This is a genomic window from Caulobacter sp. GW821-FHT12F03 (assembly GCF_058806855.1).
In genome coordinates, this window is the sequence record NZ_JBXAQC010000007.1 from 55,534 (window position 1) to 165,697 (window position 110,164).

Consider the following 110,164-nt stretch of genomic DNA (forward strand, 5'->3'; position numbering starts at 1 on the left):
ATAGTCGCCGTAGCCGTCGCTTGAGTGGAGCGCGAAGCCGAGCGTGTCGCGATAGAACCCCAGGGCGCGCTCGCGGTCGGTCGTGTAGACATAGGCGATCGGCGTTCCGGAAAGCGGCTGGGTCATCGCGGGTCTCCCGTTGGGCTCGCGCCAGCCTAGCAGAGGCCGGACGCGGCCCGGAAGGGCTCGCCGAACCATTGCGGGAGATGACCTTTCGCCGATGACCCGCTAGAAGCCCCGCATGGATTCCCTTCCCCTCAAGGACCGCATCGCCCTGGTCACCGGCGCGACCCGCGGCATCGGCTATCAGGCCGCGCTCGGCCTGGCCCGGGCCGGCGCCCATGTCATCGCCCTGGGCCGCACCCAGGGCGCGCTCGAGGCGCTGGACGACGAGATCTTCGCCGCCACGGGCGAGCACGCCACGCTGGTGCCGATCGACCTGAAAGAGCCCGACGGCCTCGACGCCCTCGGCGCCCACATCTTCGAGCGCTTCGGCCGGCTCGACGTGCTGGTCCATTCGGCGGCCATCCTCGGTGCCCTGACGCCGACCGGCCACATGGACATCAAGCGCTGGGACGACGTCGTCGCCGTCAACCTGACGGCCACCTGGCGGATCATCCGCTCGTTCGAGCCGCTTTTGCGGGCCTCTGACGCCGGCCGGGCGATCTTCCTGACCTCGGGCCGCGCGGTGCGGCCGAAGGCCTTCTGGAGCGCCTACGCGGCCACCAAGGCCGGCATGGAGGCGCTGGTGCGCTGCTGGGCCGACGAAATGGAGGAGACGGCCATCCGCGCCGTGCTGCTCGACCCCAACACCATGCGCACGAAGATGCGGGCCGAAGCCTATCCGGGCGAGGACCCCGCCACCGTCACCGACCCGGCCGAGATCGCGCCGCTGGTCGTGCAACTGGCCCAGGCCGATCTCGGCCAGCCGGACACGACCGTGCTGTTCAGCGAGTGGAAGGCCGCCGGCGGGGCGCTGCCGGCGAACGGCTGATCGTCGGGGACTGGCTAAGCTGTCCCTTGGGACTGCTTGTCCTGTCCCCTGGCTGCGACGCCCGGAAGACAAGGAAGACCGGGGACAGGTTATCCAGTCCCGAGGGACAGGATAACCTGTCCCCTTACGGCTCCCCTTACGGCTCCTACGACTTCTTCCCCGTCCGCGTCGTCGGCCGGGGCGGACGCCCCTTCACCGAGCCGCCGCCGCGCAGTTTCTGGATGCCCGGGCGCGAGCCCTTGGCGCCCTTGGCCTTGGTGAACTTCAGGGCCACGGCGGCGCGGGCCTTGGCGGCCTTGACCCCGGTCAGCTTGACGACGGTCTTCTTCACCGGCTTGGGCTTGACGATGCCCGCCTCGGCGTTGGCGATCTCCTCGGCGCGGGCGGCCTTGGCCTCGGCGGCGAGCGCCATGGCCTTTTCCTTCTTGATCAGGCCGCCGGCCTGGTAGGACGGCGCCCCGCCCTTCGCCTCGCCCTCGGCGTAGGGGTTCTTGTTGCTCTTCAGCGTCAGGCGGATCGGCACGCCGGGCAGGTCGAAGCTCTCGCGCATCGAATTGACCAGGTAGCGACGGTACTGCTCGGGCATCTGTTCGGCGCGGCTGGAGAACAGCACGAACGTCGGCGGACGGGCCTTGGTCTGGGCCATGTACTTGGGCTTGATCCGCTTGCCGCCGACAGCGGGCGGCGGGTGCCGCTGGATGGCCATGGCCAGCCAGTCGTTGAGGTCGCGGGTCTTCACCTTGGTCGACCAGTTCTCATAGACCTTGGCCAGGGCCGGCATCAGCCGCTCGACGCCGCGGCCGGTTTCGGCCGACAGGGCGACGACGGGCGTGCCCTTGACCTGCGGCAGCATGCGCTCGGCATGTTCCTGGAACGCCTTCAGCCGCGCCTGCGGGTCCTCGACGAGGTCCCACTTGGCCAGCACGAACACCAGGGCCCGGCCTTCCCGCTCGACCAGGTCGGCGATCTGCAGGTCCTGGATTTCGAACGGGTGGGTCGCGTCCATCACCAGCAGCACGACCTCGGCGAAGGTGATGGCGCGGATGGAGTCGGAGGTGGAGAGCTTCTCCAGCTTCTCCTGAACCTTGGCCTTGCGGCGCAGGCCGGCGGTGTCGACCAGCCGGATCTTGCGGTCGTTCCATTCCCACTCGACCGAGATGGCGTCGCGGGTGATGCCGGCCTCTGGGCCGGTCAGCATGCGGTCCTCGCCGATCAGGCGGTTGACCAGGGTCGACTTGCCGGCGTTCGGGCGTCCGACGATGGCGATCAGGATCGGCTTGTCGGAGGAGTCCTCCTCGTCACCCTGGAAACCGATCTCGGCGTCGTAGCCGGCCAGCAGGGCGTAGAGGTCGGCCATGCCCTCGCCGTGTTCGCCGGAGATGGCCAGCGGCTCGCCGAAGCCGAGCGACCAGGCCTCGGCGATGCCGGTGTCGCCGGCGCGGCCCTCGGCCTTGTTGGCGGCGAGGATCACGGGGCGCTGATAGCGGCGCAGGATGCCGGCGAAGATCTCGTCGCCCGGCGTGATGCCCTCGCGGGCGTCGACCAGGAACAGCACCACGTCCGCTTCCTGGATGGCCAGTTCGGTCTGGGCGCGCATGCGCGCCTCCAGGCTGTCGTCGTCGACGTCCTCGAAGCCGGCTGTGTCGATCAGGGTCAGGTCAAGATCGCCCAGGCTGCCGCTGGCGAAGCGGCGGTCGCGGGTGACGCCGGGCCGGTCATCGACGATGGCGAGCTTCTTGCCCGCCAGCCGGTTGAACAGCGTGGACTTGCCGACGTTCGGCCTGCCGACGATGGCGAGTTTGAGGGGCATGCGGACTTCTTAAACGACTTCGGCCGCGCCCCGGAGTGGAACGCGGTCACAGGATAGCAGACACGGCGGAAAAAGGGCGGCGCGGCCTGCGGGGCCGCGCCAATACCACCAAACCTAGCGGATCGCCACCAGTTCACCCTTGTCGGTCACGACATAGATCATGCCGTTGGCCGCCACGGGCGAGGTCAGCACCGCCGACCCGATCTTGATGGTCTTCAGAATGTCGCCGGTCTTCGGGTTCAGGGCGATGGCCCGACCGTCGGTCGAGACGACCACCAGGCGGTCGGACGCCAGCACCGGGCCGCTGAACAGGGCGCGGTCCTTGCTCTTCTTCACCCCGGCGTTGAGGTCCTTGATCCAGTAGACCTGGCCGCTTTCACGCGAGGCGCAGATCACTTCGCCGGCCTGGGAGATGACATAGACCACGTCGCCGGCGGGCAGCGGCGTGTCGATCGAAGCGACCGGCAGCGACCAGCGGGCCTGGCCCGTGCGCAGGTCGGTCGAGGCGAAGACGCCGCCATGGCTGGCGGCGTAGACGTCGCCCTGGTGGATCACCGGGCGGCCGGCCACGTCTCGGATCTCGGACAGGGCCGTGGTGCGGCTGGCCTTGGACAGGGTGCTGTTCCACAGCTCGTTGCCGTTGGCCGTGCTCAGCGCCACCACTTCGCCCGAGGCGAAGGCGGCCACGACCGAGTTGCCCGACAGCGCGGGGCTCGGCGAGGACAGAATGCGGGCCGGCTCGACCAGCGCCTGGTAGGTCCAGCCGGGCGCGCCGGTGGCGGTGTCGTAGGTCAGCAGTTCGTTGTCGGTGCTGACGACGAACATCCGGCCGTGGCTGACGACGGGCGCGCCGTGGATCGGCGAGTCGGTCTTGTGCGTCCAGCCGACCGCGCCGGTGGCGGCGTCGAGCTGGGCCACGACCCGGAAGCCCGACGAGGCGTAGAGCTTGCCGTCGGAGAAGGCGATGCCGCCGCCGAAGCCATCCTTGTCGCGCTTGGTGCGCGGATGGAACGACTTCTTCCAGACGATGGCGCCGGTCTGGGCGTCGATCGCGGCGATGTCGGTCGCGGCGTCCATCACATAGGCGCGGCCGCCGGCGATGATCGGGCCGGTGGTGATGTGGAACGCGCGGTCGGAGCCCTTGCCGAACCCGCGACGCCAGGCGATCTCGAAGTTCGGGGCCGCCTGCACGTTCTCGACGTTGAACTCGCCGAGGCCGCCCTGTTGCGGCCATTCCGCCTGCGGCAGCGCGGGCGGCAGGAAGAAGTCGGCGCCCTTGAGCGCTTCGGTCGCCTCGACGTGCTGGTCGAAGGCGATGATCGAGATGCGGCGGCCGTCGCCGGCGACTTCCTGAGGCTTGTCCTTCTTGGCGAAGGACGGCACGAGCTTGCCGGCCGCATTGCCGACAGCGCCCACGGTGGAACAGCCGCCGAGCGCCATCGCGCCGGCGACAAGGACGGCGACGCCGACGTTACGCGAGATCATTGAGGAGTTCCCTGGGCTTGCGGACCGCCGGGGCCCATCAGGCCCTCCGGCATCTGCGGAGGCGGCGGCGGCAGAAGGGCGGCGGCCTTGGCGGCGGCCGGGATGGCACCGGCGGAGCCGGAGTCGATCAGGGCGATGGCGGCCTGGGCCCGGCGACGCATGCCGTCGGACGCGCCGAGCACCTGCGAGAGATAGGTGAAGTCGGCCTTGGCCTCGGCGGGCTTGCCGGCCATGACCTTGGCGAAGGCGAGCGCCTCGCGCGCCTGGAGGCGATAGGGACGATTTTCTTCCATCAACGGGGTCAGCCTGCCCTCAAGATCCTTGTAGGGAGCCGTATCCAGAAGCGCCAAGGCGGATTTGAGGCGGGCCAGATCGCCGAGCACGGGATCGCTGGCGGCCTTGGCCGCCTCGTCCCACAGCTTGACCGCTTCGTCGGCCTTGCCGGCTTCCATGCGCATGCCGCCCTGGGCCATCAGGGCCAGCGCGCGGTAGCCCTTGGCGGGAGACTTGGCGACCTCGCCGAACTTGGCGTAGGCGCCGGAGGTGTCGCCCTGCGAGGCCGCCTCGAGCGCGGCCATGTAGGTTTCCGAGGCGGTGTCGGCCTGGGACTTCGAATAGGTGTCCCAGCCCCAGAAGGCGAGCGCCACGATCAGCGCGGCCGCGGCGACGCCGAGGACCCAAGGCAGGGCCCTCATCGCAAGGCTGCGATACCGCTCGATGCGGATCTGATCCTCGACTTCTTCAAAAACATCGACCACGAACGGGCGCTCCGCGAAATCCGCTGATTGAGGCTGCGGAACCTATAGGGTGAGCCGCGCCGCTGCAACGCGGCGTGACGCCAAGGTCCTCAGGACTTTTTCGAGAAGTAGGTCTCCGCCTCGCCCGGAAAGGTCCGGGCGCGGACGTCGTCGGCGTAGGACCGGGCGGCGGCGGCGATCTCGCCCTTCAGATCGGCGTAGCGACGCACGAACTTCGGGGTCCAGTCGAACAGGCCGAGCATGTCGTCGGTGACGAGAATCTGGCCGTCGCAGCCGGCGCTGGCGCCGATGCCGATGGTCGGCGGGGCGATGGCGGCGGTGATGTCGCGGGCCAGGGGTTCGGCGACTCCCTCGACCACCACCGCGAAGGCCCCGGCTTCGGCCGTGGCCCGGGCCTCGGCGAGAATCCGCGTGCGCTCGTCCTCGGTGCGGCCCTTGGCCTTGAAGCCGCCGTCGACCAGCACCGCCTGGGGCCGCAGGCCGACATGGCCCATGACCGGGATGCCGCGCTTGACCAGGTAGTCGATGGTCTCGGGCACGGTCGGGCCGCTCTCGACCTTCACCGCCTGGCAGCCCGTCTCCTTCATGATCCGGGCGGCGTTGGCGTAGGCCTCCTCCTTCGAGCCCTCATAGGAACCGAAGGGCATGTCGACCACGACCATGGCCCGCCGCGCGCCGCGCATGACGGCCTGGCCGTGCAGGATCATCATCTCCAGCGTGACGCCGACGGTGTTGGGCAGGCCGTGCACGACCATCCCGACCGAGTCGCCGACCAGCAGCAGGTCGCAGGCCTCGTCGAGGATCGCGGCGACCGGCGCGGTGTAGGCGGTCAGGCAGACTATGGGCACGCCGCCCTTGCGGGCGGCGATATCCGGCGCGGCGAGGCGGCGGACGGTCTCTTCACGATGGGCGGACAGGAAGGCCTCCTGCGGTTACTGGAACTCTTCCACCGCGCGGGTCACGGCGAACGCCAGCGCCATAACACCCAGAGCCGCCGCCAGCCACAGGGCCTCGCCGCCGAACGGCAGGGCCGAGATGTTCTCACCGGTGCGGACCAGCCCGTTGACGCTGCTGGTGAAGACCGCCGCGTTGCGCTGGGTGGCCTCGCCGGCGTCGAACAGCACGCGCGAGCCCAGAAGCTGGCTGACACCGACAAGACCCGCCACGAGGCCCGCCGCGCCGATGCCGACCTGGCGCAGGTTCCAGCCGCGGTCGAGGCGCATCTCGACCAGCCGGGCGAAAGCCTCGGCGTCGGGCATGACCGGGGGCTCGTTGAAAAGCCGGTCCAGCCGCATCTCGAAGTCGAGCTCAGGCATGACCTTCTCTCCCCGTCGGCTCGCCGTGCGCGCCTTCAGGCGGCGCAAGTCGGAGCCGGAGTTTATCCAGACCACGTTTGACATGGGACTTGACCGTTCCCAGAGGCGCATTCAAGGCCTCGGCTGCTTCGGCGTGCGAGACGCCCGCTCCGTAACAGAGCGACACGCACAGACGTTCCGCGGGCGACAGCGTCTTCATCGCCTCGTCCAGGTCGATGCGGGCGGCCGCGGACACCTCCCCGCCATGACTGTCCTCGATCTCTTCGGCCTCGACATCGAAGCGGGACTCCTTGCGCCAGCGGCGGACGTAGAGCCGGGCCGCGATCTTGCGGACCCAGGCCGAAAAGGTGCCCTCGCCGCGAAACTCCGAGACACGCTCGAAGGCCGCAAGAAAGGCGTCCTGCGCGATGTCGTCGGCCAGCGACGGCTCGGCGCCCATGCGCCGCAGCAGTCCCCGGACCGCCGAGCCATGTCGGCGAACGAGTTCGCCAAAGGCCGGCCGGTCGCCCGCCGCCGCGAGGGCGGCAAGCTCGACATCATGCAGACTGGCGGGTGTTCTGACCCCGGCCATGGTGGTGCGCTCCCCTTCCCCTGATCAGATCAGGGTTGCTTGGCTTTGTTGGGGTTGAAGAAGCTGAGGGCGATGTAGGCCAGGCCGATGATCGCCGGGATGGCGGCGACGCCGAGCATCGGATGATAGGCGTCCGCCTCCTCGTACCCGACGAAGAAACCCAGGGCGGCCAGACCGCCGGCGACGGCCAGCCAGATGATGCCGGTGCGCACGTCGCTCAGCGCCGTCGGCGCGACCTTCACGTTCTTGGTCATGGCGTCGATGATTTCGGGCGGCAGCGGCTGGCCCTTGTCGATGGCGGTGCGCAGCGTGGCCTGCATCTCGCGACGTTCGCGGCTCTTGAGCCAGGCCGGCACGACGACAATGGCGGTCACCATGGCGAACGGCGCCAGCGGAATCAGAACCTCAAGTCCTTGCATGATGGGTCTCTCCTCGATCTCGGGGCGAAGCGTCGATGCGTTCGCCTTCTGACTAGGTAGAGGCGCCGGCGGGCCCCAACGGATGCGGCCGGCTGGATGAAATCTTCGTAACGCGGATCAGGTCCGGGCGCGGCCCGGCTCCAGGCCCATGGTGAACAGCACGAACGCCGCCGTCAGGGTCAGCATGACCGCCACCGGCAACAGCAGCCGGGCCAGCGGCTCAAGCACCGCGCTGAGCGCCGGGGCGCAGGCCCACAGCGCCACCGCCGCCACAACCGCGAACACGGCGCTGGTGGTCAGTCGCAGGGTGAACTCCCGCTGCGCCACCCGGCGCATGACCGCGACCGAAAACACCGGATCCCGTTCGGCCACAGGCGTTTCCGCGAGAAATGCCGCAAGGCGTTGTTCGGCCGTCATGGTTGATCTCCCAGAACACTGAGCAGTTTATCCCGTCCGCGCGCGACATGCGACTTGATCGTCCCGAGCGGCAGCCCCAGAGCCTCGGCCGCCTCGCCGTGCGACCAGCCCTGGGCCATGCACAGGGCCACCGCCGCCCGCTGGTCCGCCGGCAACCGGGCCATGGCCGCCTCCAGAGCCATGCGGTCGGCGGGATCCAGACCGCCGCCCTGCCCGTCCTGCTCCTCGACCCAGTCGTGGTCGCGGCGGGCCGACCGGACGGCCGACCGGCGATAGGTCAGGGTCTTGCGCCAGGCGATGCCGTAGAGCCAGGGGCGGAACCCCTCATCGTCCCGCAGGCGGCCCAGACCCGACCAGGCGGTCACGAAGGCCTCCTGCGCGATGTCATCGGCGTCGGGCCCGGCGGCGCGGCGGAGGAAGCCCCGCAGGGCCTGCTGGTGGCGCTCCACCAGCCGCCCGAAGGCCGCCTGTGACCCCGCCCTGGCCGCCCGGACAAGCGGCGCGTCCATCGGTCAGTCCTGCGGCGGCCGCGTGGTCAGGGTCGCGACCAGCGTGGCGAGGAACATCGCGCCCATGACGAAGGCCACGATCGTGAAGGCCTCGCCCGCGCCGTAGATGTCGATGTACGAGGCATAGGCGAAGCCTGCCGCCAGCGAGCCGAACAGCACCACCCGGTACCAGCCGCCGAAGCCATAGGTCCGGCGATAATACCGGCGATAGCGGCGGTCGCGGCGGTCACGGGCGTCGTGCTCGTCCCAGTCGTCGGGGATCGGCGCGCTGAGCTTGTCGAGCAGACCCGCCGGCACCTCCTTGCCGCTGTCGGCGAACTTCTTGATCAGGTCGAGATTGTCGCGGTGCTTGCGGTAGTTCAGCCAGCTGTGCCAGGCGCCGGCGATGAACCAGGACAGCGGGAACAGCAGCCACCAGTAGGAGCGAAACAGGTCTTCAAAGGTGTTCATGGCCTTAGCCTCCGGTCCGGGCGCGGCCACCGAGCTTCTCGATCAGGCCGGCGGGGATGTCCTTGCCGCTATCGGCGAGGTGCTTGATCAGATCGAGGTTGTCACGGCGGCGCTGATAGTCGAGCCACCCGCGAAATCCGCCGATGATCATCCACGCCAGCGGAAACATCAGCCACCAGTACGAACGGAACAGGTCTTCCATGATCTTGCCTCCGGCCCCGGCGCGTCCTCGCGCCTTTCTGTGAGGTAGTCGCCGCCGACCGGCCCGGTGGATGCAGCGGAGGCGAAAAAGTTTCGGCCCTCAGCCCCGCGCCGCCCGCCTCGCCTGGATCCAGCCGCCGGCCAGGGTGCAGAGCGGCCCGGTCACCGCCACGGCGACCGCGTACCAGACAGGTCCCAGCCCGGTCGCCACCGCCGCCGCGATCCCCAGTCCGCCCGCCAGCGCGCCGATGACCGCGAGGGCCAGCGCATGCTTCATCGGCGCGCCGGGCGCGAGGCGGGCCGTCAGCCAGCCGCCGAGCGCGGTGAAGGCGCCGCGATAGGCCAGCGCCAGCAGGAACAGCAGCGGGCTCTCCATCTTCTGGTCGGCCGGTGGGAACACGCCGGTGGCGTGCATCACCGAGTCGCCGGCTGTGGACAGGGCCACCACCGCCATGAACCCGACCAGCACGGCCGCCACGCTGGTCAGCCAGCGCGGCGTCCCGCTTTTCACGTCCTTGTCCGCCATCGTCCTTCTCCCCCAGCGGCGGGCCCGGCCCGGACCCGCATCCTTGCCCATCCTTCGCCGCGATGCACCCCGGCGCGACGGCGGCGTCAGCCGAGCGCGAGGGCCGCGGCGTAGACCTCCGGCTTGAAGCCGACCGTCAGCGCGCCGTCGACGTCGAGCACCGGACGCTTGATCATCGAGGGCTGGGCGACCATCAGGGCGATGGCCTTCGCCTGGTCGAGACCGGCCTTGTCGGCGTCCGGCAACTTGCGGAAGGTCGTGCCGCTACGGTTCAGCAGCACCTCCCAGCCGACCTTCCCCGCCCAGCGCTCGAGCGTCGCCGCGTCGATGCCGACGGCCTTGTAGTCATGGAAGGCGTAGGCCACGCCGTGACTGTCCAGCCAGTCGCGGGCCTTCTTCATGGTGTCGCAGGCCTTGATGCCATGCAGGGTGACGGTCATTGCGGCGCCTGTCGGGGTGGGAGTGAACCTGTCCCTGCCCTAGCGCTTCCGGACGGCCGGCGCCACGGCTCAGCCGCCCCAGGCCTCGGCGTACAGCCGCATCAGGTTGCCGCCGAAGACCTTCTCGATCCGCGCCGGCTTCCAGCCGCGGGCGGTCAGGTCGTCGGCCAGCATGCGGAAGCGCATCGGGCTGTTGTAGGCCTCGACCCAGGTGAAGACGTCCGGCCCCTCGCCCGGCGCGGCGATCCCGGCGGCCGCGCGGCGCTCGTACTCGGCCCTGGTCTCGGCCCGGGTCTTGTCGTCGACGACCAGGGCGCTGGAGCCGCCGTCCGTGCCAATCGACACGTGATCCTCGCCGCAGACGTTCACCGCGTGCTCGAAGTGCCGGATCAGGTCCTCGCGGGTCGGTTTGCTGTCGGCGCTGAGGAACGGCATGAAATAGATGCCGGCGACCCCGCCCTTGTCGGCCATGGCCTTGAGTTCGGCGTCGGTGGTGTTGCGGGGGTTGTCGTTGAGGGCCCGGCAGCCGGTGTGGCTGATGGTCATCGGCCGGGTCGCGGCGGCGATGGCCTCGGCGATGGTCCGCTGGCCGCCGTGCGACAGGTCGAGCAACAGCTTCGCCTTCTCGATCGCGGCGATGGTTTCATGGCCGAGCTTCGACAACCCGGCGTTGGCCGGCTCCAGCGCGCCGTCGCCGCACAGGTTCCGCCGGTTGTAGGTCAGCTGGAGGATGCGCAGGCCCAGGTGCTTGAACATCGCCACCCGCTCCAGCTGGGGGCCGATGGCGGTGGTGTCCTGGAAGCCGGCGATGAGGGCGATCTTGCCGGCCTCTTTGGCGTCGACGATGTCGGACGCCTTGAGGGCGGGTACGAACAGGTCGCTGTTGTCGCTGATCAGCAGATCATTGTCGGCGAGGCCGGCGACCGACGTCTCGAAGGCGTCCGGGGTGTTGCCCGGCGGGGCGACCGTGACGTTGAAGGCGGTGATGCCCGAGCCGAACAGCTCCTTGCGCCCCCGGGGAGAGACGACCGTCGCGCCCTCGACATAGTCAGGGTCGGACGGGCCGCCGAGGCCGTCGATGACGATCATCCGCCGCCAGGCGTCCTCCGGAAGGCCGGCCGCCAGCGCCCTGACGGGCGAAAGCGCGAGCGGGCTGGCGGCGATCAGCGTCAGGAGCGTACGGCGGTCCATGGGGTTCTTCCTTCTGGCCGCGAACCCTGATCAGCCACCCCGGAACGGGCAAGTGAATTCCCGCTCATGTATCCTGAGGCCGGACGGCGGAAGGGTCAGTCCATCTCCGGCGAGGCGTCGGCCCGGGCGAAGAACACCGTCACCTTCATGCCCGCGCCGGGACTGGACTCGACCTCGACCGTGGCGTGCGCGTTCTGGCGCAGCGACTGCACGATCAGTACGCCCAGACGGCCGGGCTTGGGCCAGACCGCGCCCTCGGCGAGACCGACGCCGTCGTCGGAAATGATCACCCGGCAGCCGGTGTCGTCGATCAGGCTGTGCAGGCTGATCGTGCCGCCGTCCCGCCCGATGAAGGCGTGTTTCAGCGAGTTGGTCAGCACCTCGTTGACCACCAGGCCGGCCGGCATGGCGACGTTGATCGAGACCGGCCAGGTATCGACCTGCAGGTTGAGGTGGATGCCCTCGACCGCGTGCGCCTGCATGACCGCCGAGGCGATCTGGCTGAGATAGACGCCGAGGTCGACGCTTTCGCCGAAGGAGTCGTCCGACAGGGTCTGGTAGAGGATCGCCAGGGCGCCGACCCGGCCGGCGAGACGATCGAAGGGCTCCCCGTCCGTCTGGTCCGGCGCGTTGCGCGCCTCCAGCCGGATCAGCGCGGTGATCATCTGGAGATTGTTCTTCACCCGGTGCTGCAGTTCCTGCAGCAGGATGTCCTTCTCCTGGATTTCGTGCTCGAGCCGGGCGCTGTCGCTGCGTCGGACCTCCGCCAGCGCCACCAGCCGGAACATGGGTCGCCCCTCATCGTCCTGGATGATGTTCGACCAGGCGTCGACCGACAGGGCGTCGCCCTCGCTGTCCAGATCAAAGGCGCCGATGTAGTCCTCGTCGGCGGCGATGGCGTCGCTGATGTTGCGCCCTTCCGCCGCCGTGGCGATCACGTTCAGGACGCCCCAGGGCTTGCCCTGCACGGACGCCGCGGCCTTCCCGGTCAGGCGCTCGAATTCGAGGTTGGCGTAGGTCACGCGCTCGGACGGGTGGAGCTCGGCGACCGCCACGGCCAGCGGCATGTGATCGAGAAACTGCTTGAAGCGGTCGCTTTCCAGCGCCTCCGCCAGGTGCGGCGTGTCCAGCAAGGCGCCGATGGCGGGCCTGTCTTCGTTATCCGCCATCAACCGATACCACTCTGGAGCGCGCCCGACGAAACCAGACCGGCGCGCGGAGACCCCGCACCCCTATGGGCCTGTTTGAGGAAAACCCGAAGTTGTTTCGGGGTTCCCTTTCGCCGGCCGTGTGGCGGGCACGGTCTACCGCCGCCAGGGTCCCGAGCGGCGCGCGGTCAGGCGCAGGGCGAAGGCCTCGTGACTTTCCAGCCCGTCGAGGTCGCCAATGCGGCGCGCCAGTCCCTCGGCCTCGTCGGCCAGCGGCTCGGCGTCGGCGCGGGTGCGGGGATCGCTCCACAGGGCGGTGATGGCGGCGCGCAGCAGGACCAGAGCCGCGCGCGGGTAGCGGGCGTCGAGCCGGGCGGCCCACTCGGCCAGTTCCGCCGGCTCGCCGACGACCTCGTCGCGGCGGGCGAGGATCATCGCCGCCGCCTCCGGCATGGCGGGCCAGTCCATCAGGAAGGCCAGGCCCTCGCGGAACCGGCCGTAGCGGGCGGCGATCTCGAAGGCGCGGTCCGTGGCCTCGACGTCGTCGAAGTCCGGCAGGGCCTTGAGGAACCGCCGCAGGGGATCGGGCGACAGCGTCCGTTCAAACATGGCCCAGCGCTCCTCGTGCGCGGCCTTCGTCTCGCCGGACAGGTCCAGGACCTCGATCCAGGCCTCGTACCAGGGCTCGGCGGCTGGGTCGGGCCGGCCGTCGAGGCCCCGCGCCCGATTGCGCGGATCGGCCGCCTGCAGCGTGGCCAGGGCTTCGTCGATCCTGCCGGCCGTCAGCAGGCGACGGCCGACGGCCGCGGCGGTGCCCGGGTCCTGGCGCAGCGTCCTGGGCACCGTGTCGAGGAAGGCGTCGACGTCCCCGGCGGCGTCGGCCACCGCCCGGATGACCCGCGCGGACGGCTTGAGCGCCGGGCGGGCGGCGATGCGGTTGTTCAGTTCGCCGAGCACGGCGGCGGCGAAGGGCTTGCCGAAGGCGGCCAGCGCCGGGCCGAGCCGCTCGCCCCAGGCGGAGCTGGCGCCGAACAGCATGTCGGCCACCTCCGCGGCGAGGGCCAGGTCGGCCGGCGCGCGCGGCGCCAGGGTCGCCATATCCTCGGCCGCCGCGGCGAACACCTGGTCGAGTTCGCCCTTCGGATCCTTGACCCGCAATGACAGACCGTCGGCCAGGTCGAGGAAGGTCCACAGCCGGCGCATGGCGACGCCGGCGTCGAGGTCTCCCAGTCGTCCGACGATCATCCGCCGCAGGACGGTCAGGTCGAGAATGAACTCGGGCCGCTTGCGCCAGGACACCTTGGCCCGGCTGCCGGCGATCATGGCCAGCCGCTTGTCGATCTCCTCGGCGAGGGGCTGCGCGCCGACCTCGGCGGACAGCTCCATACGCAGCCGGCGCTTCAAAGCCGGCTGGCTGTCGCTGAGTTCCAGCAGCAGCGCGGCCAGGCTTTCGGCGCCCATGGCCTCGAGATTGGCGGCGGTCAGGCGTCGCGCCGACACCGCGGGCTTTTTCGCCTTCATGGACGGGCCTTCACGGCCGCCGATGGCGCGATCCGAAGCGACGGCGCCGCAAAGCTCACAGGTCTCATCGCCTCAATATCCGCGCGCCGGATGGGTTCGTCGGCGGCGCCCGTGACGACTACCACCTGCCGGCGGGCCGGTCGATCCGGCCGGCGAACCGGGTCTTGCGAATGGTTCGCTCTCGCTTTGACGGGCGCCTGTTTCTGTGCCAGTAAAATTGGAACGTGTTATAAACTGGTCAAGGGGGACGGCGTGACGCTTTCCACACAGCGGCGATTCGTGACGCCCCGGACGGACGAAACGCTCGAGGCGCTGGCGGCCCGCGCCCTGCCCGACCGCCCGCTCGACGCGGCGATGGACGAGATCAGAAGCTACAACATGCACATCTTCGTCATGCGCCGGCCGGCGGGCCTGCTGCTGGGCAGCGATGTGGTGTTCGTCGAACCGCCGCTGCAATGAGCGACGGCGGCGGTCCGCTCTCCCCGGCCGAAGCGGTCATCGTCGGCGCCGAGCTGGCCGCCGGTCATGACGGCCAGGCCGAGCTGGCGGTCCGGATCCGGTACCCCAACGGCGTGGTGGGCGTGGTCCTGCTCGACGCCGCCACCGGCTACAGCCTGATGCGCAGCTGCGGCATCGACAGCCTGGGCGGCCTCACCGGCCAGTCCTGGCGCAAGATCCTCGAAGGAGTTTGAGCGTGTACGACATCGTGATCCGGAACGGCCTGGTGGTGAACGGCGACGGCGAGGCCGGCTTCCCCGGCGATGTGGCCATCCAGGACGGCAGGATCGCCGCGATCGGCGAGATTGCGGGCGAGGCCCGGCGCACCATCGACGCCCGCGGCCGGGTCGTGGCCCCGGGCTTCATCGATCCGCACACCCATTTCGACGCCCAGCTGCTGTGGGACGGCCAGGCGCGACCGGCGCTGGAGCACGGCGTGACCTCGGTCATTCCGGGCAACTGCTCCCTGTCGCTGGCCCCCCTGCGCGCTGCCGACCGCCAGACGGTCGTCGGCATGTTCCAGCAGATCGAGGAAATGCCGGCCGAGGCCTTCACGGCCAAATACGCCAAATGGACCTGGGAGGACTTCGCCGGCTACTGCGCGACCATCGAGCCGGACCTGGCCATCAACGTCGCGCCGCTCGTCGGTCACAGCCTGATCCGCCTGTGGGTGATGGGCGCCGACTCCCAGCAGCGCGCCGCGACGACGGCCGAGATCGCCGCCATGCAGGACCTGCTGCGCCAGTGTCTCGCCGAGGGCGCCATCGGCCTGTCGACCAGCTTCGTCGACGTCGACGCCAACGGCCGTCCGGTGCCGAGCCGCTTCGCCGAGTTCGGCGAGCTGGACGCGCTCTGCCAGGTGCTCGGCGCCGAGGGAGGCCGCATGCTGCAGGTGGTGCCCGAGTTCTACGACACCGACATCACCATCGCCCGCATCGACCAGCTGGCCGAGCTGTCGCTGAAGCACGGCATTCCGACGACCTTCTCGCCGGTGTTCGACTCCAACGCCACGCCGCAGTCGGCCCCGCGCATCCTCGACCGGGTCGCCGAACAGGCCGCCCGGGGCGCGCGGGTCTGGCCGCAGATGCAGACCCGGCCGATCGACATCAGCTTCTCGCTGCTCAATCCGTCGCTGTTCCTCGCGCGACTGCCGCGCTGGGTGCGGACGATGCGTCTGCCGCTCGACGAGCGGAAGGCCGCCCTCGACAACCCCGAAACCCGCGCCACCTTGATCCGCGACTGCGGCCCGGACGGCGGCGAGGCCCAGTTCGGCCGGCTTGTCGTGCGCGGCGGCGACAGCGCGCCCGCCGAATACGTCGGCCGCCTGCTCGGCGACATCGCCCGCGAGCGGGGCCAGGGCGCCGCCGAAGCCGTCATCGACATCTCGCGCGAGAACGGCCTCGACGTCGCCTTCCTGGCGGCCAACGGCGGTCACCACGACACCTCGCGGATCGGCCCGATGCTGGCCAACCCGCTGGTCCACATCGGCGCCAGCGACGGCGGGGCGCACCTGTCATCGTTCTCGACCTATGGCGACACCGGCTACCTGTTCAGCGAGTTCGTGCGCAAGTCGGGCGACTTCACCCTCGAGCAGGCCGTCAAGAAGATCACCGCCGACACCGCCGACATCTGGGGGCTCAAGGATCGCGGCCGCCTGCAGCCGGGCCTCGCCGCCGACATCGTCGTGTTCGATCCCGACACCATCGACCGGCTGGAAGAGCGGCCGGTCCATGACGTGCCGGGCAACGGCATGCGCTACGTCCGCTCGTCCACCGGCGTGGACGTGGTGCTGGTCAACGGCGCCGTGGCCTGGGCGGACGGGGCCTACACCGACGCCCGCGCCGGGGCGATCGTCTAGGACGGATCCAGCCCCCGCCCCTCACACCGGAGTCGGCGCGCCTTGCCGCCGACGGCACGCGATCTAAAATTATAGCGTGTTACGAATTTGGTTCTTTCGCCGTCCAGTTTTGGGTAGTTCTGGCGGCGGGGCGCCCCGCGACGGAGAGAGCAGTTGAAACCCGAAGAACAGGTTCTGGTGATCGGCGCCGGCATCGCCGGACTGTGCACCGCCCTCGCCCTCGCGCCGACCGGGCGCAGGATCACCATCCTCGAACGCGATGACGATCCCCCGACCGGCGACACCGACGCGGCGTTCCGCGACTGGAAGCGCAAGGGCGTCGGCCATCTGCGCCAGAGCCACGCCTTCCTGGCCCGGCTGCACAACATCATCCGCGACGAGCACCCCGAACTGCTGGCCGACCTGCTCGCGGCCGGATGCCGTGAAATCACCTTCGCCGACATGCTGACCGACGCGCAGCGCGCCGCCTACCAGCCCGAGCCCGGCGATCATGACCTGACCATCCTGACCAGCCGCCGCACCACGCTGGAGCTGCTGATCCGGCGGTACGTGCAGCGTCAGGCCAATGTCGAGATCCGCACGGGCGTCATGGTCCATGGCGTGACCACCACCGGCGGCGCGGACGGCCGACCCCGCGTCGTCACCGGCGTGACCGTCGAGGACGCCCGCGGCCGGCATGACGTCGCCGCCGACCTGGTCATCGACGCCGGCGGCAAGGGCTCGGTGGTCATCGAAAGCCTGATCGAGGCCGGCGCGCCGATCCGCGAGGAGAGCGAGACGGCGGGCATCCTCTACTTCACCCGCCACTACCGCCTGCTGCCCGGCGTCAGCGAGCCGCCGCGCGGCAAGATCCCGCCCTCGGGCGATCTCGGCTTCCTGAAATTCGGCGTATTTCCCGCCGACAACGGCTGCTTCTCGATCACCGTCTGCGTGCCGGAGATCGAGATGGAACTGCGCAAGGCGGTGTTCAATCCCGACACCTTCCACGCCATCTGCCTGCAGATGCCGGGCCTCCAGCCCTGGCTGCGGCCGGACGTCTCCGAGCCGACCACCAAGATCTTCGGCATGGGCGACCTGCACAGCCGCTGGCGCGAACTGCTGACGGCCGATGGCGAGCCGACCGTGCTCGGCTTCCTGTGCATCGGCGACGCCCTGGCGCGGACCAACCCGCTCTATGGACGGGGGTGCTCGTTCGCCGCGGTCGGCGCCTATGTCGTTCGCCAGGTGCTGGACGCCTCGGACGATCCCGCCGAGCGGCTGCGCCTGTATGATGCCGCCATCAAGCGCGAGATCCTGCCGTTCTTCGAGGACATGCGCACCCAGGACCGTTCGGCCATCCGCCGCGCCCGCGCGGCCCTGACCCCCGGCTACCGCCCGCGGCTCAAGGCCCGGCTGGCCCAGAGCTTCGTCGAGGACGGCATCCGCATCGCCGTGCGCTCGGACATCGGGCTGATGCGTCAGGCCATGCGCGGCTTTCACATGCTCGAGCATCCGTCGGCCTGGCTGAAGAAGCCCGGCAACATGATCCGTGTGCTGGGCTACTGGGCCCGGGGCCGGAAGGCCAACGCCGCCGCCTATCCGCCCCCGCCGGGGCCGGACCGGGAAGACCTGATGCGCGGCCTGGGCCTGTCGCCCGAGGCCGATATGCGGACGGACTGGCGCGACGCCGCCTGACGGGCCCGGGCGCTCCGGCCTTCACCGGCGCCCCGCGCGGCCTTGATTGCCCAAGGGGTCGCGAGGCGGTAGGCAGACGCAGGGGCCGGACGGGTCGCGGGGCCAGGCGAGATGAGCAAGCGTGAGGAAGCCAAGGCTGAACGTCGCCGGCGCATCGTCGCCGCCGCCCGCGAACTGATCAAGGAAACCGGCGATGTGGGCCTGTCGATGCGGGCCATCGCCGCCCGCGCCGGGGTCAGCCTGACCACGCCTTACAACCTGTTCGGATCCAAGCGCGCCATCGTCGTCGCGGTCCTCGAGGACGTGCGCGAGTTCCACGAGCGCTTCTCGAGCCTGCACCAGGTCAATGCGATCGACCGCATCTTCCACGCCATGTCGCTGTCGCTCAGCTACTACGCCGAGGATCCGGACTTCTATCGCACGCTGTGGACCGAGGCGCTCGACATGAGCGGCAAGGAACTGCGCACCGCCCTGATCACCCCGCAGCGTTACGCCTTCTGGTGGGCGCTGATCAGCGAGGCGTCGCGCGAGGGCGCCCTGCTGCCGGCGCTGGATCTGGACCTGCTGCTGCGCAACCTCGACCTGGTGTTCGGCTCGGTGATGCTGGCGTGGGTGCTGGGCGGGGTCGAGGTCGAGGACCTGGAGCCCGCCGTCGGCTTCGGATACGCGCTCGCCCTGCGCGGCGCGGCCAGCGCCGACAGCCAAGCGCGCATCGAAAAGCGGCTGATGGACTACCAGAAGCAGCTGCTGCGTCGCCGCAAGAAGGCCCTGTCGGCCTGAGGCCTTTTCAGGCCCCCGGACCTATTCCCACTCGATCGTGCCCGGCGGCTTGCTGGTGACGTCGTAGACGACCCGGTTCACGCCGCGGACCTCGTTGATGATCCGGGTCGCCGTCCGGCCGAGGACGTCCCAGGGGAACTCGAAGAAGTCGGCGGTCATGCCGTCGGTCGAGGTCACCGCGCGCAGGGCCAGCACGTTCTCGTAGGTCCGGGCGTCGCCCATGACGCCGACCGTCTTCACGGGCAGCAGCACGGCGAAGGCCTGCCAGATCTTGTCGTAGAGGCCGGCCTTGCGGATCTCGTCGAGATAGATGGCGTCGGCCTGCTGCAGCACGGCGACCTTCTCTCGGGTGATCTCGCCGGGGATGCGGATGGCCAGGCCCGGGCCGGGGAACGGGTGGCGGCCGACGAAGTCGGCGTGCAGGCCCAGCTCGACGCCGAGCGCCCGGACCTCGTCCTTGAACAGCTCGCGCAGCGGCTCGACCAGCTTCAGCTTCATGTAGTCCGGCAGGCCGCCGACGTTGTGGTGGCTCTTGATGACGGCGCTGGGCCCGCCCCGCGCGCTGACACTCTCGACCACGTCCGGGTAGAGGGTGCCCTGGGCGAGGAATTCGGCGCCCTCGATCTTCGAGGACTCTTCGTCGAACACGTCGATGAACAGCTTGCCGATGGTCTTCCGCTTGGTTTCCGGGTCGCTGACGCCTTCGAGCGCATCGAGGAAAAGATCAGACGCATCAACGTGGATCAGCGGAATGTTGTAGTGGTTCTTGAACAGCGAGACGACCTGCTCGCTCTCGCCCTTCCGCATCAGGCCGGTGTCGACATAGACGCAGGTCAGCTGGTCGCCGATCGCCTCGTGGATCAGCACGGCGGCCACCGAGCTGTCGACGCCGCCGCTGAGGCCGCAGATCACCCGGCCCTTGCCGACCTGCTCGCGGATGCGGGCGATCGACTCGGCCTTGAACGCGGCCATGGTCCAGTCGCCGCGCAGGCCGGCGATGTTGAACAGGAAGTTGCGGTAGATCCTGGCGCCGTTGACCGTGTGGATGACTTCCGGGTGGAACTGCACGCCGTAGATCTTGCGGGCTTCATCGGCGATGGCCGCGAACGGCGCCCCGACGGAGGTGGCGATGACCTCGAACCCGGCCGGGATGGCGGTGACGCGGTCGCCGTGGCTCATCCAGACGGTTTCCAGACCGCCGACGCCGGCCAGGCCCTCGAACAGCGGGCTGGCCTTGCCGATGGCCAGTTCGGCGCGGCCGAACTCGCCGGCGTGGCCGCCCTCGACCTTGCCGCCCAGCACGTCGCAGAGCAGCTGCTCGCCGTAGCAGACGCAGAGCATCGGCACGCCCAGCTCAAACAGCTTGGTCCCGATGCGCGGGCTGTCGGCCTCGAGCACGCTGGCCGGGCCGCCGGAGAGGATGATCGCCGCCGGCTGGAAGGCGTCGACCAGCGCCTCGACCTTGTCGAACGGATGGATCTCGCAATAGACGCCCGCCTCCCGCACCCGGCGGGCGATCAGCTGCGTCACCTGGCTGCCGAAGTCGACGATCAGGACGGGCTGGTGGGCGGGGGCGGTCATGCAATGCGTTCCATTAGGGCGACGAAGAAGCCGTCGGTGGCGGCGGTGAGCGGCGTGAGGCGCAGGAAGCCTTCGGGGGTGGCGTGACCCGCGACCGCCTCGAAGGCGGCCGGGCGCACGGCGAAGTCCGGATGGCGCGCCAGGAAGGCGGCGATGCGGTCCTCGTTCTCCTCGGCGAAGATCGAGCAGGTCACATAGATCAGGCGGCCGCCGGGTTTCACATAGGCGCAGGCCTGGTCGAGCACCTCGTCCTGCTCGGCCATGCGGCGTTCGAGCTGCTCGGGCGACAGGCGCCACTTGGAGTCCGGATGGCGCCGCCAGGTGCCCGCCCCGGTGCAGGGGGCGTCGACGAACACCAGGTCCATCCTTGCTTCCATGCCCTTCAGCGGCTCGGCCTCGACCGGCGAGCGAATCTGCAGGTTGCGCACGCCTGCGCGGGTGGCGCGCGGGATGATATCGGCCATCCGGCGGGCGTCGCTGTCGTGGGCGTAGAGCTGGCCGGTGTTGCCCATGGCCGCGGCCAGGGCCAGCGTCTTGCCCCCGCCCCCGGCGCAGAAGTCGAGCACCTGCTTGCCCTTGATGTCTCCGGCGCAGGCGGCGGCGATCTGGCTACCGAGGTCCTGGACCTCGAACCAGCCCTTGCCGAACTGCGGAATGGTCTCGACCGAGCCGGCCCGGTCGGTGGCGGCCGGGGCGGGAATGCGGAAGGCGTCGGGCAGGACGCCGGCCGGAACCGCATGCAACGGCTGCAGGGCCCTGGCGGCGCGTTCCGGGTCGGTCTTCAGCCGGTTGGCGCGCAGGTCGACGGGCGCCCGCTCGGCCAGGGCCGCCAGTTCAGCTCCCCTCGCCTCGCCGTAGACGCGGCTGATATGCGGCTCCAGCCAGTCGGGATAGTCGCCGACGACCGGCGCGGGCGCCGGGGTCGTTTTGGGCGTCGTCAGGGACGCCGTTTCGGCCTCGGTCAGACCGCCGATGCCATGCTCGCTGTCGCCGGCCGCCTGGGCGACGCGGTCGAGGGGCCAGCCCCAGCCGAAGCGGACGGCGGCGAGGACGGCCGCGCGGCAGCTGTCCTCGCCCATCATCCAGCCCAGCGACCGCCGCTTGCGCAGCACGTCGAGGGCCAGTCCGGAGACAAAGGCGCGGTCCTTCGAGCCCGCGTACCGCGCGGACTCGCCCCAGCCCTTGAGCGCCATGCGGACAGGTTTGTGACGCGTCTCGATATCCTCGAGGACCTGGATCGCCGCCGCTAGCCTGCCGCCGTCACGCAATCAAACACCCGTAATCAAGGAGCCAGGATGGCCCAGAAAATCATCAGAAGACCGGCCGTGCTGACCAGCCAGACCAGGGAGCGGATCTGCTTCACACCGAAGGCGTAGAGCGGAACATAGACGACCCGGCCGACCAGATAGATCAGCGCGCCGTTGTGCGTCAGGGCGCTGTTCCTGTCCGCCACGTGGGCGATCAGGACGGCGGCGATGAACAGCGGCAGGGTCTCGAACAGATTGTACTGCGCCCGTTGCAGCCGGCTGGCGATGGGTGACAGCGGCGGCATGTCTTCATCCCGCGCGCCGGTATTCCACTTCAGGCCGTACTGACCCGTGCGGGCCATGTCGAAGGCCAGGATCTGGACGAAGGCCAGGACCAGGGTCCAGCCAAGGATGCAAAGCTCGAACGTCATACTCTAGTCCCCCCTTGTGATCCCGGGCGTCAGACGGCGCTCGGGTAGTTGGGCGCTTCCCGGGTGATCATCACGTCATGGACGTGGCTCTCGCGCAGGCCGGCGCCGGTGATGCGGATGAACTTCGCCCGCCGCTGGAACTCGAGAATGTCGGGCGCGCCGACATAGCCCATGGCCGCCCGAAGGCCGCCGACTAGCTGGTGGATGACCGGGGCGATCGGGCCCTTGAACGGCGTCTGGCCCTCGATCCCTTCCGGCACCAGCTTGAAGGTGTCGGTGACTTCCTTCTGGAAATAGCGGTCGGCCGAACCGCGGGCCATGGCCCCCAGCGAGCCCATGCCGCGGTAGGATTTGTACGACCGGCCCTGGTAGAGGAACACCTCGCCGGGCGCCTCTTCGGTGCCGGCGAACATCGAGCCCATCATGGCCACGCTGGCGCCGGCGGCGATCGCCTTGGCCAGGTCGCCCGAGTTCTTGATGCCGCCGTCGGCGATCACCGGCACGTCGCTGTCGCGGGCCGCGCGGTAGGCTTCGGCGATGGCCGTCAGCTGCGGCACGCCGACGCCGGCGACGATACGCGTGGTGCAGATCGAGCCCGGACCGATGCCGACCTTCACCGCGTCGGCGCCGGCGTCGATCAGGGCGCGGGCGGCGTCGTAGGTGGCGATGTTGCCGGCGATGATCTGGACGCGGTTGGTCTCGCGCTTCAGCCGCTGGACGGCGTCGGCGACCTGTTTGGAATGGCCGTGGGCGGTGTCGATGATGATCACGTCCACGCCGGCCTCGACCAGCGCCAGGGAGCGTTCGAAGCCCGCGTCGCCGACGGTCGAGGCGGCGCCGACCCGCAGGCGGCCCTTCTCGTCCTTGGCCGCGTGCGGATGTTCGGTGGCCTTGTCGATGTCCTTGACGGTGATCAGGCCGACGGCCCGGCCGTCATCGTCGACGACGATCAGCCGCTCGATCTTGTTGGTCTTCAGCAGGCTGAGCGCGTCGCCCGAGTCGATGCCCTCGCGGACCGTGATCAGACCCTCGCGGGTCATCAGCGACGAGGCCTTCAGCCGGTCGTCGGTCTCGAACCGCATGTCGCGGTTGGTCAGGATGCCGACCAGCTTGCCGGTTCCCGGCTCAACCACCGGGAATCCCGAGATTTTCCGCCGCGCCTTGATCTCGCGGATCTCGGCCAGGGTGGTGTCGGGATTGATGGTCAGCGGGTTGATGACCATGCCGCTTTCATAGCGCTTCACTTCACGCACCTGGTCGGCCTGTTCGTCGACCGTGAGGTTGCGGTGAAGGATGCCCATGCCGCCGGCCTGGGCCAGGGCGATGGCCAGCCGGCTTTCGGTCACCGTGTCCATCGCGGCGGACACGAGCGGGATGTTCAGACTGATCTCACGCGTAAACCGGGACACGGTCGATACCTGGGTAGGCATCACTTCCGAGGGGCCGGGTTCAAGCAAAACATCGTCGAAGGTGAGCCCTTCGCGAATCTCCATGGGAGTCTCCGTTTTGCGGGCGCGGTATCGTGGCAAAGGGGGTCGCTGTCAACGGTTGTCGCCGCCGGAGGCGACCTTTCGCCCCCCAGGACGGCCGGGCGGCCGCCCCGCCTGACCCCCCTTTCCGGGTGATGGCGATTGCGTCGCAGTCGTCACACTGCGCCGTCTCGACGCCTGCGCCCGGAACGACGACCGGACGGCGGCGCTACACCGACCATCCGAGGGGGAACGGATGAGCACTGACACGACCAGCCCGGCCGAGCCGAAGGCCCTGCCCCGGCCAATCAGCGCGCTCTACGTCGGGCTCGGCGGCGCCGCGGTCGTGCTGTCGAACATCTCGGCCATCGTCACCCACGTCGACGAGATCCGCGAATTCATCACCAAGTACCTCGGCCTGAGCGGTCTGTTCCGGGCGCACGAGATGGCCGTGGCGACCACGACCATCGGCGCGATGATCGGCTTCGGTGTGCTGGTCTACTGGCTGTGGCAGGCCTTCGTGCGCGGGCGGCGGCGGCGCGATGTGATCGCCTTTCTCGTCGCGGCGGCGCTGGGCTTCCCGGTGGTCGCCTTTCTCGGCTTCCAGACCATCAAGCCGATCTCCATGCCGCGCCTGATGAGCCAGGAGGCCGCCGACCTGACCGCCATGGCCATGTCGCAGCAGGAATCGGCCGAGCCGAACGTCGGCGGCATCCGCTTCTCGCAGAGCGGCACCGCGGCCGATGTCCAGCCCTGGACCACGGCCCAGGTTCTGGTCGGGGTGCTCTACGCCCATCCCGATATCGAGACCCAGGCGCGCGACATCCGCGCCGGCCTCGAATACATCGAGCGCAACCGCGACCCCGTCACCGGCTGGGGTTACATGCCCGGCTCGAAGAAGGGCGTCACCGACATCAACGCCTGGGTCATCCTGGCCAATCTGGCGTCGCTGAAGTTCGATACCAATCACCGCATCTGGCACACCGACGAGACGCCGCTGGTGGTCGGGCGGCTGGAGCGCGACCTGGCCGAACTGGCCTCGCGCCAGCATGAGGACGGCGGCTGGGCGGCGATCGGCGGCACGACCAATCCCCGGCACGTGCGGACCTATTCCACCGTCATGGCCGTCTGGGCCCTGGTCGAGGCGCGCAACAACACCCTGCTCAGCGGACGGGCCGCCTGGAAGTACGACCAGAACATCAAGGACGGCGTCCGCTGGCTGCTGAAGAACCGCCAGACCAGCCGGGCCGGGGTCAGCGGCTGGTGGCCCAATCCGACCACCGCCAACCAGAACGGCAGCTTCGTCGGCCTGACCGCCCACGTGCTCTATGTGCTGCAGCGGGCGCGGGAGGAGTTCCCGTTCCTCGTGGCCAACGACGACCTCGACACGGCGCGGGCCGACTTCCTGCACACCGCCCTGGTCGGCGGCGGGGGCCGCAAGGGCCTAGCCCACCGGCCGGTCGAGCAGAACGACCGGCCGCACGACGCCGACCGCTACCTTCAGGGGGTCGACGACTTCCAGGCCGAGAGCAGCACCTTCCTGTGGTACCCGTGGAGCCTGGCCGCGGCGGTGGCGATGATGGATGACCCGACCCTGTCCTCGCAGGAACGCGACGACGCCAAGCGGCTGGTGAAGATCCTGATCCGCCGCAGCGGCGACCTGACGACCTTCGTCCAGGCCGACGAGGCGGTCTATCCGACGGCCGAGAGCCTGTTCGCCATGGGCCTCTATCTTCGCAGTGAAAAGGCCAAGCCCCAGTGAGGCTCCTGGCGGTCTGCTGTCACCCGTCGCCAGCCAGCTTCCATGCGAGCGTCCGGGCGGCCGTGGTCGACGCCCTGACCGCCGCCGGGCACACGGTGGAGGTCATCGACCTCTACGCCGAGGGCTTCGACCCGGTGATGCCGCGCGCGCAGTGGGAGGACCCGCAGCGCGGCGGCGGCGCGGCCCCGGAGCTCACCCGCCATGTCGACGAACTGCGGGCGACCGAAGGCCTGATCCTGATCTATCCGACCTGGTGGTACGGCATGCCGGCGATGATGAAGGGCTGGGTCGACCGGGTCTGGCAGCCGGGCGTGGCGTTCGAGCTGGAGCCGCAGGGCGGCATCCGCCTGCACATGCTGTCGAACATCCGCGCCTTCGCCGTGGTGACCACGCACGGCTCGCCCGGTTGGTTCATCCGCTGGGTGATGGGTGCGCCGGGCCGCAAGCAGGTGGTGCGCGGCCTGACCCAGCATCTGGCGAAACGCTGCCGCGTCAGCTGGAACGCCCTCTACGATGTCGACAGCAGCGACGGCGCGGCGCGCGAGCGCTGGCGGGCGCGGACGGCCGAGCGGCTGACGCGATTCTTCGCGGCCTGAAGCGGCAGTCAGGGCTCGGGGTCGTAGTAGCCGGTGGTCGTGCAGCCCGGCCGCCCCCTGAAGCGCCCCTCGCGGGTGGCGCAAAGCGTCGTTTCCAGCGCCATGTCGCGCCCGGCCCGCCATTCGACGATGCCGTCCCGCACGCCGAAGAAGGCGGCGTCGCGCGGCGTGCCGACGCCGTAACGGGGCCGGCCGCCCAGATCCACGGTGACGATGGCGTAGTTGTCTCCGGGCGCCTGGAACACGCGCACAAGCTTGCGGTGGTCCCGCGCGAAGGCCTCCAGCCCGCCCGGCGCCGGCTCGCCGGGCGTGAGGCGGTCGGCGACCGCCGGACCGGCCCCCGCCGCCGCGACCAGCGAGCGGTTCTCCGAGGGCACGCCGAACAGGATCACCGGCGCGAACAGAACCACCCCGACCGCTTCGACGGGCGCCGCCGCCAGGGCCTCGGCGGCGGTCGGTTGGCGCCGGGGTCGGGCGGACGGCGGCGGCGGCAGGCAGGCCAGGGAGACACGGGCGTCCGGTCCCCAGGCCTCGCGGGTCAGCCGCGCCTCGAACGCGGCCGGGCCGTCGGCCAGCGGCAACTGGCCATGCGCCGCGGCCCAGACCGGCCGCGGGGGCGGCCGGAGCGGACGGTGTGGTTCAAAGGGTTCGGTTTCAAACTGCACCACGGGCGCCACCGCGACGGGGCGACCTCCACGTGAGACCAGAAACACCCGCGCACTGCGACGGCCATCGTCGCCCTCGAACAGGCAGCCTTCGCGCCCGGTCAGCACCTCCACGGCCAGATCGCCGGCCGCGGCGCTGAACCGGATCGGCCGACGGGTCAGTCCGGCCGTATCGAGTGAGGCGGGCCCGTCGGCGCCGGCGGCCGATCCCCCGCCCAGGAGAACGAAAGCCGCTGTCAGACCGCCGATCAGGCTCATGGACGCCTCCTGCTACCCCCGGAACCCCGTCGCCACCAGGAACACCTCCGAGCTGTCCGCCCGGCTGGCCTTGGGTTTCACGTGCTGGACCTTGTCGAAGTGCTTCTTCAGGTCGCGGATGATCTGGGCCGTCTCGCCGCCCTGGAACGCCTTGGCGACGAAGCTGCCGCCGGGCTTGAGCACGTCGATGGCGAAGGCCGCGGCCAGCTCGATCAGGCCGACGATGCGCAGGTGGTCGGTCTCACGGTGGCCGACCGTGTTGGGCGCCATGTCCGACAGGACGATGTCCGGCGGCCCGCCGAGCATCTGGATCAGCAGCGGCCCGGCGGCCGGATCAGTGAAGTCCATCTGGATCATCTCGGCCGGCGGCAGCGGATCGACCGGCAGCAGGTCGATGCCGACGATCTTCCCGGCGCCGCGCTTGATCGCCATCTGCACCCAGCCGCCTGGCGCGCAGCCCAGATCGACGATCCTGCAGCCGGGCTTCACCAGTTTGAACCGGTCGTCGATCTCGGTGAACTTGAACGCCGCGCGGCTGCGATAGCCCATGGCGCGGGCCTCGGCCGAGAACGGGTCGTTGATCTGGCGTTCCAGCCAGGCCTGGGATGACGGCCGGCGCCCCTTGGCGGTCTTCAGGCGGGCGGGCTTGCCGCGGCCGACGCCGTCGTTGCCGCCCGTGGGCAGTCGGACCATGCGGCGTTTGGGAGGAGGCTGTTCGTCGCTCATGACGCCGCTTGTACAGGTTTTCGGGCTCCGCCGCCCCGCTTGCGTCGCCGACGCGGCTGTTCGTCGCTCATCAGGCTCATCAGCAGGCCCTCGCGCAGGCCGCGATCGGCCACCCGGACCCGCTCGCAGGGCCAGAGCTCCTGCACCGCCTGGAGGATCGCCGCGCCCGCCAGCACCAGATCGGCGCGGTCGGGGCCGATACAGGGCTGGGCCGCGCGCTCGGCCGGGGTCCAGGCCAGCAGGCGGTCGGTGGTCGCCTCGCACTCGCCCCGGGTCATCCACAGGCCGTCGACGAGGTTGCGGTCATAGCGCGGCAGGTCGAGGTGAAGGCCTGCCAGGCTGGTGATGGCGCCCGAGGTGCCGACCATGTGGGCGCCGCCGGCGTCGAAGATTTCGCGGAACGGCGCGGCGTGGGGGAAGGCGGAGATGCGATCCTTGACCGCGTCGACCATGGCGCGGAACCACCCCTGGACGTCGTCCCCGGCCTCGGGAAAACGTTCGGCCAGCGTCACCACGCCGATCGGCACCGACAGCCAGGCCTTGATCGGCAGGCGCCAGGGCGCGAACTGGCGCGGCCGGGCGTCGAGCCCCTGCCCCTTCAGGTCGACCCATGACAGCTCGGTCGAACCGCCGCCGACATCGACCACCAGCGCGGCCCGCGCCTCGCGGTCGAGCAGGTTGACGCAGCCGGCGACCGACAGGTGCGCCTCTTCCTTGGGGGTGATGATCTGAAGCCGGAGTCCGGTCTCGCTGGCCACGCGGGCAATGAATTCGGGACCGTTCTCGGCCTGGCGGCAGGCCTGGGTGGCGATGGCCTTGATGCGCACGCACTTGCGGCGGCGGATCTTCTCGGCGCAGACCGTCAGCGCGGCGACAGCGCGGTCCATGGCCTCATCGGACATGCGACCCGTCAGGCTCAGCCCCTCGCCGAGCCGCACGATCCGCGAATAGGCCTCGACGACGCGAAATCCCCCCTGCGTCGGGGTGGCGACCAGCAACCGGCAGTTGTTCGTGCCGAGGTCCAGCGCGGCATAGGCCGGCGGTGGCCCGCCATGGGGCCGTTGGCGGTCCCCGCGGGATCCGCCTTGCGCACGGGGCGCCTCCGACATGGCATCTTACCTGTCTGCGCAGGCGACCAGGATGGGGCGCCTCGTTTCAACGGCGACTGTAGCGGCCCGTTTCGCGCAGCGGAAGGCATTGACTTGCCTAACGGCGCCGGCCGTCTACGTTCATCTTCCAGTCAGGGGCGACGCGCTAGCTTCCCGGGATCATGAACGCCAGACTTGCCAAATTCGCGATCGGCCAGGTTGTCAGGCACCGGATCTTTCCGTTCCGGGGCGTGATCTTCGACGTCGATCCGGAGTTCGCCAACACCGAGGAATGGTGGGAATCGATCCCCGAGGACATCCGTCCGCGCAAGGATCAGCCGTTCTACCACCTGCTGGCCGAAAACAACGAGAACACCTACGTCGCCTATGTCTCCGAGCAGAACCTGCTGCCGGACGACACCGGCGAGCCGGTGGGCCATCCGCATGCGTCGCTGATCTTCGAAGGCTTCGAGGACGGTCACTACAACATGCGGCCCCGCATCGCCCACTGAGGCTGCGTCCTTCGAGGCGCGGACCTGAGGGTCCGCTCGTCAGGATGACGAAGATGGCCGGGTTGCGCTTCTGTTCGTGTTGGTGAGGAGCGAGGCATCAGCCGACCCCGGACTTGATCCGGGGCTCGAACCACGCACGATCATTCCCCGAAACCGCCAAACGAGGGGCGCCTTCGAACGGACTTTTCGCAAGTCGCACCCTATCCTCGCCCCATGAGCGCAGACGGCTTCACCAGCGGCCCGCCGGCCGGCGCGGCGGCGGACTGGACCATCGACCAGGGATGGGACGCCTACACGCCCGCCGAACACGCGGTCTGGGATACGCTGTACGAGCGCCAGACCGCCCTCCTCCCCGGCTACGCCTGCGAGGAATTCCTGCACGGGCTGGACGCGCTGGACCTGCACAGGGGCGGCATTCCCGACTTCCGCAAGATCAATGAGGACCTCAGGCGGCTGACGGGCTGGACCGTCGTCGCCGTGCCCGGCCTCGTGCCCGACGATGTCTTTTTCGAGCACCTGGCCAACCGGCGTTTCCCGGCCGGCCAGTTCATCCGCCGACCCGACCAGCTCGACTATCTGCAGGAGCCGGACATCTTCCATGATGTCTTCGGCCATGTGCCGATGCTGACCAATCCGGTGTTCGCCGACTACATGCAGGCCTATGGCGAGGGCGGCCTGCGCGCCGCCGGCCGGGGCCAGCTGCACAATCTGGCGCGCCTCTACTGGTACACCGTCGAGTTCGGCCTGCTGGAGACCCCCAAGGGTCTGCGGATCTATGGCGCCGGTATCGTCTCCTCGCGATCGGAGTCGATCTTCGCTCTCGAAGACCCCTCGCCCAACCGGATCGGTTTTGATCTCGAGCGGCTGATGCGCACGCCCTACCGCATCGACGACTTCCAGCAGGTCTATTTCGTCATTCCCTCGCTGCAGGCGCTGCTCGACGCGACGCTTCAGGACTTCGCGCCGATCTACGAACGCCTCGACGGCGCGCCGGACATTCCGATCGACGCCATCGTCGACGCCGACCGGGTGTTCACGCGGGGCACGCAGGCCTACGCCCTGGCCCGCTAGGGGCGCGCCGGGTTGAACTTCAGCCCGAACAGCGGCCTCAGGACCGGCACGCGGCGGACGATCTCGTAGGTCAGGAAACAGGCGGCGAAGGTCGTGGCGGTGAGGATCCCCGCCTCCAGCGCCTGGTTCAAACCCAGCCGGGCGAGGTAGTGTCCGGCCACGACGATCACCGTCTGGTGGACGATGTAGAACGGGAACACGCCCAGCGTCAGGTAGCGCAGCACCGGGCCGCCGCCGGTGAGGTGGCGGGCGCCGAAGCCGAGCACGGCGACGATCGCGCACCACTGGTCGATGGCGTAGACGCAGCACATCGCCTGCTTCAGGGCCTCGGGCGGCGCAATCTCGGCGGCGCGGAAGGTCCAGTTGTACCCGGCCCAGGCGGCCCAGGCCGCGATCGCCAGCAGCAGGGCCGGCCAGCGCAGACGGATGAACCGCGCCTTCAACGTCTCCGACTTCGCGATCAGGAAGCCGAACAGGAAGGCGCTCAGGCTTTCGGCATGGACGTACCAGTCCCAGACCAGGTTGTGGGTTTCCTCAAAGAACGGCCGCAGCGTGAGGCGGAACAGCGCCAGCAGCACGATCGGCCAGAGCAGCAGGCCGATGCTGTCCAGCCGGCCCGCCAGCCGGTCGCCGAGCCGCAGCAGCGGCGCCCGCGCCACCGCCAGCACGGCCGCCAGCAGCAGGCTGTAGACGAACAGATAGGCGACGAACCACATGTGGTTCCAGGTCGGGGTGATCAGGCATTCACCGCCCCGGCACCAGTGGCCCGACGCGGTGACATACTTGAGATAGAAGCCGCTCCAGGATCCGGCCGCGGCCGGCGCCGCCTCCAGGATTTGCAGCCAGGTCTGTGGCGGGACGATCACCAGCATGGCGAAGATCAGCGGCGGCAGCAGGCGGGACACCCGCGCTCCGGCGAGCGCCCCGGCCGTCATCCTGTCGGCCATGAAGCGCGTCGCCGCGCCCGACACGAGGAACAGCAGCGTCAGCCGCCAGGGGTTGGTCAGCTGCATCACCGGTTCGAGCCATGCGACCGGGCGCGGCGACTTCACGTGCCAGTCCCAGGGCACGTAGAACATGCCGACGTGGTACAGAATCAGCAGGAAGAAGGCCCCGACGCGGATCCAGTCGAGATCGGCGCGGCGTTCGGAAGTCGGGTTCATGGGCGAGGCTCAGGGGATGAATGACCTCACCATCAGCGCAGGGCGCGGTCGGCCTGGCCACCGGACTGCCGTCGACGGCGCGGCCGGCGTGACGAGCGGAGGCCGCTGGTGACGAACGGCGAGAAAACCGGGACGGACGGACAGGACTGGGCCGTGTTCTGGCGCGCCATGGCCTGGGTCACGCTGTTCATTTCCGCCGTCATCCTGGTGAACATCTTCACGGTGCTGCAGGACGAGCCGGACCTGTCGGTGCGAGCCGCCGTCGGCAGCGAGGTCAGCAGCGGGCTGTCGGGCATCGCGCTGATCTGGATGCCGTGGTTCCTGGTGCGTCTCGCGCCGCTGGACGACCGGCGCTGGTGGCGGACCCTGGCGGTGCACGGCCCGGCGTTGCTGCTGTTCTCGCTGCTGCACGTCGCCGGCTTCATCCTGCTGCGACACTGGTTCTGGAGCCTCGCCGGCGCGACCTACGACTTCGGGCCGTTCCTCGACCGCTTCCCCTACGAGCTGCGCAAGGACGCCCTGTCCTATGTCGGCGTGACGGTCGGGGTGTGGGTCGCCCGGCGCCTGGCCTTCCAGGCGGCCGCGACGCAGCCCGATCACCCCGCGACCTTCGACATCCGCGACGGGGCGAAGGTCCTGCGCGTGCCGGTCGCCGATATCCTCGCGGTGACCTCGGCCGGCAACTATGTCGAGGTCCATCTTGCCGACGGCCGCAAGCCGCTGATGCGCTCGTCCCTGGCGGCGGTCGAGGCCCGGCTGGCGCCGTTCGGCTTTGTGCGAACCCATCGTTCCTGGTTAGTCAGCGCCGCGCGGGTCACGGGTCTGACGCCGGCGGGCTCCGGCGACTACACGGTGGCGCTGGGGTCGCTTGAAGCGCCCCTGTCCCGCCGGTTTCCGGCCGCGCTGATGCGGCTCCGGGGCGGGTAGCCCCGGAGACATGTACAGAAGGTACGTGTCCCCCAGAATAGAGCGGCGCTGGTCTAGGGGACACGTACCTTCGGTACATGTCCCCGCTACGAACGCTGGAACGGATAGAAGCCGCTTCCCAGGTCCAGAATGCCGGTCAGCTCGTCGAGCGCCCGGCGGCTTTCGACCAGCAGCTGGGGGTCGGCGAGGTCGGCGGGGCGCAGGCGGTCGCGGTAGTGGCTGTTCGCCCAGGCCGTCAGACGATCGTGCAAGCCGGCGTCGAACCGCTGGGCCGGGTTGGCGGCGGCCAGTTCGGCGTCGGTGAGCGCCACCCGCAGCCGCAGGCAGGCCGGGCCGCCGCCGTTGCGCATGCTCTGGCGCACATCGACATAGCGCACCGCGCCGATCGGGCCGTTCGAGGCGATGGCCCGGTCGACGGCGTCCTTCGCGCGCGGCGTCTCGGCCGTCTCCATCGGCGCGATCAGCGTCAGCCGGTCCTCGCCGGGCAGGCTCACCAGCATCGAGTTGAACAGGTACGACCGGATCGCGTCGCCGAGGGGCAGATCGGCTTCGGCGATCTCGACGAACTGCGGCTCGAACTTGCCCCCGGCGGCGGCGCGGATGTCGTCCTGGACGGTCGCGGCGTCGTCGAAGGCCGCCTCGTGGAAGAACAGGCAGGTCCTGGCCCCGACGCAGACCACGTCGTTGTGGAACACCCCGGCCTCGATGGCCGCGCGGGCCTGGCGGGCGAACACCGCGCCGGTCGCGCCGTGGCGACGGGCGACGGCCTCGAACGCCTGCAGCGTCTGGCGGGCAGGAAAGCGGCCCTGCCAGCTTTCCCAGGCTTCGCGGCCCCAGACGAACAGGTTTACCCCCGGCTCGCCATGGTCGGCGCAGAGTCGCACGTGGTTGGCCGCGCCCTCGTCGGCGAAGTGTGGCGCGGCCGGCAGCGGATCATGCACGGCGAACCGGGCCTCGTCCGGGAACAGCCGGCGCAGCGCGCGCGTCGTCTGGCCACCCTCGAGACTGCGGTGCAGGTTGGTCAGCAGGTTGGCCGGGGTGAAATGCACCCGGCCGTCGGCGGCGTCGGCGCTCGGCGTCACCGTGGCGGCGTTGGCGGCCCACATCGGCGAGGCCGAACAGGCGGTATTGAGCAGTTCCGGGGCCTGTTTCGCCGCCGTCTCGATGACGGCCGCGTCCGTGCCGGAAAAGCCGATCGCGCGCAGGAAGCCGACGTCCGGCCGCTCGTGCGGCGGCAGCACGAACTGCGGCAGGCCGAGGTCGGCCATCAGCCGCATCTTGCCGAGGCCTTCCAGCACCGCCGAGCGCGGGTTCGAGGGATCGCCCTTGTTGTGTTCGCTGGCGAGGTTGCCGGGGGCCAGACCCGCGAAACTGTGGGTCGGGCCGACGAGGCCGTCGCAGTTGGCTTCGACGGCGCGGGTCATCGGATGCTCCCCCACGGGGCTAGCTGTCGCCGCGAAGCGGTGACTGAGGGGGCCGACGCCGGCGCTGCCCCCTCCACCATCCTTCGGATGGTCCCCCTCCCCCTGCGGGGGAGGAACTGGATGACGCTCACTCCTTCAGCCCCTTGATCTCGCCCACCGTCTGGACCACCGCGTCGGCCTCGAAGCTGGCCACCGGATAGGCGCAGTAGTCGGCGGCGTAGTAGGCGCTCGGGCGGTGGTTGCCGGAGGCGCCGAGGCCGCCGAACGGGGCCGCGCCGGCCGCGCCGGTGGTCGGGCGGTTCCAGTTGACCACGCCGGCGCGGATGCGCTGCTGGAAGCGTTCCCAACGGGCGGGATCATCGCTGATCAGGCCGGCGCTGAGGCCGTAGCGGGTGGCGTTGGCCAGCGCGATGGCCCCGTCGAAGGTCGCCGCGCGCCGCACCTGCAGCACCGGGGCGAAGATCTCCTCGTCCGGCGTCTCGTGGTGGCTGACGTCGATGATGCCGGGCGTGATGAAGGCCTCTGACAGGCCGTCGATGGCGCGGGCCTGACGGATCACCTGGCCTTCGAACAGCGCCGCCGCGTCGCGGGCCATGCGGCCGGCGCGGGCGGAGATCAACGGCCCCATGAAAGGCTCGGGCGCGCTGTCCCAGGCGCCGGCGATCAGCCGGTCGGACAGGGCGGCGACGGCGTCGATGACCGCCTGGCCCTCATGCCCCTCGGGCACGATCAGGCGACGGGCGCAGGAGCAGCGCTGGCCGGTGGTGATGAAGGCCGACTGGATGACCAGCGCGGCGGCGGCTTCGGCGTCAGCCGTGTCCCAGACCACCAGAGGATTGTTGCCGCCCAGCTCCAGCGCCAGGATCACATCCGGCCGGTCGGCGAACACACGGCGGAAATGGCTGCCGGCGGCGGCCGATCCGGTGAACAGCAGGCCGTCGATCTCCTGCTCGATCAGGGCCGCGCCGGTCTCGCGCCCGCCCTGGACCAGGTTGACCACGCCGGGCGGCAGGCCGGCGGCCTCGAGCGCCTCGACCAGCAGCTCGCCGGCCATCGGGGTTTCCTCCGACGGCTTGAAGACGATGGTGTCGCCGGCCAGCAGCGCCGGGACGATGTGGCCGTTGGGCAGGTGGCCGGGGAAGTTGAACGGCCCGAGCACGGCCATCACGCCATAAGCCCGGTGGCGCAGCACCGCGCGGCCGAACGGCATGGCCGACTCGCGCACCCCGGTGCGCTCGTCATAGGCGGTGATCGAGACGTCGACCTTGGCCATCATCGAGCCGAGCTCGGCCTTTGTCTCCCAAAGGGCCTTGCCAGTCTCCCGGCTCAGCGCCTCGGCGAAGGCGTCCTTGCGCGCGTCGAGCGCGGCCTTGTAGCGGCGGAGCACGGCGATCCGCTCTTCGCGCGGCTGGTCAGCCCAGTCCTGGAAGGCGCGCCGCGCGGCGGCGACCGCGCGGGCGACGTCGTCGGACGTCGCCGTGGCGGCCTGCCAGACCGGCTGGCCCGTCGCCGGATCGATCGAGGTCAGGGCGGGACCATGGCCGGATGACCACTGGCCGTTGATGTAGAGACCGCGGCTCATGCCTTCACCTTCACCAGATCGCCTTCGCGCACGCGCAGAACCTCGGCCGCTTCACGGGACAGCACCGCCGTCTCGCCGTCGACCAGCACCGGCGCGCGGACGGCGCGGAACTTCGCCACATCGTGGGTCGAGACCAGCGCCTCCTCGCCGAACGCGTCCTCGCCGAGGCGGACGGTCAGCCGGCGGGCGTCCTTGACCGTGCGGATGTCGTCGCGCGGCGCGCCCATGGTCGGGCCGGCGTCGAACAGGTCGACCAGGCCCTGGTAGCGGAAGCCCTCGCGCTCAAGCATGGCCCGGGCGGCCTCGCCGTCGCGGTGCACCCGGCCGACAGCCTTGCGCGCCTTCTCGGGCAGCAGGCCGGAGTAGATCGGGTGCCGCGGGGCCAGATCGAGAATGAACTGGCCGTTGGTCGAGGCGCTCATCAGGTCGGCCTCGTCGAACGGCAGGTTGAAGAACTTGCTGGCCACGTCCTCCCAGAACGGACAGCTGCCGTCCTCGTCGAACCAGCCGCGCAGCTCGGCCAGCACCATCTCGGCGAAGCGCTGCGGCTCGATGCCGATCAGCATGTAACGCGACTGGGCCAGCAGCCGTCCGGCCCCGCCCTTGCGCTTCTCGGGTCGCAGGAACAGCGAGCCGACCTCGGACCAGCCGGCGCATTCGTTGACCAGCACCAGGGCCTGGTGGTCGAAACGCATGTCCAGCGTCGGCGACGACTGGGCCAGGGTCACCACGCGGAACGAGAAGAACGGCCGCTTGAGGCCGACGCTGGCCTTTACCCCCGCGACGCCGTCGATACCGCCCGTGTCGGTATCTTCCAGCATCAGGGTGAACCAGGACTCCGGCGCGGCGACCTCGCCGGCGAAGCTGGCCGCCGACAGGTCCAGCCGCGCGCGCAGGGTCGGCTCGTCTTCCGGCAGGCTGGTGAAGCCGCGGCCCGACAGCACCGCCAGCTCCATCAGCTGGTCGTAGTCGGCGGGAACGGCGGGACGGACAACGAGCATCAACGGGACTCCATCAGGGCGCGGATGCCCCGTGCGTCGATCTCGCCCGACGCCAGTTTCATGAGGATCAGGGCCGACAGCCGCGCCCGTTCGGCGAAGCTGTCCGGCCAGGCGAATTCGTGTTCGCTGTGGATGTCGCCGCCGCGCACGCCGAGCGTGTCGACGTTGGGCAGGCCGACGGCGAACAGGTTGTTGCCCTCGCAGACGCCGCCGGACGGTGTCCAGGCGATCGCCTGGCCGAGCAGGCCGCCGACCTCCTTCACCTTGCCGAACAGCTCGGTCTGGGCGGCGTTGAACGGCTTGGCCGGTCGGGTGAAGCCGCCGTGCAGGCTGACGTCCAGGCCGTCGCCCTGCCCGGCCGTCAGGGCCTGGGCAATGCCGGCCTCGAGCCAGGCGGCCGCGTCGGCGTCGGGGAAGCGGACGTTGAAACGGACCACGGCGATGTCTGGCACCACGTTGAGCGGCGAGCCGCCGTCGATGCGGGCGACGTTGAGGGTCACGCCGTCCCGGCGGCCGTTGAGCGCGTCGAGCGCCCCGGCGATGCGGGCGGCGGCGGTGATGGCGTTGCGGCCGAGGGCGAAGTCGCGTCCGGCGTGGGCGCTCAGGCCGGTGACGCGAACATGGAAGTTGCCCGAGCCCTTGCGCGCCCCGGCCAGGGTCCCGTCGGCCAGCGCCGGCTCGTAGGTCAGGCCGACATGGCCCAGCCGGCCGAACTCGGCCAGCACCGGGGCCGACGCCAGGGAGCCGATCTCCTCGTCCGGAGACAGCAGCACGCGGTAGCCGACCTGATCGGCGGCGGCATGGGTCTCGAAGGCCTGAAGGGCGGCGAGAATCACGCTGATGCCGCCCTTCATGTCGGCGATGCCGGGGCCGTTCAGGGCCCCGTCGGCGCGCGTGGCGACGGTCTGGAAGCGGCTCTCGGCGGGAAACACGGTGTCGTAGTGGCCGGTCAGGACCACCTGCACCGGCGCCTCGGGGCGGACGGTGACGGCGATGGCCGGGGTGTGGACCTGTTCCTTCTCCCGCCCGTCGGCGGCGATCTCGATCGACGGGGCCAGGGCCCGCTGCTGCAGGTCGCCCGGCAGGACCGAGAAGGCCTCGGACAGCAGTTCCATCGTGGTGTGCAGGCCGGCGATGTTGCGGCTGCCCGAGTTGGTCGCGCACCAGCCGACCGCACGGTCGACGATCACCGATCCCTGTTCGCCGAGGGCGTCGAGAACAGCCTTCTCTTCCGGTGACAGGCGCATCGGCGGCTCAATCCAGCTTTACCGACGCCATTGCCGCGGACGCATGTCGACGCGTGTTTCGGATGAGCGATCCGCCGGAATGGCGCAAGACGGGGATCACCGTTGTCCCTTGATAGCCGCGAGATGACGGAAGGTGAACCCCCCGCGATCGCGCCTTCACCCACCCTTTCTAGGGTCGGTCGGCGCGGAGCCGGCTGGCATTCGGCTGTTCCAGTCCAGACAATCGAAGGCCCGACCCATGATATTCAACAGATCCCTCGGGACCGTCGCCGTGCTGATCTGGGCGGCAACGGCCCCTGCAGCCCAGGCCCAGGCCTTCACCGACACCGCCCAGCAGGTCTGGCTGGCCCGCAGTGAGCGCCTGATCGCCGCCGCCAACAGCACCGAGCCGGACATGGAAGCCTATATCGACGGCCTGACCGGCGCCTGCGCCGGCGTCACCGGCGAGGCGATGTCGAACCGCATGCCGAACTGGGCCGGCATCCAGCTCATGTCGTTCTGTATGGGGGCGAAGGACCTCGACAAGACGTTCAAGGCCAGGAAGGTTGGCGACGCCTACTGCGGCGACCTCGACCAGGCGATCCGCGCGGCCCGCAAGACGCCGAATGAACCGCCCTACGAAGCGATCTACGCCTCTGCCCAGCGCCTCGCGGCGGCGGCCGAAACGATCAAGGGTCTGTCCTTCACGTTCGATCAGACCGGCGCGTTCAACAAGGCGCTCGGCCACGGCAAGGTGATGCGCTGCAAGTAGGCGGCCTCAGTAGTCCCGCCGCCAGCGGACCGACAGCTTGCCGCCGCCCTCGCCCTGCAGGCGGGAGATGATCGACAGGTTGCGCTTCACCCGCCACTCGACCTGGGCCGCCGGGCCGTCGCGGCCGCCGCCGATGATTTCCAGATAGACGTCGTCGGTCAGGTACTTGCCGCCGGCGATGGTCATGGCCCCGGCAGCACCGCCGCCGGCGAACACCAGCCGGTCGAGGCCGGCGAAGTTCTTCAGGTTGCCGATCACGTCGAAGCCGCCGCCGCCGGCCAGCGCCGCCAGGGCCGAGGCCAGCTGGGCGGCTTCGAGCGGCGACAGCTGCGCGGCCGACGAGCCGAACAGGATGCGCGACAGCACCTCGTCGTTGGGCAGCACGGGCGTCGAGGTCAGGGTGATCTCGGGCTTGGCCGCCGTGCCGCGCACGCGGATCACCGCCGTCAGGGCCGGATCGTCGCGGGTTGCGGTCAGGTCGAGGCGGATTCTCTCGGGCGTGGTGGCCAGGTAGACCGCGCCGCGCTGGTCGAACTCGAAGCGCTTGCCGGCGAAGTCGTACTCTCCCCGCACGACGCGGGCGACGCCGTCGAGCACCGGCCGAGCGGTGGTGCCGCCCACATGGGCGTCCAGCGACAGCTCCGCGTCCAGCCCGCGCCCTTCGACGAAGATGCCGCGTGACGCCTTGAGCGACACATCGAGCGCGACGACGAGGCCGCGCGAGGGTTCGGACAACACTTCCGCCTCGCCGCTGTCGGGGCGGTTGATCTCGACCACCTCCATCGGCACGACGCCGCTGGGCGTGGGCGGGTTGGCGGCCACCGTGGCCCGGTCGATGGTCAGGGCGCCGGACACCTGCACCTTGCCGTCGGCCGCCCGGTTGATCGTCGTGTCGCCCGAGGCGATCGCCGTGACGGCGTCGTTCTCGATCAGCTTGAAGTCCTTCAGATTGACCTTGAAGGTGCTGACGCCGTCGCGCTGTAGGCTGATGCGGCCGCCGCCCGACAGCTGGCCGCGTTCGCCGCCGCTGATCCGCCCGCCGCGTCCGTCCGTGGCCGAGAAGCGGCTGACGTCGATGGCGTTGTCCGACAGCACCGCGACGATCGAAAGATCCTCGAGCTTCAGGCCGATGACCCCGTCCTCGAAGGCGCCGCGCGACAGTTCCGCCCGCCCGGCCAGACGGGGGTCCGCGAGGCTTCCGGCGATCGTGCCGGCCATCGAGACCTGGCCCGAGACGCTGCGCTCGCCGCCGACCAGCAGGTCCCACAGCGGCTTGATCTCGCCCTCGGCCATGAACTGGCCGCGCATCGGCTCCTGCCGCGCGATGGCCAGGTGCAACGGCGCGGCCGAGGCCTCCACCGGCAGGACGAGGCTGACCCCGGAGCGCAGGCCGCCGGCGTTGGTCGCCGTGCCGGTGATGGTCAGGCTGGTGTCAGCCAGCACGGCCTTGACCTCGCCGTTGACCGACACGGACTTGGCGGCCCCGCGGGCCCGCGCGTCGCGCAGGGAGGCGGCGAGATTGCCGCTCAGGCGGCCGCCCTGCCCCTGCAGGGTCAGTTCGCCGTCGAACTGGCCGGCGAGATCCTCGTTGAGCGCCCCCAGAGACACCCCGGTCAGGCTGGCCTTCAGATTGGCGGCGTCGGCGTCCGAGCGGAACACGATGGCCGCCTTGCCCCCCTCGATATCGAGGTTGAGGTCGGCGAACTTCTGGCCACCGCCGAAGCCGATGCGGGCGGATTCCAGGGTCTTGAACTCGGCCGTGCCGAACTTGCCCTCGCCGTCCAGCGCCAGGCCGGTGCTGTCGCCGCGCTGGGCGTAGAAGCCGGCGCCCTTGAACCGCCAGGTGTTGGAGCCGTAGGCGCCGCGACCGTCGATAGCCACCGGCAGGCGGTCCAGCGGGCCGTCGGCGGTGAAGGTGGCGGACGAGAAGCGCAGGCCGCTGGCCCCGCGGATGGCCGCGTTGCGGGCGGAAAGGTTCAGGGTCGCGCGCGGGCCGCCGGCTGCGTCGACGATGCGCGCCGAGCCGGTGACCGTTCCCTCCGTCAGCACCGCGCCCGGGCCGATGGCCAGCATCAGGTCGGCCGTCGACGGACGACCGCGGCGCAGGGACAGGGCGCCGGTCGCCTTGACCCCGCCGGCGTCTGCGTCGAGGCCGGTAAGGTCGACCCCGCCGTCGGCGATGTTGAACGCGGTGCGGGCCCGGGCCGGGCCATACTCGCTGTCGGCGGTGATCGCCACCGCGCCGTCGGTCCCGCCGGGGCCGCGCAGGAAGCTGACGATCACATGCGCGCCGGTCAGGGTCATGCGCGGTACGGCGACGGTGGCGAAATCGGCGATCAGGTCGGCGCGCGGCGCGGCGACCGTTCCGGTGATGGCCCCGGTCCCCTTCGCATCGCCGGCGACCTCGACCGGGCCGGCGCGGAACGGCCCCTTCGCGGACCAGTCGAGGCTCAGCTTGAGCACGCCGGACGGGCCGATCAGGCCGGCCGCGCGGGCCGAGGCCTGGGAGCCGTTGAGCTCGGCCGACTGCACCGCGACGCGGCCGCCGCCGATCTCGGCCTTGCCCTTGAAGCGGGGCGCGGCGCCGAGCAGCCGGTCCAGTTCGGCCAGGCCCGTGGCGAAGTTGGCGCCCTTGCCGTCGACGGTGATGGTCCAGGGCTTGCCGCCGCCGCGCTGGGCGGCCGACCAGGCGGCGGTCGCGGTCCCCTTCGAACCGACGCGCGCGGCGGTCAGGTTGGTCAGTTGAGCGTCGCCCTTGAACGACAGGCCGCCCAGCAGGGTGCGTTCGCCCGTGGCGTCGAGCTTGAGACCGGCCCCGGTGGCCTTGAGCCGCCGGATCAGCTGGCGACCGTCGGCCAGGCGGGCGTACTGCACGTCGGCGACCGGCCGGGGTCCCAGCAGCGCGGCGAGATAGCCCTGGCCGCCGCCGCCTGAACCCGAGAGGACTCCCTGGACCGTCAGCTCGCCCTTGCGCCGGGCGACCGTCACCGGACCGGAAACCTGCGCCAGGCCGTAGCCGAACGCCTTGAACCCGGAGGCCGTGATGGTCCCGGCATAGCTCCAGTTCCCGCCGCCCATGATGAAGCGGCCCTGCGAACGTGCTGAGCCGTCGATGAAGCCGACCGCGACGCGATCGAGCGCCGGCGTCGCCAGGGTGACGGCGAGGCCGCCGGGCGCCGTCAGTCGCTTGCCGGGGTCGGCCTCGCCGCGGGCGGTGACCGTCAGGGTGGCGCTTTCGGCGCGGGCGTTGAGGTCATAGAGCCCGCTCTTCGCCTTCACGCCGGTGATGTTGAACCGGACATCGTCGCCGAAGCGGTGGGCATAGTTGTCGGTCAGGGTCGAGGCGATCAGCGAGACGCGGCCGCTGGCCGAGCCGCCGGCCTTGGTCCAGGCGCCGGACGCCTCGATCGGTACGGTCGTTCCGGAGCGGGCGAGCGCCGTGAACCGCCCGGCGCCCGGCGCGCCGCCGGCGCGGACCTTCAGCGTGAACGGCCGGTCGGCCGGCAGGCCCAGCGACCCGGCGATGGCCCCGCCGCCCGCCTCCGATGCGTCGGCGATGACGACCAGCGGGTCGCCCTTGCCGGTGTCGATGGCCAGACCCAGGCGGTCGCCCGCGTGCAGGCGGCTGCCGACGCCCATGCGGACGTGCACCGGCCCCTTGCGGACGACATCGAGCGATCCGACGACGTCGAACAGCCCGCGCTGGTAGCTGAACGCCGGCAGGGTCTCGACGACCAGCCGCGCCTTCTCGATGTTGATCGACACCGGCAGGCTGCGCGAGACGGTCTTGGGCGTCAGCGTCGGCCGGCGCAGCACGCGCACATGCGCCGCCGCGAGCCGGTCGGCGTGGAAGCGGCGGACGAACAGCTCCTGGTAGCGCCAGACGACCACGACGTTGTCGGCGTCGAGCCACACGCCCTTCTCGTCGCTGATCGTCAGATGGCGGACGGTGAAGTTGCGCCACAGGTCGCCATGCAGCCCCTCGATCTTCAGCTTGCCGTAGCGGCCCAGCTTCAGACCGCTGGCGCGCGCCTCGATGAACATCAGGCCGGGTGCGGTGTTGACGCCGTAGCGGGTGAACAGGCCGACGCCCGCGACCAGCAGCACCGCCAGCACCGATACCAGCATGATCCAGCCGGGAGCGCGCGTCGGCAGAAGCCGGCGGCGCGGGGTCTCCTTCGGCGAGGTCCCGGTCTCGCTCAAAACGCCTGTCCGATGCTGATGTAGACCTGGAAGCTGGCGTCGCCTTCGCGCTTGTCGAGCGGAATGGCGATGTCGGCGCGGATCGGACCGAAGCCGAGATCGTATCGCACGCCGATGCCGGCGCCGGCGCTGAAGTCGTCGCCCTGCGGATAGGCGTCGGTGCCGACGGCCCCACCGTCGACGAACGCGACCACGCCCCAGCGGTCCGTGAGCTTGTGGCGCACCTCGAACGAGGCCTCGAACACCGACAGGCCGCCCTGCGGGGTGTTGTCGACGAGGCGCGGGCCGATGGCCTGCCAGGCGTAGCCACGCACCGAGCCGCCGCCGCCGGCATAGAACCGGCGCGGCGCGGCGACGTCGCCGAGCACGGCCCCGACGATCGTGCCGACCTTCAGGCGGCCGGCGAGCACTGTGCGGGCGTCCTCATCCAGCGGCAGGTAGCCCGAGCCCTGGGCCTGAAGCCGGAAGTACAGGGCCTGCAGGTCGCCGACGGCCGCGGTGGGTTCGGCGCGCGCCTCGATCCGCCAACCGCGCGTCGGATCGAGCGGGTCGTCCGAGCGGTCCAGGGCCAGCGCCGCGAGCAGCGACGTCGTCAGGATGTCGCGTTCGGCGCCCTTGATCAGGGCGTTGTTGATCTGGGTCTTCTCGGCGCTGCGGCTGGCGTCGAACGAGACGCCGCCGGTGATGTAGCTGGTCTTGCCCCAGCGCCGGGTGATGTCGCCCGTGGCGAGGAAGCCCATGGCGTCGTAGGCGTCGGTCTGCTCGTTGTAGACGCCAGCCACAACGGTCAGGGTCTGCTGCGCGCGCCGCCAGTGCGGCAGGGCCAGCTTGGCCTCGAACCGCTGCTCCAGCTCCGCCAGACGCAGGGTGTAGGTCGTGGTGTCGGCGCGGCCCAGGCGATTGTAGCGGGTGCGACGCAGGTCGAGGCCGGCCCCCTCGCTGGTCGAATAGCCGGCGCTGACTTCAAGCGTGCGCTTGGGACGGTCGGTCAGGGCGACCAGCACCGGCCGGCGTCCCTGGGCGTCGGCCTTGTCGCCCGGCTGCAGCGACACCGACACGGAGTCATAGACGCCGGTGTCCAGCAGCCGGCGTTCGAGTTCCGCCACCTGTTCGGGATTGAACACGTCGCCCGGCTTCCACGGCGCCAGGGAGGCGACCCAGGCGGGATTGGTCCGGCCGGCGGGATCGACGGTCACGCCGTCCATCATCACGCGCTCGCCGGCGATGATGCGGAAGGTCGGGCGGACCGTGTGGTCGGCGTGGTCGACGATGACCTCGCGGGCGCCGGGCTCGGCGTCGGCGTAGCCGCGCTTCTGGATGGCCGCGACGATCCGGCCCTCGGCGGCCAGCACGTCGGCGGCGCGGCCGGCGGCCCCGCGGCGGATGGCCATGGCCTGTTCGGCGGCGATCGAGACCTCCGGCAGGGGCTCGACCCCGATCCACTCGATGCCGGCCCCGGCGAAACGGAACCGCGGCCCCGGCTTGATCACCAGCACCGCCCTCGGCGGCTCGCCGCCATCGTCCGCATCGCGGTCGATGACGTCCGGCTGGACCGTGTAGTCGTAGTAGCCTTGCGTGCGCAGGGCGGCGATGGCGTCCTCGGCCGCGTCGCGGGCCCGGCGGCGGGCCTCGAACCGTGTCTCCGGCGAGGATTTCGCCTCGCCGACGGCGCGCTCGATCTGCTCGCGCAGCTCGGAATCGGCGACGCCCTGGACAGCCGCCTTGGGCGTCTGCGCCAGCACCGGGCCGGCCAGCGCGGCGAGCGCGGCGGCGGCGGATGCGGTCAGGGCGATGCGCGCAGGCGCCAAACTGTCTTCCTCTGTTTGCGCCCCCGCCCCCGTTTAGTGGTCGCGGGTGCGGCTGTCACGCCATGCGCCCTTTGCATGGGCGATGAAAGTTGCACAAATGCCGGGCAGTCGGGGTTTCGGACGGCGACTCTGTCCGAAACGCCCCCGACGCCTTGTGAAGAGCGTTACGAATGAAGCGTGAAGAGGCCGTTCAGGCCGACGAGGATTCGGACCCGGACGTGACCGTCGCGAGCATAGACACCACTGACCTGCCCCAGGGACTGCCCATGACGGACGCCGCCTATCTTCCGGGCCTTCCGTTCGACGAAATGTACCAGCCCGGCGGCGCGGTCCGGGACCACTACGGTTCGGTCCACACGCGCCTGACGACCCTGTCGCCCGAAGCCCTGGCCGACCGGCAGAAGACGCTGGAACGCTCGTTCCTGCTGCAGGGCATCACCTTCACCGTCTACGGCGCCGAGACCACCACCGAACGGATCATCCCCACCGACCTGGTGCCGCGGATCATTCCGTCGGGCGAGTGGAACCACATCGAGGCCGGGCTGATCCAGCGCCTGCGGGCGCTGAACATGTTCCTCGACGACATCTACGGCGAGCAGAAGATCCTCATGGACGGGGTCGTGCCCCGCGAGCTGGTGCTCGGCGCGCCGTCCTATCGCCGCGAGATGCAGCACCTCTATGTACCGCACAAGGCCTACGCCAACGTCTGCGGCTCGGACCTGATCCGCGGCCAGGACGGGCAGTTCGCCGTGCTGGAAGACAATCTGCGGGTGCCGTCGGGCGTGTCCTACATGCTGGCCAACCGCGACGCGGCCAAGCGGACCTTCCCCGGCACCTTCCGCGCCGCCAACGTGCGGCCCGTCGAGCGCTATCCCGACCTGCTGCTGGCGACGCTCAAGAGCATGGCTCCCGACTGGCGGCCCGATCCGCAGGTCGTGGTGCTGACGCCCGGTGTCTACAACAGCGCCTACTATGAGCACGCCTACCTGGCCCGCCTGATGGGCGCGCCGCTGGTCGAGGGCCGCGACCTCGTGGTGCACGAGAACATGGTCTACATGCGCACCACCACCGGCCTGCGCCGCGTAGACGTGATCTACCGCCGGGTCGATGACGACTTCATCGACCCCCTCACCTTCCGGCGGGACTCGGGGCTGGGCGTCGCGGGGCTGTTCAACGCCTACCGCGCCGGCAACGTGGTGATGTGCAACGCGCCGGGCACCGGCGTGGCCGACGACAAGGCCGTCTACGCCTACGTTCCGGACATCATCAGATACTACCTGGGCGAGGACGCCATCCTGCCCAACATCGAGACCTTTCTCTGCCGCGAACCGGCCCAACTGGCCCATGTGCTGGCCAACCTCGACAAGCTGGTGGTCAAGGCGGTCGGCGCGTCCGGCGGCTACGGCATGCTGGTCGGGCCGCACGCCAGTCGCAAGGAGCGCGAGACCTTCGCCGAGGCCCTGAAGGCCGATCCGGCCAACTACATCGCCCAGCCGACCATCCAGCTGTCGACCGCGCCCTGCCTGATCGACGGCCGGATCGAGCCGCGCCACGTCGACCTGCGCCCGTTCATCCTGTCCGGCGAGAAGATCGTCGTGACGCCGGGCGCCCTGACGCGGGTCGCGCTGCGGCGCGGCTCGCTGGTGGTCAATTCCAGCCAGGGCGGCGGGTCGAAGGACACCTGGATTCTCGCCGACGACGACACCGTGCTCGAGGAGACCCTGCCATGATGCTCGCGCGGGTCGCCGACAGCCTCTACTGGATCGGCCGCTATCTCGAACGGGCCGAGCACTTCTCGCGCCTGGCCGACGTGATGCTCAACGCCACGCTGGACCGGTCCGACGCGGCCGCCCAGACCGCCTACATCGCCCTGTCCGCCGTCGGCGACCCCGACATGGCCCGCGCCGCGCGGACCTACGAGGCGGCCAAGTCATTGGTGCTCGACCGCGAGGATCCAAACTCGGTGGTCATCTCGCTGTCGCTGGCCCGCGAGAACGCCCGTCAGGTGCGCGACCAGATCACCACAGAGACCTGGGAGCGGCTCAACCTGCTCTATCTGAAGGTCACCAGCGACACCGCCTCGGCGGCGTTCGAGAGCGGCTCCTCGGCCTTCCTGCACGACACCATCGCCGACCTGCACCTGTTCAAGGGCGCGGCCGACGCCACCATGAGCCACGGCGAAGGCTGGCGGTTCCTGATGCTGGGCGCCTACCTCGAGCGGGCGCAGCTGATCGCCCGGCTGCTGGAGGTCTGCTTCGGCGATCGCCGCAGCGCCCGGGTGACCGACCGCATCGCCCTGATGAACCTGCTGCGCATGGGCTGCGCCCTGGAGCCCTATCTGCGGCGTTACACCGCCGAGATCGAGCCCCGGCACATCCTCGAGTTCCTCGTGTTCGACGAGGAGTTCCCGCGCTCGATCCGCTTCGCCACCACGCGGATCGAGGAACATCTGGTCGGGGTCTCGCGCCACGTCGCCAGCGGGGGTCTGGCGACCCCCGAGCGGCTGGCCGGCCGGCTCAAGGCCCGGCTGCAGTACGCCGACGTCGACGAGCTGGAGTCGGTCGGCGCCAGCGCCCTGCTGGCCACCGTGATCAGCGAGTGCGCCGGCATCCACAACGCCGTGTTCGACACCTTCGTCGCCTATTCCCTCGAAATGAAGTTGCCCGCCTGATGCTGCTCGAGGTCCGCCACGTCACCCAGTACCACTACGAGCGCCCGGTCCGGGAAAGCGTCATGGAGCTGCGCATGCAGCCCCAGAAGAGCGCCCGCCAGCGGCTGATCAGCTTCGAGCTCGATCTCGATCCTCGGGCGCAGGTGTTCTCCTACGCCGACAGTTTCGGCAACGCCGTCTACCACTTCGACGTGCCGCAGGCGCACGACACCCTGCGCATCGAGGCCCGCTCGGCCGTCGAGACCCAGCCTGACCCGGTCCTGCCCGACGCCCTGGACATGGGCGAATGGGACCGGCTGAAGAGCGACTTCGTGCGCGGGGAATGCTTCGACTTCCTGCGGCCGCACGGCTTCGCCACCCCCTCGGCGGCGCTGGACCTGTTTGTGCAGGAAAAGAACCTCGACGTGCTGCGCCACCGCGATCCTCTGACCGCGCTGCGGGCGCTGAACGAGGCGCTCTACATGGCGTTCGACTACGCGCCCGGCGTGACCACGGCCGACAGCCCGATCGATCTGGCGCTCGGCGTCGGGCGCGGCGTCTGCCAGGACTTCGCCCACATCATGATCGCCATCTGCCGCAGCTGGGGCATCCCGACCCGCTACGTCTCCGGCTACCTGTTCACCGACCGCCAGCACGGCGACCGGTCGGACCCGGACGCGACCCACGCCTGGGTCGAGGCCTTCCTGCCGACCCTGCGCTGGACAGGCTTCGATCCGACCAACAACACCCTGACCGGTGAGCGCCACATCGCCGTGGCCGTGGGCCGCGACTATGCCGACGTGCCGCCGTCGCTGGGGGTCTACAAGGGCGAGGCCGACAGCCACCTGTCGGTCGCGGTGGCCGTGTCGCGCGCCAAGGCGGCGCTGGCGGAACCGGAATTCCTGCGCCTGGCCCGCCCGAGCTTCCCGGGCGGCCGGCGGAGGACGTCGGACGACCAGCGGCGGCAGCAGGAACAGCAGCAGCAACAGTAGGCATTGGGGCTAGGGCGTAGGGCGTAGCCGGAAATCGGCGCGGCGCCGACGGCGTGGCCAGGCAGAACTACTCGCTACTCCCTACGTCCCGAACACGTGCGCCACGCGCGCGCTCACCTGCACGCTCGCGCCGACCGCCAGCGTACGACCCTGCTCCCGCGAGACCTGGGCCTCGAGGCGAACGCCGTCGGCGGTCGTCAGGTCGATGTGGGCCACGGCGCCGTCGACGCCGATGCGGGTGACGGTGGCCGCGAAGCCCTCCCCGCCCAGCGCGATGTCATAGGGCCGGACATAGGCCACCGCCGGACCATCGGCGACGCCGGCCGCGGACAGGTCGATGGCGCCGGCGGTGAACCGGCCGCCCCGGACCACGCCCTCGAAGCTGTTGGCCTCGCCGACGAAGCCGCAGACGAAGGCGTTCGCGGGGTTGTCGTGCACCTGGTCCGGGGTGCCCACCTGTTCGATGCGGCCGTGGTTGAGGATGGCCACGCGGTCGGCGAGGTCGAGCGCCTCTTCCTGGTCGTGGGTCACGAACACCGTGGTCACGCCGGTGGCGTCATGGATGCGGCGCAGCTCCTTGCGCAGCGACTTGCGCACCGTCGCGTCGAGGGCGCCGAACGGCTCGTCGAGCAACAGCACGCGCGGCGAGACCGCCAGGGCGCGGGCCAGGGCCACGCGCTGCCGCTGGCCGCCGGACAGCTGCGAGGGATAGCGCTTCGACAGGCCGCCGAGTTCGACCAGCTTGAGCAACTCGTCGACGCGCGACGCGATCTCGGCCTTCGGCGGCTTGTCCTTGCCCTTGCGGACGTCGAGCCCGAAGGCGACGTTGCGGGCCACCGTCATGTGCTTGAACAGCGCGTACTGCTGGAACACGAAGCCGACCCGGCGGCTCGCGGCGCTGGCGTAGGTCACATCGGCCCCGTCGAACAGGATCTGGCCGGCTTCCGGATACTCGAGGCCCGCGATTGTGCGCAGCAGGGTGGTCTTGCCCGAGCCGGACGGGCCGAGCAGCGCCAGCAGCTCGCCGGGCGCGACGTCGAGGCTGACGTTGTTCAGCGCCGGAAAGCGGCCGAACGACTTCTCCACCGAGCGGATCTGGATGGTCATGGGGCGGAAAGGCTCCGGTCAGTGCGCGGTTTTGTGGCCCGGCTGGGCCAGTTCGAGAAGGCTCTTCAGCACCAGGGTGACCACCGCCAGCAGGCAGAGCAGCGCCGCCACGGCGAAGGCGCCGACGAAATCATACTCGTTGTAGAGGATCTCGACATGCAGCGGCATGGTGTTGGTCAGGCCGCGGATGTGGCCGGACACGACCGACACCGCGCCGAATTCGCCCATCGCCCGGGCGTTGCAGAGCAGCACCCCGTACAGCAGGCCCCAGCGGACGTTGGGCGTGGTCACGCTCCAGAAGGTGCGCAGGCCGGAGGCGCCGAGCGACACCGAGGCTTCCTCCTCGTCGGTCCCCTGCTCCTGCATCAGCGGGATCAGCTCGCGGGCGACGAACGGGAAGGTGACGAAGATCGTCGCCAGCACAATGCCCGGAATGGCGAAGATGATCTTGATGTCGTGGTTGATCAGGCTCTCGCCGAACCAGCCCTGGGTCCCGAAGACCAGCACGTAGATCAGGCCCGCCACGACCGGCGAGACCGAGAACGGCAGGTCGATCAGGGTGATCAGGAAGGCCTTGCCGGGGAAGCTGTGCTTGGCGATGGCCCAGGACGCGCAGAGGCCGAACGCGGCGTTGAACGGCACGGTGATGGCCGCCGTGATCAGGGTCAGCTTGATCGCCGCCAGCGCGTCCGGCGTGCGGATCGCCTCCAGCGCCGTCGGCAGGCCCTTGCGCAGGGCTTCGACGAACACCGAGACCAGCGGCAGGATCAGGACCAGGGCGAGGAACCCCAGCACCAGGGCCAGGATGGTGAAGCGGGCCCAGGCGGGATCCTCGTTGGACTTGCGGGCGCGCGCGCTCATTGGCCGTACCGCCGCGCCCAGGCCTGGATGCCGTTGATGACGAAGAGCATGAGGAAGGAGACGCTGAGCATGACCACGGCGATGCTGGCGGCGGCCGCGTACTCGTACTGCTCCAGCTGTATGACGATCAGCAGCGGGGCGATCTCCGACTTGTAGGGCATGTTGCCGGCGATGAAGATCACCGAGCCGTACTCGCCGACCGCCCGGGCGAAGGCCAGGGCGAAGCCGGTCAGCCAGGCCGGGGCCAGGGCCGGCAGGACGACGCGCAGGATGGTCTGCCAGCGGTTGGCCCCGAGCGAGGCGGCGGCCTCCTCGACGTCGGCGGCGAGGTCGCGCATCACCGGCTCGAGCGTACGGACCACGAACGGCAGGCCGATGAAGGTCAGGGCGATGACCACGCCCATGGGATTGTAGGCCGCCTTGATCCCGAGCGGCGCGAGCTGCGCCCCGATCCAGCCGTTGGGCGCATAGAGCGTGGCCAGGGCGATGCCGGCCACGGCGGTCGGCAGGGCGAACGGCAGGTCGACGATGGCGTTGATGATCCCCTTGCCGGGGAACCGGTAACGCACCAGCGCCCAGGCGGTCAGCACGCCGAACACGCCATTGATCACGGCGGCGATGGCCGAGGCGCCGAAGGTCAGTTGATAGGCCTTCATGGCCCGCTCGGAGAAGGCCGCGGCCATGAAGTCGGCGGGCGACTGGCCGGCCGACTTGATGACCACCGCGGTCAGCGGAATCAGCACCACCAGCGACAGCACCGTCAGGGTGACGCCGAGCGTGATCGAAAAGCCCGGTATGGCGCTGCGCCGTCGGAACAGCGGCCGTCTGGCGCGGGGCGCCGAAAGCGGTAGGGCGGCGTCGGTGGCGGTCATCGTCGCGTCGCGGCTCGGCCTGTGCTGCAGCCGTCTGCGCGAACGCGTACGGCCCCGGTTTGTTGCCGGGGCGGAGGCCCCGGAGAAAGGCGTTTAAACCTACCCGCTTACTAGGCAATGCAGTTTTTCTGCGGGCCGTGTGACGGCTCCTGCGGAGGCCCGTTACCCGGCCGGCGGCGCGACGGTCCGTTTCAGCCACAGGCCGATCAGCAGCATCAACACGCCGCCGGCGCCTACGATCGCCGCATGCAGCGTCCAGAACTGCAGCGGCGACAGGGTCTCGTAGAGGCCGCCCAGCCGTCCGCTGATGAAGCTTCCGAAGGTGACGCTGGTGGCGTTGACCCCCAGCATGGTGGCGTTGACCGAGCGCGGCGCGAGGCGCGAGAACAGGGTGTTGAGCGACGGCACGGTGAACAGCCAGCCGAGGTTCGAGACGAAGTGGAAGGCGACCGCCACCAGCAACGGCGTCTTCCCCGCGCTGTCGGTCACGAAGCCGGCGCCCGCCAGCAGCAGGGTTCCCGCTGCGAAGATGAAGCAGCCGATGGCGATCTTCACCGGCTCATCCGGCTCGCGGCCCTTCGCCGCCTGCGCCCGCCACAGCATCAGCACCGGCGGCAGCAGGATGAAGGGCGCCAGGCCATCCAGCGACTGCAGCCACGGCACGGGCATGGTCCAGCCGCCGAACCGCAGCTGCAGATGGTCGCGAACCCACAGGTTGTAGGTGTTCCAGATCTGCGACTGGGCGACCCAGAACAGCGAGGCGACCGGCACCACGGCCAGGAGGGACAGCACGATGCGCCACTCCGGCCCGGTCAGCGGCGGCCGCGCCTCGCGGGTCAACCGGGCCGGCTCCGGCGGCAGGTGCCGCTGGCCGGCGAGATAGATGATCAGGCCCAGCAGCATGCCGAAGCCGGCGAAGCCGAAGGCGATGTGCCAGCCGAAACTCTGGCCCAGGGCGCCGGTGACCAGCGGGGCGACGAAGCCGCCGAAGTTGATCACGCTGCCGTAGATCTGGAAGGCCACGCCCCGGCGACGGTCTTCGGGCGCGTAGAGCTCGCCGATCTGCGGCGCGACGTTGCCGCGCACGAACCCGGCCCCGACGATCAGCAGCAGCAACGCCAGCAGGAAGGACTGGTCGAAGGCGAGGGCGAAATGGCCGGCCGTCATCAGCAGCGCGCCCAGAATCACGCCCCGTCGCCGCCCCAGCCACCGGTCGCCGAGGAACCCGCCGATGATCGGGGTGAAGGCCGCCAGGCCGACGTAGAGCCCGAAGATCTGCGAGGCCAGCGCCTGGACCGACATCGGCCCGACAATCCCCTCCAGACCCGCCCGGAAGGCCGCGAAGCCGGCGACCTTTTCCACATGCCCGGGCAGCAGCAGCTGGCCGCCCATGTAGAGCACCAGCAGCGCCTGCATGCCGTAGAAGGAAATCCGGTCCCAGACCTCAAGCCCGGCGAGCACAGCCAGGCCTCGCGGATGGCCGAACAAGGGGCGAGACGGGCGATCACTGGAGTCCGTCGCGCTCATGTCGCCCCCCGGCGTCCGGATCCCTGGTCCGGACATCGGACCGCGATCAGCAAACGGCCAACGTTGGCGGCGGCGACGGGCTTGTCAATCAACCGCGGGGGGCGCTGGCCCGTCGCCGGCGTCGATCTGATCGTCGCATGATCCGTCGGGCGCCGAACCGGGCCACGACATGAAGAATGGTAGGCCGGGTGGGGGTCGAACCCACGACCATTCGATTAAAAGTCGAATGCTCTACCACTGAGCTACCGGCCCGCTTTCGCGGCGGCGTTGCGAGCCCCCTGAAGCGGCGCGGACCATAGTGGCGGGCCTTCCGCGCCGCAAGCGCTGAACGCTTGGCTGACCGCGAAGGTCGTGCTTAGCATCGTCCCATGCGCAAGATTGTCTTCTCCACCCTTCTCGTCGCCGCCTGCCTGCTCGGCGCGACCAGCGCCATGAGCGGACAACAGAAGCCCCCGCCGCCGCAACTGTCGCCGCCGCCACCGCCGCCGCCGCAGAGCGCGCCGCCGCAGGTGCAGACCACCGACGAGATCAACCGCGGCAGCGTGACCGGCGCGGTCAGCGCGCCGATGCGCGACCTCAACCTGCTGCGCTCGAAGGTCCCGCCGGTGCTGCTCGAGGCGCTGGAGGATCCCTACAAGCGCCCCAAGCCCGCCAACTGTTCAGAGCTGATCGCACTGCTGCGGCCGCTCAACGAGGCGCTGGGCGCCGATATCGACGAGCCCTCGTCGCCCGATGACCGGGCGCTGATCGCCAAGGGCAAGGACGTGGCCGGCGAAACGGCGCTGGGCATGATGGCCTCGGCCGCCCAGGACCTGATCCCGATGCGCGGCTGGGTGCGCAAGCTGACCGGCGCCGAGCAGCATGACCGGCTGGTGCGGGCGGCCATCACCGCCGGCGGCATCCGGCGCGGCTATCTCAAGGGGCTCGGCGAGGCGCGCGGCTGCAATCCGCCGGCGACGCCCACCCATATCCGGTCGGAAATCCCGCCCAAGCCGCCGAAGAAGAAGGGGCCGCAGTTCCCGATTCACTAGGCGGCCGGGGACATGCACCGCCGGTACGTGTCCCCTATTGCAGGCCCGCCTTGAAGTCCCGGCGGAACGCCTCGAACCGGCCCTCGGCGATCGCCGCGCGCATGGCGGCGGTGAGGGCCTGGAAGAAGGCGATGTTGTGCCAGCTGAGCAGCACCTGGCCGAGGATCTCCTCCGAGCGGATCAGGTGGTGCAGATAGGCCTTCGAATAGCCGCTGCTGGCCGGGCAGGCGCTGGTTTCGTCCAGCGGGGTGTCGTCCTCGGCGAAGCGGGCGTTCTTCATGTTCAGCGGGCCGGACCAGGTCCAGGCCTGGCCGTGGCGGCCCGAGCGGGTCGGCAGGACACAGTCGAACATGTCGACGCCACGATACACCGCCTCGACCAGGTCGATCGGCTTGCCCACGCCCATCAGGTAGCGCGGCCGGTCAGCGGGCAGCATGGCCGGGGCGTAGTCCAGCACCTCGCACATCGCCTCATGCCCCTCCCCGACCGCCAGGCCGCCGAGGGCGTAGCCGTCGAAGCCGGTCTCGATCAGCCGGTCGGAGGACTCGCGGCGCAGGTTTTCGAACGTCGAGCCCTGCTGGATGCCGAACAGGGCCTGGCTTTCGCGTTCGCCGAAGGCGGCCTTTGACCGGGCGCCCCAGCGGGCGGACAGCTCCATGCCCTCGCGCGCGCGCGCCTCCTCGGCCGGCCAGGCGACGCACTCATCCAGCTGCATGACGATGTCGCTGCCCAGCAGGTCGGCCTGGATTTCCATCGACCGCTCGGGCGTCAGCACGTGCTTGCTGCCGTCGAGGTGGCTGGAGAAGGTGACGGCCTCTTCGGTGACCTTGCTGATGCCGCTCAGGCTCATGACCTGGAAGCCGCCGCTGTCGGTGAGGATCGGCTTGTCCCAGCGCATGAAGCGGTGGAGGCCGCCCAGGCGCTTCACCCGCTCGGCCGTCGGCCGCAGCATCAGGTGGTAGGTGTTGCCGAGGATGATGTCGGCGCCGGTCTGGGCGACCTGGTCGACCGTCAGGGCCTTGACCGTGGCGGCCGTGCCGACCGGCATGAAGGCCGGCGTGCGGATATCGCCGCGCGGCGTCTTCAGGACGCCGGTGCGGGCCGCGCCGTCGGTGGCGGAGATGTCGAAGGGGAACGTAGCCATCAGGCGGCGCGCCATAGCAGGCTGCTGTCGCCGTAGGAATAGAAGCGGTAGCCGGTGGCGATGGCGTGGGCGTAGGCCTCGCGCATCAGGGCCTGTCCGGCGAAAGCGCTGACCAGCATGAACAGGGTCGATTTCGGCAGGTGGAAGTTGGTCATCAGCCCGTCCGCCGCGCGGAACCGGTAGCCGGGCGTGATGAAGATGGCCGTCTCTCCCGACCACGGCCGGATCACGCCGTCCTCGCCGGCCGCGCTCTCCAGCAGGCGCAGCGAGGTGGTGCCGACGCAGATGATCCGGCCGCCCGCCGCGCGCACCGCGTTCAGCGCCTCCGCGACCTCGGCCGGCACCACACCGTATTCGGCGTGCATCCGGTGGTCGTCGGTGTCGTCGACCTTCATCGGCAGGAAGGTGCCGGCCCCGACGTGCAGGGTGACGAAGTGCTGCGACACGCCCGTCGCCGCCAGCCGGGCCAGTAGGTCCGGCGTGAAGTGCAGGCCCGCCGTCGGCGCCGCAACCGAGCCGTCCTCGCGAGCGTAGACGGTCTGGTAGTCGGCCCGGTCCTGCTCGTCCTCGGGCCGCTTGGCGGCGATGTAGGGCGGCAGGGGCATGTGGCCGCGCGTGTTGATGGCGATGTCGAGATCGGGGCCGGACAGGTCGAAGGCCAGTTCGACTTCGCCGCCCTCGGCCTTGGCGACCAGGGTGGCGTCGAGCGCCGCGCCCTCGCAGGCCCGGTCGCCGGTCACGCCGAAGCGGATGCGGTCGCCGACCTTCAGCCGCTTGCCCGGTCGCATGAAAGCGCTCCAGCGGTTGGCCGACAGCCGCTTGTGCAGGGTGGCCTCGACCGCCACCGCGTGACCGTCGCCGCCGCCCTCGGCGCGCGCCTCGCGCCGGCCGTCGAGCCGCGCGGGGATCACCCGCGTATCGTTGAACACCAGCGCGTCACCCGCCCTCAGCAGCGAAGGAAGGTCGCCGACCGTCAGGTCCCGCAGGCCGGCGCCCGGCTGAACGAGCAACAGCCTGGCCGCCTCGCGCGGCGTGACCGGACGCAGGGCGATGAGGGCCTCGGGCAAATCGAAGTCGAAGTCGGCGACACGCATGGTGGCGGAAGCGCCACGCCGGCGGCTTCCCGTCAAGCACGCGATGGACAAAACCGGAGGGGCGTGGCGTTGATGCGCCGACGAGTGAAGGGGATTTGCATGCGCTACCGGACTTTCGCCCTGGCCGCCGCCCTGCTGGCCGTGACGGCCGCCGGCTGCAACCGCAAGCCCGCCGAACAGGCCGCGGCCCCTGCCCCGGTCGCCGAGGCGCCCGCGCCGGCGCCGGTGGAGCCGACCATCCCTGTCGCCGCCGGCTATCATTCCCAGCAGGGGCTCGACGCGTCCGGCTACTATCTGAGCCCGACCAATGTGAAGGTCGGCAACTACCAGCTGACCCATCTGGCCCTCGGCGCGCCGAGCGACTTCAAGACCTGGGAGACCGGCGACCGCACCTCGACCTTCGGCCCCGTGCTGATCGCCTTCGACGACGTCACCAGCCCGATGGCGCCCAACGAACTGGGCGGCGAAGGCCACAGCGTCAGCGTGCGGGTGCTGCCCGACGCCTACAGCTTCGACGCCGGCAAGCTGCAGTTCAGGGGACATGACGCCCGGCTCGGCGAGGTGGTGTTCAGCGGCGCCTTCGACCAGGCCGCGCTGACGGCCGCGCGCGGCGAAGGCTCGAGCGGCGCGACCGTGCTGACGGGTGACCTGAAAGTGGGCGCCGCCCCGGCGCGGAAGGTGTCTTTCACCTACTGGGTCGGCGACTGAACCCTCTGCTGACCCGGCCTGCATGAGGCCTGCATCCGGCCCGTGCTAGGGTTGTCCGTGACGACGATTCTGAAGCCCCTGATCGACATCCTGCGCGCGCTGGCCCTGCTGCTGGCGGCGGCCGTCGGCGTGCTGGGCTTCGCGGCGCTGGGCGGGGTGTTCAGCGACCGGCTGGACGTGCTGGCCCATTTCGCCCCGGTCTGGCTGGGCGGCGGCGTCACGGCGGCGCTGCTGTGGGCGGTGGCCGGCCGCAAGGGCCGCACCACGCCGGCGCTGGCCCTGGTCGCGGCCCTGTCTGCCCTGATCCTGATGAGTCCGGAGCTGACCGCCGCCGTCACGCAGAAGCATGTCAAACCCGGCGACGAGACCCTGACGCTGGTGCAGTTCAACCTGTGGGGCCGCAACCGCGACGCCGGCGCGACCTATCGCTGGATCCTCGCCACCGACCCCGACATCGTGGTCATCGAGGAAGGCTTCGACCGCTCGGGCGGCATCCCGAAGAAGCTGGCCAAACGCTATCCCTACCGCACCACCTGCGCCGCGCCCTGGCCCTGCTCGACGATGATCCTGGCCAAGCGGCGGCCCGTCGCCGCCGGCGGCCTGTCGACCGTGGTATCCGACGCGGAGCTGTCGGGGGCCTGGGCCACCTTCCGCGACCGGCGCGGCCCGTTCACGGTGGTCGGCGTCCACTACACCTGGCCCTATCCCGCCGGCCCGCAGCAGCAGCAGACGCTGCGTCTCGCCAGGGTGCTGGAGCGGTTCCCGAAGGACCGCCTGATCGTGTCGGGCGACATGAACTGCACCCCCTGGTCGTTCGCGCTGCGGCGGCAGGACCGGCTGTTCGGACTGGAGCGGCGGACCCGCGCCCTGCCCACCTGGCCGGCCGGGCAGTTCTCGCGTCTGCGCATCGCTCTGCCCGCACCCGTGCTGCCGATCGACCAGGTCTACGCCGGCAGGGACTGGAAGACGGTTTCCGTGAAGCGCGGGCCGAAACTGGGCTCGGACCATTTCCCCGTCGTGGTGACCTTCGCCCCCGCTGGGTGACTGGACGGCCGCCGAACGCCGTCCTTAGATGCCGGCCACTGAATGAGTGGGGAACCGACATGTCCAACATCGCCCGCGCCGCGGCCCTCGCCGCCGGTCTGGCCGTCATCGCCGCGCCGGCGCTGGCGGCGCCGCCCTGGAGCGGATCCTACGACCCGATTCCAGAAGGCTCCTACCAGGCGAGCTGCCGCGATATCACCGCCTTCGCCGGCCGGCTCTACGCCCGCTGCGCGGCCGGCGGCGGGGCCATGCTGGAGTCCGACATCAACTATCGCGCCTGCCCCCGCGGCCGGGTCGAAAACATCAACGGCCGCCTGCAGTGTGAAGGCGGCCCGCCCGGCGGGGGTGGCTACGGCGGTGGCGGCGGCGGCTACGGTGGTGGCGGCGGGCCGACCGGCCTGATCGTCTACGAGAACCCCGACTACCGCGGCATGCGGCTGGAGGTCTCCGACTCGATCCCCGACCTGGTCGATAGCGGCCTGGACGACCAGATCACCTCGGTGCGGGTGATGCGCGGCAGCTGGCAGCTGTGCACCGGCCGCGACTTCAACGGCCAGTGCTGGACCATCGACGCCGACAATCCCAACCTCAAGCCGCTGGGGGCCAACGACAAGATCAGCTCGATCCGGCGCCTGCCGGGCCGGGGGCGGTAACACCCTCCCTCCCCTTCATGGGGAGTGATGTCGGCGAGGCCGACAGCGTGGGGCCTTGAACGGTCCAGCCGGACGGGCGGACGCGTGTTCCGCTTCCCCACCCGTCCCGGCTTCGCCGGTCCACCCTCCCCATATAGGGGAGGGAAAGCGCGATCAGACGTCCGCCGCGACCTTCATCGAGACGATCTTGCCCGGCTGGCGCGGCGGCTCGCCCTTGGGCAGGGCGTCAACGTGTTCCATGCCGTCGACCACTTCACCCCAGACCGTGTACTGGCCGTCGAGGAAGGTGGCGTCGTCCAGGCAGATGAAGAACTGGCTGTTGGCCGAGTGCGGCGCGCTGGTGCGGGCCATCGAGCAGACGCCGCGATCGTGGCGGGCCTTGGAGAATTCCGCCTTCAGGTCCGGCTTCTTCGATCCGCCCGAGCCGGTGCCCGTGGGGTCGCCGCCCTGGGCCATGAAGCCCGGGATCACGCGGTGGAAGACCACGCCGTCATAGAAGCCCTCCCGCGCCAGTTCCTTGATGCGCTCGACGTGGCCGGGGGCCAGGTCGGGGCGCAGCTTGATCGTGACCAGGCCGGTGTCGGTGGTCAGCAGCAGGGTGTTTTCGGCGTCTGTCGTCATGGGTTCAGTTCACTTCCGCAGGAATGGACACGTCACATAGCGAGAAGTCCGCGCCCTTGAGCTTGCGGACCCGCTGGATCTCGGCCTTGAACCACGCGCCGGCCGGGTCGATGACCCGGACCGTCGGCCGTTCGGCGGCGGGTATATCGGCCAGAACGCGGACGCGGTCCATCCGATCCTGCGGCGCGGGGACCGGTTCGCCGGTCTTGATGGCCCGGATCGCGTCCAGGCCGCTGATCACCCGCCCGAACGCGGTGTAGCGCTTGTCGAGCGACAGGTAGGGCTGGCGCATGAGGAAGAACTGGCTGTTGGCGCTGTCGGGATTGTCGTCCCGAGCCATGCCGACGACGCCCGGGCAGTAGCTGCCCCAGGTCGCGACCTTTCCGTCCTGGGTCATGTCGTGCCAGCTCCAGGCCTGGCCGACGACCGGCAGCGACTTGAGAAAGCCCTCGTCCGTCCCCCACGGGCTGGCCGCGACCACCACGCCCGACGACGCGTCGCGGCGGAAGGTGAACTCGGCCTTCAGGTTGGGCAGGTCCGTGCCGCCCTCCCCCGTGTCCTGCGGGTCGCCGGTCTGGGCCATGAAGCGGTCGATGACGCGGAAAAAGGTCCGGCCGTCATAGGTCCCCTTGCGGGCCAGCACCTTGAGCCGTTCGACGTGGGCCGGGGCGACCTCGGGGATCAGCTCGACAACCACCCGGCCCTTGCTGGTGTCGATGACGAGCACGTTTTCCGGATCCGGCGTGCGCCAGTCGGCGGCGGCCGGGGCCTTCGGCCTGGCCATGGCCGCGGGGGCGATGACGGTCAGGGCGGCGGCGAGCAGCAGGGTCGAGCGCATGGCGGCGGCCTCCTCAGCCGATCTTGACGGGCACGGCGATGTCACAGGCCGCGCCGGCGCCGAGGCCCGCGGCCCGGGCGGCGTCGAGAATGGCCTTGAACGACGGGCTGGTGGTGTTCAGCACCTGGACCGACGGGCGTTCGCCGGCCGGGATGTCGGACAGCACCCGCACGCGGATCATCACGTCGCGCGGCGGAGCGACCGGCTCGCCGACCTTGAGGGCGCGGACGGCTTCCAGCCCGCCCAGCACGCGGGCGAAGGCGGTGTAGTTGGTATCCAGCGACGGATAGGTCTGGCGCATCAGGAAGAACTGGCTGTTGGCCGTGTTCGGCACGCTGGCCTTGGCCATGCCGAGCGCCCCGGCGCAGAACAGCGGCCAGCCGGACACCTTGCCGTCGGCCGAGGCCATCATCTGCATCTGCGGCGCGCCGCGCACGGCGAAGCCGTCGATGAAGCCGGTCTCGGTGACCATCATCATGTTGTCGTCGGCCGGAAGACGGCCGAGGGACGTGAACGGTAGGTCCCGCCCGCGACGGAACTGGAACTCGTCCCGCAGATTGGGCAGCGACTCCGCGCCGCCGGTGCCGTCGTTCTTCGGATCGCCGGTCTGGGCCATGAAGGCGTCGATGACGCGGAAGAAGCTCAGGCCGTCATAGAAGCCCTGGCGGGCCAGGGTCCGGACCCGCTCGACGCTGGTCGGCGCCGCCCAGGGGGCCATCTCGACGATCACCCGGCCCTTGCTGGTGTCGATGACGAGTACGTTTTCGGGATCAGGCGTGCGCCAGTCGGCGGCCGGGTATTGAACCGCCGCCGGGGCCTTGGGAGCGGGCGCGGCCATCACGGCGGGCGCGGCGGCGAGCATCAGGGCTGCGAGCGCGATCGGCGCGGATTTCATGCGGTGTCCACTTTCTCGAGAGCCGTCAGTCCGGGTAGACCGCGACAGCGACGACGACAAGTGCCGCCCCGCAGCGGCGGAAATCAGGCGCGCCCGACCTTTTCCAGCAGGCGGGCCGCCACGCCGGGGGTGACGAACTTGCCAATGTCGCCGCCGAGCACGGCGATCTCCTTGACCAGCCGGGACGCCACCGCCTGGTGACGGGGATCGGCCATCAGGAACACCGTCTCGATCTCGCGATCGAGTTGCTGGTTCATGGCGGTCATCTGGAATTCGTATTCAAAGTCGGCCACGGCGCGCAGGCCGCGGACGATGATGCCGGCGTGGACCTCGCGGGCGAAGTGCATCAGCAGACCCTTGAAGGGCACCACCTCGATCTCGGCCACCGTCTGGAGGTGGGCGGTCTCGTCGCGGACAATGGCCATCCGCTCATCAAGCGAGAACAGCGGCCCCTTGCCCTCGTTGAGGGCGACGCCGATGACCAGCTTGTCCACCAGCTTCACGGCCCGCCCGATGATGTCCAGATGACCGTTGGTCATCGGATCAAACGTGCCCGGATACAGCCCGACTCTCGCCACCAGTCCCCCTTGCGCCGCTAGTCCGCCGAGGGTTGGTCGACCCCGCCGTCCGTCCCGCCGTCCTCATCGCCGCCCGTTGCTTCGAGCCGCTCAACGCTCACGACATGCTCGTTCTCCGCGGTGCGGAAGACGATCACGCCCTGGGTGTTGCGCGCCGCGATGCGGATATTCGCTACCGGGCACCGTATCAACTGGCCGGCGTCCGTCACCAGCAAGATTTCGTCGGCCTGGTCCACAGGGAAACTGGCGACGAGGCGTCCGCCCTTGCGGGTAAGGTCCTGCGCCAGCAGGCCCTGGCCGCCGCGACCGGTGCGCCGGAAGTCGTAGGCGCTGGTGCGTTTGCCGATGCCCTCGGACGACAGCGTGAGGATAAATTCCTCCGCCGCGCCCAGTTCGACGATGCGTTCGGGGCTGAGGTACGCGTCGCCCTCGACTTCTTCTTCGTCCTCGGTCACCGTGACTTCGCCCTCGTCCTCGCCGGACTGGGCCCGCAGCAGGGCGCGGGCGTGCTTGAGGTAGCCACTGCGTTCGGCCGGGGTGGCGGCGACGCCGCCGAGGATGGCCATGGAGAGGACCTCGTCGCCCTCCTGCAGGCGGATGCCCCGCACGCCGGTGGAATCGCGGCCGGCGAACACCCGCACCTCGTTGGCCTGGAAGCGGATGGCCCGGCCGAGCGCGGTGGTCAGCAGGATGTCGTTCTCGGCGTTGCACAGTCCGACGCCGACGATGCTGTCGCCCTCGTCCAGCTTCATGGCGATCTTGCCGTTGCGGTTGATCTGCACGAAGTCGCTGAGCTTGTTGCGGCGCACGTTGCCTGAGCGGGTGGCGAACATCACGTCCAGCCGGTCCCACTGATCCTCGGCCTCGGGCAGCGGCAGAATCGAGGTGATGGTCTCGCCCGGCTCGATCGGCAGCAGGTTGACGAACGCCTTGCCGCGCGAGGTCGGGGTGCCGAGCGGCAGGCGCCAGACCTTGAGCTTGTAGACCTTGCCGCCCGAGCTGAAGAACAGCACCGGCGCGTGGGTCGAGGCGCTGAAGACGCGGGTCACCGCATCCTCGTCCTTGGTCGACATGCCGGAACGGCCTTTGCCGCCGTGGCGCTGGCTGCGGTAGGTCGACAGCGGCGTGCGCTTCACATAGCCGCCGTGGGTGACCGTGATGACCATGTCCTCGCGCGGGATCAGGTCCTCGTCGTCCATGTCCGCGCCGCCTTCGCCGAAGATCGTGCGACGGGGAACGGCGAACTTCTCGCGCACCTCGACCAGCTCCTCGCGGACCACGCCCATGATGTTGGCGCGGTCGGACAGCAGATGCAGCAGTTCGGCGATCGATCCGGCCAGGGTGCGGGCCTCGCCCATGATCTCGTCGCGGCCCAGGCCCGTCAGGCGGGACAGGGTCAGGGCCAGGATGGCGCGGGCCTGTTCGTCGGACAGCCGGACCTGGTCGCCGCCGGTGATGACGGTGCGCGGATCGGCGATCAGTTCGATCAGGGGCATCATGTCGCCGGTCGGCCAGTCCTGGCCGCACAGGCGCTCGCGCGCCTCGGCCGGATCGACCGAGGAGCGGATGATGCGGATGAATTCGTCGATGTTGGCCACGGCGATGGCCAGACCGACCAGCACATGGCCGCGGTCGCGGGCCTTGCCCAGTTCGAAGCGGGTCCGGCGGACCACCACCTCCTCGCGGAACTCCACGAAGGCGGTGATCATCTCGCGCAGGCCCATCTGTTCGGGCCGTCCGCGGTTCAGCGCCAGCATGTTGTAGCTGAAGCTGCTCTGCAGGGCGGTGAAGCGGTAGAGCTGGTTGAGGATCACGTCGCCCTGGGCGTCGCGCTTCAGCTCGACGACGATGCGCATCCCGGTGCGGTCGCTCTCGTCGCGGATGTCGCTGATGCCCTCGAGCTTCTTGTCGCGGACCAGGTCGGCGATGTGCTCGACCAGGCTGGACTTGTTCACCTGGAAGGGGATCGCCGTGATGACGATGCCTTCGCGGTCCTTGCGCAGTTCCTCGACGGTCGCCACGCCGCGCATGATCACCGAGCCGCGGCCGGTCATCAGGGCCTGACGGGCGGCGGCGCGGCCGATCAGCTCGCCGCCGGTCGGGAAGTCGGGGCCCGGGACGATGTCGAGCAGCTCGTCGAGCGGGATCTCGGGATTGTCGATGAAGGCCAGGCAGGCGTCGACGATTTCGCCCAGATTGTGCGGCGGGATGTTGGTCGCCATGCCGACGGCGATGCCGCCCGCGCCGTTGACCAGCAGGTTGGGAATGCGGGCCGGGAGGACCGTCGGCTCGTTCTCCGAGCCGTCGTAGTTCTCCTGGTAGTCGACCGTGTCCTTGTCGAGGTCGACGAGCAGCGCCTCGGCCGCCTTGGTCAGGCGGGATTCGGTGTAACGCATGGCCGCCGGCATATCGCCGTCGACCGAGCCGAAGTTGCCCTGGCCGTCGATCAGCAGCAGGCCCATCGAGAACGGCTGGGCCATCCGGACCATGGCCATGTAGACCGCGACGTCGCCGTGGGGGTGATACTTACCGATCACGTCGCCGACGGTGCGGGCCGACTTGCGGTAGGCCGCGTTGGACGTGAAGCCGTTCTCGTTCATCGCGAACAGGATGCGGCGGTGCACCGGCTTGAGACCGTCGCGGACGTCCGGCAGCGCGCGGCTGACGATCACGCTCATGGCGTAATCGAGATAGCTGCGCTTCAGCTCGTCCTCGATGGCGATGGGGCTGACTGCCCCGCGCCGGGCGTCTTCCGGAGGGGTAAGGGTGTCGTCGGTCAAGTGCGGGAATTTGCTGTCAGAATCGGACAGGAAGCGTCCGTTCCCTCGTTAACATTCGCATGGGCCGGGCGCCATCTTTCGGGCGGCTTTTTCGGGCCTTTAGCTCAACAATTCCGACGATTTGCCGGGATTCTCAGGTCCTTCCGGGAGCCATGCCATGCGCCGTCTGATCCTTCCCCTCCTCCTCGCCGCCGTCGCCCTGCCCGCCGCCGCCGGCCCCGCGCCGGTGACGGTCCAGCTGAAGGGCCCGGCCGGTCAGGACATGGGCTCGGCGACCCTCACCGAGGCCCCGCACGGCCTGGTGCTGCGCGTGGCGGCCACGGGGCTGACGCCGGGCTGGCACGGGCTGCACTTCCACGAGAAAGCCGACTGCTCGAGCGCCGACTTCAAGTCGGCCGGCGGCCACATGCACCATGACATGCCGGTCCAGCACGGCCTGCTGAACCCGGCCGCCAACGAGACCGGCGACCTGCCGAATCTCTATGCGGCTGCCGACGGCACGGCGATGGCGGAGATCTTCACCCCGTCGGTGTCGCTGTCGAACGCCGACCGCGCGCCCCTGCTGGACGCCGACGGCTCGGCGCTGGTGATCCATGCCGCGCCCGACGATCACACCAGCCAGCCGATCGGCGGCGCCGGCGCGCGGGTAGCCTGCGCCGTGATCAAGGCCCCCTGACCAGAGGGATCGCGGACAGGCCGCGCCTGAACCTGCTACGAGCGGCGCCATGATGTACCTGCTCGCCAAGGCCGCCCTTTCCGGACTGCTGGTCGTCGCCGTCTCCGAGGTGGCGAAGCGCTATCCGGGCCTCGGCGGCCTGGTCGCGTCCCTGCCGCTGGTGTCGATCCTCGGCATGATCTGGCTGTGGCGCGACACAGCCGACGCGGAGCGTATGGCGGCCCATGCCACCGGCACCTTCTGGTTCGTGCTGCCGTCGCTGCCGATGTTCCTGCTGATCCCCGCCCTGCTCCGGCGCGGCGCGGGGTTCTGGCCGGCCCTGGCCGCCGGCTGCGTCCTGACCATGGCCCTCTACGGTCTGATGGTCTGGCTGGGCCCGCGGTTCGGCCTGCGCCTCTGAGCCGAGTCGCCTTGCTCCGGCGGGGCCGTTTTGGCATCGTCGCGCATGCTTCTGACGCCCGGCGATCTGGCCCCGACCTTCACCGCGCCCAGCCCGGGCAACCCGCGCTACAACTTCAGCACCGTGGGCGGACGATATGTCGCCATGGCCCTGCTGCCGCCCGTTCCGACGCCGCAGGCGATCGCGGCGCTCGGGGCCGTGCGCGAGCATCGGGCGCTGTTCGACGACGACACCTGCTGCTTCTTCGGCGTGATCCGCGACGCCGGCCAGTTCGCGGGCGCGGTCAACGAGCTGCCGGGCATCCGCTGGCTGCATGACGTCGACGGCGAGATCGCCGGGCTCTACGGCGCCGAGGCCGGCTGGGTGGTGATCGATCCCTCGCTGCGGGTGCTGTTCACCGCGCCGCTGGACCAGGCGCAGGCGGTTATGGCCCGGCTGGCCGCGCTGAGCCCGGTCGACGACCATGCCGGCGTGCAGATCCACGCGCCGGTGCTGATCGCGCCGCGAATCTTCGAGCCGGCCTTCTGCCGCGTTCTGATCGAGGCCTATGACGCCGTCGGCGGAACCCCGTCAGGTTTCATGCGCGAGCTGGACGGCCGCACCGTGGTGGTCACCGACCCGAACCACAAACGCCGCTCCGACGTGACGCTGGAGGACGAGGGCCTGCGCGACGCCGCCCGCGCGCGCATCACCCGCCGGCTGCTGCCGCTGATCAAACAGGCCTTCCAGTACGAGCCCACGCGCATGGAGCGCTATCTCGTCGCCTGCTACGACGCGGGGAGCGGCGGCTGGTTCCGGCCGCATCGCGACAACACCACCAAGGGCACCGCCCACCGGCGGTTCGCCGTCTCGATCAACCTCGACGCCGAGGCGCACGAGGGCGGCGACCTGCGCTTCCCCGAGTTCGGCCGCCGCACCTATCGCCCGCCCACCGGCGGGGCGGTGGTGTTCTCCTGCTCGCTGCTGCACGAGGCGACGCCGGTCACGGCCGGGCGGCGCTACGCCTTCCTGCCGTTCCTCTATGACGAGGAGGGCGCGCGGATCCGGGAACAGAACGCCGCTTACGTCGATCTCGCCGCCCCGCCCTACGGCGCCGAAGGCGAGGCTCAGGCCTGATCGACGGCGACGGCCGCCGCGGCCGCCGCGGCGGCCCGGCGCTCGGACAGCGCCACCAGGGCCACGCCCGACAGGGTCGCCGCCGCGCCGAGCAGCAGTTGCGGCGTCAGATGGTCGCCCATCAGCCCGATGCCGATGCCGCAGGACAGCAGCGGAGTCAGCAGGAACCAGGGCGTCACGCGGCCCGGCTCGCGGCGCTGCACCAGCCAGAACAGCAGGGCCGAGGCCCCGACCGTCGACGCCAGCGCGGCCCAGCCGACCAGGCCCCAGATCATCCACCCGGCGCCGGCGGCCCGCGACAGCGCATCCGGCTCGAACATCAGCGACGCGGCCAGCAGCGCCGGCGCGCCGACCAGCGAGGTCAGGGCCTGCATCTTCAGCGGCGTCACCGCCGGCGTGCGGCGCACCAGCACCGTGCCCAGCGCCCACATGGCGCTGGCGACCACCCCGATCAGGATGCCCGGCAGGTCGCCGGCCGCGTGCGGGTCGAGGCTCATGCCGGCCACGCCGACGAAGGCGATCAGCATGCCGGCCAGGCCCGAGCGGCTCATGGTCTCGCCCAGCACCCGCCAGGCGAAGAAGGCCGTCATCGGGATCCACAGCTGCAGCGAGACCACCAGCGGGCTGAGGTTCTTCACGATCGAAAAGCCGTAGTAGATCAGCCCGAAATGCAGCGGTCCGAGCAGGATCAGGATCGGCAGCACCTGGCGCCAAGGCGGAAACGGCGGTCGCAGGAACGGGATCAGCACCACCAGGGCGATGGCGAACCGCATCCCGCCGACGAAGAACGGCGGCAGCACGCCGGTGGCCACCTTGGCCGCGGCGTTGTTGACGCCCCAGATCAGGATGATGGCCGCGATGGCCAGCCATTCGGACGCGGCGAAGGGGGAGCGGGACGAAGTCACGGCGCCCTCCTCGCACGGGAGGCCGCCGCGATGGAACCCCGGCGGCGGTCAAAGGTGGTTACCGGGTGTGAGCGGGCGTCCGTTCAGACCAGCAGGGACTCGATCACCCGGGCGACACCATCGTCCTCGTTGCTCGCCGTGACCTCGTCCGCCGCCGCCAGCACCTCGGGGTGGGCGTTCGACACGGCCACGCCCCGTCCCGCATAACCGAGCATCGGCACGTCGTTGGGCATGTCGCCGAAGGCGATGACCTCCGCCGGCGACAGGTCGAGCAGCGCGCACAGCGAGGCGAGGCCCGACGCCTTGGACACCCCCGACGGGGCGATCTCGACGAACGGCGCGCCCGACCAGATGACCTCGCCGCGATCGCCGAGATGACCCCGGATGCGGGTCGCCAGATGCTCGACGTGATGATCGGGATGATGGACCAGCAGCTTGGTCAGCACCTCGCCGCACAGCGCCGCCGCGTCATCGATGCGGCGCGCGTGATGATGGACCGTGTCGGCGAACAGGTCGGGAAAGTGCGCCTCCTGCCCCAGCCGGTGGCCGTGCTCGGTGGCGAAGGCCACGCCGGGCTCGGCCAGGCGGAGCTCCGACACCAGCGACCGGGCCAGATCCTGGCACAGGCGTTCATGCCGGTGCGTCTCCCCGGTCGCCAGATCATGGACGATGGCGCCGTTGGAGCAGATCGCCATGCCGGTGATGCCGAGGTGGTCGGCGATCGCGTGCACGTCCCGGGGCGGACGGGCGGTCACGAAGACCACTGTCAGCCCGGCCGCCTGCGCCCCGCCGATCGCCCGGCGGGTCCGCTCCGATATCGACCCGTCGTCACGCAGCAGCGTGCCGTCGAGATCGGTCGCGATGAGGCGGATCAGACCCATACAGGTCTCACAATCATCAATCCGTAGATGGCCGTCACGCCGGCAAAAGCGGGCCAGCCCAGCAGAAACCACATGCGGAACAGGCGGTGATAGGCCGGCGGCAAGGCCTGCCCGGCCGCAGCCGCGGCCTCCGCCAACCGGCGGATTCGCATCTGAATGACCACGACGGGCAGCCAGCAAACCCCGATCAGCAGATACAGCCCGTAGACCGCCAGCAACCATGGCGCGGTGGGCGAATAACCCTGTAGCAGGATCAGGGCGATGCCCGTCAGCGGCTGCACAATCACCGCCGGGGTGGTGAAGACAAAATCGGCCAGCACCACGATCCGTGCGGTCGCCGCCACGGTAGGGGCGTCGCCGGTCCGGTGCGCGGCCAGCATGAAGAAGGCGATGCCCGCGCCCGTGCCGAACAGGACCGCGCCCGACATGATGTGGACCAGCTTGAGCAGAATATAGAGGGTCATCGGCGGTCGTCCGTGGCGGCGACGAAGAGCGCCAGGACAATGGCGGGCAGGATTTTCAGCCAGGGGCCCAGCGGGTCGAGCCAGAGTTGCGGGGCCGACACCGTCCCCATGATCAGATAGCCGATGCTGACCAGCGTGGTGGCCAGGGCCGCCCGGCCTGAAAACCGACGAATCCACATCAGGCCGCCAAGCACGATGTCCACCAGCGCGCCGCCCCCTGCCACGACTGGCGAAACCGGCCCGTATCCCGCCTGTCGTAGAACCTCAACGGCGGCGTCATGGCCCGGACCGAGGGTGATCAGGCCCGTTCCGATCCAGAACGCGCCAAGGGTCAGGATCGCCAGCGGTCGAACGAAGTAGAGCCGCGCGTGCCAGCGATCCTGAACCGTCGCCGGCGCTGACGTGAGCCAGGCGGAAAACGATCGGGGCTCGACGCCCGCGAGTTGATCAGCGCTGGCCGGATGCCCTGCGACGTCATGGGCCATCTGCCGAAGCGACGTGGTCCGGAGCGCCGATGGCCAGCCCAGCCAGCCGGCCAGATCCCCCAATCGGGCCACGGGCGCGACCAGCCAGGACGGCAGCGTCACCACCGGCGCCGGGGCAAGTCCCAGCCAGCCGCGCAGCCCGCTCAGCAGACCGGTCAGGCTCACGACTTCGGGCCCCGCGACGTCCACGGACCGGCGCAGCGGTTCGCCCGTCTCCGCCATCGCGACGACAACGGCGCAGAGATCATCCATGGCGACGGGGCGAAAGGCGCCGGCGCCGCCGACGACGGGGATCATCATTGGAAAGGCGGCCAGACCACGGAGCATCGCCGAACCCCCGTAGACGCCCCGGCCAAGGACCAGCGACGGGCGCAGGATCGCCCAGTCGAGATCGCTGTCCTTCAGCAGGCCTTCGGTGGCCAGTTTCGACCGGCCGTATCCGGTGCCGACAGCCTCGTCCGTTCCAACCGCCGACAGGTGGATGATCCGGCGCGGGCCGGCAGGTCCGCAGGCGGAGATCAGGGCTGTCGGGCCGGTGACATGCGCCGCGACCAGACTATCGCCGGCTCCGTCCTGCAGGACGCCGACGCAATTGACCACGACGTCCACGCCCTCAAGAAGCGGCCGCCAGAGCGCGGGGTCGACAAGTTCGGCGAAATCAGCCCGGACCCATTCATGGGTCGGGGCCAGCCGCCTTGCCGCATCCGGGCGACGCGCCGCCGCCCGGACCTGATGTCCGCCGGCAGCCAGCGCCGCCGCGACATGGGACCCGATGAACCCGGAGGCTCCGAGAACAAGGACCCGCACAGGAAAAATCTGATCCTAGAACGGGATCTCGTCGTCGAGGTCGGCGCTGAAGCTCTCCTTGGGGCCGCTGGGCTGGGCGCGGTCGCCGCCCGAGTAGCCGCCGAAGTCGCCGCCCTCGTCGCGCATCCCGCCGGCGGAATCACCGCGACCGCCGAGCATGGTCAGCTCGCCGCGGAACTTCTGCAGCACCACTTCGGTCGAGTACTTCTCGACGCCCTGCTGGTCGGTCCATTTGCGCGTCTGCAACGCGCCCTCGATGTAAACCGTCGAGCCCTTCTTCAGGTACTGCTCGGCGACCTTCACGAGGTTGTCGTTGAAGATCACGACCCGGTGCCACTCGGTGCGCTCCTTGCGCTCGCCGCTGGCCCGGTCGCGCCAGGTTTCCGAGGTCGCCAGGCTGAGGTTGGCCACCCGGTCGCCCGAGTTGAGCGTGCGGATTTCCGGATCCTTGCCCAGATTGCCGACCAGAATGACCTTGTTGACGCTGCCCGCCATGGGAAGTGCTCCGTTGTTCTCACGCCCGGCGACCCTGTGCGCCGGAATCTGACGCCCAGACTAGCGGGCGTTAACCATTTATAAAAGCCATCAGTTCACATTTTGTTCTCTTCCGCAAGCGCTTATGCACAGCATTCTTGTCGCGGACGAAAACGCGCCGGGCCGGCTACTGTTGCTGCACGGCGCCGGGGATCACCAGGCGGCCGTCGCCGCTGCGCACCAGCATCAGGTACTGGTTCCCTTCCCAGGTCTGCGAGCGGAAGATCCCCTCGCTGCGCAGGAAGATGAAGCTGCCCTGGTAGGCGCCGGAGATTTCGCGCGTCTGGCCGCCCATGCGCAGGAAGCGCAGACGCACGCCCTCGAGCTGGGCCGCGCAATGCTCGATGTCCGGCTGGTTGCGCGCCACCACGTTGAACTTGATCTTGCCGTCCGGGCCGGACCCGACCGCGTAGCAGACACCGCGGTCGAGCGGCGCCTCGACCTGCGCCTCGCAGGCTCCCAGCAACGCGGCGGCGGCGGCAAGCGTGAGCAGCGCGACAGACCTGGACATCGAAAGCCCCTTCACTGACCGACCGGCGGAATGGCGCAGCCCGGGCCCTGCTCGACCAGGGTGCGGAAGCGACGGTTGTCCGACGAGATCTCCACCTTGTCACGGACCAGACGCAGGGTCTGCTCGCCCCAGCGGCCATAGGCGGCGCCGCCACGCTGTTCGCACTGACCGGCGTAGAGGGTCTGGACGCAGCTGTTGAGGTCCATGGCGCCGATTTTCGACCAGCCGCCGCCGGCGTAGCGCCAGCAGGCGTCGCCCGAGGCCTGGACCGGCGCGGAGGGGCCGGCGCCCGTTTCCGTCGGGGTCGGCTGCTGCGGCGCGGTCTGCACCGGCGGCAGGGGCGCGAGCACCGTGCCGGCCTGGTTGGCCGCCGCCAGGGCCCCGGTCTCGTCGACGCCGACGTCGAGGGCGTCGGTGGCCACGCCGTTGCGCTTGGCGCAGTCGGTCAGGGTCAGCTCGCCGACGAAGGCGCCGTTGACGAAACAGCGGATCGGCCGCGTCGGGTCGAGCTTCGTGTCGTCATCGCGACCGGTCTCCACGACGAGGCCGCCCGTCGCCGCGGGCGGGGGTTTGGTCGGCCCCTTGTCGCCGCGCATGATCGTCGCCGCGATCAGGATGCCGAGCAGCAGCGCCACGGCGCCGCCAATGGCCAGAACGATCCGGCGGTCCTTGAGAAATTCCATGGCTGCAATCGCTATCTTGCAGCCGTGTCGCTTTCAAGTCCGTGTGAAGACAGACGGGATTATCCGCCGCCGGTCAGACGGTTGAGCGCGGCCGTATAGTTGGAGATCTGGCTCGTCAGATAGGCCGGGACCGGGCCGCTCGCGCCGGCCTTGATGGTCGACTCCGGCTTGGCCGCGGTCTCGAGCTGGCGGTAGGCGTCGCGAATCTTGCTCATCGACTGGCCGAGCACGGTCAGGGCGTTCTTCACCGCGGCCTCGGTGCTGACGTCGAGCTCGGCCGGCAGCGACAGGCCGAACACCGGGCCGCCGCCGTCGGCGGAGACGCTCTTGCCGTTGGCGTCGATGATCGTGTTGCGCACCACGCCGGGCGTCAGGCCGATCGCGCCGAGCGCATCGGTCCCGCCCTTGCCCGGCAGGATCTCGACGGTCGAGGCCTTGGTCGCCGGCGTGATCTTCAGGCGCTTGAAGTCGCCGTCGCTGACCACCTCGACCTTGGCCTTGGAGCCCGCGGCGCGGCGGACCTTGGCGGCCAGGGTGTCGAGGGTGTCGCTGGCCTCGAAGGTGACGGTGGCCAGGCGGCCGGCCTCGCCGGTGCGGATCTGGAAGGTGTCGCCGGCCCGCGCGGCCGTGGCCGAGGCGACCTTGATCGAGTCGGCGTACATCAGCGCGCCCTTGGGCAGGCCCAGCTTGTCGAGGGCGCTGGCGCCGGTGGTGTCGACCGCGATCGAGGTCGCCGTGGCCATGCCGTCCTTGCCGGTCAGCCGCTGCACGGTGGCGGTTCCGGTGGTGACATCGAGGGCTGCCAGATAGCCGTCCCGGGTCGAGATCACCGCCGCGCCGGGCTGGTCGGCCGAGGCGCCGCCGGCGATCCAGACCTTGCCGTCCGCGACCGTCATGGCGGTGACCGTGTCGTCGCCCGTGCCGCCGAAATAACTCAGCCGGTCCTGCGAGGTGCTTGAAAGATCTGTCGAAATCCGCGCCGCGAAGGCGTCCATGCCGCCCGTGTAGGCATGGGTGTTTCCCGACACCGACAGCGCGGCGTTGCGCGTCGTCCCGGCGATCCACAGGTCGCCGCCGTCAAGGCCGATGCCGGCGATCTGGCCGCCCTGCATGTCGCCCAGGTCGCGGGTGGCGCCGGTCGTGAAGCTGGCGGCCGAGGTGTTGACCGTGGTCGTCGTCGAACTGGTCCCCGACCCGTCCGGCGCCCCGTAGACGTTGGTGGTCGTCGAGGACACGCCGTTGGTCGTGTTGGTGACGTTGACGGTGATGACCCCGCTGTTGACGATCTTCTCGGTCGTGGTGGTCGTGGGGGTGACATTGAAGCTGCGCAGCGTGCCGCGGCCGCTTTCGACCCCGGCCAGGGTCACGGTCGAGCCGCTGACCACGATGCCGCTGACCGTGTCGGCGCCGGCCGTGCCGAACTGGTTGGTGAACAGCGCCTTGGGCACGCCCTTGGCATCCGGCGCGAAGGCCGTCAGGTAGCCGTCCCAGTCGCCCTGGCTGACGCCGCCGCCCGGAATGGTCGATTTGGTGCGGCCGCCGACATAGACGATGCCGCCCTCCCCGAACGCCACGACGGTCGCCTCGTCGTCCTTCAGCGCGCCGCGCCGGGCCGTCCAGGATTCGTCGCCCTTCGCGTCGTAGACCGTGACGAAGCTGTCGGTCAGGCCGGTGCTGGCGCCGGAGTTGATCGGGCCGTTGGTCGCGCCGGACAGGTCGCCCGTCACCTTGCCGGCGATCGCGACGCGGCCGTCGTCGGCGACCGTCATCGCCAGGCCCTGGGCGCTGTCGGCCGCGCCGAGCGTGCGGGCATAGGCCAGCTGGCCGGTGCTGTCGTACTTCAGCAGGGCGACGTCGCCCGCCCCCTTGATGGTCTGGCCGTCGACGGAGGTGGCCACATCGGCCAGCACGTACAGCGAACCGTCGGCGCCCACCTTTGACGCCCGCACCGTCTTGATCGTGCCCTCCAGCGTGCTGGAGAAGACCCGCGCGCCCTCGACGCCCACGGCCGAGCCGTCGAGCTTGACCAGGCTGCTCTCGAACTTGCCGTCGTCCGTCTTGACGTTCTTGTCCGGATCCGGATTGCCGGCATAGGTCGTGACGTAGACGGCGGGCTTGGTCGTGGCGGCCGAAAACGTCGTGGATTCCGTGGAATCGCCCGCGATCTTGAAGGCGAAGTTGTCGGCGATCGCCGGCAGGGTCACCGTCGTACCGCCTGTGGTGATCTTGCGCGGATCGCCGGGCGTGCGCACGACGCTGAAGCGCGTCTGCAGATGCTCGGCCTCGAGCTTGCTGTTGATGAACGAGGTCACCGCGCCCATCGTCCGGGGCGTCGAGCCCATGTCGTTCAGATCGACGTCGATGGTGTGGGTCGCGCCGCCGCGCTTGACCGAGATCGTGAAGGCGACATCGCCCGCGAAGGCCGGCACCTCATCGCCCTGGGCGCCGGTGAAGACCTTGCCGGTGGTGTATTCGTATTTCGGGCGGGGCACGCCGACAGCGGTCTTGTCGGTGATCATCGTGTCGCCGCGCGTGATGCGCATCTGCTCGAGCTTGGCGCTGTCGGTGTAGGTCGACACCTCGCTCATGCCGCGGGCGAAGATGTCGGCGATGCGCGACTTCTCGCTGGTCGACAGGCCCTTGGTCTGAAGTTTTTCCGCCAGACCGTTGAGCGTGTTGAGTCCCTGGTAGAGGGCGAACAGCTTCTTGTAGTCGCTGCTGGCGCCTTCGAGATCGAGCTTGGCCGCCCCTTCGTTGATGAAGCGCTGGCCGGCCATCGCCGTCTTGACCAGGTCGCTGGAGCGCTGGGCGCCGGAGGTCGTCGACCAGGGCGGCGTCGGGGCGTACTTCGGCTTCGCCGCGCCACCCGACGCGGTCGTGCCGGCCCCCGTCGTGACGGTCTGGCCCTGCTTCGCCTGATAGTAGTTCAGCAGGCTGCTGGTGTTGAAGCTGACGACCATGATGTTCCTGGGGGGGATTCCCGCAACCACACCTTGCGCCACAAGGGCTGACAGGGGGTTAAGGCGGGCCGGTCAGGCCGCGATCAGGCCAGCCTCGGCGAGGTTCCGTCGGGCCGCCGGAGCCAGGGCCGCCCATTCGTCCGACAGGATGCCCAGCATGACCACGTCACGCGGCGCGCCATCCTTGAGCACGTGGCCGCGCAGATAGCCTTCGCGGCGGAAACCGGCGCCGGTCTGCACCTTCATCGCCGCGTCATTGTCGGCCATGACCTCGGCCCAGACCTTGTGCAGGCCCAGACCGCCAAACGCGCGGTCGAGCCCCAGCACCTGCGCCGCGCGGCCGACGCCGCGGCCCCGCGCGTCGCGGTCGCCGATGAACCAGTTCCAGGCGGCCCGGCGGTGATGTCCGGTCAGGCCCGTGAGCGTCAGCAGGCCGGCCGGCCGGTCGCCGTTCTGGATCATCCAGCCCTGCCGGTCGGGATCGGCGCGCAACTGGTCGAACCAGGTCCGGTGCGCCTCGCGCCCGGCGACATCGGCATCCGACATCCAGCGGGCCACGTCCGGCTCGCCGCGCCACGCGAAGAGGCGCTCCTCGTCTTCCGGAAGCAGGTCGCGAAGATTGATCATGCCTGTGCTCCGCCGCCCCTCGCCGTCCGCAGGTCGCGCGCGGACGGCGACGGCGCCTCAATCAGCCGCCCTTGAACAGCGACAGGACGATCTGCGGCGCGGCGTTGGCGATGGACAGGGCCTGGGCGCCGAGCTGCTGCTGGACCTGCAGGGCCTGCAGCTTGGCGCTTTCCTTGGCCAGGTCGGCGTCGACGAGATTGCCGATGCCGGTGTTGAGCACGTCCGTCAGCTTCGACACGAAGCTGTTGTGGGCGGAGACCTGCTTGGACTGGGCGCCCATGTCGCCCAGGGCCTGGTTGACGTTCGAGATCGACGTGGTCAGCAGCCCCTGAATCGTCGTGGCCAGGGTGACCGTGGAGATCGAGGTCGCCGCGCCCATGGTGATGATCGCGCCGCCCAGCGACATGTTCTTGGCCGACAGGGTGATGAACGAGTTGGCGTCGGCGTTGGCCAGGAAGCGGATGCCCGCCCCCAGCGAACCGTCGAGCATGTTGGCCCCGTCGAACTCGGCGTCGTTGGCCACCTGGGTGATCTGGCGCAGCAGAGACTTGTAGTCGGCATCCAGCGCCGTGCGCGACACCGAGTCCAGCGACGGGTCCATCGCGGCCGTGACCTTCTCCTTCATGGAGAGCAGCAGGTCGGAAATGGTTTCGCCGGCCGAGATGGCCACGTCGGAGATCGACTGGGCCCGGTCGAGGCTCATCTTGACCGCGCCGAGGGCGCCGACGTCGGCGCGCTGCGACTGCGCGATGCCCCAGACCGAGGCGTTGTCCTTGGGACCCTGAACCTTGAGGCCCGTGCTGATGCGCGTCTGCGCGCCGGACAGCTCGTCATTGGTCTTGTTGAGATTTTGCAGCGCGACCAGCGCAGACTGGTTGGTGTGAACGCTGATCGACATGAGCTTCTCCTCGCACGACGCTTCTGGACGGTGAGCGACTCAGCGAGGCGCCCCGCACCACGTTTGGCGGGAGAACGTTGGCTTATGGTTAACGGCCATAAACCATAAAAACCGCCGTCGCGGGACGACGTCGGGAAAAGTCGGTCAAAACGGCCCGGAGCGGACCGGCGCGGAGATCCGCTAGCTGTGCGAGTCGATCACGTCGCCCGGCGCATAGCCGGCGGAGTCCTTGAGGCGGACGACCTCTTCGCGCGGGAACTGCTTGACGATCTCGCCGGTGCGGCGGTCGAGCGTCTTGTAGACGAACGTCCCCGAAACCTGGTCCTCTTCGATGACCAGCCGGAGATCGGCGTTCTGGCGCGGGGCCTCGTTCGAAGGCGGCGCGTCAGCGGCCGGCGCCGGCGGCGTCTGATAGACGCCCGGATCCTGCATCGGCAACACGGGTGCGATAGTGGTTTTCATATCTCCTGGCGCCGTCCTTTGTGGCCGGCGACCCTCCTGTTAGCGGACGGCGATGACCCCCCGGCCCTCGCCGCCGCAACCGGAGGCGGACGTCAGACGCCCGCCTCCACGCTTGCCTAGCGGAACAGCCCGAGCAGGGCCGACGACGAGGAGTTGGCGATCGACAGGGCCTGGATACCGAGCTGTTGCTTGGTCTGCAGGGCCTGCAGTTTAGCGCTTTCCTTCGCCAGATCGGCGTCGACCAGGTTGCCGACACCGGCGTCCAGGGCGTCTTGCAGCTTCCCGACGAAGGTCAGGTGCGATTCAAGAGCCTTCGAGCCCGTGCCGAGCTTGGCCAGGGCCGCGCCGACGTTGGTGATCGAGGTCGTCACGGTCGCGATCATGGCGGTGGCCGTGGTCACGGTGCCGATCGTGCCGGTCGCAGCGACCGTCACGTTGGCGCCGCCGAGCGCCAGCGACTGGGCAGCGACAGTGATCTTGGACGAACCGTCCGCGTTGGCCAGGGCGGCGATGGTCGTGCCCGAAGCCTTGATCATGTTGGAGCCGTTGAAGTCGGCGTTGGAGACGGCCTTGGTGATCTGGTCGCGCAGCGCCTTGAAGTCTTCGTTCAGGGCGGTGCGGCTGGCGGAGTCCAGCGTGGCGTCCGAAGCCGCCAGAGCCTTTTCCTTCATCTGACCGAGCAGATCCGAAACCGATTCACCGGCGGCGATGGCGACGTCGATGGTGGATTGACCGCGCTGGAGGGAGTCCTTGACGGCGTTCAGGGCGTTGGACGTGCTGCGCTGGCTCTGGGCGATGGCCCAGATGGCGCCGTTGTCTTTCGCGGAGGCGACCTTCTTGCCGGTGTTGATCCGGGTTTGAACCGTATTCAGTTCGGCGTTGGTCGAGTTCAGGTTTTGCAGAGCGACGAGCGCGCCCGTGTTCGTGTTAACGCTGTTCAGCGCCATGACGATATTCCCTTTCCAGGTGTCCGACGTCGTTTTGACGGCCGGGGACATTTTGTCCGCTTGGATAGGAAGCAATCGCCGGGCCAGTTTGGCCGCCCGAATGGCCCGTTCTATCTTGTTGTTTTTGTTGAATTATAGGTCTGTTAGGGACGATTTGGCCGGGCAATTTCTGCCGGGCTGCAGGCATGGTGAGCAACTTCTGCCGGGTGACCCGGCAAAAGGCTGCCGGGCGGGGGTGGGTCCCCGCCCGGCCTCGCGGCCTACTTGAACAGTGACAGCAGCGACTGGGACGACGAGTTCGCGATCGAGAGCGCCTGGATTCCGAGTTGCTGCTTCGTCTGCAGCGCCTGGAGCTTGGCGCTTTCCTTCGCGAGATCCGCGTCGACCAGGTTGCCCACGCCGGCATCGAGGCTGTCTTGCAGCTTCCCGATGAAGGCGCGGTGGCTATCGTACGCCTTGGACTTGGTGCCAAGACGCGCGAGCGCCGCGCTGGTGTTGGTGATGGAGGTGGCGACCGTCGCGATCATCGCCGTGGCCGTGGTCACGGTGCCGATCGTTCCCGTCGCGGCCACCGTCACGATCGAACCGCCCAGCGCCATGACTTCGGCGGCGACGGTCAGCTTCGACGATCCATCCGCGTTGGCGAGGGCTGCAATCGCCGTAGCGCCGGACTTAATGAGGTTGGCCCCATTGAAATCGGCGTTCGACACGGCCTTGGCGATCTGGTCGCGCAGGGCCTTGAAGTCCTCGTTCAGAGCGGACCGGCTGGTGGAGTCGAGCGTAGCGTCCGACGCCGCCAGGGCCTTTTCCTTCATCTGCAACAGCAAGTCAGAGACCGACTCGCCGGCCGCGACCGCCACATCGATGGTGGACGAACCGCGATCAAGCGAATCCCGGACGGCATTGAGCGAGCTCGACGTGGAGCGCTGGCTCTGGGCGATCGCCCAGATAGCGCCGTTGTCCTTCACCGAGGCCACTTTCTTGCCGGTGTTGATCCGGGTCTGGGTCTGCGACAGTTCCATGTTGGTCGCGTTGAGGTTCTGGAGCGCAACCATTGCGCCCATGTTGGTATTCACCGAATTGCTGAGCATCGGCGGTCCTTCCATTCTGGTCGGGGGATCACGGCCTTTTGGCCGGGCGGGCGTTCTTGCCCGCGCGACACATCGCAAGCACCGGGCCAGCGGAACAGCGTTCCGCGGCCTATTTAGTTGCTGATTTTATTGGACTTTCACTACCCGTTTCGGGGCTTCGCGACCAGCCGTCACAGCCGATTTTGTCACGAGGAAACTTTTGCCGGACGGATCGTGCGCGCCGGGCAAAAAAGGCGTCAGGCCGCTTCGGAGCGACCCGACAGACCCTGCATCATGATGCGGTTGATATCGATCAGCGGATCGATGTCCTCCTGGCGCCGCATGACCGCGCTGGTATGCCGGCTGACCCACAGACTCAGGGAAATGATCTGCGCCTTGAGCGCGTCCGGGAGGACGTTCTCGGGGGCCGCGCAATCGCTCGCGAGCGCCGACCACAGGCGGCGATTCCAGTCCAGGGCGTCCATCCGACCGACAATATCCTCCGGCGGCAGGTCCGCGGCCTCGAGAAGCGCGCGCGTGACCTGACCGAAGAGGCGGTACTCGGCGTCGCGAGGATTTTCAGACCGCGCCGCGGCCCGCTGATACGCCTGCAGACCCATTCCCCAACCTTTCGTCTTCGTACTCAATCAGCTTTCGGCACAACATCAGCGCCTTGTAGTACTCGCGCGCCATGGCGTGACGGGAGATCGCCACGCAGTCGGCGAGGACGTCCGGGTTCCGGATCACACCCATGAACTCGGACAGGCGACGAACGAATTCGTCGTAGTATTTCAGGGCGTTAGCCTCATCCAGATACATCATCATGACAGGGAAGTAGACGTGACGCGCGGGCGTCACGGCCTCCTCCTCCTGCATGATGTCCTTCTCGCGCAGGACCGATGCCTTGTTCTGCAGGATCAGGACGCCACGGCGGTCGCCGTTCTGGACGACGGCGCCGTTAAGGACGAATCTTTCACCGGGCTTCAGTGACAGTTTCAACGGCACGACGATCGATCTCCGGATGGCGTGCGGCGCGGCTGCCAACTTTCGTCGGAGAATCCGCCCGCCCTGTTGAATGAAGGCTAAAGGCGCATGGTTAACGGGATGTTGTGCGGCATCCCGTCGCGCACAACGCCTTAAGGCCGGATTAAGCATAAACAGGTGATCTGGCGGTCAGTCGTGAGTCACCCTGAAGGGCGCCGTCCGCATGCCTCCACACCCCGCCGCCAAATCCGCCGCCTCGGCCGCGGCCCTGGGGTTTCCGGAAGCCTCAGCCGTTCCGAGCCGCCCGCGCATGGCCGGGCCGGCCAGCGGACAGGCGGGATCGAAGGACGCCCTGGCCCGTCTCAACGAAGCCGTCGGCGAACTGCGGGCCCTGGCCGTTCAGCCGCTGCTGCAGGACGCCGTCGCGGCGCTGCAGGCCGATGACTTCCAGCGCGGCGGCGAGCTGGCCATCAAGGCGCTGGAGATGGACGAGCGCAACGGTTTCGGCTGGTACCTGCTGGCCATCGCCCGCGAACGGGCCGGCGACTTCGCCTCCTCCGTGCGCTGCTATGAATCCGCCCTGACCCTGATCCCCAACCACGCCGAGGTGGCCAACGACATGGGCCGCCTCGCCTATCGCATGGGGCTGAAGGACACCGCCGAGAAGCTGTTCCTGCACTATCTGTCGCAGCACCCGACCTCGCACGAGGGGGCCAACAACCTGGCCTGCGCCCTGCGCGACCAGTTGCGGTTCGCCGAGGCGATCGAGATCCTCAAGCCGGCCATCGCCGCGCATCCGACCAACGCCCTGCTGTGGAACACGCTCGGCACCGTCGTCGGCGAGGAAGGCGACCCGCAGATGTCGGTGACCTTCTTCGATGAGGCCCTGAGCCACGACCCCGCCTTCGCCAAGGCCCGCTACAATCGCGGCAACGCCCGGCTGGTGCTGGGCGACCTCGACGGCGCGCTCGACGACTGCCAGACCGCCCTCACCGCCCCGATGAGCGAGGACGAGCGGCTGATGATGCTGCTGTCGCGCTCGACCATCCGCCTCGCCCGCGGCGAGATCGCGGCCGGATGGGACGACTACGAAGTCAGGCTCGAGCCGGCCTTCGCCGACGTGACCCACTTCATGATCGAGGCGCCGCGCTGGACGCCCGATACCGATCTGGCCGGCAAGACCCTGTTGCTCATGGGCGAACAGGGCCTGGGCGACGAGGTGATGTTCGCCAACGTCATCCCCGACGTCCTCGCCGCGCTCGGGCCGGCGGGAAAGCTGCTGATCGCGGTCGAGCCGCGGCTGGTGACCCTGTTCCAGCGCTCCTTTCCCACCGCCGAGGTGGGCGCTCACAGCACCTGGAACGTCGATGGTCACACGGTGCGCGGCGCGCCCTTTGTCGGCGACCACGGCAGGCTCGACTGTTACGCGCCGATCGCCTCGATGCTTCGCCGGTTCCGCGCCAGCGTCGCGGCCTATCCGGATCGTCCGGGATTCCTGACCCCCGACTCCGACCGTGTCGCCTGGTGGAAGACGCAGCTGCCGGCCGGCCCGACCGTCGGCCTGCTGTGGAAGAGCCTCGTGCAGGCCGGCGCGCGGCACCGCTTCTATTCGCCGTTCGCGCAGTGGCAGCCGGTCCTGGCCGTCCCGGGCGCGACCTTCGTCAACCTTCAGTACGGGGACTGCGCCGCCGAACTCGAGGCCGCCCGCCGGGACCTGGGGGTCGACATCTGGAGCCCGCCCGGCATCGACCTGAAGAAGGACCTCGACGACGTGGCCGCGCTCTGCTGCGCGCTGGACCTCGTCATGGGCCCGTCGAACGCCAGCAGCTGTCTGGCCGGCGCCTGCGGCGCGCCGCTCTGGCTGCTGTCGACCACCGGGTCCTGGCCCCTGCTCGGGACCGAGCGTTATCCCTGGTATCCGCAGGCGCGGGTGTTCCGTCCCCCGACGCTTGGACAGTGGGATCCGGCCATGCAGGCCATGGCGCAGGCGCTGACCGAACGGCTTTCGGCAGGAACCAAGGCCCGGGACGAGGGTTGATTCCGGGACCGGCGGACGATCTCGCCCGCCCTACCCGGAGCGGTCCCATGACCCACGACACCACCACCGACACCCAGGACAAGCCCGCTGACAAGCCGGCCGATCCGTCCGAGAAGATCGCCGACGACGCCGACGCCCATGTCGACAAGCAGCTCGACAAGGGCCTGAAGGAAACCTTCCCCGCCAGCGACCCGGTGTCGATCAATCCCGGCGCCGACTGACCCGTTATGGCGGACCGGTCGCGACCGGTCCGCCGAAACCGGCTTGAATGTCTGGCGTTGCGCTTTAGGCTGACCCTGAATTGAACGTTTGTTCGAATGCGCGAAAACGCGCCAGGGGATGACATGAGCTCGCGTTTTGAAGGCACGAAAAACTACATCGCCACCGAGGACCTGAAGGTGGCGGTCAACGCCGCCGTGGCGCTGGAACGCCCGCTGCTGATCAAGGGCGAACCGGGCACCGGCAAGACGGTCCTCGCCTACGAAGTGGCCAAGGCGATGGGCGCGCCGCTGATCACCTGGCACATCAAGTCGACGACCAAGGCCAGCCAGGGTCTGTACGAATATGACGCCGTGACCCGCCTGCGCGACAGCCAGCTGGGCGACGAGCGCGTCAAGGACGTCACCAACTACATCAAGAAGGGTAAGCTCTGGGAGGCGTTCACCAGCGACGTGCGCCCCGTGCTGCTGATCGACGAGATCGACAAGGCCGACATCGAGTTCCCGAACGACCTCCTGCAGGAGCTCGATCGTATGGAATTCTACGTCTACGAGACCGGCGAGACGATCTCGGCCAAAGTCCGCCCGATCATCATCATCACCTCGAACAACGAGAAGGAACTGCCGGACGCGTTCCTGCGCCGCTGCTTCTTCCACTACATCCGCTTCCCCGAAGCGGACGTGATGCAGGAAATCGTCGACGTCCACTTCCCCGGGATCAAGGAGAAGCTGGTCGCCGAGGCGATGCGCATCTTCTACGACATGCGCAAGGTGCCCGGCCTGAAGAAGAAGCCCTCGACCAGCGAACTGCTCGACTGGCTCAAGCTGCTGATGGTCGAGGACATCGATGAGGCCATGCTGCGCGAAAAGGATCCGACCAAGCTGATCCCGCCGCTGCACGGCGCCCTGCTGAAGAACGAGCAGGACGTGCACCTGTTCGAACGCCTGGCCTTCCTCGCCCGCCGCGAGGGTTCGGGGAGCACCCGTCCGGGGCAGTAACCCGCAGCTTCGCCGGATTGAAGACTCACGAAACGGGGACCGGTGCGCCAGCGCCGGTCCCCGTTCTCATGTCTGGACCCTTACCGCGATTTCACTGGACGCTCCCGACCGGGCGCAGCACTCTTGCATTACAAGATAGCTCCCGAGGGACTTCCGCCATGAACCGTATCGCCCTGCTGGCCGCCGGCTGCGCCGCCCTGGCCCTGGCCGCCTGCGACCACCCTGACGCCGCCCGGCAGCGCGAGGCGCGCGCCATCAAGGTGATCAGCAAGCTCGACTGCCCGACCACCCAGGGCAAGCTCAAGCTGACCAGCGCCGCGCCCGACGGCCTGACCTGCGCCTACGGTGCGGACGGCGTTGAGGTGACGCTGAAGCTGGTGAAGCTCGAGAACGGCGACGCCGCCGCGGCGCTGTCGCCGATCGAGGCCGACCTGCGCGGCCTGATGCCGGCCAAGGCGCCGGGCGTCGCGCCCAACGCGCCCAGGGGCGAGGACGATGTCGACATCTCCCTGCCCGGCATCTCGATCAAGACGTCCGGCGACTCGGCCAACGTCAGCGTCGGCGGATCCGGCGGGCCGCAGATCAACGCCGACGACGACGGCGCGGAAATCCGTGTGCAGCGCAACGTCACCGTCGACGGCAAGAAGGTGGAGCACGAATCCCGTCGCCGCCACCGGGACGACGACAGCATCTATGCGCGGTTCATCCTGGCCAGCGACAAGACCCCGGGCGACTGGGCCGTGGTCGGCTACGAGGCGCGCGGCCCGAAGGGCGGCCCGCTGGTCGTCGCCACCCTGAAGGCCAAGCGCGGCCAGCACAGCGACGACGACAGCTTCGACGACGTCGACGACCTGGTCCGACACAATGTCGGCGGCCGTCGCAACGCCAACATCGTTATCGGAGCGGAGTGACCTCGGTCACCTTGTAGGCCAGCATCCGGCCGTCCTCGTCGGCGATCGAGACATATTCTCCGACGGCGAACCTGTGTTCACCCAGGCGGTGGACCGGCTCGTCGTCGGCATCGTCGGCCGCGTCGTAGTCGAAGTACCAGGTCTGGCCGCGACGTTTGAGCACGCCGTTGACGGCCTCCTCGTCCGCCGCGAACCGGCGCACCGAACAGTCGGCGCGATGCGCCGTGAAGCCGTCGACATCCAGCTTGCCGTCCGCCTGCAGCGGCGCGACCAGCGTATAGCCCCGGTGATCGTCGCCGTCGGCGAACTCGGTGCCGGGATTGCGCGCAAGACGCATGACGATGCGCGAAAGCGTCATTGAAGTCCTCATTTCTGTAATTCTGTGAAGGTCAGTGCGACAGGAACAGGGACGGTCCGTCGTTGTTGAGCAGGGTGCGCGTGGTGCCCCCGAAAATATATTCCTGCAGCCGTGGATGGCCAAAGGCCCCGGCCACGAGGATGTCGGCCGACAGGCGGCCGGCGGCCGACAGCAGCAGATGCGCCGCGTCGCCCGAGCCTTCGAGCAGCTCGACCTCGGCCTTCACGCCGCGCGCGCCGAAGAACTCCTGGAGCCGGGCGGCGTCGAAGCTTCGCGAAGACGCCGACGGGGCGGCGAGGATGACCACCCGGCTGGCCTTTTCGAGCAGCGGCAGGGCCGTGCGCGCGGCCCGGCTGGCTTCCTTGCCGCCGTCCCAGGCCACGACGGCCACGCCGCCGCACTTCAGGCCCGGACGGGCGACGATGGTCGGACGCTGTTCGTCGGCGACGATCTGCTGGAACGATTCGGCCAGCGGGCCGCGTCCGCGCGCCGCTTCGGTGTCGAACACCACGACGTCGGACAGGCGGCCTTCCATCGACAGGCCGGCCCAGACGGGCGATTCGAGCGCCACGAGGCGGGCGTTGGCGTAGCCGCAGGCCTCGACGGCCGCGCGCGCGGCGCGCTCGCCCTCGGCGGCCGCTTCCTTCAGGCTGTCCATGGCGGTGATCTGGACCCCGCCCATGAAGCCCTCGCCCATCCAGGGCATCAGGTCGGCGATGTCGGCGGGCGCGTGCACGGCCGCGACCTCCGCCTTGAACGGCGTCGCCAGCGCAACCGCCGACTTGAGAAGCTCCGCGTCATGGGCCCCGCCAGCCAGCGGCGCCATGATCCTTGCCCAACTCATTGAAGTTCTCCCTTCAAACCGAACCGTGATCGCAACACCACGCGCGGACATTGATCTTTATCAACCAATGCGCCAGTTGGAGCGCCCTGCCAATGAAAGGAACGAACGGGTGGCTAAAGGGCTGCGCAGCGCGCGTTCAGGAAAGACGGCTCCCCGGGCCTGGCAAAGAATGCTGTCCGGACGACGCCTTGACCTGCTTGATCCCTCGCCCGTCGACATCGAGATCGAGGACATCGCCCACGGCCTGGCGCGGGTCGCCCGCTGGAACGGCCAGACCATCGGCGAACATGGCTTTTCGGTCGCGCAGCACTCGATGGTCGTCGAGGAGCTGGTGGCGCACATCCAGCCGACGGTCGATCCGAAATGGCGCCTCGCCGCCCTGCTGCACGATGCCTCGGAATACGTCATCGGCGACATGATCAGCCCGTTCAAGGCGGCGCTGGGGGTCAACTACAAGGAGTTCGAGGAGCGCCTCGAGCACGCCATCCACGCCCGCTTCGGCCTGCCGGCCAAGGTTCCCGTGGCGATCAAGAAGCTGATCAAGCAGGCCGACCGCGCCTGCGCCTTCTTCGAGGCCACGCAGCTGGCCGGATTCGGCCGCGAAGAGGCCCTGGCCATTTTCGGCGCGCCGCCGGAAGGCTACAGCCTGATCATCGATCCGCAGGCGCCCAGCGACGCGCAAAAGCGCTATGTTCACCGCTTCCACGTCCTGTCGGAGGCGGCCGGGTTCGAACCCGTCCAGGCGGCTTTCGATACCGAATGAGTCGCCCGTGACCCTGATCGTCAGCCCCCTGCGTGATGTCGAGACGGTGGTCCGCTTCCGCCGGCCGTCGCATCTGATCACGCTGCTGGATCCGCATCTGATCGGGGAAGCGCCGCGGTTCTTTCCGGACCGGCATCTGAAGCTGGCTGTCGACGACATATGGGAGAGCTCGACCGGCAAGGTCCTGCCGTCGGCGGACCATGTGGACCGGATCCTCGAGTTCGGCCGCACCTGGCGCCCGGATGCGCCGCTGCTGGTGCATTGTTTCGCCGGCGTCAGCCGCTCGACGGCGACCGCCTTCATCCTCGCCTGCGAACACAATCCGGACGTGGCCGAGGCCGATATCGCCAGGGCCCTGCGCAAGGCGTCCGGCTCGGCGACGCCCAATCCGTTGATGATTCAGCTGGCCGACGACATGATGGGCCGCAAGGGCCGCATGGTCGACGCCGTCAACGCCATCGGCCAGGGCGTCTACAGCTATCCCGGCGCGCCGTTCGAGCTGACGATCAGGCGCTAGGCAACGCCGCCCCGGCCGACGCGTTGCACGAGCAACCGCTCAGGAGCCGAACCATGACCGACATCACCTATCGCATCGTCCCGCATGACGGGGGCTGGGCCTACAAGCTGGGCGACGTGTTTTCCGAAACCTTCGCCGACCGCGCCGTCGCCGTCGCCGCGGCCCGCCGCGCGGCGGCCGAGCAGGAGCTTCCCGGCGAAGACGTCGGCATCGTCTATGAGGACGAACACGGCGTCTGGCGGGAAGAACTGTCGGACGGCGACGACCGCCCGACGACGCACGTCGAGGGATAGGGACCAGGGGGCAAGCAAGGTTCAGGTGACGCGGCGGCCGCTCTCGGCTAATCCCTAGCCCCTAACCCCTAGCCCCTTCCCCCATGTCCCAATCCGTCGTCATCGGCCTGTCCGCCGTCATCATGGCCATTCGCGGCGGCGAGGCGGTGTTTCTGACGGTGCGGCCGCACGACAGCGCCACGGACAAGGTCTCGACCCTGGCCGGCCTGCCGTTCGGTCCGTTCGATCCCGAGGCCCACCGGACCTTCGAGATCGCCCTGCGCGACTTCGTCACCGAACAGACCCACTTCGACCTGGGCTATGTCGAGCAGCTCTATACCTTCGGCAACAAGGGCCGGGACGCGCCGCGGGCCGAGATCGGCGCGGGCGCCGCGCGGGTCGTCTCGGTGGGCTACCTGGCCCTGACGCCGACCGCCGTCGACACCGACGCGCCCGACAGCGCCTGGGCCCCGTGGACGCGGTTCTTCCCGTGGGAGGACTGGCGGCAGGGCCGTCCGGCCCTGATCGACGAGGCGCTCGCCCCCGCCCTGCGCGCCTGGGCCGGCAGGGACGAGGCCAGGCTGGCACGCGCGCGGCTGCTGTTCGCGCTGGACGACGCCCGCTGGAACGAGGAGCGGGTGCTGGACCGCTACGAGCTGCTGTACGAGGCCGGGCTGGCGCCCGAGGCCGGACGCGACCAGGCGCGGGAACGCGGCGAGTCGACCGTCGAGCCGCGCGCCCTGTCCGCCGCCCTGGGCGAGCCGATGCTGTCGGACCACCGGCGCATCCTGGCCACCGGGCTCGGCCGCCTGCGCGGCAAGCTGAAGTATCGTCCCGTGGTGTTCGAACTGATGCCGCCGGAGTTCACCCTGTCGGCGCTGCAGCGGGCCGTCGAGGCCATCGCCGGGGTGCCGCTGCACAAGCAGAACTTCCGCCGGGTGGTCGAGCGCATCGACCTGGTCGAGGGTCTCGGCCGGATGGACACCGAGACCGGCGGCCGGCCGGCCGAACTGTTCCGCTTCCGCCGCGAGCTGCTTACTCAGCGGCCTGCAGGGGGACTGTCTCTGCCGCTGCTGCGGGACTGACCGCCGCGGCTTCCCGCGCGCGCCATTTGGCCTTCAGGGTCGCCGAGGTGTCGCGCGAGCCGTCGGGGCTCCAGCCCGGCGGACCGAACAGGTAGCCGACGACCTCGCGCAGCGAGCGCGAGCCCGCCAGGTCCTTGCCGATGGCCATCCATTCGTGAAAAGCCACGCGGAAGATGTTGAAATCGCCCAGGTTATGCACCACGCCATAACGGCAGGGCTCTTCGTCCAGCTCGGGAACGAAGGTGCCGAACATCCGGTCCCAGATGATCAGGATGCCGGCGTAGTTGGAGTCGAGGTAACGCGGGTTGCGCGCGTGGTGCACGCGGTGATGCGAAGGGGTGTTGAACACCGCCTCGAACCAGCGCGGCATCCGTTTGATCGCCTCGGTGTGGATCCAGTACTGGTAGACGAGGCTGATCCCCTTCTGGATGACCACCATCGCCGGCGGGAAGCCGAGCAGGGTCAGCGGCAGCCACAGCAGCCAGGTGCCGGCGATGCCGCCCGTCCAGGTCTGCCGCAGGGCGGTGGCCAGATTGTAGTGCTGCGAGGTGTGGTGGTTGACGTGGCTGGCCCACCAGAAGCGCCGCTCGTGCGAGATGCGGTGGAACCAGTAGTAGGTCAGGTCTTCGAGGAAGAAGACCGCCACCCAAGCCCACCAGGCGGTCATCGGGATCTCGAACAGGTGCCAGGTGCGGTAGAGCCAGACGGTGACGCCGACCGTCGCCCCGGCCGTCAGCAGGCCCGCGATCTGGCTGCCCAGACCCATGGCCAGTGAGGTCGCCGTGTCACGGAATTCGTAGGCCGCCCGGGCCTTGCGGAAGCGGGCCAGCAGGATTTCGGCGACGATGCTGATGACGAAGATCGGCACCGCGTACTGCACCGGATCGAAGGCCGGCTTGATCGGATCGAGGGTCATGCCGCGAGCTCTTCGCTTTGGAATTCGGGGGGCCAGGGGGTCACGCCGCTGACGGCCAGCCGCGCCATCGGGGCGGCGGGGTCACGCAGCTTCAGCAGCACCCTGCCCCGCTTGACCGGCGCCACCAGGGCCAACCGCCAGGGCATCGACCGCGCCACCCAGGAATCGCCGAGGCGATAGATGACCAACGCCGTATCGCCGGCCCGGCCGATGGCGCCGGCGCCGTCGCCCGCGATCCAGACGTAGTCAGGGGAAAGGTCGGGAAACTCGCCCGCCATCAGCTCCCGCGCCGCCGTCTCGTCGAGCGGGGCCACGGGCCGGGCGATGCGGGCCCAGGCCGCCACGCCGATCATCACCGCCACCAGCAGCGCCGACACGGCCAGTCTCAAGAGTGTCTCGTTCACCTTCGCGCCTCTTCCCCGGCCGGGAGTGTCGTCGCGAAGCGGCCCGCGTCAACCAAAAAGCCCCTCCCGTCGCCGGGAGGGGCCCTCTGGTCGAGCGAAACGGGCTGGATCAGAACTTGCGGACGTAGGCCACCGACCAGACATCGGCATCGCCGCCGAAGTCGTAGCGCGTATAGTCGAGCCGCACGCCGTCGTTCGGCGTGAAGAAGGCCTCGACGCCGGCGCCGTAGGCCGCGCCGTCCTCACTGCCGCTCGCGCCGCCGAAGTCCACTTCGGCGCTGGCGAAGCCGCCCCGCACGAACAGGTTCACGTTCTCGGACACCGGCACGCGGCCGACCGCAAACAGGCCGTAGGAACTGGACAGCTCGACGGTCGTGCCGAGGATTTCGTCATCGGCCACGCCGACGGCGATCTCGCCCTCGATGCCGAAGTTGGGCGTGAACTCGACGCCGAGACGGCCCTGCAGGGCGCCCAGGTTGACGGGATCGATGTCGATGTTGGCGTAGCCGATCGTGCCGTAGACGGCGGTTTCCGCATGAGCCAGGGCCGGAGCCGCGAGCGAAAGAGCGGCGGCGGACGCGGCGATCAGAAGCGTTTTCATGGTGCGTTTCTCCCCCGTGCGATTCATAATTGATCGCACTGACCCGCATTTGGAGAGTGGTTTACCGGTCGGTCAACCTTAAAGACCCCGGCCGGCGGCCCGCAGGGGCCCGGATTTCCCGGCCGGTGACGCAGGGCAGACACAAAAAACCCCTCCCGTCGGGAGGGGTTTTCCGTGATGTCATACCGGTGTGGCGATCAGAACTTGCGGGTGTAGGCCAGGGCCCAGACATCCGCGTTGCCGACGTCGTAATCGTGGCGCGTCCAGTCGAGGCGGACGCCGTCCTTGTCGGTGAAATGGTACTGGCCGCCGACGCCATAGGCGACGCCGTCGTCCTTCACATCACCCAGCGAGGTGTCGAACTTCGAGGCGCTGTAGCCGACGCGGGCGAACAGATCGGCCTTCGGGCTGACCGGCACGAACCCGACCACATAGGCGGCCACTTCATGCTTGAGATCGACGTCGACGCCGCCGGTCGTGTCGCCGCTGACGCCAAAGGCCGCTTCGCCTTCCACGCCGACATACGGATTGAACTTGTAGCCCAGGCGACCCTGGAGGGCGCCCAGGGTGGGGCCGTCCGCATCCACGTTGGCGTAGCCGACCGTGCCATAGACTTCCTGCGCCTGGGACACCGCCGGAACGGCGGCGAGAGCCAGCGTGGCCGCGGCGGCCGTAATCATGAGAGACTTCATCGTCTTGTACTCCTTGACGCTTTTTTCAGCTCCCCAGCCAGACGGGCGTAGGCTTCAAACGCGGCGCGTCGGTGGCGGTTCAACGGACGTAATGAGGCGGGTTTGTAGCGTTGCCATACGGCCACAGAGGCTGACGCGGCCGCGCGGCGTGCTATCTAGCGCGCGACCAATCAACAGCGCCGCTCCCCGCAGGCGCGATCATCGTCGGGACCCAACACTGTGCAACAGGCCGTCATCGCCGCCACCGGGCTCTATACGCCCGAGCAGAGCATCTCCAACGTCGAGCTGGTGGAGGCCTTCAACAGCTATGTCGAACGCTTCAACGCCGCCAATGCCGCCGATATCGCGGCCGGGACCGTCGAGGCCCTGACGCCCTCCTCCGCCGAGTTCATCGAGAAGGCCTCGGGCATCAAGGCCCGCTTCGTGATGAACAAGGACGGCATCCTCGATCCGGAGATCATGCGGCCGGTCATCGCCGAGCGTCCGAACGAGGAGATCTCGATCCTCGCCGAGATGGCCGTGGCCGCCGCCCGCGAGGCGATCGCGAAATGGGGCAAGCCGGTCAGCGAGATCGGCGCAGTGCTGTGCGCCGCCTCGAACATGCAGCGCGCCTATCCGGCCATGGCCATCGAGGTGCAGCAGGCGCTGGGCATCGAGGGCTTCGCCTTCGACATGAACGTGGCCTGCTCCAGCGCCACCTTCGGCATCAAGACAGCCGCCGACTTCATCGCCAGCGGCTCGGCCAGGGCCGTGCTGATGGTCAATCCGGAGATCTGCTCGGGCCACCTGAACTTCAAGGACCGCGACAGCCACTTCATCTTCGGCGACGTGGCCACGGCCGTGATCGTCGAGGCGGCCGACCAGGCCGACGGCGGCTGGGACATCCTCGGCACGCGGCTGAAGACCCAGTTCTCCAACAACATCCGCAACAACTTCGGCTTCCTCAACAACGCCGCCCCCGAGGGCATCGGCGCGAAGGACAAGCTGTTCGTCCAGGAAGGCCGCAAGGTGTTCCGCGAGGTGGTGCCGATGGTCAGCGAGATGATCGTCAGCCACGCCGCCGACCTGGGCCTCGACCCGACGGGCCTCAAGCGCCTGTGGCTGCACCAGGCCAACATCAACATGAACGCGATGATCGGTCGCAAGGTGCTGGGCCGCGACCCGACGCCGGAAGAGAACGTCATCATCCTCGACACCTACGCCAACACCAGCTCGGCCGGGTCGATCATCGCCTTCCACCGCGCCAACGAAGACTTCGCCGCCGGCGAGACCGGGCTGATATGCAGCTTCGGGGCGGGCTATTCGGCCGGCACGGTATTTGTGCGGAAGCGGTAGGGCGCAGGGCGCAGGGCGTAGTTCGACCGGCGGGCGCCGCTGACGCCGCACCTACCCTCCAGCTACTCCCTACGCCCTACTCCCTTACTTCCCCTCGGGCGCAGCCGGCGCCGGCTCTGCCGGCGCGGCCGGGGTCAGGTCGACGTTGACCACCGCCGGCTTCATGTGCGCCGCCTTCCAGTTCATCGCGTTGCGCACCCGCCAGCCGACCGAGGGATGGTCATAGAAGAGGATTTCCTCGAGCCGGCCCGGCGTCGCCGCCCGGTACTCGATGGTCTTGACCAGCGCCTTGGCCAGGCCGTCGGGCTCGCCCACCCGCTGCAGGGAGAAGTTGTCGGCATCGGCCTCGGCCGTGCGGGTGATCGTGCTCAGGACCGGCGTCGCCAGCAGGGTGAGCACGGCCAGCACCGCCCCCAGCACCGGCAGACCGGCCGGGTCGGCGATGCCCTCGACGCCGCGTGCGCCCAGCAGCCTCGATGCCATCGGGAACAGCCGGTCGACGAGGTAGAAGCCGATCATCGACAGCAGGCTGAACGCCGCGGCGAACCACAGCACATGCATGTGCACGTAGTGGCCCATCTCGTGGCCGACGACCCCGCGCACCTCGGCCATGTCCGCGCCCTTGGCGAACATGGTGTCGCTCATCGCCACCCGGGCCGAGCCGAACAGGCCCGAGACGTTGGCGGTGTAGCGGTTCGACTGCTTGCTGCCGTTGTAGATGAAGATCTTGTCCGCCGGCACGCCGTTGGCTTTCGCCATCTCGACCACGGCGTCGCGCACCGGCCCGGCGGGCGCGGGCGTGTACTTGTTGAACAGCGGTTCGATCAGCACCGGCGCGAGGACGACCGCGAAGATCAAGAACAGGCTGCTGGCCAGGCCGCCCCAGAGCCACCAGCGCCTCGGCGACTTGCGGATGAGGGCGTAGAGGATCGTGAACAGGATCAGGTTCATGACCACGCCGATGACGATCTGCAGGCCGGTTTCGCCGAGCCAGTCCGGCAGGGGCTGGCTGGTCATCCCGTAGCTCTTCTCGCGCCACCACTGGGCGTAGATCGACCAGGGCAGATTGAGCAGCGAATCCAGAAGGCCGGCGATCGGCACGATGGCGAACACCGCCAGCCACGGATGCGGTCTGCGCTTCTCGATACCCGCGCGGATGCGGACCAGCAGGCCGGTCCGGACGATGATCCAGGACACGACGACAGCCACGATCGTGCCCCACAGCAGCAGCCAGTGGCCGCCCTGGGTATAGGCCGTGGCCTTGGCGTGCGCCTCCGGCGTCAGGATGGACAGATATTGCGCGGTCGCGGCCGCGGGATCGAATGTCGTCGTGCCGGCAGCCATGGCCCGCCTCCCCCGTTGAATTGACCGGAGGAGGCCACGGCGGCGCCGACTTGTCAGGTGAATTCCTGCTCACCTGGACCCGCCACGGGACCGGCGCCCATTTCCGGTAGCGACGCACTGGACAGCCGCGGCGCGCCGCCTGTTTAGGTGACCGCTGATATGCAAGATTCCGGGACGCCAGATATCCGCGCTTTTCCCGATCGCATGGACGGCGTGAAACCTCGCCCGCCGGGCGCGTCCGCCCCGCAAAACCATCGATCCGCGACCGCAGACCCGGCTCCGAGGGCGGCGCCGGCATGATGTCGCGCCATGCCACCCGCGCCAACGTCCGGCTGATCTTCGAGATCATCCAGGCCACCCGGCGCTCCCTGGGCGGCGACCTTGACGCCAGTCTGATCTTCGCGGCCGTGTCGGCGGCCAATGTCGGGCAGGTCGAGGATGACCCGCAACTGGCCCGCCGGTACGCCGACCAGCCGGTTCCCGATGACCTGCGTCGTCCCATTCGCATCCAGCGACTTTCGGAGTCGCTGGATCTCGCCCGGGAAACCACGCGGATGAAAGTCCGTCTGTTGCAGGCGCAGGGCCTTCTGACCGACACGCCCGACGGATGGCTGATGTCCGAAGCGCCCCTGCGGTCGCCTCAGTTCCAGGCGATGTTCGGCGCCTATATGGCGGCGTTGCACGGCGCGGTCGAAAGCCTTTCCGCTGTCGGCGCCTGTGGCCTCGAGCCGGAGGAGCGGCTGGCGACGCCTCCGTTTCCGACCATGTGGTCGGCGATCCGGCAGGTGACACAGCATGCCCTGCGCGGCGTGGTCATCCTGCGCCAGCACGTTCGTCCGACAACCCTGTTCCAGTCCTACCTGGTGCTGGCCCTGGCCCATCAGACGGACTGGGGACTGGGCCCCCCGGCCGCCGGCGACGCCCGGCCGGATGGCGAAGCCCGGACCCTGTGCTCGGCCAGCGCCCTGGCCGCCCTCACCGGCTACCCGCGCGAGACGGTGCGCCGCAATCTGAAGAGCCTCGCGGCGGGCGGCTGGCTGGTCCAGAAGTCTGGCGGCTTCGGCGTGGCGGCGCCCCGCGCCGCGCCCGAGCGCGAGCGTGAGCAGGAGGTGCTGCGCCGGAGCAGCGCCGACCTCGTGCGGCTGGTGCGCAAACTGCGCCATGTGGACGCCATCATCGCGCGTCCAGCGGCCGTCCCCTGACCCGCAGGCGCCGCGCGGCGCCTCTTTCGCGGCTCGTCAGCCCCCGGAGCGATCCAGGCGCCCATTTCCGGCGTAGACCCGGTGGACAGTCGCTCCGCGGCCTACATTAAGAGGCCATTGCCGGATTTGGGCGGTTAGCCCGGAGAGTGTCGCGCCTGGATGCACGAACAGCCATGAACCTTCGACACGTTCTCAGGGTCAATGCCCGCATGATCCTCGAGGCCTTCGAGGCGGCGCGGCGCACGTCCGGTGGTGATTTCGAGCAGTGCCTTATCTTCGCGACCGTTTCGGCGGCCAACAGCGGCCATATCGACGACGATCCCGTTCAGGCGAAGGTCTACGCCAACGCCACCGTCCCTGACGACCTGCGGCGTCCGATCCGCATGCTGCGCATCTCCGAGTCCCTCGGCCTCGCCCGCGAAACCACCCGGGTGAAGGTGGGACACCTCGTGCGTCGGGGATTCATCATCAAGACCCCGGGCGGCCTGGTCATTCCCGCCGAGACCACCACGGACGGTCGCCTGGACCCGATGTTCGACGCCTACGTCGCCTCGGTGGCCAAGGCGGTGGAACGCATGGCCGCCGTCGGCGCCGCCGGCCTCGCCCGTGACGAACGCCTGGGAAGCGATGTCGAGAACTGGCGCTGGGGCGTCGTGCGCAACGTGGCCCATCACGCGCTTCGCGGCGTCGCCGACCTGATCAGCTACGTGCAGCCCGACAACCTGATCGAGGCCTACCTGTTCCTGGCCGTGATGGACCACGCCGGCGACCACTTCAGCACCCCGGAGCGGGTCCGCTATCCGGATCATGTGGACTATCCGCCGCTGGCGGAGCGCCGCACGATCACGGCCAGCGCCCTGGCCACGGTGCTGAACATGCCGCGCGAGACCGTGCGGCGAAATCTGATGGCGCTGCTCGACAAGGGTCTGGTGTACAAGGGGCCCGACGGCTTCGGCCTGCCCATCGTCGACAGCGAGGCCGGACGCCGGTCCGACCGCGTGGTGCAGATGAGCAGCATGGCCGACATGGTGCGCCTGGTCCGCAAGCTGCGGGATCTCGGCGCGATCACCCGGATCGGCTGACGCCCGGCGACGGCCCTCCCCGTCCAAGACCGACTCGGCCGACAGTGCCGGCGGCCGCTCCAGGCCCGGAGATTGTCCTTGGCCTCGCCCGTGATTGAAACCGTCGGCTTCATCGCCGCCGCCACCTCGACCCTCTGCTGGTTTCCCCAGTCGATCCGCACGATCAGGACCCGCGACACCTCGGGCATCTCGCTGGTGTCGCAAGGCGCCTACACCGGCGCCATCGTCCTGTGGGCCGTCTACGGGCTCATGATCGGCAGCTGGCCCCTGATTTTGAGCAATATCATTCAGCTGTTCCCGCTGACGGCCGTACTGTGGATCAAGGTGGTCAATGAACTGGCCGCGCGGAGAGCTGCCCCATGAGCCGTCTGAAAGCCCATACCGAACGCCATCTGGTGGCCCGCATCGGCTGGCTGCGCGCCGCGGTGCTCGGCGCCAACGACGGCATCGTCTCGACCGCCAGCCTGATCGTCGGCGTCGCCGCCGCGGCCGCCGGCAAGAACGAGGTGCTGGTCGCCGGCATCGCCGGGCTGGTCGCCGGGGCGATGTCGATGGCCGCCGGCGAGTATGTTTCAGTCAGCTCGCAGTCCGACACCGAGCGCGCCGACCTGGCCCGCGAGACAGCGGAGCTGGCGACCGATCCGGAGGCCGAACGGGCTGAACTGGCGGGCATCTATGTGCAGCGCGGCCTGACGCCGGACCTGGCCGACCAGGTCGCCGTCCAGCTGATGGCCGGCGACGCCCTGGCCGCCCACGCCCGCGACGAGCTGGGCATCTCGGAAATCACCCAGGCCCGGCCGATCCAGGCTGCGCTGACCTCGGCGGCGACCTTCTCCGTCGGGGCGGCCATGCCGCTGTTGATGGTGTTCCTGTTCCCGCTGGGCAGCCTGACCATCGCCGTTTCGGCCGCCTCGCTGGCCTTCCTGGCGCTGCTCGGGGCGATCGGCGCGCGCGCCGGCGGCGCGAACGTGTTCAAGGCCACCGCCCGGGTGACCTTCTGGGGCGCGCTGGCGATGGCCGCGACGGCCGGCGTGGGTCTGCTGTTCGGCGTGGCCGCCTGAAAACGCTTCCTTCTCCCGGAGGGAGAAGGTGGCCCGCGGGGCAGGTCGGATGGGGATCAGGGACGGGTCCGGCAGGCCGCCGACGCCGTAACGGCTTCACCCGCCCATCCTGCTCCGCCAAGGCTTCGCAGGACGGATCCCTGCCTCTCCCGCCGGGAGAGGGACTTGAAACTACTTTTTGTTCAGCACCGCCTGCGCCGCCGCGAGGCGGGCGATCGGCACGCGGAAGGGCGAGCAGCTGACGTAGTCGAGGCCAACGCTTTCGCAGAAGGCGATCGAGGCCGGGTCGCCGCCATGCTCGCCGCAGATGCCCAGTTTGAGGCCCGGGTTCACCGCCCGGCCGCGCTCGGCGGCGATGCGGATCAGGTCGCCGACGCCGTCCTGGTCGAGGGTGACGAACGGGTCCTGCTCGAAGATGCCCTTCTCCAGATAGGCGCCGAGGAACTTGCCGGCGTCGTCGCGGCTGATGCCGAAGGTCGTCTGGGTCAAGTCGTTGGTGCCGAAGCTGAAGAACTCGGCGCCGGCCCCGGCCAGGTCGGCGGCGCGCAGGGCCGCGCGCGGCAGCTCGATCATCGTGCCGACCTGGTAGTGCAGGTCGAGCCCCTGCTCTTCCAGCACCGCCTTCGCCGTACGGTCGGTCAGCTTGCGCAGGAAGGCCATTTCCTCGCCCTTGCCGACCAGCGGATGCATGATCTCCGGCACCGGCGCGGGCCTGCCCGACTTCGCGATCTCGCAGGCCGCTTCCATGATCGCCCGGACCTGCATCTCGTAGATCTCGGGATAGCTGATGCCGAGGCGGCAGCCGCGGTGGCCGAGCATCGGGTTGGACTCGTGCAGCACCTGCAGGCGCTGCTCGATGGCGTCGAGGGTGATGCCCAGCGTGTCGGCCACGGCCTTGAGGTCGTCCGCCTGGGTCGGGAAGAACTCGTGCAGCGGCGGATCGAGCAGCCGGATGGTCACCGGCAGGCCGTCCATGATGGTGAACAGCTCGACGAAGTCGGCCTTCTGGAACGGGGCGATGGTCGCCAGCGCCGCGCGCCGGCCCTGTTCATCGTCGGCCAGGATCATCTCGCGCACGGCGGTGATCCGGTCCTCGTTGAAGAACATGTGCTCCGTGCGGCACAGGCCGACGCCCTCCGCGCCGAACTGGCGGGCCGTGCGGCCGTCGTTGGGCGTTTCGGCGTTGGCGCGGACCTTCAGGCGGCGGATGCCGTCGGCCCAGCTCATCAGGGTGTCGAAGTCGCCGCCGAGCTCGGGCTCGATCATCGGCGTCTCGCCGGCCATCACCTCGCCGGTCGCCCCGTCGATGGTGATCATCTCGCCTTCCCTGAACACCCGGCCGCGCACGGTGAACTGGCCCGCGTCAGCGTCGACGCGGATGTCGGTCGCGCCGCAGACGCAGGGGATGCCCGCGCCGCGCGCCACCACGGCGGCGTGGCTGGTCATGCCGCCGGTCGCCGTGACGATGCCCTGGGCGGCGTACATGCCCTTGATGTCCTCGGGGCTGGTCTCGCGGCGCACGAGGATGACCTTGACCGGCTCCTTGGCGTTGCCGAGGCGCTCGGCCTCTTCGGAGCTGAACACCACCCGGCCGGTGGCCGCGCCGGGCGAGGCCGGCAGGCCGCGGGTGACCACGTCACGCTCGGCGGACGGGTCGATGGTCGGGTGCAGCAGCTGGTCCAGCTCGGCGGCGTCGACGCGCAGGATGGCTTCCTCGCGCGTGATCACGCCGTCGGCGGCCATGTCCACGGCGACCTTGAGGGCCGCGCGGGTGGTGCGCTTGCCGTTGCGGGTCTGCAGCATCCACAGCCGGCCCTGCTCGACGGTGAACTCGATGTCCTGCAGGTCGCGGTAGTGACGCTCCAGCGTCTGGGCCACGTCGTGGAACTGCTGGAACACCTCCGGCATGGCTTCTTCCATGCTCGGATTGCGGTCGCCCATCTCCTCGCGGGCGGCCTTCGTCAGCGACTGCGGCGTGCGGATGCCGGCGACCACGTCCTCGCCCTGGGCGTTGACGAGGAACTCGCCGTACAGCCGGTTCTCGCCGGTCGAGGGGTTGCGGGTGAAGGCCACGCCCGTGGCCGAGGTGTCGCCGAGGTTGCCAAACACCATGGCCTGGACGTTGACGGCCGTGCCCCAGCTTTCCGGGATGCCGAAGTTCTGGCGGTAGAACTTGGCCCTGTCGTTCATCCAGCTGGCGAACACCGCGCCGACGGCGCCCCACAGCTGCTCCTGCGGATCCTGCGGGAACGGCCGGCCGAGGTCCTGCTCGACGGCGGCCTTGTAGTCCGCGACCACGACCTTCCAGTCGTCGGCGGTCAGGTCGGTGTCGACCTGGACGCCGAGGCGGTCCTTGTGGTCGTCGAGGATCTCCTCGAAGCGGTGGTGATCCAGGTTGAGGACCACGTTCGAATACATCTGGATGAAGCGGCGGTAGCTGTCGAAGGCGAAGCGCTCGTTGCCGGACAGCGCCGCGAGTCCCTGAACCGTCTCGTCATTGAGGCCGAGGTTGAGGACCGTGTCCATCATCCCCGGCATCGAGGCCCGGGCGCCCGAGCGGACCGAAACCAGCAGCGGATTGGCCGGGTCGCCGAAGCGCTTGCCGGTGATCTTTTCGACCGTCGCGAGGCCCTCGGCGACCTGTCCGGCCAGCTCGGCGGGATAGGTGTCGCCGTTGCCGTAGTAGTGGACGCAGGCCTCGGTGGTGATGGTGAAGCCCGGGGGCACCGGCAGGCCGATGGAGCACATCTCCGCCAGGTTGGCGCCCTTGCCGCCCAGCAGGTTCTTCATCGAGGCGTCGCCATCGGCGGACCCGCCGCCAAAGGCATAGACCCAGCGGGTGGGAGTGAGCGTGTCCGACATTACCAGCCTGTCCTCAATTCCAGTTCTACGCACTCATCGGGGTGCGTGGTTCGAGACGCTCGGCTGATGCCTCGCTCCTCACCATGACGACCATTTTGTCGCCCACCCTTTACGTCATCCTGAGGAGCGGACCTTCAGGTCCGCGCTCGAAGGACGCAACGCTCCCTACCCCGTCACCAACGAAAAGTCCGCCACGCGACCCATGGCTGTCTGAACCAGCTTCAAAAGCCGCAGGCGGTTGTCGCGTTCCGCAGCCACGTCCGAATTGACCAGCACCTTGTCGAAGAAGGCGTCGACCGGCCCGCGCAGGGCGGCCAGGGCAGTCATGGCGCCGGTGAAGTTCTCGGCGGCCAGCGCCGCGTCCAGCTCCGGCCCGGCGGCGGTCAGGGCGTCGTAGAGCGCGCCCTCCTCCGCCGGCGCGGCGGCGCGGACCGGCTCGCCGGTCGGCAGCGGGCCCTTCTTCTCCTCGGCCTTGAGGATGTTGGCGGCGCGCTTGTAGCCCTGCAGCAGGTTGGTGCCGTCCTCGGTGGCGAGGAAGCCGGTCAGCGCTTCGACCCGGGCGACGATGCGCACCAGGTCGTCGTCGCCGAGCGCGAAGACGGCGTCGACGAGGTCGCCGCGCTTGCCCTGGTCCTTCAGCGCGACCTTCAGGCGGTCGGCGAAGAAATCGAGGAGGTCGTAAGCCTCCTTGCGATGCCCATTGGCCGTGGTGACGAACATGTTGGACCAGCCAACACCTTCGACTTTACTGCGGCTGCCATCGATCTGACGCCAATGAGAGGACAGCACCGAAAGGAGCGGCAAACGTGAGCCTGTGGACAGAATAGTCCGGATCACGCCCAGCGCCGCCCGGCGCAGCGCGAACGGGTCCTTGCTGCCCGTCGGCTTCTCGTCGATCGCGAAGAAGCCCACCAGCGTGTCCAGCTTGTCGGCCAGGGCCACGGCCACGCTCAGCGGCGCGTCAGGGACGGCGTCGCCGGGGCCCTGCGGGCGGTAGTGGCCCTGGATCGCGTCGGCGATCTCGGGGTCGATGCCGAATTCGCGGGCGTAGTAGCCGCCCATCACGCCCTGCAGTTCGGGGAACTCGCCGACCATCTCGGAGGCCAGGTCGGCCTTGGCCAGGCGGGCGGCCTCGGCGGCCTTGTCCGGATCGGCGCCGACCAGCGGGGCGATCTCGCGGGCCAGGGCGACGATGCGCTCGACGCGCTCGGCCATGGTCCCGAGCTTCGCATGGAACGTCACGCCGTTGAGCTTCGTCAGCCAGGGCTCGAAACCGGCCTTGACGTCTTCCGACCAGAAGAAGCGCGCGTCCGACAGGCGGGACGACAGCACCTTGGCGTTGCCGAGCGCGATCTCGCGGCCGCCGTCAGCCGCCTCGATGTTGGCCACGACGAGGAAGTTGGGGGCCAGCCCCGCCTCGCCCGGCTTGCGCACGGCGAAGTATTTCTGGTGCGTGCGCATCGAGGTGCGGATCACCTCGGGCGGCAGGTCGAGGAAGGCCGGGTCCATGTCGCCGAGGATCGGGGTCGGCCATTCGGCCAGGCCGGCGACCTCTTCCAGCAAGCCGTCGTCCTCGACCAGCTCCAGCCCGCGGGCGAAGCAAAGAGTGCGGGCGCCCTCGAGGATGCGCTGCTTGCGCTCCTCGACGTCGAGCACGACGTAATGGCCGGCCAGGGCCTCGTGGTACTCGTCGAAGTCGCGGGCCCGGAACACCCGGGTCTCGGACATGAAGCGGTGGCCCTCGGAAAGGTCGCCGGCGACGATGCCGTCGATCTCGAGCGGCACGATCTCGCGGTTGAACACGCAGAGGATGCGCTGCAGCGGGCGGACCCAGCGCAGCCTGCCCCGGCCCCAGGTCATCGACTTGGGCCAGGCGAAGCCGCGGACGATCTGTTCGACCAGTTCGGCGATGATCTCGGCCGTCGGGCGGCCGGACTTGTGGATATGGCCGAAGTACACGCCGTCGCGCTCGACCAGCGCCTCGCGGGCCAGGCCCGTCTTGCGCAGGAAGCCGTCCATGGCCTGGTCGGGGGCGCCGACGCGCGGGCCCTTGACCTCCTCGGACACGTCCGGCTGGGCCACCGGCAGGCCCTCGACCACCAGCGTCAGGCGGCGCGGGCCGGCGAAGGCTTTGAGGCCCTCGCTGATCAGGCCGGCCTTGGCGAGGCCGTCGCGGGCCATCCGCTCCAGATCGCGGGCGGCGTTCCCCTGCATGCGCGCGGGGATCTCTTCGGAGAACAGTTCAAGCAGAAGCTGGGGCATCGACTTACGCGGCCTCTTCCTGCTGATCGACCCAGGCCTGGGCGCACAGTTTGCACAGGTCGCGGATGCGGCCGATGTAGCTGGCGCGTTCGGCCACGGCGATCGCGCCGCGGGCGTTCATCAGGTTGAACAGGTGGCTGGCCTTGAGGACCATATCGTAGGCGGGCAGCACCAGCGCCTTGTTCTGGTAGGTGCGGGCGAGCATCAGCGGGACTTCCCGCTCCATGTCCTCGAACTGGCGCTTCAGCGTCTCGACCGAATAGCCGTGGAAGTTGGCTTCCGAGTGCTGCTTCTCGTTCTCGAGGAAGACGTCGCCGTAGCTGATCGCGCCCAGCGGGCTGTCCGGATCGTTGTAGGGCAGGTCGTAGACGTTATCGACGCCGAATACGTACATCGCCAGGCGCTCGAGGCCATAGGTCAGCTCGCCGGCCACCGGGAACACGTCCAGACCGCCGACCTGCTGGAAGTAGGTGTACTGCGACACCTCCATGCCGTCGCACCACACTTCCCAGCCGAGGCCCCAGGCCCCGACCGTCGGGTTTTCCCAGTCGTCCTCGACGAAGCGGATGTCGTGCAGCTTCAGGTCCAGGCCGATCGCCTCGAGCGACCCCAGATACAGGTCCTGCATGTTGGCCGGGTTCGGCTTCAGGATGACCTGGTACTGGTAGTAGTGCTGCAGGCGGTTGGGGTTCTCGCCGTAGCGGCCGTCGCCGGGCCGCCGAGACGGCTGAACATAGGCGGCGTTCCACGGTTTCGGACCCAGGGCGCGAAGCACCGTGGCCGGATGAAGCGTGCCCGCCCCGACCTGTTCGTCGTGGGGCTGCAGAATCACACAGCCCTGGTCACCCCAGTACTGGTTCAGCCGCATGATCAGGGCCTGAAAGGACTTGGGTTTGGCGGCGGCCGTCATGGTCTCTTCGCAGGTGCAAAAAAGTCGGCGGACCATAGGGCCCGCCGCCTTCTGCTTCAAGCGATGAGCGGGGACAAGCCCCTGCCCCGACTTACTGCGCCGGCGCGGCGCCCGTCTGGGCCTGCGCGGCGGCTTCCGCCTGGATGCGGGCGGTGATGGCGGCCCCCGTTTCCGGCTTCAGAACCTTGTCGACCACCTGGATCAGGCCGTTGGGCGTGTGGATGTCCGACTGCACGATCTGGGCGTCGTTGGCGTGCAGGCCGGGTCCGGTCAGGCCGTCGAGCACCAGACCCTTGTTGGCCACGGTCGCGACCGGGCCGCGGGCGCTGCCGATCTTGGCCGCGTCCACCGGCGCGTTGACCAGATGGTACATCAGCAGCGCCTGCAACGCGGGCGGATCGCCCATCAGCCGCGTCACCTCGCCGGCCGGCAGGGCGGCGAAGGCGGCGTCGGTCGGGGCGAACAGGGTCAGACTCCGCTGGCCCTTGATCACGGCGGTCAGGCCGGCGGTGTCGAGCGCCCGCAGCAGGGTCTTGAACTGGCCGGAGGCGCGCAGGGTCTCGATGGTGTCGCCGGCCGGGGCGATCGGCGTCCAGGCCGGGGCCGCCGGCGGCGCGGCCATCGGCATGTCGGCCATCGGCGGCGTGGCGGTCTGGGCCAGCACGGGCGTGGCGACGAGGGCGGCCAGGGTCAGGGCGGCGGCGAAACGGGTTACTGACATCAACGGGTCCTTGAAGTGAAACGGCCGGCCCCGCGGGGGCCATCCTGCACAGCCATCGTCGGCTTGCCGGACAAATGAGGCGACATTCGCGCGACTTGTGAACTGCGTTCACCTGTCGCACGACCAGAAAAAGGGCGGGCGCCCCGGGGACGCCCGCCCGATCTTCGATCATGACCCGGAGGTCGCTCAGCCTTGCGGCGTGGGCGCCGGTTTGTCCGGAGTCTGCGGAGCCTCGGGCGCCGGCTGCGGGGTGTCGGTCGGCGGCGTCGAGGGCATGGTTTCCGACGCCGGCTTTTCAGGCGTGGCCGGCGCGGTCGCGGCGGCGTCACTGGTCGCGCCCGTGGTCGCCGCCAGACTCGGCGCGGAGGCCGGCGTCAGCACCTTGTCCACGACATGGACGGTGCCGTTGGTCGCCCGCACGTCCGTCTGGACGATGTCGGCGGTGTTGGCCATCAGCCGGGCGCCGCTGCCGTCAAGCACCAGGTCCTGACCGGCGACCGTGCGGACGCCGCCCTTGGCGCCCTTGATCTTGCCCGAGTCCACGGTGGCGTTGATGACATGGTAGGTCAGCAGCTTCTGAAGCTCGGCCGGACTCTTCATCAGCCGGTCCAGCTCGCCGGCCGGCAGCGCGGCGAAGGCCGCGTCGGTCGGGGCGAACACCGTCAGGTTCTTGTTGGTCTTGAGCACCGTCGTCATGTTGGCGGCGTCGAGCGCCTTGATGAAGGTCTTGAAGTGACCGTCGGCCTTCAGGGTTTCGACGATGTCTCCTTTCGCCACCACGTTCGAGGCGACCGCCGCAGGCGCGACCGGCGTCGGCGCCTGGGCCGGCGGCGTCACGATCGACGAGGCGGGCGGGGTCGTGGCCGGACCGGCCTCGGGCGTCGCCACCGGCGGCGTGGGCGCGACCGCGGCCGGGGCGGGCGTCGCCGCCGGCCTGGCGGGCGAAGCCGGGGCCTGCGCGAAGACAGGGGTGCTCATCAGCGCCGCGACAGCCGCGGCGCCCAGAAGGTGTTTCATGGTCATGGGGTTATCCTTGGTGTGAGACGCGCCGGACGATCAGTTGCCGGCGGGCTTTGTGCGTTTGCCGGTGTGCGACATCGGCTGGCCGTATCTGGCCCGGTTTTCGGCGGTGTCCGGCACGGGACCGTTGGTGACGACCGAGGGATCGCCGGCCTTCAGTTTCCACGCCTGGTCGGGCGGGGTCGGGGAATCCCGCAGGATCACGGCCGGGGCCGAAGGATCGACCGCCGATGTGGACGCGGGCATGCCCGCCTCCTCGGCCGTGGGCGGGGCCATCGCCTCGGCGGGCGGGGCGTCGAGCGGGGGCGTGGAGGTGGTCTGGGCCGGAGGCGGCTGATCGGGCGGGGTGGAGGGCGAGACCTGGGCGAAGGCGGGTCCTGCCAACAGGGCGGACACGGCGGCGGCGGTCAGGAGTCGGGACAGGGACATCGTACAAACCTCATGTCGCAACGCGGATACGTCGTCCCCCGACAGGCGAAACTACGCGCCAACCCCGGGTCGGGTTCCACGGACCGCGATGGTTTGCGGCGTCTCAGCGACCGAGAAACACGAACCCGGCCCCCAGGGCGATGAAGCCGAAGCCCACCAGCGTCGACCATTTCAGCGGCTCTCCGAGGTAGAGGGTCGAGAAGACCACGAAGACCAGCAGGGTGATCACCTCCTGCATCGTCTTGAGCTGGGCCGTGCTCCAGACCGATGAGCCCAGGCGGTTGGCCGGCACCGCCAGGGCGTATTCCGGCAGGGCGATCAGCCAGCTGACCAGGATGGTCAGCGGCAACGCCACGGTCTTGTGTTTCAGATGCCCGTACCAGGCGAACGTCATGAACAGGTTCGACGCCAGCAGCATCAGCATTGGCGCATAGCGCGCCTCGAACATCGCGGACATGGGGGCAGACTCCTTGGACAGACAGGGTGAGCGGAGTCCAGGCCGGTCGCCAACGGGGCGCGGCGCCCAAATTTAAGGCGCCCCCTCCCCTGCCCGCCCAGCCATTGGGCGAATGACCTTATTAACCCTCGTTAATTGTGCAGCGCACACGCGTGACCGGGCCCCGCCGCTAGCGTGCCGGACGGATCGGCAGATCGCGGACAGGCGCCGCGGCGTGACCGGTCAGGGAAAAATCAGAGGCGCAGGCCGGGCAACCGGAGTGCGGGAGCAGGACGGATGAAACTGATCATTGCGGTGGTCAAACCCTTCAAGCTCGACGAGGTGCGTGAAGCCCTCGTCAGCGCCGGCGTCGAGGGTCTGACGGTCTCCGAAGTCAAGGGCTACGGCCGACAGAAGGGCCAGACGGAAATCTACCGGGGGGCGGAGTACCAGGTGAACTTCGTGCCGAAAGTGAAGCTGGAAGCCGTCGTCGACGACGCGGCTGCCGCGAAGGCGGTCGAGGCCATCACGGCCGCGGCGGCAACAGGCAAGATCGGCGACGGCAAGATCTTCGTCCTGAACGTCGAGGACGCGGTGCGCATCCGGACCGGTGAAACCGGTTCGGCGGCGCTCTGAAACATCATCGGGACAAGGGGATAGCAACGATGAAACCGAATTTTCTTGGACGGCTGGCGGCGCTGACCGCCGTCGCCGTTCTGGCCGGGGCGCCGCTGGCGGCTCCGGTCTTCGCGCAGGAGGCGGCCCCCGTGGCCGCCGCCGCTCCGGCCGCCACGCCGGCTCCGGCCGAAGCCGCGCCGGCCGCTCCCGCGGCGGCCCCGGCTGAAGCGACGATCACCGACACGGTCGACAAGGGCGACAACGCCTGGATGATGGTCTCCAGCCTGCTCGTGCTGCTGATGATCATCCCGGGCCTGGCCCTGTTCTACGGCGGTCTCGTCCGCCAGAAGAACATGCTGTCCATGCTGATGCAGGTCTCCACGGTCGCCGTGGTGGGCATGATCACCTGGGCGCTGTGGGGCTACAGCCTCGCATTCACGGACGGCGGCAAGGCCGACCTCTACGTCGGCGGGCTCAGCCGCCTGTTCCTGGCCGGCGTGACGCCGACCTCGAACGTGGCGACCTTCTCCACCGGCGTGGTCATTCCCGAATACACCTTCATCTGCTTCCAGATGACCTTCGCGGCCATCACGGCGGCGCTGGTGCTCGGCGGTCTGGCTGAACGGATCAAGTTCAGCGCCACCGTGCTGTTCGCCATCCTCTGGCCGCTGGTGGTCTACTATCCGATGGCCCACATGGTCTGGTGGTGGTCGGGTCCCGACGCCGTCGCCCTGCATCCGAAAGACGCGATCCAGGCCGGCTTCCTGTGGGGCAAGGGCGCCATCGACTTCGCCGGCGGCACCGTGGTTCACATCAACGCCGGTATCGCGGCCCTGGTCGGCGCGATCTTCCTCGGCAAGCGCAGCGGCTACCAGAAAGAGCCGATGCCGCCGCACAGCCTGACGCTGACGCTGGTCGGCGCCGGCCTCCTGTGGGTGGGCTGGTTCGGCTTCAACGCCGGCTCCAACCTGGAAGCCAACAGCTACGCCTCTCTGGCCATGATCAACACCTTCCTGGCGACCGCCTCGGCGGGCTTCTCCTGGGTGCTGGTCGAGTGGGTCACGCGCAAGAAGGCCTCCATGCTGGGCCTCGCCTCGGGCATGGTCGCCGGTCTCGTGGCCGTCACCCCCGCCTCCGGCTTCGCCGGACCGATGGGCGCGCTGCTGCTGGGCCTGATCGTCAGCCCGATCTGCGTGTTCTTCTGCTCGGTGATCAAGAACGCCCTGAAGTACGACGACAGCCTGGACGCCTTCGGCATCCACGCGGTCGGCGGCATCGTCGGCGCCCTGGCCACCGGCCTGCTGGTCAACCCGGCCTGGGGCGGCGCGGGCATCGTGGACTACACGACCTGCGGCCTCGACGGCGACCTGTCGACCTGTGACACGGCCGTCTACGCTCTGGGCGCCCAGATGAAGGCGCAGCTGATCGCGGTGGTCACCACGATCGGCGTGTCGGGCATCGGTTCGACGATCGTCTTCGCCGTGATCAAGCTGATCACCGGTCTGCGGGTCGCCCCGGAGACGGAAGAGGAAGGCCTCGACATCTCCGAACACGGCGAACGGGCCTACCACAGCTAGTAACGGCTGCAGTTCAGCGTACCGGGGCGCGGATCCGAAAGGGTCCGCGCCCTTTCCTTTGGCCATCGACGCCCCTAGCGAAGGTGCGGTGGAACGCGCGCCTCAAGAATGCGGACCAGGTCGGGGTCCATGAAGGCGTAGTCGTCCGGGATATCGAGGCAGACAACGCGAGCCTTCTTCAGATGATCCCGGAACTGCCGTTGCAGTTTCGTGCGATGCCGCCTTTCCATCACGAAGATCAGGTCGGCCCAATCCACCAGGTCCCGCGTCACCGGATTGCCGCAGGCCGGGTCAAGCCCGGCCGACGCGACCTCGAGGCCTTCCCGCGTGCAGAAGACCTGCTCGGCCGTCGGACTGCGCAGCTGGTTGCGACTGCAGACGAACAGGACGTTTCGAAGAGTCAACGCGGAACGCCGTCGCCGAGCCGGCAGCGCCGCACCCACCAGTCGGGGCGCATCTGCTCCAGCCGCTCGGCCAGGCCCTCGGCCTGGATGTCGTCGGCGCACAGGGCGAAGCAGGTCGCGCCCGACCCGCTCATGCGGGCCAGCAGGGTCTCGGGCTCGCCGCGCAGGGTCTCCAGCACCTCGCCGATGGCCGGCTCGAGGCTGACCGCCGGGGCTTCCAGGTCATTGCGGCACCAGGCCATGAAGGCGGCCGTTTCCTCGGCGCTCTCGAAGGCGGGCGGCAGGGACGGCGCGCCGGCGTCGCCGAGGAAGCCGGCGTCGTCGAAGGCGCGGTAGACGCCGGCCGTCGAGGACGGGACGCCGGGATTGACCAGCACGGCGTTGAGCACCGGCAGGCCCGGCGGAGGGCTGAGACGATCGCCCCGGCCCGCGGTCATCGCCGCGCGGCCCCACAGGCAGACCGGACCGTCCGCGCCCAGTCGGCCGGCGATGGCGGTCAGCATCTCATCCTGCACCGGCAACTCGAGCGCGGAGCGCAGCAGGCGCAAGGTCGCCCCGGCGTCCGCCGAGCCGCCGCCGAGGCCCGCGGCGACCGGCAGCTGCTTGTCGAGAATCAGCCGGAACGGCGGCTGCGGCCCCTTGATGTGTTCGAACAGGGCCCGCGCCGCCTGGACCACCAGATTGGCCGGGCCGTCCTCGACGTAGGACCCGAACGGTCCGGTGACCTCGAACGCCGGCGCCTCGGCCGGCTGGATCGACAGGGTATCGCCGACATCGGCGAAGACCATCAGGCTGGACAGCGGGTGGTAGCCGTCGGCGCCGACCGGCCCGACGTGGAGGAACAGGTTCACCTTGGCCGGCGCGAAGGCTGACAGGGCCATGCTGGGTTCCGTGGCTCGCCCGAAGGCGTCGAGGGAGTGCGTGGTTCGACACGGGGCTCCGCCCCTGCTCACCATGACTACCTCTGTAAGTCATCCTGAGCAGGCCGCGCCAGCGGCCGTGGCGAAGGACGTGACCGGCCCGACGCTAGTTCGCCGCCGTCACCGGCGCCGGGGCGGGCGTAACCGGCCCCAGACCCGACTTCAGCTTGGACTCGGCCTCGGCCTTGATCTTGGGCGGCGGGTCGAGGCTCAGGACCCGCTTCCACTGGAATTCCGCCTCGATCCGGCGGCCGACGCGCCAATAGGCGTCGCCCAGATGGTTGGTGATCTCCGGATCGGCCGGCTCCAGCAGAACCGCCGTCTCCAGCTGCTCCACCGCGTTGCGGTAGTCGCCGAGGCGGTAGTAGGCCCAGCCGAGCGAGTCGACGATCGGACCCGAGCGCGGCGTGGCGGCCACGGCCCGTTTGACCATGTCGAGCGCCTCGCCGAGGTTTTCGCCGCGGTCGATCCAGCTGTAGCCCAGATAATTGAGCAGCTCCGGCTCGTTGGGCTGCTGCGCGAGCGCCGCCTTGAGGTCTTTCTCGGCCTCCGGCCAGCGGTCGATCTGCGCCAGGGCCACGCCGCGCATGTAGAGCAGTCGCCAGTCGGGCGTGTCGCCGGCCCGGCCGATCACCTCGTTCATGATGGTCACGGCCTCGGCGAACCGCTCGTTGGCGCGCAGCAGGTCGGCGTAGGTGATGGCCGCATCGTCGTCGCCGGGCGCGGCGTCATAGCCTTCCTTGCCGAGCTTCAGAGCCGTCTCGCCCTGCTTCGACTGCTGGTAGGTCCAGGCCAGCTTGGCGCGCGCCACGCTGAACTGGGCGCTGGACGGCTTGACCGCGGCATAGGCGGCGCGGGCCCCTTCGACATCCTTGCTGGACGCCATGGCGTCGCCCATCAGAACCAGCGCCTCGTCCCGCGTCGGGTCGAGGTAGAGCGCCATGCGGAAGTAGGCGATGGCCATCTCGTACTGCCGGTCGCCCAGCATCTGGGCCGCTTCGGCGACAAGACCGCGGGCCGCGCCCTGACGGGGCGTGGGCAGCGCGGGCGCGCCCTTGCGGCTCGTGGCGCGCGCGCGGGCGGCTTTGAGGGTCAGATCCTTGGGCGCTGTGGCCAGGACGCGGTCATACAGGGCCACGGCGTCCGCCCAGCGGCCGCGCCGCTCGAGAAAGGCGCCGTAGTCGGGGGCGAACAGCGTCTCGGCGCCGTTGATACCGACCAGGGCCATGTAGTCGGTCTCGGCCTCGTCATAGCGTTTGGCGCGCTCGAACAGCTGCGCCTGGCCGAGCTGGCCGAAGACCTCGACGATCCGGTCGCCCCGCAGCTCGGGCCGGGCCAGGGCCGCGACCTTGTCGCCGGCCACAGCCGCCGCGAACGGGGTCAGCAGCGCCGCCGCCGCCCGGTGGGGCACATTGACCTGGCCGGTGGCCAGCACGGCCATGGCGGCCTTGCCGTCGCCCTCGCCGATGCCGGCCACGACCTTGCTCAGGGCGCCCAGCCGCAGGATGACCGGGCGGGTGTCCTCCGCCGCCGGCGCCAGGCTGGCGGCGCTGGCGATGTCGCCGGACATCACCGCGGCGATGAACGCCTGTTCCTGGAAGTAGGCGGCGTCGAGACCGGTCTGTCCGGCGCGGGTGAAGTACTGCGAGGCGACGGTCGGATCGTCGTCATTCATCGCCGCCTGGCCGGCCAGATAGAGACCGTAGGCCGAGACGGGCTGGGTGTCGCCGAAGGCGACGTCCTGGGAGGGCTTGAGCCCCGCGGCGGGGCCGGCGCCGCCGGTGGTGGCGCAGGCGGCCAGCAGAACCAGGGGCGCGAGGGCGGGCAAGGCGAAACGCATCTTCATCCGCCCACCTTGCCGCAAACTGCGGCGCCCGCAAGGCGCCTGAGCGTGGGACGGGAGTTTGCGTCCTTCGAGACGCTCGCTTGAGGCTCGCTCCTCAGGATGACGAAGAGGGATTGATCACCCCCGCGCTCGTCATGCTGAGGAGCGGACCCTCAGGTCCGCGTCTCGAAGCACGCACGCACCCTACATGTTCGGATAGTTCGGGCCGCCGCCGCCTTCGGGGGTAGTCCAGACGATGTTCTGCGAGGGATCCTTGATGTCGCAGGTTTTGCAGTGGACGCAGTTCTGGGCGTTGATCTGGAACTTCGGATTGTTGCCCGCCTCGTCGTACAGCACCTCGTAGACGCCCGCCGGGCAGTAGAGCCGGGCCGGTTCGCCGTAGAGCGGCAGGTTGACGTTGATCGGCACCGAGGGGTCCTTCAGCTTCAGGTGCGCCGGCTGGTCTTCCTCGTGGTTGGTCGCCGAGAGGAACACCGAGCTCAGCTTGTCGAAGCTGATCACGCCGTCGGGCTTGGGATACTTGAGCTGCGGGTAGTCCTTGGCCAGGCCGGTCGAGGCCGCGTCGGTCTTGCCGTGCTTCAGCGTGCCGAAGAACGAGAAGCCGCCGGTCAGATAGTTGACCCACATGTCGAAC

At 69.4% G+C, this 110,164-nt stretch carries 112 protein-coding genes and 1 tRNA gene (2 of these 113 running past the window's edge); 37 read left to right on the plus strand and 76 right to left on the minus strand.

Translation table 11 applies throughout. The features are described from left to right. Window positions 1–126, minus strand: partial view of a VOC family protein gene (locus AC1RN0_RS15525; protein ID WP_492788366.1) — the 5' portion only. It extends 255 nt beyond the left edge of the window; only the first 126 of its 381 coding nucleotides appear in the window; it begins with the start codon at window positions 124–126; its stop codon lies off the left edge, out of view. A gap of 115 nt (window positions 127–241) precedes the next feature. Here AC1RN0_RS15525 and AC1RN0_RS15530 point away from each other — a divergent pair, with 115 nt between their 5' ends. Continuing rightward, on the plus strand, window positions 242–994 hold the full coding sequence (locus AC1RN0_RS15530; protein ID WP_492788367.1) for an SDR family NAD(P)-dependent oxidoreductase: 753 nt from the start codon (window positions 242–244) through the stop codon (window positions 992–994). A 145-nt stretch (window positions 995–1,139) separates the two neighbouring features. Here the strand turns inward: AC1RN0_RS15530 and der are convergent, their stop codons facing one another. The 16 genes from der to AC1RN0_RS15610 all read right to left on the minus strand — a co-directional run bounded on the left by der (window position 1,140) and on the right by AC1RN0_RS15610 (window position 13,756). Continuing rightward, window positions 1,140–2,804 carry a ribosome biogenesis GTPase Der gene (gene der, locus AC1RN0_RS15535; RefSeq protein WP_492788368.1) on the minus strand — a complete coding sequence of 555 codons (1,665 nt, stop codon included), beginning with the start codon at window positions 2,802–2,804 and terminating at the stop codon, window positions 1,140–1,142. 114 nt (window positions 2,805–2,918) lie between these two features. Next, window positions 2,919–4,289, minus strand: coding sequence for a PQQ-binding-like beta-propeller repeat protein (locus AC1RN0_RS15540; RefSeq protein WP_492788369.1), 1,371 nt, complete (start codon window positions 4,287–4,289; stop codon window positions 2,919–2,921). Next, complete coding sequence (locus tag AC1RN0_RS15545; protein WP_492788370.1) at window positions 4,286–5,047, minus strand: tetratricopeptide repeat protein; 762 nt, start codon at window positions 5,045–5,047, stop codon at window positions 4,286–4,288. Before AC1RN0_RS15545 ends, AC1RN0_RS15540 begins: the two co-directional genes overlap by 4 nt. 89 nt (window positions 5,048–5,136) lie before the next feature. Beyond that, a complete protein-coding gene (gene panB, locus AC1RN0_RS15550; RefSeq protein ID WP_492788529.1) occupies window positions 5,137–5,964 on the minus strand; it encodes a 3-methyl-2-oxobutanoate hydroxymethyltransferase in 828 nt (275 codons plus the stop codon). 15 nt (window positions 5,965–5,979) lie between these two features. Next, window positions 5,980–6,363, minus strand: a complete 384-nt coding sequence (locus AC1RN0_RS15555) for a hypothetical protein (protein ID WP_492788371.1) — start codon at window positions 6,361–6,363, stop codon at window positions 5,980–5,982. Then, on the minus strand, window positions 6,356–6,934 hold the full coding sequence (locus AC1RN0_RS15560; RefSeq protein ID WP_492788372.1) for an RNA polymerase sigma factor: 579 nt from the start codon (window positions 6,932–6,934) through the stop codon (window positions 6,356–6,358). Before AC1RN0_RS15560 ends, AC1RN0_RS15555 begins: the two co-directional genes overlap by 8 nt. Window positions 6,935–6,963: 29 nt before the next feature. After that, a complete protein-coding gene (locus tag AC1RN0_RS15565; RefSeq protein WP_492788373.1) occupies window positions 6,964–7,353 on the minus strand; it encodes a DUF6249 domain-containing protein in 390 nt (129 codons plus the stop codon). 117 nt (window positions 7,354–7,470) lie between these two features. Beyond that, complete coding sequence (locus AC1RN0_RS15570) at window positions 7,471–7,770, minus strand: hypothetical protein (RefSeq protein WP_492788374.1); 300 nt, start codon at window positions 7,768–7,770, stop codon at window positions 7,471–7,473. Then, window positions 7,767–8,279, minus strand: coding sequence for an RNA polymerase sigma factor (locus AC1RN0_RS15575; RefSeq protein ID WP_492788375.1), 513 nt, complete (start codon window positions 8,277–8,279; stop codon window positions 7,767–7,769). The genes AC1RN0_RS15570 and AC1RN0_RS15575 overlap by 4 nt, the downstream gene beginning before the upstream one ends. Before the next feature lie 3 nt (window positions 8,280–8,282). Further along, window positions 8,283–8,729, minus strand: a complete 447-nt coding sequence (locus tag AC1RN0_RS15580) for a hypothetical protein (RefSeq protein WP_492788376.1) — start codon at window positions 8,727–8,729, stop codon at window positions 8,283–8,285. Between the two features lie 4 nt (window positions 8,730–8,733). Then, the gene (locus tag AC1RN0_RS15585) at window positions 8,734–8,931 is read right to left on the minus strand and encodes a hypothetical protein (RefSeq protein WP_492788377.1); all 198 of its coding nucleotides are present in this window, start codon (window positions 8,929–8,931) and stop codon (window positions 8,734–8,736) included. 99 nt (window positions 8,932–9,030) lie between these two features. Beyond that, window positions 9,031–9,456, minus strand: coding sequence for a hypothetical protein (locus AC1RN0_RS15590; RefSeq protein ID WP_492788378.1), 426 nt, complete (start codon window positions 9,454–9,456; stop codon window positions 9,031–9,033). 86 nt (window positions 9,457–9,542) lie between these two features. Continuing rightward, a complete protein-coding gene (locus tag AC1RN0_RS15595) occupies window positions 9,543–9,896 on the minus strand; it encodes an ArsC family reductase (RefSeq protein WP_492788379.1) in 354 nt (117 codons plus the stop codon). A gap of 69 nt (window positions 9,897–9,965) precedes the next feature. Further along, window positions 9,966–11,087 (minus strand): dipeptidase, encoded by a 1,122-nt coding sequence (locus AC1RN0_RS15600; protein WP_492788380.1) that lies wholly within the window; start codon window positions 11,085–11,087, stop codon window positions 9,966–9,968. Between the two features lie 95 nt (window positions 11,088–11,182). Next, window positions 11,183–12,256, minus strand: a complete 1,074-nt coding sequence (locus AC1RN0_RS15605) for a sensor histidine kinase (protein WP_492788381.1) — start codon at window positions 12,254–12,256, stop codon at window positions 11,183–11,185. A gap of 135 nt (window positions 12,257–12,391) precedes the next feature. Next, on the minus strand, window positions 12,392–13,756 hold the full coding sequence (locus AC1RN0_RS15610) for a DUF6880 family protein (protein WP_492788382.1): 1,365 nt from the start codon (window positions 13,754–13,756) through the stop codon (window positions 12,392–12,394). A 252-nt stretch (window positions 13,757–14,008) separates the two neighbouring features. Here AC1RN0_RS15610 and AC1RN0_RS15615 point away from each other — a divergent pair, with 252 nt between their 5' ends. From AC1RN0_RS15615 to AC1RN0_RS15635, 5 genes are all read left to right on the plus strand, one after another. Continuing rightward, window positions 14,009–14,215: a hypothetical protein gene (locus tag AC1RN0_RS15615; RefSeq protein WP_492788383.1), complete on the plus strand. Its 207-nt coding sequence runs from the start codon at window positions 14,009–14,011 to the stop codon at window positions 14,213–14,215. Beyond that, window positions 14,212–14,448 (plus strand): hypothetical protein, encoded by a 237-nt coding sequence (locus AC1RN0_RS15620; RefSeq protein ID WP_492788384.1) that lies wholly within the window; start codon window positions 14,212–14,214, stop codon window positions 14,446–14,448. Before AC1RN0_RS15615 ends, AC1RN0_RS15620 begins: the two co-directional genes overlap by 4 nt. A gap of 2 nt (window positions 14,449–14,450) precedes the next feature. Beyond that, window positions 14,451–16,112 (plus strand): N-acyl-D-amino-acid deacylase family protein, encoded by a 1,662-nt coding sequence (locus tag AC1RN0_RS15625; RefSeq protein ID WP_492788385.1) that lies wholly within the window; start codon window positions 14,451–14,453, stop codon window positions 16,110–16,112. 153 nt (window positions 16,113–16,265) lie between these two features. Then, window positions 16,266–17,786, plus strand: coding sequence for an FAD-dependent oxidoreductase (locus tag AC1RN0_RS15630; protein WP_492788386.1), 1,521 nt, complete (start codon window positions 16,266–16,268; stop codon window positions 17,784–17,786). A gap of 111 nt (window positions 17,787–17,897) precedes the next feature. After that, complete coding sequence (locus AC1RN0_RS15635; RefSeq protein WP_492788387.1) at window positions 17,898–18,566, plus strand: TetR/AcrR family transcriptional regulator; 669 nt, start codon at window positions 17,898–17,900, stop codon at window positions 18,564–18,566. 21 nt (window positions 18,567–18,587) lie between these two features. Here AC1RN0_RS15635 and guaA read toward each other — a convergent pair whose 3' ends face one another. The 4 genes from guaA to guaB are packed head-to-tail and all read right to left on the minus strand — an operon-like array spanning window position 18,588 to window position 23,318. Then, window positions 18,588–20,147, minus strand: a complete 1,560-nt coding sequence (gene guaA, locus AC1RN0_RS15640; protein ID WP_492788388.1) for a glutamine-hydrolyzing GMP synthase — start codon at window positions 20,145–20,147, stop codon at window positions 18,588–18,590. After that, entirely contained in the window at window positions 20,144–21,415 is a 1,272-nt protein-coding gene (locus AC1RN0_RS15645) for an RsmB/NOP family class I SAM-dependent RNA methyltransferase (protein ID WP_492788389.1), read from the minus strand. Before AC1RN0_RS15645 ends, guaA begins: the two co-directional genes overlap by 4 nt. A 14-nt stretch (window positions 21,416–21,429) precedes the next feature. After that, window positions 21,430–21,825 carry an MAPEG family protein gene (locus AC1RN0_RS15650; RefSeq protein WP_492788390.1) on the minus strand — a complete coding sequence of 132 codons (396 nt, stop codon included), beginning with the start codon at window positions 21,823–21,825 and terminating at the stop codon, window positions 21,430–21,432. Between the two features lie 29 nt (window positions 21,826–21,854). Continuing rightward, window positions 21,855–23,318 carry an IMP dehydrogenase gene (gene guaB, locus AC1RN0_RS15655; protein ID WP_492788391.1) on the minus strand — a complete coding sequence of 488 codons (1,464 nt, stop codon included), beginning with the start codon at window positions 23,316–23,318 and terminating at the stop codon, window positions 21,855–21,857. Between the two features lie 232 nt (window positions 23,319–23,550). On the opposite strand from guaB, the gene AC1RN0_RS15660 reads away from it, so the two are divergent. After that, entirely contained in the window at window positions 23,551–25,056 is a 1,506-nt protein-coding gene (locus AC1RN0_RS15660; protein WP_492788392.1) for a prenyltransferase/squalene oxidase repeat-containing protein, read from the plus strand. Beyond that, window positions 25,053–25,652, plus strand: coding sequence for an NAD(P)H-dependent oxidoreductase (locus tag AC1RN0_RS15665; RefSeq protein WP_492788393.1), 600 nt, complete (start codon window positions 25,053–25,055; stop codon window positions 25,650–25,652). The genes AC1RN0_RS15660 and AC1RN0_RS15665 overlap by 4 nt, the downstream gene beginning before the upstream one ends. 8 nt (window positions 25,653–25,660) lie before the next feature. On the opposite strand, the gene AC1RN0_RS15670 is transcribed toward AC1RN0_RS15665, so the two are convergent. Genes AC1RN0_RS15670 through AC1RN0_RS15680 form a run of 3 tightly spaced genes read right to left on the minus strand, consistent with a single transcriptional unit; the run spans window position 25,661 to window position 28,410 of the window. Further along, window positions 25,661–26,575: a hypothetical protein gene (locus AC1RN0_RS15670; RefSeq protein WP_492788394.1), complete on the minus strand. Its 915-nt coding sequence runs from the start codon at window positions 26,573–26,575 to the stop codon at window positions 25,661–25,663. A 12-nt stretch (window positions 26,576–26,587) separates the two neighbouring features. Next, on the minus strand, window positions 26,588–27,301 hold the full coding sequence (locus AC1RN0_RS15675; protein WP_492788395.1) for an RlmE family RNA methyltransferase: 714 nt from the start codon (window positions 27,299–27,301) through the stop codon (window positions 26,588–26,590). Then, window positions 27,298–28,410, minus strand: a complete 1,113-nt coding sequence (locus tag AC1RN0_RS15680) for a Ppx/GppA phosphatase family protein (protein ID WP_492788396.1) — start codon at window positions 28,408–28,410, stop codon at window positions 27,298–27,300. The genes AC1RN0_RS15675 and AC1RN0_RS15680 overlap by 4 nt, the downstream gene beginning before the upstream one ends. A 161-nt stretch (window positions 28,411–28,571) precedes the next feature. Between AC1RN0_RS15680 and hspQ the strand changes: the two genes are divergently transcribed. Continuing rightward, entirely contained in the window at window positions 28,572–28,901 is a 330-nt protein-coding gene (gene hspQ, locus AC1RN0_RS15685; protein ID WP_492788397.1) for a heat shock protein HspQ, read from the plus strand. 213 nt (window positions 28,902–29,114) lie between these two features. Then, window positions 29,115–29,972 carry a phenylalanine 4-monooxygenase gene (gene phhA / locus AC1RN0_RS15690; RefSeq protein WP_492788398.1) on the plus strand — a complete coding sequence of 286 codons (858 nt, stop codon included), beginning with the start codon at window positions 29,115–29,117 and terminating at the stop codon, window positions 29,970–29,972. On the opposite strand, the gene AC1RN0_RS15695 is transcribed toward phhA, so the two are convergent. Continuing rightward, entirely contained in the window at window positions 29,969–31,135 is a 1,167-nt protein-coding gene (locus tag AC1RN0_RS15695) for an acyltransferase family protein (protein ID WP_492788399.1), read from the minus strand. The genes phhA and AC1RN0_RS15695 overlap by 4 nt on opposite strands. 108 nt (window positions 31,136–31,243) lie before the next feature. Between AC1RN0_RS15695 and AC1RN0_RS15700 the strand changes: the two genes are divergently transcribed. Next, complete coding sequence (locus AC1RN0_RS15700) at window positions 31,244–32,062, plus strand: LytTR family DNA-binding domain-containing protein (RefSeq protein ID WP_492788400.1); 819 nt, start codon at window positions 31,244–31,246, stop codon at window positions 32,060–32,062. Between the two features lie 86 nt (window positions 32,063–32,148). Here the strand turns inward: AC1RN0_RS15700 and astB are convergent, their stop codons facing one another. The 4 genes from astB to AC1RN0_RS15720 form a co-directional block, all read right to left on the minus strand. After that, window positions 32,149–33,486 carry an N-succinylarginine dihydrolase gene (astB, locus tag AC1RN0_RS15705; RefSeq protein ID WP_492788401.1) on the minus strand — a complete coding sequence of 446 codons (1,338 nt, stop codon included), beginning with the start codon at window positions 33,484–33,486 and terminating at the stop codon, window positions 32,149–32,151. Window positions 33,487–33,613: 127 nt separating this feature from the next. Then, window positions 33,614–35,068 (minus strand): succinylglutamate-semialdehyde dehydrogenase, encoded by a 1,455-nt coding sequence (gene astD, locus AC1RN0_RS15710; RefSeq protein WP_492788402.1) that lies wholly within the window; start codon window positions 35,066–35,068, stop codon window positions 33,614–33,616. Beyond that, window positions 35,065–36,069 carry an arginine N-succinyltransferase gene (locus AC1RN0_RS15715; RefSeq protein WP_492788403.1) on the minus strand — a complete coding sequence of 335 codons (1,005 nt, stop codon included), beginning with the start codon at window positions 36,067–36,069 and terminating at the stop codon, window positions 35,065–35,067. Before AC1RN0_RS15715 ends, astD begins: the two co-directional genes overlap by 4 nt. Next, entirely contained in the window at window positions 36,069–37,316 is a 1,248-nt protein-coding gene (locus tag AC1RN0_RS15720; protein WP_492788404.1) for a hydrolase, read from the minus strand. The genes AC1RN0_RS15715 and AC1RN0_RS15720 overlap by 1 nt, the downstream gene beginning before the upstream one ends. 238 nt (window positions 37,317–37,554) lie before the next feature. Here AC1RN0_RS15720 and AC1RN0_RS15725 point away from each other — a divergent pair, with 238 nt between their 5' ends. Then, a complete protein-coding gene (locus AC1RN0_RS15725; RefSeq protein ID WP_492788405.1) occupies window positions 37,555–38,067 on the plus strand; it encodes a hypothetical protein in 513 nt (170 codons plus the stop codon). A 6-nt stretch (window positions 38,068–38,073) separates the two neighbouring features. Here the strand turns inward: AC1RN0_RS15725 and AC1RN0_RS15730 are convergent, their stop codons facing one another. Both AC1RN0_RS15730 and AC1RN0_RS15735 read right to left on the minus strand, forming a co-directional pair. Next, entirely contained in the window at window positions 38,074–42,270 is a 4,197-nt protein-coding gene (locus tag AC1RN0_RS15730) for a translocation/assembly module TamB domain-containing protein (protein WP_492788406.1), read from the minus strand. Beyond that, the gene (locus AC1RN0_RS15735; protein ID WP_492788407.1) at window positions 42,267–44,078 is read right to left on the minus strand and encodes an autotransporter assembly complex protein TamA; all 1,812 of its coding nucleotides are present in this window, start codon (window positions 44,076–44,078) and stop codon (window positions 42,267–42,269) included. The genes AC1RN0_RS15730 and AC1RN0_RS15735 overlap by 4 nt, the downstream gene beginning before the upstream one ends. Before the next feature lie 266 nt (window positions 44,079–44,344). On the opposite strand from AC1RN0_RS15735, the gene AC1RN0_RS15740 reads away from it, so the two are divergent. Genes AC1RN0_RS15740 through AC1RN0_RS15750 form a run of 3 tightly spaced genes read left to right on the plus strand, consistent with a single transcriptional unit; the run spans window position 44,345 to window position 47,720 of the window. Continuing rightward, window positions 44,345–45,808: a circularly permuted type 2 ATP-grasp protein gene (locus AC1RN0_RS15740; RefSeq protein WP_492788530.1), complete on the plus strand. Its 1,464-nt coding sequence runs from the start codon at window positions 44,345–44,347 to the stop codon at window positions 45,806–45,808. Continuing rightward, entirely contained in the window at window positions 45,805–46,749 is a 945-nt protein-coding gene (locus AC1RN0_RS15745) for an alpha-E domain-containing protein (RefSeq protein WP_492788408.1), read from the plus strand. Before AC1RN0_RS15740 ends, AC1RN0_RS15745 begins: the two co-directional genes overlap by 4 nt. Then, complete coding sequence (locus AC1RN0_RS15750) at window positions 46,749–47,720, plus strand: transglutaminase family protein (RefSeq protein WP_492788409.1); 972 nt, start codon at window positions 46,749–46,751, stop codon at window positions 47,718–47,720. The genes AC1RN0_RS15745 and AC1RN0_RS15750 overlap by 1 nt, the downstream gene beginning before the upstream one ends. A gap of 81 nt (window positions 47,721–47,801) precedes the next feature. Here the strand turns inward: AC1RN0_RS15750 and AC1RN0_RS15755 are convergent, their stop codons facing one another. From AC1RN0_RS15755 to AC1RN0_RS15775, 5 genes are all read right to left on the minus strand, one after another. Continuing rightward, on the minus strand, window positions 47,802–48,827 hold the full coding sequence (locus AC1RN0_RS15755; RefSeq protein WP_492788410.1) for a sulfate/molybdate ABC transporter ATP-binding protein: 1,026 nt from the start codon (window positions 48,825–48,827) through the stop codon (window positions 47,802–47,804). Between the two features lie 18 nt (window positions 48,828–48,845). Continuing rightward, window positions 48,846–49,709: a sulfate ABC transporter permease subunit CysW gene (gene cysW, locus AC1RN0_RS15760; RefSeq protein ID WP_492788531.1), complete on the minus strand. Its 864-nt coding sequence runs from the start codon at window positions 49,707–49,709 to the stop codon at window positions 48,846–48,848. Further along, window positions 49,685–50,560 (minus strand): sulfate ABC transporter permease subunit CysT, encoded by an 876-nt coding sequence (gene cysT / locus AC1RN0_RS15765; RefSeq protein ID WP_492788411.1) that lies wholly within the window; start codon window positions 50,558–50,560, stop codon window positions 49,685–49,687. The genes cysW and cysT overlap by 25 nt, the downstream gene beginning before the upstream one ends. Before the next feature lie 162 nt (window positions 50,561–50,722). Then, a complete protein-coding gene (locus AC1RN0_RS15770) occupies window positions 50,723–52,021 on the minus strand; it encodes a peptide MFS transporter (RefSeq protein WP_492788412.1) in 1,299 nt (432 codons plus the stop codon). 243 nt (window positions 52,022–52,264) lie between these two features. Beyond that, window positions 52,265–52,339, minus strand: a tRNA-Lys gene (locus AC1RN0_RS15775). 116 nt (window positions 52,340–52,455) lie between these two features. Here AC1RN0_RS15775 and AC1RN0_RS15780 point away from each other — a divergent pair. Beyond that, window positions 52,456–53,118 (plus strand): hypothetical protein, encoded by a 663-nt coding sequence (locus AC1RN0_RS15780; RefSeq protein WP_492788413.1) that lies wholly within the window; start codon window positions 52,456–52,458, stop codon window positions 53,116–53,118. Between the two features lie 34 nt (window positions 53,119–53,152). Here the strand turns inward: AC1RN0_RS15780 and tgt are convergent, their stop codons facing one another. Together tgt and queA are read right to left on the minus strand one after the other, a co-directional pair. Then, entirely contained in the window at window positions 53,153–54,262 is a 1,110-nt protein-coding gene (gene tgt / locus AC1RN0_RS15785) for a tRNA guanosine(34) transglycosylase Tgt (protein ID WP_492788414.1), read from the minus strand. Beyond that, window positions 54,262–55,356 carry a tRNA preQ1(34) S-adenosylmethionine ribosyltransferase-isomerase QueA gene (gene queA, locus AC1RN0_RS15790; RefSeq protein ID WP_492788415.1) on the minus strand — a complete coding sequence of 365 codons (1,095 nt, stop codon included), beginning with the start codon at window positions 55,354–55,356 and terminating at the stop codon, window positions 54,262–54,264. Before queA ends, tgt begins: the two co-directional genes overlap by 1 nt. A 99-nt stretch (window positions 55,357–55,455) precedes the next feature. On the opposite strand from queA, the gene AC1RN0_RS15795 reads away from it, so the two are divergent. Genes AC1RN0_RS15795 through AC1RN0_RS15805 form a run of 3 tightly spaced genes read left to right on the plus strand, consistent with a single transcriptional unit; the run spans window position 55,456 to window position 57,761 of the window. Continuing rightward, entirely contained in the window at window positions 55,456–56,064 is a 609-nt protein-coding gene (locus tag AC1RN0_RS15795) for a hypothetical protein (RefSeq protein ID WP_492788416.1), read from the plus strand. 57 nt (window positions 56,065–56,121) lie between these two features. Beyond that, complete coding sequence (locus AC1RN0_RS15800) at window positions 56,122–57,108, plus strand: endonuclease/exonuclease/phosphatase family protein (protein ID WP_492788417.1); 987 nt, start codon at window positions 56,122–56,124, stop codon at window positions 57,106–57,108. Between the two features lie 59 nt (window positions 57,109–57,167). Continuing rightward, complete coding sequence (locus AC1RN0_RS15805) at window positions 57,168–57,761, plus strand: beta/gamma crystallin-related protein (protein WP_492788418.1); 594 nt, start codon at window positions 57,168–57,170, stop codon at window positions 57,759–57,761. A gap of 153 nt (window positions 57,762–57,914) precedes the next feature. Here AC1RN0_RS15805 and AC1RN0_RS15810 read toward each other — a convergent pair whose 3' ends face one another. From AC1RN0_RS15810 to gyrA, 5 genes are all read right to left on the minus strand, one after another. After that, on the minus strand, window positions 57,915–58,382 hold the full coding sequence (locus AC1RN0_RS15810) for a peptidylprolyl isomerase (protein WP_492788419.1): 468 nt from the start codon (window positions 58,380–58,382) through the stop codon (window positions 57,915–57,917). A gap of 4 nt (window positions 58,383–58,386) precedes the next feature. Continuing rightward, complete coding sequence (locus AC1RN0_RS15815) at window positions 58,387–59,220, minus strand: peptidylprolyl isomerase (protein WP_492788420.1); 834 nt, start codon at window positions 59,218–59,220, stop codon at window positions 58,387–58,389. 13 nt (window positions 59,221–59,233) lie between these two features. Beyond that, complete coding sequence (locus tag AC1RN0_RS15820) at window positions 59,234–60,115, minus strand: peptidylprolyl isomerase (RefSeq protein ID WP_492788421.1); 882 nt, start codon at window positions 60,113–60,115, stop codon at window positions 59,234–59,236. 83 nt (window positions 60,116–60,198) lie between these two features. Then, window positions 60,199–60,693 carry a pantetheine-phosphate adenylyltransferase gene (gene coaD, locus AC1RN0_RS15825; protein WP_492788422.1) on the minus strand — a complete coding sequence of 165 codons (495 nt, stop codon included), beginning with the start codon at window positions 60,691–60,693 and terminating at the stop codon, window positions 60,199–60,201. Window positions 60,694–60,710: 17 nt separating this feature from the next. Continuing rightward, on the minus strand, window positions 60,711–63,473 hold the full coding sequence (gene gyrA, locus AC1RN0_RS15830; protein ID WP_492788423.1) for a DNA gyrase subunit A: 2,763 nt from the start codon (window positions 63,471–63,473) through the stop codon (window positions 60,711–60,713). A 157-nt stretch (window positions 63,474–63,630) separates the two neighbouring features. Here gyrA and AC1RN0_RS15835 point away from each other — a divergent pair, with 157 nt between their 5' ends. The 3 genes from AC1RN0_RS15835 to AC1RN0_RS15845 are packed head-to-tail and all read left to right on the plus strand — an operon-like array spanning window position 63,631 to window position 65,665. Beyond that, window positions 63,631–64,149, plus strand: coding sequence for a superoxide dismutase family protein (locus AC1RN0_RS15835; RefSeq protein ID WP_492788424.1), 519 nt, complete (start codon window positions 63,631–63,633; stop codon window positions 64,147–64,149). A 49-nt stretch (window positions 64,150–64,198) separates the two neighbouring features. Next, on the plus strand, window positions 64,199–64,549 hold the full coding sequence (locus AC1RN0_RS15840; RefSeq protein ID WP_492788425.1) for a DUF3147 family protein: 351 nt from the start codon (window positions 64,199–64,201) through the stop codon (window positions 64,547–64,549). 45 nt (window positions 64,550–64,594) lie between these two features. Next, window positions 64,595–65,665, plus strand: a complete 1,071-nt coding sequence (locus AC1RN0_RS15845) for a 2OG-Fe(II) oxygenase (RefSeq protein WP_492788426.1) — start codon at window positions 64,595–64,597, stop codon at window positions 65,663–65,665. On the opposite strand, the gene AC1RN0_RS15850 is transcribed toward AC1RN0_RS15845, so the two are convergent. The 15 genes from AC1RN0_RS15850 to flbT all read right to left on the minus strand — a co-directional run bounded on the left by AC1RN0_RS15850 (window position 65,656) and on the right by flbT (window position 78,904). Then, entirely contained in the window at window positions 65,656–66,570 is a 915-nt protein-coding gene (locus AC1RN0_RS15850) for a DMT family transporter (protein ID WP_492788427.1), read from the minus strand. The genes AC1RN0_RS15845 and AC1RN0_RS15850 overlap by 10 nt on opposite strands. Window positions 66,571–66,653: 83 nt before the next feature. Next, the gene (locus AC1RN0_RS15855; RefSeq protein WP_492788428.1) at window positions 66,654–67,451 is read right to left on the minus strand and encodes a Cof-type HAD-IIB family hydrolase; all 798 of its coding nucleotides are present in this window, start codon (window positions 67,449–67,451) and stop codon (window positions 66,654–66,656) included. Next, window positions 67,442–67,915, minus strand: coding sequence for a DUF2269 family protein (locus AC1RN0_RS15860; RefSeq protein ID WP_492788429.1), 474 nt, complete (start codon window positions 67,913–67,915; stop codon window positions 67,442–67,444). The genes AC1RN0_RS15855 and AC1RN0_RS15860 overlap by 10 nt, the downstream gene beginning before the upstream one ends. Further along, window positions 67,912–69,207, minus strand: a complete 1,296-nt coding sequence (locus AC1RN0_RS15865) for an SDR family oxidoreductase (RefSeq protein WP_492788430.1) — start codon at window positions 69,205–69,207, stop codon at window positions 67,912–67,914. Before AC1RN0_RS15865 ends, AC1RN0_RS15860 begins: the two co-directional genes overlap by 4 nt. 15 nt (window positions 69,208–69,222) lie before the next feature. Then, on the minus strand, window positions 69,223–69,702 hold the full coding sequence (ssb, locus tag AC1RN0_RS15870) for a single-stranded DNA-binding protein (protein WP_492788431.1): 480 nt from the start codon (window positions 69,700–69,702) through the stop codon (window positions 69,223–69,225). Between the two features lie 166 nt (window positions 69,703–69,868). After that, entirely contained in the window at window positions 69,869–70,252 is a 384-nt protein-coding gene (locus AC1RN0_RS15875; protein ID WP_492788432.1) for a hypothetical protein, read from the minus strand. Between the two features lie 11 nt (window positions 70,253–70,263). Beyond that, window positions 70,264–70,935, minus strand: coding sequence for a hypothetical protein (locus AC1RN0_RS15880; RefSeq protein WP_492788433.1), 672 nt, complete (start codon window positions 70,933–70,935; stop codon window positions 70,264–70,266). Window positions 70,936–70,994: 59 nt separating this feature from the next. Continuing rightward, on the minus strand, window positions 70,995–73,895 hold the full coding sequence (locus tag AC1RN0_RS15885; protein WP_492788434.1) for an autotransporter outer membrane beta-barrel domain-containing protein: 2,901 nt from the start codon (window positions 73,893–73,895) through the stop codon (window positions 70,995–70,997). A 72-nt stretch (window positions 73,896–73,967) separates the two neighbouring features. Next, complete coding sequence (pseH, locus tag AC1RN0_RS15890) at window positions 73,968–74,522, minus strand: UDP-4-amino-4,6-dideoxy-N-acetyl-beta-L-altrosamine N-acetyltransferase (RefSeq protein WP_492788435.1); 555 nt, start codon at window positions 74,520–74,522, stop codon at window positions 73,968–73,970. Between the two features lie 61 nt (window positions 74,523–74,583). Continuing rightward, window positions 74,584–75,420 (minus strand): flagellin, encoded by an 837-nt coding sequence (locus AC1RN0_RS15895; RefSeq protein WP_492788436.1) that lies wholly within the window; start codon window positions 75,418–75,420, stop codon window positions 74,584–74,586. Between the two features lie 180 nt (window positions 75,421–75,600). Continuing rightward, window positions 75,601–75,882, minus strand: a complete 282-nt coding sequence (locus tag AC1RN0_RS15900) for a hypothetical protein (protein ID WP_492788437.1) — start codon at window positions 75,880–75,882, stop codon at window positions 75,601–75,603. A gap of 116 nt (window positions 75,883–75,998) precedes the next feature. Beyond that, complete coding sequence (locus tag AC1RN0_RS15905) at window positions 75,999–76,829, minus strand: flagellin (protein WP_492788438.1); 831 nt, start codon at window positions 76,827–76,829, stop codon at window positions 75,999–76,001. Window positions 76,830–77,089: 260 nt separating this feature from the next. Then, window positions 77,090–77,920 (minus strand): flagellin, encoded by an 831-nt coding sequence (locus AC1RN0_RS15910; RefSeq protein WP_492788439.1) that lies wholly within the window; start codon window positions 77,918–77,920, stop codon window positions 77,090–77,092. Between the two features lie 236 nt (window positions 77,921–78,156). Continuing rightward, a complete protein-coding gene (gene flaF / locus AC1RN0_RS15915) occupies window positions 78,157–78,519 on the minus strand; it encodes a flagellar biosynthesis regulator FlaF (protein ID WP_492788440.1) in 363 nt (120 codons plus the stop codon). Beyond that, window positions 78,479–78,904: a flagellar biosynthesis repressor FlbT gene (gene flbT, locus AC1RN0_RS15920; RefSeq protein ID WP_492788441.1), complete on the minus strand. Its 426-nt coding sequence runs from the start codon at window positions 78,902–78,904 to the stop codon at window positions 78,479–78,481. The genes flaF and flbT overlap by 41 nt, the downstream gene beginning before the upstream one ends. A gap of 289 nt (window positions 78,905–79,193) precedes the next feature. Here flbT and AC1RN0_RS15925 point away from each other — a divergent pair, with 289 nt between their 5' ends. From AC1RN0_RS15925 to AC1RN0_RS15940, 4 genes are all read left to right on the plus strand, one after another. Further along, entirely contained in the window at window positions 79,194–80,921 is a 1,728-nt protein-coding gene (locus AC1RN0_RS15925; RefSeq protein WP_492788442.1) for a tetratricopeptide repeat protein, read from the plus strand. 47 nt (window positions 80,922–80,968) lie between these two features. Beyond that, a complete protein-coding gene (locus tag AC1RN0_RS15930) occupies window positions 80,969–81,142 on the plus strand; it encodes a hypothetical protein (RefSeq protein ID WP_492788443.1) in 174 nt (57 codons plus the stop codon). A 123-nt stretch (window positions 81,143–81,265) separates the two neighbouring features. Beyond that, the gene (locus AC1RN0_RS15935) at window positions 81,266–82,138 is read left to right on the plus strand and encodes an AAA family ATPase (protein WP_492788444.1); all 873 of its coding nucleotides are present in this window, start codon (window positions 81,266–81,268) and stop codon (window positions 82,136–82,138) included. A gap of 158 nt (window positions 82,139–82,296) precedes the next feature. Next, window positions 82,297–83,049, plus strand: coding sequence for a hypothetical protein (locus tag AC1RN0_RS15940; protein WP_492788445.1), 753 nt, complete (start codon window positions 82,297–82,299; stop codon window positions 83,047–83,049). Here AC1RN0_RS15940 and AC1RN0_RS15945 read toward each other — a convergent pair. After that, window positions 83,033–83,407, minus strand: a complete 375-nt coding sequence (locus AC1RN0_RS15945; RefSeq protein ID WP_492788446.1) for a hypothetical protein — start codon at window positions 83,405–83,407, stop codon at window positions 83,033–83,035. The genes AC1RN0_RS15940 and AC1RN0_RS15945 overlap by 17 nt on opposite strands. 31 nt (window positions 83,408–83,438) lie before the next feature. Continuing rightward, on the minus strand, window positions 83,439–84,251 hold the full coding sequence (locus tag AC1RN0_RS15950) for a universal stress protein (protein ID WP_492788447.1): 813 nt from the start codon (window positions 84,249–84,251) through the stop codon (window positions 83,439–83,441). A 109-nt stretch (window positions 84,252–84,360) separates the two neighbouring features. Between AC1RN0_RS15950 and AC1RN0_RS15955 the strand changes: the two genes are divergently transcribed. The 4 genes from AC1RN0_RS15955 to AC1RN0_RS15970 all read left to right on the plus strand — a co-directional run bounded on the left by AC1RN0_RS15955 (window position 84,361) and on the right by AC1RN0_RS15970 (window position 86,888). Beyond that, window positions 84,361–85,014: a YfbR-like 5'-deoxynucleotidase gene (locus AC1RN0_RS15955; protein ID WP_492788532.1), complete on the plus strand. Its 654-nt coding sequence runs from the start codon at window positions 84,361–84,363 to the stop codon at window positions 85,012–85,014. Window positions 85,015–85,021: 7 nt separating this feature from the next. Next, a complete protein-coding gene (locus AC1RN0_RS15960) occupies window positions 85,022–85,531 on the plus strand; it encodes a tyrosine phosphatase family protein (protein ID WP_492788448.1) in 510 nt (169 codons plus the stop codon). A 53-nt stretch (window positions 85,532–85,584) separates the two neighbouring features. Then, window positions 85,585–85,824, plus strand: coding sequence for a DUF2188 domain-containing protein (locus AC1RN0_RS15965; protein WP_492788449.1), 240 nt, complete (start codon window positions 85,585–85,587; stop codon window positions 85,822–85,824). Between the two features lie 83 nt (window positions 85,825–85,907). Continuing rightward, window positions 85,908–86,888 carry an NUDIX hydrolase gene (locus AC1RN0_RS15970; protein WP_492788450.1) on the plus strand — a complete coding sequence of 327 codons (981 nt, stop codon included), beginning with the start codon at window positions 85,908–85,910 and terminating at the stop codon, window positions 86,886–86,888. On the opposite strand, the gene AC1RN0_RS15975 is transcribed toward AC1RN0_RS15970, so the two are convergent. The 4 genes from AC1RN0_RS15975 to AC1RN0_RS15990 form a co-directional block, all read right to left on the minus strand. Further along, complete coding sequence (locus AC1RN0_RS15975; RefSeq protein WP_492788451.1) at window positions 86,839–87,804, minus strand: sterol desaturase family protein; 966 nt, start codon at window positions 87,802–87,804, stop codon at window positions 86,839–86,841. The genes AC1RN0_RS15970 and AC1RN0_RS15975 overlap by 50 nt on opposite strands. Next, window positions 87,801–88,208 (minus strand): hypothetical protein, encoded by a 408-nt coding sequence (locus tag AC1RN0_RS15980; protein ID WP_492788452.1) that lies wholly within the window; start codon window positions 88,206–88,208, stop codon window positions 87,801–87,803. The genes AC1RN0_RS15975 and AC1RN0_RS15980 overlap by 4 nt, the downstream gene beginning before the upstream one ends. Before the next feature lie 109 nt (window positions 88,209–88,317). Then, complete coding sequence (locus AC1RN0_RS15985; protein WP_492788453.1) at window positions 88,318–88,809, minus strand: outer membrane beta-barrel protein; 492 nt, start codon at window positions 88,807–88,809, stop codon at window positions 88,318–88,320. 197 nt (window positions 88,810–89,006) lie between these two features. Further along, complete coding sequence (locus AC1RN0_RS15990; protein WP_492788454.1) at window positions 89,007–89,501, minus strand: porin family protein; 495 nt, start codon at window positions 89,499–89,501, stop codon at window positions 89,007–89,009. Between the two features lie 219 nt (window positions 89,502–89,720). On the opposite strand from AC1RN0_RS15990, the gene AC1RN0_RS15995 reads away from it, so the two are divergent. Then, entirely contained in the window at window positions 89,721–90,836 is a 1,116-nt protein-coding gene (locus tag AC1RN0_RS15995; protein WP_492788455.1) for a beta-ketoacyl-ACP synthase III, read from the plus strand. An 84-nt stretch (window positions 90,837–90,920) separates the two neighbouring features. Here the strand turns inward: AC1RN0_RS15995 and AC1RN0_RS16000 are convergent, their stop codons facing one another. Beyond that, the gene (locus AC1RN0_RS16000; RefSeq protein WP_492788456.1) at window positions 90,921–92,180 is read right to left on the minus strand and encodes a M48 family metallopeptidase; all 1,260 of its coding nucleotides are present in this window, start codon (window positions 92,178–92,180) and stop codon (window positions 90,921–90,923) included. 296 nt (window positions 92,181–92,476) lie between these two features. On the opposite strand from AC1RN0_RS16000, the gene AC1RN0_RS16005 reads away from it, so the two are divergent. The 4 genes from AC1RN0_RS16005 to AC1RN0_RS16020 all read left to right on the plus strand — a co-directional run bounded on the left by AC1RN0_RS16005 (window position 92,477) and on the right by AC1RN0_RS16020 (window position 95,525). Continuing rightward, the gene (locus AC1RN0_RS16005) at window positions 92,477–93,382 is read left to right on the plus strand and encodes a hypothetical protein (protein ID WP_492788457.1); all 906 of its coding nucleotides are present in this window, start codon (window positions 92,477–92,479) and stop codon (window positions 93,380–93,382) included. 173 nt (window positions 93,383–93,555) lie between these two features. After that, window positions 93,556–94,464 carry a hypothetical protein gene (locus AC1RN0_RS16010; RefSeq protein ID WP_492788458.1) on the plus strand — a complete coding sequence of 303 codons (909 nt, stop codon included), beginning with the start codon at window positions 93,556–93,558 and terminating at the stop codon, window positions 94,462–94,464. A gap of 78 nt (window positions 94,465–94,542) precedes the next feature. Beyond that, window positions 94,543–94,827 carry a SemiSWEET family sugar transporter gene (locus AC1RN0_RS16015; protein WP_492788459.1) on the plus strand — a complete coding sequence of 95 codons (285 nt, stop codon included), beginning with the start codon at window positions 94,543–94,545 and terminating at the stop codon, window positions 94,825–94,827. Further along, entirely contained in the window at window positions 94,824–95,525 is a 702-nt protein-coding gene (locus tag AC1RN0_RS16020; protein WP_492788460.1) for a VIT1/CCC1 transporter family protein, read from the plus strand. Before AC1RN0_RS16015 ends, AC1RN0_RS16020 begins: the two co-directional genes overlap by 4 nt. 171 nt (window positions 95,526–95,696) lie before the next feature. Here the strand turns inward: AC1RN0_RS16020 and ppdK are convergent, their stop codons facing one another. The 7 genes from ppdK to AC1RN0_RS16055 form a co-directional block, all read right to left on the minus strand. After that, the gene (gene ppdK / locus AC1RN0_RS16025) at window positions 95,697–98,387 is read right to left on the minus strand and encodes a pyruvate, phosphate dikinase (protein ID WP_492788461.1); all 2,691 of its coding nucleotides are present in this window, start codon (window positions 98,385–98,387) and stop codon (window positions 95,697–95,699) included. 165 nt (window positions 98,388–98,552) lie between these two features. Further along, the gene (gene glyS, locus AC1RN0_RS16030; protein WP_492788462.1) at window positions 98,553–100,649 is read right to left on the minus strand and encodes a glycine--tRNA ligase subunit beta; all 2,097 of its coding nucleotides are present in this window, start codon (window positions 100,647–100,649) and stop codon (window positions 98,553–98,555) included. A 4-nt stretch (window positions 100,650–100,653) separates the two neighbouring features. After that, the gene (locus tag AC1RN0_RS16035; protein WP_492788463.1) at window positions 100,654–101,559 is read right to left on the minus strand and encodes a glycine--tRNA ligase subunit alpha; all 906 of its coding nucleotides are present in this window, start codon (window positions 101,557–101,559) and stop codon (window positions 100,654–100,656) included. Between the two features lie 91 nt (window positions 101,560–101,650). Further along, complete coding sequence (locus AC1RN0_RS16040; RefSeq protein WP_492788464.1) at window positions 101,651–102,280, minus strand: fasciclin domain-containing protein; 630 nt, start codon at window positions 102,278–102,280, stop codon at window positions 101,651–101,653. Window positions 102,281–102,466: 186 nt separating this feature from the next. After that, the gene (locus tag AC1RN0_RS16045) at window positions 102,467–103,303 is read right to left on the minus strand and encodes a fasciclin domain-containing protein (RefSeq protein WP_492788465.1); all 837 of its coding nucleotides are present in this window, start codon (window positions 103,301–103,303) and stop codon (window positions 102,467–102,469) included. A gap of 33 nt (window positions 103,304–103,336) precedes the next feature. After that, window positions 103,337–103,729 carry a hypothetical protein gene (locus AC1RN0_RS16050; RefSeq protein WP_492788466.1) on the minus strand — a complete coding sequence of 131 codons (393 nt, stop codon included), beginning with the start codon at window positions 103,727–103,729 and terminating at the stop codon, window positions 103,337–103,339. 103 nt (window positions 103,730–103,832) lie between these two features. After that, the gene (locus AC1RN0_RS16055; protein WP_492788467.1) at window positions 103,833–104,186 is read right to left on the minus strand and encodes a DMT family protein; all 354 of its coding nucleotides are present in this window, start codon (window positions 104,184–104,186) and stop codon (window positions 103,833–103,835) included. A gap of 276 nt (window positions 104,187–104,462) precedes the next feature. Between AC1RN0_RS16055 and AC1RN0_RS16060 the strand changes: the two genes are divergently transcribed. Next, window positions 104,463–104,801: a P-II family nitrogen regulator gene (locus tag AC1RN0_RS16060; protein ID WP_488900487.1), complete on the plus strand. Its 339-nt coding sequence runs from the start codon at window positions 104,463–104,465 to the stop codon at window positions 104,799–104,801. Between the two features lie 29 nt (window positions 104,802–104,830). After that, entirely contained in the window at window positions 104,831–106,360 is a 1,530-nt protein-coding gene (locus tag AC1RN0_RS16065) for an ammonium transporter (RefSeq protein ID WP_492788468.1), read from the plus strand. Window positions 106,361–106,434: 74 nt separating this feature from the next. Here AC1RN0_RS16065 and AC1RN0_RS16070 read toward each other — a convergent pair whose 3' ends face one another. The 4 genes from AC1RN0_RS16070 to AC1RN0_RS16085 all read right to left on the minus strand — a co-directional run. Then, window positions 106,435–106,764, minus strand: a complete 330-nt coding sequence (locus AC1RN0_RS16070) for a low molecular weight protein tyrosine phosphatase family protein (protein ID WP_492788469.1) — start codon at window positions 106,762–106,764, stop codon at window positions 106,435–106,437. Next, a complete protein-coding gene (locus tag AC1RN0_RS16075; RefSeq protein WP_492788470.1) occupies window positions 106,761–107,645 on the minus strand; it encodes a 4-(cytidine 5'-diphospho)-2-C-methyl-D-erythritol kinase in 885 nt (294 codons plus the stop codon). Before AC1RN0_RS16075 ends, AC1RN0_RS16070 begins: the two co-directional genes overlap by 4 nt. A gap of 145 nt (window positions 107,646–107,790) precedes the next feature. After that, window positions 107,791–109,524: a tetratricopeptide repeat protein gene (locus AC1RN0_RS16080; RefSeq protein WP_492788471.1), complete on the minus strand. Its 1,734-nt coding sequence runs from the start codon at window positions 109,522–109,524 to the stop codon at window positions 107,791–107,793. 189 nt (window positions 109,525–109,713) lie between these two features. Then, window positions 109,714–110,164 carry the end of an electron transfer flavoprotein-ubiquinone oxidoreductase gene (locus AC1RN0_RS16085; RefSeq protein ID WP_492788472.1) on the minus strand. Its footprint extends 1,223 nt past the window's final position, so 451 of the gene's 1,674 nt are visible here — the last part of the coding sequence; its start codon lies beyond the right edge, outside the window — the gene reads right to left on this strand; its stop codon occupies window positions 109,714–109,716.

What these genes read in the sequence shown, in the direction of transcription:
- AC1RN0_RS15575 (WP_492788375.1), bottom strand. Translation starts at nt 8,279, where the DNA reads ATGGACGCGCCGCTTGTCCGGGCGGCCAGGGCGGGGTCACAGGCGGCC.
- AC1RN0_RS15650 (WP_492788390.1), bottom strand. Translation starts at nt 21,825, where the DNA reads ATGACGTTCGAGCTTTGCATCCTTGGCTGGACCCTGGTCCTGGCCTTC.
- tgt (WP_492788414.1), bottom strand. Translation starts at nt 54,262, where the DNA reads ATGGCTACGTTCCCCTTCGACATCTCCGCCACCGACGGCGCGGCCCGC.
- AC1RN0_RS15670 (WP_492788394.1), bottom strand. Translation starts at nt 26,575, where the DNA reads ATGAGCCTGATCGGCGGTCTGACAGCGGCTTTCGTTCTCCTGGGCGGG.
- AC1RN0_RS16020 (WP_492788460.1), top strand. Translation starts at nt 94,824, where the DNA reads ATGAGCCGTCTGAAAGCCCATACCGAACGCCATCTGGTGGCCCGCATC.
- AC1RN0_RS15990 (WP_492788454.1), bottom strand. Translation starts at nt 89,501, where the DNA reads ATGAAGTCTCTCATGATTACGGCCGCCGCGGCCACGCTGGCTCTCGCC.
- AC1RN0_RS15660 (WP_492788392.1), top strand. Translation starts at nt 23,551, where the DNA reads ATGAGCACTGACACGACCAGCCCGGCCGAGCCGAAGGCCCTGCCCCGG.
- AC1RN0_RS15845 (WP_492788426.1), top strand. Translation starts at nt 64,595, where the DNA reads ATGCTTCTGACGCCCGGCGATCTGGCCCCGACCTTCACCGCGCCCAGC.
- queA (WP_492788415.1), bottom strand. Translation starts at nt 55,356, where the DNA reads ATGCGTGTCGCCGACTTCGACTTCGATTTGCCCGAGGCCCTCATCGCC.
- AC1RN0_RS15860 (WP_492788429.1), bottom strand. Translation starts at nt 67,915, where the DNA reads ATGACCCTCTATATTCTGCTCAAGCTGGTCCACATCATGTCGGGCGCG.
- AC1RN0_RS15940 (WP_492788445.1), top strand. Translation starts at nt 82,297, where the DNA reads ATGAACCGTATCGCCCTGCTGGCCGCCGGCTGCGCCGCCCTGGCCCTG.
- AC1RN0_RS15570 (WP_492788374.1), bottom strand. Translation starts at nt 7,770, where the DNA reads ATGACGGCCGAACAACGCCTTGCGGCATTTCTCGCGGAAACGCCTGTG.
- astD (WP_492788402.1), bottom strand. Translation starts at nt 35,068, where the DNA reads ATGAGCCGCGGTCTCTACATCAACGGCCAGTGGTCATCCGGCCATGGT.
- AC1RN0_RS15540 (WP_492788369.1), bottom strand. Translation starts at nt 4,289, where the DNA reads ATGATCTCGCGTAACGTCGGCGTCGCCGTCCTTGTCGCCGGCGCGATG.
- ppdK (WP_492788461.1), bottom strand. Translation starts at nt 98,387, where the DNA reads ATGTCGGACACGCTCACTCCCACCCGCTGGGTCTATGCCTTTGGCGGC.
- AC1RN0_RS15900 (WP_492788437.1), bottom strand. Translation starts at nt 75,882, where the DNA reads ATGAAAACCACTATCGCACCCGTGTTGCCGATGCAGGATCCGGGCGTC.
- AC1RN0_RS15600 (WP_492788380.1), bottom strand. Translation starts at nt 11,087, where the DNA reads ATGGACCGCCGTACGCTCCTGACGCTGATCGCCGCCAGCCCGCTCGCG.
- AC1RN0_RS15605 (WP_492788381.1), bottom strand. Translation starts at nt 12,256, where the DNA reads ATGGCGGATAACGAAGACAGGCCCGCCATCGGCGCCTTGCTGGACACG.
- AC1RN0_RS15840 (WP_492788425.1), top strand. Translation starts at nt 64,199, where the DNA reads ATGATGTACCTGCTCGCCAAGGCCGCCCTTTCCGGACTGCTGGTCGTC.
- AC1RN0_RS15595 (WP_492788379.1), bottom strand. Translation starts at nt 9,896, where the DNA reads ATGACCGTCACCCTGCATGGCATCAAGGCCTGCGACACCATGAAGAAG.
- glyS (WP_492788462.1), bottom strand. Translation starts at nt 100,649, where the DNA reads ATGCCCCAGCTTCTGCTTGAACTGTTCTCCGAAGAGATCCCCGCGCGC.
- AC1RN0_RS15590 (WP_492788378.1), bottom strand. Translation starts at nt 9,456, where the DNA reads ATGGCGGACAAGGACGTGAAAAGCGGGACGCCGCGCTGGCTGACCAGC.
- AC1RN0_RS16045 (WP_492788465.1), bottom strand. Translation starts at nt 103,303, where the DNA reads ATGACCATGAAACACCTTCTGGGCGCCGCGGCTGTCGCGGCGCTGATG.
- AC1RN0_RS16080 (WP_492788471.1), bottom strand. Translation starts at nt 109,524, where the DNA reads ATGCGTTTCGCCTTGCCCGCCCTCGCGCCCCTGGTTCTGCTGGCCGCC.
- hspQ (WP_492788397.1), top strand. Translation starts at nt 28,572, where the DNA reads ATGAACGCCAGACTTGCCAAATTCGCGATCGGCCAGGTTGTCAGGCAC.
- AC1RN0_RS15805 (WP_492788418.1), top strand. Translation starts at nt 57,168, where the DNA reads ATGTCCAACATCGCCCGCGCCGCGGCCCTCGCCGCCGGTCTGGCCGTC.
- AC1RN0_RS16055 (WP_492788467.1), bottom strand. Translation starts at nt 104,186, where the DNA reads ATGTCCGCGATGTTCGAGGCGCGCTATGCGCCAATGCTGATGCTGCTG.
- AC1RN0_RS15875 (WP_492788432.1), bottom strand. Translation starts at nt 70,252, where the DNA reads ATGTCCAGGTCTGTCGCGCTGCTCACGCTTGCCGCCGCCGCCGCGTTG.
- AC1RN0_RS16000 (WP_492788456.1), bottom strand. Translation starts at nt 92,180, where the DNA reads ATGGCTGCCGGCACGACGACATTCGATCCCGCGGCCGCGACCGCGCAA.
- AC1RN0_RS15675 (WP_492788395.1), bottom strand. Translation starts at nt 27,301, where the DNA reads ATGAGCGACGAACAGCCTCCTCCCAAACGCCGCATGGTCCGACTGCCC.
- AC1RN0_RS16010 (WP_492788458.1), top strand. Translation starts at nt 93,556, where the DNA reads ATGAACCTTCGACACGTTCTCAGGGTCAATGCCCGCATGATCCTCGAG.
- AC1RN0_RS15925 (WP_492788442.1), top strand. Translation starts at nt 79,194, where the DNA reads ATGGCCGGGCCGGCCAGCGGACAGGCGGGATCGAAGGACGCCCTGGCC.
- AC1RN0_RS15780 (WP_492788413.1), top strand. Translation starts at nt 52,456, where the DNA reads ATGCGCAAGATTGTCTTCTCCACCCTTCTCGTCGCCGCCTGCCTGCTC.
- AC1RN0_RS15695 (WP_492788399.1), bottom strand. Translation starts at nt 31,135, where the DNA reads ATGAACCCGACTTCCGAACGCCGCGCCGATCTCGACTGGATCCGCGTC.
- AC1RN0_RS15820 (WP_492788421.1), bottom strand. Translation starts at nt 60,115, where the DNA reads ATGAAATCCGCGCCGATCGCGCTCGCAGCCCTGATGCTCGCCGCCGCG.
- AC1RN0_RS15750 (WP_492788409.1), top strand. Translation starts at nt 46,749, where the DNA reads ATGCTGCTCGAGGTCCGCCACGTCACCCAGTACCACTACGAGCGCCCG.
- AC1RN0_RS15635 (WP_492788387.1), top strand. Translation starts at nt 17,898, where the DNA reads ATGAGCAAGCGTGAGGAAGCCAAGGCTGAACGTCGCCGGCGCATCGTC.
- AC1RN0_RS16035 (WP_492788463.1), bottom strand. Translation starts at nt 101,559, where the DNA reads ATGACGGCCGCCGCCAAACCCAAGTCCTTTCAGGCCCTGATCATGCGG.
- AC1RN0_RS15965 (WP_492788449.1), top strand. Translation starts at nt 85,585, where the DNA reads ATGACCGACATCACCTATCGCATCGTCCCGCATGACGGGGGCTGGGCC.
- AC1RN0_RS15985 (WP_492788453.1), bottom strand. Translation starts at nt 88,809, where the DNA reads ATGAAAACGCTTCTGATCGCCGCGTCCGCCGCCGCTCTTTCGCTCGCG.
- AC1RN0_RS15740 (WP_492788530.1), top strand. Translation starts at nt 44,345, where the DNA reads ATGACGGACGCCGCCTATCTTCCGGGCCTTCCGTTCGACGAAATGTAC.
- flaF (WP_492788440.1), bottom strand. Translation starts at nt 78,519, where the DNA reads ATGGGTCTGCAGGCGTATCAGCGGGCCGCGGCGCGGTCTGAAAATCCT.
- AC1RN0_RS15950 (WP_492788447.1), bottom strand. Translation starts at nt 84,251, where the DNA reads ATGAGTTGGGCAAGGATCATGGCGCCGCTGGCTGGCGGGGCCCATGAC.
- AC1RN0_RS15905 (WP_492788438.1), bottom strand. Translation starts at nt 76,829, where the DNA reads ATGGCGCTGAACAGCGTTAACACGAACACGGGCGCGCTCGTCGCTCTG.
- AC1RN0_RS15565 (WP_492788373.1), bottom strand. Translation starts at nt 7,353, where the DNA reads ATGCAAGGACTTGAGGTTCTGATTCCGCTGGCGCCGTTCGCCATGGTG.
- AC1RN0_RS15895 (WP_492788436.1), bottom strand. Translation starts at nt 75,420, where the DNA reads ATGTCGATCAGCGTTCACACCAACCAGTCTGCGCTGGTCGCGCTGCAA.
- ssb (WP_492788431.1), bottom strand. Translation starts at nt 69,702, where the DNA reads ATGGCGGGCAGCGTCAACAAGGTCATTCTGGTCGGCAATCTGGGCAAG.
- AC1RN0_RS15715 (WP_492788403.1), bottom strand. Translation starts at nt 36,069, where the DNA reads ATGCTCGTTGTCCGTCCCGCCGTTCCCGCCGACTACGACCAGCTGATG.
- AC1RN0_RS15930 (WP_492788443.1), top strand. Translation starts at nt 80,969, where the DNA reads ATGACCCACGACACCACCACCGACACCCAGGACAAGCCCGCTGACAAG.
- AC1RN0_RS15745 (WP_492788408.1), top strand. Translation starts at nt 45,805, where the DNA reads ATGATGCTCGCGCGGGTCGCCGACAGCCTCTACTGGATCGGCCGCTAT.
- AC1RN0_RS15810 (WP_492788419.1), bottom strand. Translation starts at nt 58,382, where the DNA reads ATGACGACAGACGCCGAAAACACCCTGCTGCTGACCACCGACACCGGC.
- AC1RN0_RS15945 (WP_492788446.1), bottom strand. Translation starts at nt 83,407, where the DNA reads ATGACGCTTTCGCGCATCGTCATGCGTCTTGCGCGCAATCCCGGCACC.
- AC1RN0_RS15555 (WP_492788371.1), bottom strand. Translation starts at nt 6,363, where the DNA reads ATGCCTGAGCTCGACTTCGAGATGCGGCTGGACCGGCTTTTCAACGAG.
- AC1RN0_RS15795 (WP_492788416.1), top strand. Translation starts at nt 55,456, where the DNA reads ATGCGCTACCGGACTTTCGCCCTGGCCGCCGCCCTGCTGGCCGTGACG.
- AC1RN0_RS15585 (WP_492788377.1), bottom strand. Translation starts at nt 8,931, where the DNA reads ATGGAAGACCTGTTCCGTTCGTACTGGTGGCTGATGTTTCCGCTGGCG.
- AC1RN0_RS15680 (WP_492788396.1), bottom strand. Translation starts at nt 28,410, where the DNA reads ATGTCGGAGGCGCCCCGTGCGCAAGGCGGATCCCGCGGGGACCGCCAA.
- AC1RN0_RS16060 (WP_488900487.1), top strand. Translation starts at nt 104,463, where the DNA reads ATGAAACTGATCATTGCGGTGGTCAAACCCTTCAAGCTCGACGAGGTG.
- AC1RN0_RS16040 (WP_492788464.1), bottom strand. Translation starts at nt 102,280, where the DNA reads ATGTCAGTAACCCGTTTCGCCGCCGCCCTGACCCTGGCCGCCCTCGTC.
- AC1RN0_RS15880 (WP_492788433.1), bottom strand. Translation starts at nt 70,935, where the DNA reads ATGGAATTTCTCAAGGACCGCCGGATCGTTCTGGCCATTGGCGGCGCC.
- guaA (WP_492788388.1), bottom strand. Translation starts at nt 20,147, where the DNA reads ATGACCGCCCCCGCCCACCAGCCCGTCCTGATCGTCGACTTCGGCAGC.
- AC1RN0_RS15530 (WP_492788367.1), top strand. Translation starts at nt 242, where the DNA reads ATGGATTCCCTTCCCCTCAAGGACCGCATCGCCCTGGTCACCGGCGCG.
- AC1RN0_RS15935 (WP_492788444.1), top strand. Translation starts at nt 81,266, where the DNA reads ATGAGCTCGCGTTTTGAAGGCACGAAAAACTACATCGCCACCGAGGAC.
- AC1RN0_RS15620 (WP_492788384.1), top strand. Translation starts at nt 14,212, where the DNA reads ATGAGCGACGGCGGCGGTCCGCTCTCCCCGGCCGAAGCGGTCATCGTC.
- AC1RN0_RS15725 (WP_492788405.1), top strand. Translation starts at nt 37,555, where the DNA reads ATGATATTCAACAGATCCCTCGGGACCGTCGCCGTGCTGATCTGGGCG.
- AC1RN0_RS16075 (WP_492788470.1), bottom strand. Translation starts at nt 107,645, where the DNA reads ATGGCCCTGTCAGCCTTCGCGCCGGCCAAGGTGAACCTGTTCCTCCAC.
- AC1RN0_RS15815 (WP_492788420.1), bottom strand. Translation starts at nt 59,220, where the DNA reads ATGCGCTCGACCCTGCTGCTCGCCGCCGCCCTGACCGTCATCGCCCCC.
- pseH (WP_492788435.1), bottom strand. Translation starts at nt 74,522, where the DNA reads ATGATCAATCTTCGCGACCTGCTTCCGGAAGACGAGGAGCGCCTCTTC.
- AC1RN0_RS16050 (WP_492788466.1), bottom strand. Translation starts at nt 103,729, where the DNA reads ATGTCCCTGTCCCGACTCCTGACCGCCGCCGCCGTGTCCGCCCTGTTG.
- guaB (WP_492788391.1), bottom strand. Translation starts at nt 23,318, where the DNA reads ATGGAGATTCGCGAAGGGCTCACCTTCGACGATGTTTTGCTTGAACCC.
- cysT (WP_492788411.1), bottom strand. Translation starts at nt 50,560, where the DNA reads ATGACCGCCACCGACGCCGCCCTACCGCTTTCGGCGCCCCGCGCCAGA.
- AC1RN0_RS15855 (WP_492788428.1), bottom strand. Translation starts at nt 67,451, where the DNA reads ATGGGTCTGATCCGCCTCATCGCGACCGATCTCGACGGCACGCTGCTG.
- AC1RN0_RS16065 (WP_492788468.1), top strand. Translation starts at nt 104,831, where the DNA reads ATGAAACCGAATTTTCTTGGACGGCTGGCGGCGCTGACCGCCGTCGCC.
- AC1RN0_RS15910 (WP_492788439.1), bottom strand. Translation starts at nt 77,920, where the DNA reads ATGCTCAGCAATTCGGTGAATACCAACATGGGCGCAATGGTTGCGCTC.
- AC1RN0_RS15970 (WP_492788450.1), top strand. Translation starts at nt 85,908, where the DNA reads ATGTCCCAATCCGTCGTCATCGGCCTGTCCGCCGTCATCATGGCCATT.
- AC1RN0_RS15580 (WP_492788376.1), bottom strand. Translation starts at nt 8,729, where the DNA reads ATGAACACCTTTGAAGACCTGTTTCGCTCCTACTGGTGGCTGCTGTTC.
- der (WP_492788368.1), bottom strand. Translation starts at nt 2,804, where the DNA reads ATGCCCCTCAAACTCGCCATCGTCGGCAGGCCGAACGTCGGCAAGTCC.
- AC1RN0_RS15720 (WP_492788404.1), bottom strand. Translation starts at nt 37,316, where the DNA reads ATGCGCCTGTCACCGGAAGAGAAGGCTGTTCTCGACGCCCTCGGCGAA.
- AC1RN0_RS16005 (WP_492788457.1), top strand. Translation starts at nt 92,477, where the DNA reads ATGATGTCGCGCCATGCCACCCGCGCCAACGTCCGGCTGATCTTCGAG.
- astB (WP_492788401.1), bottom strand. Translation starts at nt 33,486, where the DNA reads ATGACCCGCGCCGTCGAAGCCAACTGCGACGGCCTCGTCGGCCCGACC.
- AC1RN0_RS15610 (WP_492788382.1), bottom strand. Translation starts at nt 13,756, where the DNA reads ATGAAGGCGAAAAAGCCCGCGGTGTCGGCGCGACGCCTGACCGCCGCC.
- AC1RN0_RS15560 (WP_492788372.1), bottom strand. Translation starts at nt 6,934, where the DNA reads ATGGCCGGGGTCAGAACACCCGCCAGTCTGCATGATGTCGAGCTTGCC.
- phhA (WP_492788398.1), top strand. Translation starts at nt 29,115, where the DNA reads ATGAGCGCAGACGGCTTCACCAGCGGCCCGCCGGCCGGCGCGGCGGCG.
- AC1RN0_RS15755 (WP_492788410.1), bottom strand. Translation starts at nt 48,827, where the DNA reads ATGACCATCCAGATCCGCTCGGTGGAGAAGTCGTTCGGCCGCTTTCCG.
- AC1RN0_RS15835 (WP_492788424.1), top strand. Translation starts at nt 63,631, where the DNA reads ATGCGCCGTCTGATCCTTCCCCTCCTCCTCGCCGCCGTCGCCCTGCCC.
- AC1RN0_RS15885 (WP_492788434.1), bottom strand. Translation starts at nt 73,895, where the DNA reads ATGGTCGTCAGCTTCAACACCAGCAGCCTGCTGAACTACTATCAGGCG.
- AC1RN0_RS15975 (WP_492788451.1), bottom strand. Translation starts at nt 87,804, where the DNA reads ATGACCCTCGATCCGATCAAGCCGGCCTTCGATCCGGTGCAGTACGCG.